Annotated in this window: 99 protein-coding genes and 12 tRNA genes (1 of these 111 cut by a window edge); 50 read left to right on the top strand and 61 right to left on the bottom strand. The window is 72.8% G+C overall.

From position 1 onward, the window contains the following. Positions 1-325, bottom strand: the start of a protein-coding gene (locus tag IEZ31_RS13680; protein ID WP_190250182.1) for a hypothetical protein. The gene continues 719 nt to the left of window position 1, outside the view; only the first 325 of its 1,044 coding nucleotides appear in the window; its start codon is at positions 323-325; its stop codon lies beyond the left edge, outside the window. 265 nt (positions 326-590) lie between these two features. On the opposite strand from IEZ31_RS13680, the gene IEZ31_RS13675 reads away from it, so the two are divergent. Continuing rightward, entirely contained in the window at positions 591-2,234 is a 1,644-nt protein-coding gene (locus IEZ31_RS13675) for a substrate-binding domain-containing protein (protein WP_190250181.1), read from the top strand. A gap of 269 nt (positions 2,235-2,503) precedes the next feature. On the opposite strand, the gene IEZ31_RS13670 is transcribed toward IEZ31_RS13675, so the two are convergent. Then, positions 2,504-3,919, bottom strand: a complete 1,416-nt coding sequence (locus tag IEZ31_RS13670) for a M1 family metallopeptidase (RefSeq protein ID WP_190250180.1) — start codon at positions 3,917-3,919, stop codon at positions 2,504-2,506. A gap of 10 nt (positions 3,920-3,929) precedes the next feature. Further along, positions 3,930-4,829 (bottom strand): metal ABC transporter substrate-binding protein, encoded by a 900-nt coding sequence (locus IEZ31_RS13665; protein WP_190250179.1) that lies wholly within the window; start codon positions 4,827-4,829, stop codon positions 3,930-3,932. A 189-nt stretch (positions 4,830-5,018) separates the two neighbouring features. Between IEZ31_RS13665 and IEZ31_RS13660 the strand changes: the two genes are divergently transcribed. After that, on the top strand, positions 5,019-5,663 hold the full coding sequence (locus IEZ31_RS13660; RefSeq protein WP_190250178.1) for a dihydrofolate reductase family protein: 645 nt from the start codon (positions 5,019-5,021) through the stop codon (positions 5,661-5,663). Between the two features lie 57 nt (positions 5,664-5,720). On the opposite strand, the gene IEZ31_RS13655 is transcribed toward IEZ31_RS13660, so the two are convergent. Further along, complete coding sequence (locus IEZ31_RS13655; RefSeq protein WP_229834930.1) at positions 5,721-6,209, bottom strand: GNAT family N-acetyltransferase; 489 nt, start codon at positions 6,207-6,209, stop codon at positions 5,721-5,723. Positions 6,210-6,457: 248 nt separating this feature from the next. Here IEZ31_RS13655 and IEZ31_RS13650 point away from each other — a divergent pair, with 248 nt between their 5' ends. Further along, on the top strand, positions 6,458-6,859 hold the full coding sequence (locus IEZ31_RS13650; RefSeq protein WP_190250176.1) for a VOC family protein: 402 nt from the start codon (positions 6,458-6,460) through the stop codon (positions 6,857-6,859). 162 nt (positions 6,860-7,021) lie between these two features. Here IEZ31_RS13650 and IEZ31_RS13645 read toward each other — a convergent pair whose 3' ends face one another. Both IEZ31_RS13645 and IEZ31_RS13640 read right to left on the bottom strand, forming a co-directional pair. Further along, positions 7,022-7,582, bottom strand: a complete 561-nt coding sequence (locus IEZ31_RS13645) for a histidine phosphatase family protein (protein ID WP_190250175.1) — start codon at positions 7,580-7,582, stop codon at positions 7,022-7,024. A 109-nt stretch (positions 7,583-7,691) separates the two neighbouring features. Continuing rightward, complete coding sequence (locus tag IEZ31_RS13640) at positions 7,692-9,035, bottom strand: cytochrome P450 (protein WP_190250174.1); 1,344 nt, start codon at positions 9,033-9,035, stop codon at positions 7,692-7,694. A gap of 67 nt (positions 9,036-9,102) precedes the next feature. On the opposite strand from IEZ31_RS13640, the gene IEZ31_RS13635 reads away from it, so the two are divergent. From IEZ31_RS13635 to IEZ31_RS13620, 4 genes are all read left to right on the top strand, one after another. After that, complete coding sequence (locus IEZ31_RS13635; RefSeq protein WP_190250173.1) at positions 9,103-9,534, top strand: nucleoside 2-deoxyribosyltransferase domain-containing protein; 432 nt, start codon at positions 9,103-9,105, stop codon at positions 9,532-9,534. Between the two features lie 10 nt (positions 9,535-9,544). Further along, a complete protein-coding gene (locus IEZ31_RS13630) occupies positions 9,545-11,020 on the top strand; it encodes an MFS transporter (protein ID WP_190250172.1) in 1,476 nt (491 codons plus the stop codon). 53 nt (positions 11,021-11,073) lie between these two features. Continuing rightward, positions 11,074-12,324 carry a hypothetical protein gene (locus tag IEZ31_RS13625; RefSeq protein WP_190250171.1) on the top strand — a complete coding sequence of 417 codons (1,251 nt, stop codon included), beginning with the start codon at positions 11,074-11,076 and terminating at the stop codon, positions 12,322-12,324. 165 nt (positions 12,325-12,489) lie between these two features. Continuing rightward, positions 12,490-12,810, top strand: a complete 321-nt coding sequence (locus tag IEZ31_RS13620; RefSeq protein WP_190250170.1) for a GYD domain-containing protein — start codon at positions 12,490-12,492, stop codon at positions 12,808-12,810. Between the two features lie 154 nt (positions 12,811-12,964). Here the strand turns inward: IEZ31_RS13620 and IEZ31_RS13615 are convergent, their stop codons facing one another. The 3 genes from IEZ31_RS13615 to IEZ31_RS13605 all read right to left on the bottom strand — a co-directional run bounded on the left by IEZ31_RS13615 (position 12,965) and on the right by IEZ31_RS13605 (position 16,289). Continuing rightward, positions 12,965-14,767: an NACHT domain-containing protein gene (locus IEZ31_RS13615; RefSeq protein ID WP_190250169.1), complete on the bottom strand. Its 1,803-nt coding sequence runs from the start codon at positions 14,765-14,767 to the stop codon at positions 12,965-12,967. A gap of 188 nt (positions 14,768-14,955) precedes the next feature. Further along, positions 14,956-15,093 (bottom strand): hypothetical protein, encoded by a 138-nt coding sequence (locus IEZ31_RS13610; protein ID WP_190250168.1) that lies wholly within the window; start codon positions 15,091-15,093, stop codon positions 14,956-14,958. A gap of 962 nt (positions 15,094-16,055) precedes the next feature. Further along, on the bottom strand, positions 16,056-16,289 hold the full coding sequence (locus tag IEZ31_RS13605; RefSeq protein WP_190250167.1) for a helix-turn-helix domain-containing protein: 234 nt from the start codon (positions 16,287-16,289) through the stop codon (positions 16,056-16,058). Positions 16,290-17,130: 841 nt separating this feature from the next. On the opposite strand from IEZ31_RS13605, the gene IEZ31_RS13600 reads away from it, so the two are divergent. The 3 genes from IEZ31_RS13600 to IEZ31_RS13590 all read left to right on the top strand — a co-directional run bounded on the left by IEZ31_RS13600 (position 17,131) and on the right by IEZ31_RS13590 (position 19,577). After that, positions 17,131-17,283: a hypothetical protein gene (locus tag IEZ31_RS13600; protein ID WP_190250166.1), complete on the top strand. Its 153-nt coding sequence runs from the start codon at positions 17,131-17,133 to the stop codon at positions 17,281-17,283. 75 nt (positions 17,284-17,358) lie between these two features. Further along, positions 17,359-18,690, top strand: coding sequence for a serine--tRNA ligase (serS, locus tag IEZ31_RS13595; RefSeq protein WP_190250165.1), 1,332 nt, complete (start codon positions 17,359-17,361; stop codon positions 18,688-18,690). A gap of 299 nt (positions 18,691-18,989) precedes the next feature. Continuing rightward, positions 18,990-19,577 carry a TMEM165/GDT1 family protein gene (locus IEZ31_RS13590; protein ID WP_190250164.1) on the top strand — a complete coding sequence of 196 codons (588 nt, stop codon included), beginning with the start codon at positions 18,990-18,992 and terminating at the stop codon, positions 19,575-19,577. Positions 19,578-19,639: 62 nt separating this feature from the next. On the opposite strand, the gene IEZ31_RS13585 is transcribed toward IEZ31_RS13590, so the two are convergent. Further along, a complete protein-coding gene (locus IEZ31_RS13585; RefSeq protein WP_268241666.1) occupies positions 19,640-20,104 on the bottom strand; it encodes a Fur family transcriptional regulator in 465 nt (154 codons plus the stop codon). A gap of 318 nt (positions 20,105-20,422) precedes the next feature. On the opposite strand from IEZ31_RS13585, the gene IEZ31_RS13580 reads away from it, so the two are divergent. Continuing rightward, positions 20,423-22,006 carry a DHA2 family efflux MFS transporter permease subunit gene (locus IEZ31_RS13580; protein ID WP_229834964.1) on the top strand — a complete coding sequence of 528 codons (1,584 nt, stop codon included), beginning with the start codon at positions 20,423-20,425 and terminating at the stop codon, positions 22,004-22,006. A 114-nt stretch (positions 22,007-22,120) separates the two neighbouring features. Here the strand turns inward: IEZ31_RS13580 and IEZ31_RS13575 are convergent, their stop codons facing one another. From IEZ31_RS13575 to IEZ31_RS13565, 3 genes are read right to left on the bottom strand one after another with little or no spacing between them, the layout of a single operon-like run. Beyond that, entirely contained in the window at positions 22,121-22,477 is a 357-nt protein-coding gene (locus IEZ31_RS13575) for a DUF4406 domain-containing protein (RefSeq protein ID WP_229834928.1), read from the bottom strand. Beyond that, positions 22,474-23,265, bottom strand: a complete 792-nt coding sequence (locus IEZ31_RS13570; RefSeq protein WP_190250162.1) for a DeoR/GlpR family DNA-binding transcription regulator — start codon at positions 23,263-23,265, stop codon at positions 22,474-22,476. The genes IEZ31_RS13575 and IEZ31_RS13570 overlap by 4 nt, the downstream gene beginning before the upstream one ends. Positions 23,266-23,308: 43 nt before the next feature. After that, entirely contained in the window at positions 23,309-24,325 is a 1,017-nt protein-coding gene (locus IEZ31_RS13565; RefSeq protein ID WP_190250161.1) for a lysylphosphatidylglycerol synthase transmembrane domain-containing protein, read from the bottom strand. Positions 24,326-24,412: 87 nt separating this feature from the next. Here IEZ31_RS13565 and IEZ31_RS13560 point away from each other — a divergent pair, with 87 nt between their 5' ends. The 10 genes from IEZ31_RS13560 (at position 24,413) to IEZ31_RS13515 (ending at position 36,482) form a co-directional block, all read left to right on the top strand. After that, the gene (locus IEZ31_RS13560) at positions 24,413-25,150 is read left to right on the top strand and encodes a polyphosphate kinase 2 family protein (RefSeq protein WP_190250160.1); all 738 of its coding nucleotides are present in this window, start codon (positions 24,413-24,415) and stop codon (positions 25,148-25,150) included. A 30-nt stretch (positions 25,151-25,180) separates the two neighbouring features. Continuing rightward, the gene (locus tag IEZ31_RS13555) at positions 25,181-25,684 is read left to right on the top strand and encodes a hemerythrin domain-containing protein (RefSeq protein WP_190250159.1); all 504 of its coding nucleotides are present in this window, start codon (positions 25,181-25,183) and stop codon (positions 25,682-25,684) included. 74 nt (positions 25,685-25,758) lie between these two features. Beyond that, on the top strand, positions 25,759-26,547 hold the full coding sequence (locus IEZ31_RS13550) for a TIGR02452 family protein (RefSeq protein WP_190250158.1): 789 nt from the start codon (positions 25,759-25,761) through the stop codon (positions 26,545-26,547). Continuing rightward, positions 26,544-29,999, top strand: coding sequence for a bifunctional lysylphosphatidylglycerol synthetase/lysine--tRNA ligase LysX (lysX, locus tag IEZ31_RS13545; RefSeq protein ID WP_190250157.1), 3,456 nt, complete (start codon positions 26,544-26,546; stop codon positions 29,997-29,999). The genes IEZ31_RS13550 and lysX overlap by 4 nt, the downstream gene beginning before the upstream one ends. Positions 30,000-30,278: 279 nt before the next feature. Continuing rightward, positions 30,279-31,427: an IclR family transcriptional regulator gene (locus IEZ31_RS13540; protein WP_190250156.1), complete on the top strand. Its 1,149-nt coding sequence runs from the start codon at positions 30,279-30,281 to the stop codon at positions 31,425-31,427. A gap of 102 nt (positions 31,428-31,529) precedes the next feature. Next, positions 31,530-32,012: a cation:proton antiporter regulatory subunit gene (locus tag IEZ31_RS13535; RefSeq protein ID WP_190250155.1), complete on the top strand. Its 483-nt coding sequence runs from the start codon at positions 31,530-31,532 to the stop codon at positions 32,010-32,012. Between the two features lie 6 nt (positions 32,013-32,018). Then, complete coding sequence (locus IEZ31_RS13530; protein ID WP_190250154.1) at positions 32,019-33,284, top strand: cation:proton antiporter; 1,266 nt, start codon at positions 32,019-32,021, stop codon at positions 33,282-33,284. 223 nt (positions 33,285-33,507) lie between these two features. Continuing rightward, positions 33,508-34,206 carry a hypothetical protein gene (locus tag IEZ31_RS13525; RefSeq protein ID WP_190250153.1) on the top strand — a complete coding sequence of 233 codons (699 nt, stop codon included), beginning with the start codon at positions 33,508-33,510 and terminating at the stop codon, positions 34,204-34,206. Positions 34,207-34,317: 111 nt separating this feature from the next. Then, the gene (locus IEZ31_RS13520; protein ID WP_190250152.1) at positions 34,318-34,788 is read left to right on the top strand and encodes a MarR family winged helix-turn-helix transcriptional regulator; all 471 of its coding nucleotides are present in this window, start codon (positions 34,318-34,320) and stop codon (positions 34,786-34,788) included. After that, positions 34,785-36,482: an MFS transporter gene (locus IEZ31_RS13515; RefSeq protein WP_229834926.1), complete on the top strand. Its 1,698-nt coding sequence runs from the start codon at positions 34,785-34,787 to the stop codon at positions 36,480-36,482. The genes IEZ31_RS13520 and IEZ31_RS13515 overlap by 4 nt, the downstream gene beginning before the upstream one ends. 124 nt (positions 36,483-36,606) lie before the next feature. Here IEZ31_RS13515 and IEZ31_RS13510 read toward each other — a convergent pair whose 3' ends face one another. The 3 genes from IEZ31_RS13510 to IEZ31_RS13500 form a co-directional block, all read right to left on the bottom strand. Further along, a complete protein-coding gene (locus tag IEZ31_RS13510; RefSeq protein WP_190250282.1) occupies positions 36,607-37,785 on the bottom strand; it encodes an RNA polymerase sigma factor in 1,179 nt (392 codons plus the stop codon). 70 nt (positions 37,786-37,855) lie between these two features. Beyond that, complete coding sequence (locus IEZ31_RS13505) at positions 37,856-38,197, bottom strand: YciI family protein (protein ID WP_190250151.1); 342 nt, start codon at positions 38,195-38,197, stop codon at positions 37,856-37,858. 10 nt (positions 38,198-38,207) lie between these two features. Next, entirely contained in the window at positions 38,208-39,497 is a 1,290-nt protein-coding gene (locus IEZ31_RS13500) for an APC family permease (protein ID WP_190250150.1), read from the bottom strand. 71 nt (positions 39,498-39,568) lie between these two features. Between IEZ31_RS13500 and IEZ31_RS13495 the strand changes: the two genes are divergently transcribed. Further along, positions 39,569-40,531, top strand: a complete 963-nt coding sequence (locus tag IEZ31_RS13495) for a GlxA family transcriptional regulator (RefSeq protein WP_190250149.1) — start codon at positions 39,569-39,571, stop codon at positions 40,529-40,531. A gap of 320 nt (positions 40,532-40,851) precedes the next feature. On the opposite strand, the gene IEZ31_RS13490 is transcribed toward IEZ31_RS13495, so the two are convergent. The 3 genes from IEZ31_RS13490 to IEZ31_RS13480 all read right to left on the bottom strand — a co-directional run bounded on the left by IEZ31_RS13490 (position 40,852) and on the right by IEZ31_RS13480 (position 42,712). Next, positions 40,852-41,616, bottom strand: coding sequence for a methylenetetrahydrofolate reductase (locus IEZ31_RS13490; protein ID WP_229834923.1), 765 nt, complete (start codon positions 41,614-41,616; stop codon positions 40,852-40,854). An 11-nt stretch (positions 41,617-41,627) separates the two neighbouring features. Continuing rightward, positions 41,628-41,804, bottom strand: a complete 177-nt coding sequence (locus tag IEZ31_RS13485) for a hypothetical protein (RefSeq protein WP_190250148.1) — start codon at positions 41,802-41,804, stop codon at positions 41,628-41,630. Between the two features lie 89 nt (positions 41,805-41,893). Then, entirely contained in the window at positions 41,894-42,712 is an 819-nt protein-coding gene (locus IEZ31_RS13480) for a SigB/SigF/SigG family RNA polymerase sigma factor (protein ID WP_373294580.1), read from the bottom strand. 347 nt (positions 42,713-43,059) lie between these two features. On the opposite strand from IEZ31_RS13480, the gene IEZ31_RS13475 reads away from it, so the two are divergent. The 5 genes from IEZ31_RS13475 (at position 43,060) to IEZ31_RS13450 (ending at position 50,423) form a co-directional block, all read left to right on the top strand. Then, the gene (locus IEZ31_RS13475) at positions 43,060-43,905 is read left to right on the top strand and encodes an SAM-dependent methyltransferase (RefSeq protein WP_190250147.1); all 846 of its coding nucleotides are present in this window, start codon (positions 43,060-43,062) and stop codon (positions 43,903-43,905) included. Between the two features lie 139 nt (positions 43,906-44,044). Next, positions 44,045-45,661 carry a DUF4331 domain-containing protein gene (locus IEZ31_RS13470; RefSeq protein WP_190250146.1) on the top strand — a complete coding sequence of 539 codons (1,617 nt, stop codon included), beginning with the start codon at positions 44,045-44,047 and terminating at the stop codon, positions 45,659-45,661. 66 nt (positions 45,662-45,727) lie between these two features. Further along, on the top strand, positions 45,728-47,038 hold the full coding sequence (locus IEZ31_RS13465) for a tetratricopeptide repeat protein (protein ID WP_190250145.1): 1,311 nt from the start codon (positions 45,728-45,730) through the stop codon (positions 47,036-47,038). A gap of 11 nt (positions 47,039-47,049) precedes the next feature. Beyond that, a complete protein-coding gene (locus IEZ31_RS13460) occupies positions 47,050-48,663 on the top strand; it encodes a sulfite exporter TauE/SafE family protein (protein ID WP_229834920.1) in 1,614 nt (537 codons plus the stop codon). A gap of 257 nt (positions 48,664-48,920) precedes the next feature. Beyond that, positions 48,921-50,423, top strand: a complete 1,503-nt coding sequence (locus tag IEZ31_RS13450; RefSeq protein ID WP_229834918.1) for a hypothetical protein — start codon at positions 48,921-48,923, stop codon at positions 50,421-50,423. On the opposite strand, the gene IEZ31_RS56590 is transcribed toward IEZ31_RS13450, so the two are convergent. Next, positions 50,374-52,929, bottom strand: a complete 2,556-nt coding sequence (locus tag IEZ31_RS56590; RefSeq protein WP_229834909.1) for an ATP-dependent Clp protease ATP-binding subunit — start codon at positions 52,927-52,929, stop codon at positions 50,374-50,376. The two genes, IEZ31_RS13450 and IEZ31_RS56590, sit on opposite strands and share 50 nt — an antisense overlap. A gap of 204 nt (positions 52,930-53,133) precedes the next feature. On the opposite strand from IEZ31_RS56590, the gene pcaD reads away from it, so the two are divergent. After that, complete coding sequence (gene pcaD, locus IEZ31_RS13440) at positions 53,134-53,907, top strand: 3-oxoadipate enol-lactonase (protein WP_190250142.1); 774 nt, start codon at positions 53,134-53,136, stop codon at positions 53,905-53,907. A gap of 142 nt (positions 53,908-54,049) precedes the next feature. After that, positions 54,050-54,313 (top strand): hypothetical protein, encoded by a 264-nt coding sequence (locus tag IEZ31_RS13435; protein WP_190250141.1) that lies wholly within the window; start codon positions 54,050-54,052, stop codon positions 54,311-54,313. Between the two features lie 105 nt (positions 54,314-54,418). Here IEZ31_RS13435 and glgA read toward each other — a convergent pair whose 3' ends face one another. After that, the gene (gene glgA / locus IEZ31_RS13430) at positions 54,419-55,606 is read right to left on the bottom strand and encodes a glycogen synthase (RefSeq protein ID WP_190250140.1); all 1,188 of its coding nucleotides are present in this window, start codon (positions 55,604-55,606) and stop codon (positions 54,419-54,421) included. Between the two features lie 61 nt (positions 55,607-55,667). On the opposite strand from glgA, the gene glgC reads away from it, so the two are divergent. Genes glgC through glgB form a run of 5 tightly spaced genes read left to right on the top strand, consistent with a single transcriptional unit; the run spans position 55,668 to position 64,422 of the window. Beyond that, complete coding sequence (glgC, locus tag IEZ31_RS13425; protein ID WP_190250139.1) at positions 55,668-56,906, top strand: glucose-1-phosphate adenylyltransferase; 1,239 nt, start codon at positions 55,668-55,670, stop codon at positions 56,904-56,906. A 56-nt stretch (positions 56,907-56,962) separates the two neighbouring features. Beyond that, entirely contained in the window at positions 56,963-59,167 is a 2,205-nt protein-coding gene (locus tag IEZ31_RS13420) for an alpha-1,4-glucan--maltose-1-phosphate maltosyltransferase (RefSeq protein WP_190250138.1), read from the top strand. A 37-nt stretch (positions 59,168-59,204) separates the two neighbouring features. Beyond that, positions 59,205-60,944: a maltose alpha-D-glucosyltransferase gene (treS, locus tag IEZ31_RS13415; RefSeq protein WP_190250137.1), complete on the top strand. Its 1,740-nt coding sequence runs from the start codon at positions 59,205-59,207 to the stop codon at positions 60,942-60,944. 8 nt (positions 60,945-60,952) lie between these two features. Next, positions 60,953-62,293 carry a maltokinase N-terminal cap-like domain-containing protein gene (locus tag IEZ31_RS13410; RefSeq protein ID WP_190250136.1) on the top strand — a complete coding sequence of 447 codons (1,341 nt, stop codon included), beginning with the start codon at positions 60,953-60,955 and terminating at the stop codon, positions 62,291-62,293. 11 nt (positions 62,294-62,304) lie between these two features. Further along, positions 62,305-64,422, top strand: a complete 2,118-nt coding sequence (gene glgB, locus IEZ31_RS13405) for a 1,4-alpha-glucan branching protein GlgB (protein WP_229834907.1) — start codon at positions 62,305-62,307, stop codon at positions 64,420-64,422. A 352-nt stretch (positions 64,423-64,774) separates the two neighbouring features. On the opposite strand, the gene IEZ31_RS13400 is transcribed toward glgB, so the two are convergent. Beyond that, positions 64,775-66,529 (bottom strand): hypothetical protein, encoded by a 1,755-nt coding sequence (locus tag IEZ31_RS13400; protein WP_190250135.1) that lies wholly within the window; start codon positions 66,527-66,529, stop codon positions 64,775-64,777. A gap of 136 nt (positions 66,530-66,665) precedes the next feature. Then, entirely contained in the window at positions 66,666-68,255 is a 1,590-nt protein-coding gene (locus IEZ31_RS13395) for a glycoside hydrolase family 43 protein (RefSeq protein ID WP_190250134.1), read from the bottom strand. A gap of 115 nt (positions 68,256-68,370) precedes the next feature. On the opposite strand from IEZ31_RS13395, the gene IEZ31_RS13390 reads away from it, so the two are divergent. The 3 genes from IEZ31_RS13390 to IEZ31_RS13380 all read left to right on the top strand — a co-directional run bounded on the left by IEZ31_RS13390 (position 68,371) and on the right by IEZ31_RS13380 (position 70,774). After that, positions 68,371-69,399, top strand: coding sequence for a LacI family DNA-binding transcriptional regulator (locus IEZ31_RS13390; RefSeq protein WP_190250133.1), 1,029 nt, complete (start codon positions 68,371-68,373; stop codon positions 69,397-69,399). Positions 69,400-69,537: 138 nt separating this feature from the next. Continuing rightward, the gene (locus IEZ31_RS13385) at positions 69,538-70,149 is read left to right on the top strand and encodes a pyridoxamine 5'-phosphate oxidase family protein (protein WP_190250132.1); all 612 of its coding nucleotides are present in this window, start codon (positions 69,538-69,540) and stop codon (positions 70,147-70,149) included. A 58-nt stretch (positions 70,150-70,207) separates the two neighbouring features. Further along, positions 70,208-70,774: a DinB family protein gene (locus IEZ31_RS13380; RefSeq protein ID WP_190250131.1), complete on the top strand. Its 567-nt coding sequence runs from the start codon at positions 70,208-70,210 to the stop codon at positions 70,772-70,774. Between the two features lie 83 nt (positions 70,775-70,857). Here the strand turns inward: IEZ31_RS13380 and IEZ31_RS13375 are convergent, their stop codons facing one another. Further along, a complete protein-coding gene (locus IEZ31_RS13375) occupies positions 70,858-71,922 on the bottom strand; it encodes a nuclear transport factor 2 family protein (protein WP_190250130.1) in 1,065 nt (354 codons plus the stop codon). A 93-nt stretch (positions 71,923-72,015) separates the two neighbouring features. Here IEZ31_RS13375 and IEZ31_RS13370 point away from each other — a divergent pair, with 93 nt between their 5' ends. Together IEZ31_RS13370 and IEZ31_RS13365 are read left to right on the top strand one after the other, a co-directional pair. Then, positions 72,016-73,026 (top strand): serine hydrolase, encoded by a 1,011-nt coding sequence (locus IEZ31_RS13370; protein ID WP_190250129.1) that lies wholly within the window; start codon positions 72,016-72,018, stop codon positions 73,024-73,026. Positions 73,027-73,104: 78 nt separating this feature from the next. After that, positions 73,105-73,932 carry a transglutaminase-like domain-containing protein gene (locus IEZ31_RS13365; protein WP_190250128.1) on the top strand — a complete coding sequence of 276 codons (828 nt, stop codon included), beginning with the start codon at positions 73,105-73,107 and terminating at the stop codon, positions 73,930-73,932. Here IEZ31_RS13365 and IEZ31_RS13360 read toward each other — a convergent pair. After that, positions 73,922-74,869: a hypothetical protein gene (locus IEZ31_RS13360; protein ID WP_190250127.1), complete on the bottom strand. Its 948-nt coding sequence runs from the start codon at positions 74,867-74,869 to the stop codon at positions 73,922-73,924. The genes IEZ31_RS13365 and IEZ31_RS13360 overlap by 11 nt on opposite strands. 14 nt (positions 74,870-74,883) lie before the next feature. Then, entirely contained in the window at positions 74,884-76,176 is a 1,293-nt protein-coding gene (locus tag IEZ31_RS13355; protein WP_190250126.1) for a diguanylate cyclase domain-containing protein, read from the bottom strand. A gap of 565 nt (positions 76,177-76,741) precedes the next feature. On the opposite strand from IEZ31_RS13355, the gene IEZ31_RS13350 reads away from it, so the two are divergent. The 3 genes from IEZ31_RS13350 to IEZ31_RS13340 all read left to right on the top strand — a co-directional run bounded on the left by IEZ31_RS13350 (position 76,742) and on the right by IEZ31_RS13340 (position 80,472). Continuing rightward, positions 76,742-77,308: a C40 family peptidase gene (locus tag IEZ31_RS13350; RefSeq protein ID WP_190250125.1), complete on the top strand. Its 567-nt coding sequence runs from the start codon at positions 76,742-76,744 to the stop codon at positions 77,306-77,308. 162 nt (positions 77,309-77,470) lie between these two features. Further along, complete coding sequence (locus IEZ31_RS13345; RefSeq protein WP_190250124.1) at positions 77,471-79,498, top strand: methyl-accepting chemotaxis protein; 2,028 nt, start codon at positions 77,471-77,473, stop codon at positions 79,496-79,498. 53 nt (positions 79,499-79,551) lie between these two features. Next, the gene (locus tag IEZ31_RS13340; RefSeq protein WP_229834961.1) at positions 79,552-80,472 is read left to right on the top strand and encodes an NHL repeat-containing protein; all 921 of its coding nucleotides are present in this window, start codon (positions 79,552-79,554) and stop codon (positions 80,470-80,472) included. Here the strand turns inward: IEZ31_RS13340 and IEZ31_RS13335 are convergent. Together IEZ31_RS13335 and IEZ31_RS13330 are read right to left on the bottom strand one after the other, a co-directional pair. Continuing rightward, positions 80,442-80,963: a GNAT family N-acetyltransferase gene (locus IEZ31_RS13335; RefSeq protein WP_190250122.1), complete on the bottom strand. Its 522-nt coding sequence runs from the start codon at positions 80,961-80,963 to the stop codon at positions 80,442-80,444. The genes IEZ31_RS13340 and IEZ31_RS13335 overlap by 31 nt on opposite strands. Before the next feature lie 496 nt (positions 80,964-81,459). Then, positions 81,460-82,032, bottom strand: coding sequence for a TetR/AcrR family transcriptional regulator (locus IEZ31_RS13330; protein WP_229834905.1), 573 nt, complete (start codon positions 82,030-82,032; stop codon positions 81,460-81,462). A 91-nt stretch (positions 82,033-82,123) separates the two neighbouring features. Here IEZ31_RS13330 and IEZ31_RS13325 point away from each other — a divergent pair, with 91 nt between their 5' ends. Then, positions 82,124-83,059 (top strand): SDR family NAD(P)-dependent oxidoreductase, encoded by a 936-nt coding sequence (locus tag IEZ31_RS13325; protein WP_190250121.1) that lies wholly within the window; start codon positions 82,124-82,126, stop codon positions 83,057-83,059. A 3-nt stretch (positions 83,060-83,062) separates the two neighbouring features. Here the strand turns inward: IEZ31_RS13325 and IEZ31_RS13320 are convergent, their stop codons facing one another. From IEZ31_RS13320 to IEZ31_RS58180, 17 genes are all read right to left on the bottom strand, one after another. Continuing rightward, positions 83,063-84,607, bottom strand: a complete 1,545-nt coding sequence (locus IEZ31_RS13320) for an LLM class flavin-dependent oxidoreductase (RefSeq protein ID WP_190250120.1) — start codon at positions 84,605-84,607, stop codon at positions 83,063-83,065. A gap of 78 nt (positions 84,608-84,685) precedes the next feature. Next, positions 84,686-85,633 (bottom strand): helix-turn-helix transcriptional regulator, encoded by a 948-nt coding sequence (locus tag IEZ31_RS13315; protein WP_190250119.1) that lies wholly within the window; start codon positions 85,631-85,633, stop codon positions 84,686-84,688. A 101-nt stretch (positions 85,634-85,734) separates the two neighbouring features. Further along, complete coding sequence (locus IEZ31_RS13310) at positions 85,735-87,306, bottom strand: M4 family metallopeptidase (RefSeq protein WP_190250118.1); 1,572 nt, start codon at positions 87,304-87,306, stop codon at positions 85,735-85,737. A 162-nt stretch (positions 87,307-87,468) separates the two neighbouring features. Further along, positions 87,469-87,541, bottom strand: a tRNA-Cys gene (locus IEZ31_RS13305). Between the two features lie 5 nt (positions 87,542-87,546). Then, positions 87,547-87,618: transfer RNA gene (locus IEZ31_RS13300), tRNA-Arg, on the bottom strand. 1 nt (position 87,619) lies between these two features. After that, positions 87,620-87,701, bottom strand: a tRNA-Tyr gene (locus IEZ31_RS13295). A gap of 35 nt (positions 87,702-87,736) precedes the next feature. After that, positions 87,737-87,808: transfer RNA gene (locus tag IEZ31_RS13290), tRNA-Val, on the bottom strand. A gap of 1 nt (position 87,809) precedes the next feature. Next, a tRNA-Met gene (locus IEZ31_RS13285) sits at positions 87,810-87,889 on the bottom strand. Between the two features lies 1 nt (position 87,890). After that, positions 87,891-87,965: transfer RNA gene (locus tag IEZ31_RS13280), tRNA-Glu, on the bottom strand. Between the two features lie 13 nt (positions 87,966-87,978). Next, positions 87,979-88,051: transfer RNA gene (locus IEZ31_RS13275), tRNA-Leu, on the bottom strand. A 27-nt stretch (positions 88,052-88,078) separates the two neighbouring features. Beyond that, positions 88,079-88,151: transfer RNA gene (locus tag IEZ31_RS13270), tRNA-Gln, on the bottom strand. Positions 88,152-88,194: 43 nt separating this feature from the next. Next, positions 88,195-88,269, bottom strand: a tRNA-Gly gene (locus IEZ31_RS13265). 14 nt (positions 88,270-88,283) lie between these two features. Next, a tRNA-Asp gene (locus IEZ31_RS13260) sits at positions 88,284-88,357 on the bottom strand. 58 nt (positions 88,358-88,415) lie between these two features. Further along, a tRNA-Gly gene (locus IEZ31_RS13255) sits at positions 88,416-88,489 on the bottom strand. 15 nt (positions 88,490-88,504) lie between these two features. Continuing rightward, positions 88,505-88,578: transfer RNA gene (locus IEZ31_RS13250), tRNA-Glu, on the bottom strand. Positions 88,579-89,071: 493 nt separating this feature from the next. Further along, the gene (locus IEZ31_RS13245) at positions 89,072-89,983 is read right to left on the bottom strand and encodes a 5'-3' exonuclease (protein WP_190250117.1); all 912 of its coding nucleotides are present in this window, start codon (positions 89,981-89,983) and stop codon (positions 89,072-89,074) included. A 13-nt stretch (positions 89,984-89,996) separates the two neighbouring features. Then, positions 89,997-90,944: an anti-sigma factor RsbA family regulatory protein gene (locus tag IEZ31_RS58180; RefSeq protein WP_190250116.1), complete on the bottom strand. Its 948-nt coding sequence runs from the start codon at positions 90,942-90,944 to the stop codon at positions 89,997-89,999. Between the two features lie 115 nt (positions 90,945-91,059). Here IEZ31_RS58180 and IEZ31_RS13235 point away from each other — a divergent pair, with 115 nt between their 5' ends. Both IEZ31_RS13235 and IEZ31_RS13230 read left to right on the top strand, forming a co-directional pair. Beyond that, positions 91,060-92,148, top strand: a complete 1,089-nt coding sequence (locus IEZ31_RS13235) for a M24 family metallopeptidase (protein ID WP_268241665.1) — start codon at positions 91,060-91,062, stop codon at positions 92,146-92,148. A 30-nt stretch (positions 92,149-92,178) separates the two neighbouring features. Then, positions 92,179-92,625 carry an Lrp/AsnC family transcriptional regulator gene (locus tag IEZ31_RS13230; protein ID WP_190250115.1) on the top strand — a complete coding sequence of 149 codons (447 nt, stop codon included), beginning with the start codon at positions 92,179-92,181 and terminating at the stop codon, positions 92,623-92,625. A gap of 42 nt (positions 92,626-92,667) precedes the next feature. On the opposite strand, the gene IEZ31_RS13225 is transcribed toward IEZ31_RS13230, so the two are convergent. Then, complete coding sequence (locus IEZ31_RS13225) at positions 92,668-93,366, bottom strand: HAD family hydrolase (protein WP_229834903.1); 699 nt, start codon at positions 93,364-93,366, stop codon at positions 92,668-92,670. A gap of 65 nt (positions 93,367-93,431) precedes the next feature. Here IEZ31_RS13225 and IEZ31_RS13220 point away from each other — a divergent pair, with 65 nt between their 5' ends. After that, positions 93,432-94,001, top strand: coding sequence for a histidine phosphatase family protein (locus IEZ31_RS13220; RefSeq protein WP_190250114.1), 570 nt, complete (start codon positions 93,432-93,434; stop codon positions 93,999-94,001). A gap of 51 nt (positions 94,002-94,052) precedes the next feature. Here the strand turns inward: IEZ31_RS13220 and IEZ31_RS13215 are convergent, their stop codons facing one another. From IEZ31_RS13215 to IEZ31_RS13200, 4 genes are all read right to left on the bottom strand, one after another. After that, positions 94,053-95,669, bottom strand: a complete 1,617-nt coding sequence (locus IEZ31_RS13215) for a methyl-accepting chemotaxis protein (protein ID WP_190250113.1) — start codon at positions 95,667-95,669, stop codon at positions 94,053-94,055. A gap of 119 nt (positions 95,670-95,788) precedes the next feature. Beyond that, positions 95,789-98,269, bottom strand: a complete 2,481-nt coding sequence (locus tag IEZ31_RS13210; protein WP_229834902.1) for a glycogen/starch/alpha-glucan phosphorylase — start codon at positions 98,267-98,269, stop codon at positions 95,789-95,791. Positions 98,270-98,693: 424 nt separating this feature from the next. Continuing rightward, the gene (locus tag IEZ31_RS13205) at positions 98,694-99,656 is read right to left on the bottom strand and encodes an MHYT domain-containing protein (protein ID WP_190250112.1); all 963 of its coding nucleotides are present in this window, start codon (positions 99,654-99,656) and stop codon (positions 98,694-98,696) included. A 114-nt stretch (positions 99,657-99,770) separates the two neighbouring features. Then, positions 99,771-102,536: a DEAD/DEAH box helicase gene (locus tag IEZ31_RS13200; protein WP_229834900.1), complete on the bottom strand. Its 2,766-nt coding sequence runs from the start codon at positions 102,534-102,536 to the stop codon at positions 99,771-99,773. A 54-nt stretch (positions 102,537-102,590) separates the two neighbouring features. On the opposite strand from IEZ31_RS13200, the gene IEZ31_RS13195 reads away from it, so the two are divergent. Continuing rightward, positions 102,591-103,298, top strand: a complete 708-nt coding sequence (locus IEZ31_RS13195) for an HAD family hydrolase (protein WP_229834891.1) — start codon at positions 102,591-102,593, stop codon at positions 103,296-103,298. Between the two features lie 127 nt (positions 103,299-103,425). Continuing rightward, positions 103,426-103,800 carry an Hsp20 family protein gene (locus IEZ31_RS13190; RefSeq protein ID WP_190250111.1) on the top strand — a complete coding sequence of 125 codons (375 nt, stop codon included), beginning with the start codon at positions 103,426-103,428 and terminating at the stop codon, positions 103,798-103,800. A 99-nt stretch (positions 103,801-103,899) separates the two neighbouring features. On the opposite strand, the gene IEZ31_RS13185 is transcribed toward IEZ31_RS13190, so the two are convergent. From IEZ31_RS13185 to IEZ31_RS13160, 6 genes are all read right to left on the bottom strand, one after another. Next, a complete protein-coding gene (locus tag IEZ31_RS13185) occupies positions 103,900-104,799 on the bottom strand; it encodes a diacylglycerol kinase family protein (RefSeq protein WP_190250271.1) in 900 nt (299 codons plus the stop codon). A gap of 60 nt (positions 104,800-104,859) precedes the next feature. After that, positions 104,860-105,762, bottom strand: coding sequence for a twin-arginine translocase subunit TatC (gene tatC, locus IEZ31_RS13180; protein WP_190250270.1), 903 nt, complete (start codon positions 105,760-105,762; stop codon positions 104,860-104,862). An 83-nt stretch (positions 105,763-105,845) separates the two neighbouring features. Beyond that, positions 105,846-106,112: a Sec-independent protein translocase subunit TatA gene (tatA, locus tag IEZ31_RS13175; RefSeq protein WP_190250110.1), complete on the bottom strand. Its 267-nt coding sequence runs from the start codon at positions 106,110-106,112 to the stop codon at positions 105,846-105,848. A gap of 191 nt (positions 106,113-106,303) precedes the next feature. After that, complete coding sequence (locus IEZ31_RS13170; RefSeq protein ID WP_190250109.1) at positions 106,304-106,567, bottom strand: hypothetical protein; 264 nt, start codon at positions 106,565-106,567, stop codon at positions 106,304-106,306. A 37-nt stretch (positions 106,568-106,604) separates the two neighbouring features. Further along, positions 106,605-107,594: a helix-turn-helix transcriptional regulator gene (locus IEZ31_RS13165; protein WP_190250108.1), complete on the bottom strand. Its 990-nt coding sequence runs from the start codon at positions 107,592-107,594 to the stop codon at positions 106,605-106,607. A gap of 218 nt (positions 107,595-107,812) precedes the next feature. Continuing rightward, entirely contained in the window at positions 107,813-108,808 is a 996-nt protein-coding gene (locus IEZ31_RS13160; protein ID WP_190250107.1) for a helix-turn-helix transcriptional regulator, read from the bottom strand. Positions 108,809-108,923: 115 nt separating this feature from the next. Here IEZ31_RS13160 and IEZ31_RS13155 point away from each other — a divergent pair, with 115 nt between their 5' ends. Beyond that, positions 108,924-110,024 carry a DUF3866 family protein gene (locus IEZ31_RS13155; RefSeq protein ID WP_190250106.1) on the top strand — a complete coding sequence of 367 codons (1,101 nt, stop codon included), beginning with the start codon at positions 108,924-108,926 and terminating at the stop codon, positions 110,022-110,024. On the opposite strand, the gene IEZ31_RS13150 is transcribed toward IEZ31_RS13155, so the two are convergent. From IEZ31_RS13150 to rfbA, 5 genes are all read right to left on the bottom strand, one after another. Beyond that, positions 109,992-110,588 carry a hypothetical protein gene (locus IEZ31_RS13150; RefSeq protein ID WP_190250105.1) on the bottom strand — a complete coding sequence of 199 codons (597 nt, stop codon included), beginning with the start codon at positions 110,586-110,588 and terminating at the stop codon, positions 109,992-109,994. The two genes, IEZ31_RS13155 and IEZ31_RS13150, sit on opposite strands and share 33 nt — an antisense overlap. Next, complete coding sequence (locus IEZ31_RS13145; RefSeq protein ID WP_190250296.1) at positions 110,585-110,809, bottom strand: hypothetical protein; 225 nt, start codon at positions 110,807-110,809, stop codon at positions 110,585-110,587. Before IEZ31_RS13145 ends, IEZ31_RS13150 begins: the two co-directional genes overlap by 4 nt. Positions 110,810-110,881: 72 nt before the next feature. After that, positions 110,882-112,240 (bottom strand): Pup--protein ligase, encoded by a 1,359-nt coding sequence (pafA, locus tag IEZ31_RS13140; RefSeq protein WP_190250104.1) that lies wholly within the window; start codon positions 112,238-112,240, stop codon positions 110,882-110,884. A gap of 35 nt (positions 112,241-112,275) precedes the next feature. Continuing rightward, on the bottom strand, positions 112,276-112,875 hold the full coding sequence (locus IEZ31_RS13135) for a dTDP-4-dehydrorhamnose 3,5-epimerase family protein (RefSeq protein WP_190250103.1): 600 nt from the start codon (positions 112,873-112,875) through the stop codon (positions 112,276-112,278). A 10-nt stretch (positions 112,876-112,885) separates the two neighbouring features. Continuing rightward, on the bottom strand, positions 112,886-113,755 hold the full coding sequence (rfbA, locus tag IEZ31_RS13130; RefSeq protein WP_190250102.1) for a glucose-1-phosphate thymidylyltransferase RfbA: 870 nt from the start codon (positions 113,753-113,755) through the stop codon (positions 112,886-112,888). Between the two features lie 73 nt (positions 113,756-113,828). On the opposite strand from rfbA, the gene rfbB reads away from it, so the two are divergent. Further along, on the top strand, positions 113,829-114,821 hold the full coding sequence (gene rfbB / locus IEZ31_RS13125; protein ID WP_190250101.1) for a dTDP-glucose 4,6-dehydratase: 993 nt from the start codon (positions 113,829-113,831) through the stop codon (positions 114,819-114,821). The last annotated feature ends 71 nt before the right edge of the window (positions 114,822-114,892 follow it).

Genomic DNA, 114,892 nt, shown 5'->3' with positions numbered 1-114,892 from the left:
TGAACACGGTGACCGGATCGCCGGCCGGCGCCCGGCGCGCGGCGAGCTCCTGCGCGGCGGCCAGGCTGCCCGGGAACGCCAGGTCGTAGCCGTCGAGCCGGTTCACCATGTCGCGGGAGCCGGAGGCGTCGGCGCGGTAGGCGAAGCCGTGCCGGTCGAACGCGGCGCGGACCGCCGGGTCGGCGAAGAAGCCGAGCTTCTCCGAGCCGACCAGCAGGGTCACCTGCGTCGTGCCGCCCCGCGCCTTGCCGATGAGGTGCCCGACGAGGGCCCCCGCGACCACCAGCGCCACCACGGCGACGATCAGGACTCCGGTGCGTCTCACGGCCCTGATTCTGGCGCATCGACGCAACCACCATCCATATATCCGCTGTTCAGCGGCCGTTCATATAATCCACTGTGGACGTTCAGCCGGGATGAACGGTAACCGCGCCCGCACGCTGGGTACACGGCGGACCGCTACCAGTCGGAGAACGCGCTGCCCGAACGGGCCGGGGTGGCCGCCGGACGGTCGACAGGGGCCGGAATCCGCCCCGCTCGATGGCATACTTGCCCCCGATCAACGACCCCCTTCGAACCTTGGCGGATCCATGGGCAAGCATCAGGCCGGCGTCCCCGGTGCGGGCACGGTGCTGCGCGGGCTGGTCCTCGTCCTCGTGCTCGGCCTCGTCGCGGGCGCGGGCTGGTACGTGCTGCGCGGCGAGCCCACCGAGGCCGACGGCGCCGCCTGCCCCACGACGCTGCACGTGGTCGCCGCGTCGTCGATCGCCACCGTCGTCTCCGCCGCCGGCCGCACGCTGCGCGCCGGCGAGGACTGCATCCTGGTCGACACCGTCAGCGCCGACGGGCGCTCGGGCGCGGCCCAGGTCAGCCAGTCGCCGATCGACGTGTGGATCCCCGACGACACCGCCTGGACGACGCTCGCCCCGCCGCAGTTCCTCGCCGAGCAGGGCAACCTCAACGCGTACAGCGTGATCGCCAGCAGCCCGATCTACATGGTCACCGACCCGGCCACCGGCGACCGCATCAAGGCCGCGGGCGACAGCTGGCTGGGCCTGGCCAACCTGCTGAACGGCCACGCCCCGGGCATCCGGCTGGTCGTGCGCAACCCCGCCCTGAGCGGCGACGGCATGGTCGCGGCCGGCGCCGTCGGCGAGGCGGTCTGGATCGAGAAGGGCATGGACGCCTCGTCGCTGGCGCTGGCGAACATGCTCCCGGTCACCCGGACCGTCAACCACGACCTGTCCGCGCTGCCGAGCGCGGCCGGCGAGGTGGGCCTCGTCCCCGAGTACGCGCTGCTCAGCACGCTGCGGCTGGCCCAGGCCGACCGCCGCTACGTCGTCGGCGCCGACCACACGGCGCTGCTGCGCTACACCTGGCTCCCAACGGCCGCCGCGGTCAAGAACGCGAAGCGGGCGGCGGCGCTGAAGCGGCTGTACAGCGCGTTCAGCTCGCAGGAGGGCAGCCGCGCCCTGGCCGCGGCCGGCCTGCGCGGCCCGGACAACATCCGCCCGATCTACGACGGCGCGAACGTCCTGCCCGAGCCGACCGCGAAGCCGTTCGACGTGCTGGCCCCGCACCACGTGCAGCACATCTTCGCCACGTGGGACCCCGAGGACCGGCGCAGCAACCTGCTCATCATCGTGGACGTCGCCACGGGCGGCTCCTCTCCGTCGCCGGGCAACTCGTCGTCGCCGGGCAAGCAGGCGCCGGTCGACGTCCTCAAGCAGGGCTGCCGGCAGCTCGCCGACCTGATGCCGGTCGGTTCCCGCCTCGGGCTGTGGGAGGTCGCCCCCGGCCAGCCCGGCTACCGCAGAATCGTCCCGACCGACCGCCTGGACGACGCGACGCGGGCGGCCTTCGGCACCTCGGTGAAGTCCCTGGCCGCCCACCGCGCCGGCCCCGGCCTGCTGGACGCGATCGTGGCCGGGTACCAGTCGGTCCGCGACGACTGGCACGACGACATGTTCAACCAGGTGTTCATCCTGACCGACGACCAGAACAAGGACAGCGCCAACGCGGCCGCGGTCACGGCGATGGTGCAGAAGCTGACGGCGCTGAAGGACCCGAGCAAGCCGGTGACGATCAGCGTCGTGGTCCTGAACAAGAAGGACGCGGCGGACGCCTTGAAGAACTCGCTGAAGCCGATGGACGCCTACGTCGACAACGCCACCAGCGCGGACGACGTCCAGGCCGCCTTCATCCACGTCGTGGCGGGCGGCCTGCACGAGTAGCTCTCCGGGGTGTGCCGGGGTGTCCGCGCCGAGGCACGCACCGCTCACCCTGCGCGGCGGGCAGCCACCCCGCCGCGCGAACATCGTCACCTGCGGCCACACCGCACCCTCGCCGTCACCCGGGCAGCCACCACCCGCCGCGCGAACATCGTCACCCGCGGCCGCACCGCACCCCCACCGCGACCCGGGCAGCACCCTGCGCGACGGCACGCGTCATCGTCCACCGCACGGACCCCCGGTCCCGAGCGGCCGGCCGGCACCGACCGCCGCTACGCGGGGGTCGTGGGCGAGTCGAGCCAGTCGTTGATCAGGCCCGTGAAGTCGCGCCCCGTCTGCCGGTTCACGAACGCGATGAAGGACGCGCGGTCCTGGGCCGTGCCCGCGTAGGTGCGCACCCAGGCCCGCCCCAGCGCGAAGAACTTCGCGTCACCCAGCGCCTTGTGCAGCTCCCGCAGCATGAGCGCCGGGCAGAGGTAGACGTTGCCCTCCGCGAAGCTGTCCGCCGGCGGGTTGCCCGGCGGGCCGATCTCCTTGCGCAGCCGCGCGTCCGCCGCGCGCGCCTGCCGCTCCCATCGCTCGATGGCAGCCGTGTCTCCCCGGGCGACGTACAACTGCTCGACGTAGCTCGCCCAGCCCTCGTTGAGCCAGACGTCACGCCACGTCGACGGGCCAACGGCGTCGCCGAACCAATGATGGGCGTACTCGTGCACCATGACCTGCCGGACGCCCTGGCCGGCCGCGACCTGATCGCCGAGGGTGACCATCTGCTGGGTCTCCATCGCCGATGCCGACGGCACAACCACCACGCCCGCGCTGGGGAACGGATATGGGCCGAACCGTTCCTCAAGCCAGCCGATGAACTCGCCCGACTGTACCAGGGCATCGACCGCCGCATCGTCCCGCCCGGTACGCGTCCAGACCGTCACCGGAAGGCCTCGCGGCCCGCTGACCTGCGTCTTCGTGTACCGGCCGACCGCCAGCGTGGTCAGGTAGCTGGCCACCGGCGTGGTCGTCGTGTACTCGAACGTGCTGCCCGACTGCGCCTTCGGCGTGCCGCTCGCGATCCCGGCCCAGCCGGCCGGCACCGTCACCGCGATGTCGTAGAGCGCCTTGTCCGACGGCTGGTCGCTCACGGGGTACCACGTGGAGGCCCCATAAGGCTCCTGCATCGTCCACAGCTCGCCGTCGGGCGTGACGGTCAGCCCCAGCGGCTCGGCGTCCCCGCGGTGCGAGGGCATCGGCACCGTCCGCGGCGTGCCCCGGTACTCCACGACCAGCGTCGCGACGGCCCCCGCCGCCAGCGGGCGGTCGACCGTCAGGTCCTCGCCCGTGAAGCTCGCGGGGGCGTCGCCGCCGTCGACGCTCGCCTTCCCGATCGTGTACGCGCTGGAGAAGTCGAGCCGCACCTGCCGCACCGCCTGCACGGCCCGCAGCCGGATCGTCACCCGGCCGGCGAGGGTCTTCGTCTGCGGCGTCCAGGTCAGCGCCAGTCCGTAGTGGAGCACGTCGATCGCCGGGTTGCCGTAGTCGGGGTACAGCGGATCCGCCACGGGTGTCGACGTGCCGTCCGCGGCCGCGTGCGGCACCGGCAACGGTTGCGCCCGCGAGATCACCGGGGCCGAGCAGCCCGTCGTGCCGGCCGCCAGGACCCCGGTGATCGCGATCGCGCTCAGCAGTCGTCGCATCGGCCCAAGGCTAACCGCAGCCCAGCGCGTCCTTCAGGGCCGCGAGGTTGGCCCGCATCACGGTGAAGTAGGTGGCGTCACCCTCGACGCCCTCGATCGGGTCGAGCACGGCCGCCTTCGCGCCGACCTCCTTCGCCACCGTCTCGGACAGCTTCGGGCTGACCAGCGCCTCGAAGAAGATCGTCGTGACGCCCTTCTCCTTCGCCAGCCGCGCCACCTCCGCGACCCGCTGCGGGCTCGGCTCCGCCTCGGGGTCCAGCCCCGAGATCGGCACCTGGTTCAGCCCGTACCGCGCCGCGAGGTAGCCGAACGCCGCATGACTGGTGACGATGTCGCGCCGCTGGCAGGATGTGAGTCCCGTCCGGTACTCCTGGTCAAGCTGCTGCAACTCGCCCTGCAGCTGGGTGGCGCGCGTCTTGATGCCGCTCGTGTCGGCGCCGTCGACCTGCTGGAGACGCTCGCTGAGCTTGCCCACGATCACCGACAGGCGCACGGGGTCGAGCCAGACGTGCGGGTCCTTGCCGTGCTCCTCGTCCCCGCTGCCCTCCTTGAGCGTCTCGACGCCGGCGACGTCGAACGCGTGGCCCTTCGCCTCCTGCCCGACCGCCTCGTCGACGGCCGGCTGGAACCCCGAGAGGTACACGACCAGGTCGGCCTGCTCGATCGCGGCCAGCTGGCCGGGCTGCAGCTCGAGGTCGTGCGGCTCGGCGCCGGCCTTGGTGAGGTTGGTGACGCGGACCCCGGCGCCGCCGATGCGTTCGCTGATGAACTGCAGCGGGTAGAACGCCGCCACGACCTGCGGGCCCCCGCCGCCTCCGCCGGCCCCGCCGGCCTGGTCGTCTCCGCAAGCACCGGCCCCGGCCACCACCGCAAGGGCGGCCAGGCTAGCCACAATCCCACGACGCAACATGCCGACGAGTGTGTCCCTTGATGACAATGATTGTCAAAAACGCATGGGACGTGGCTCGTTGCAGGCGGTCGGTCACGACATGGATGTTCAACAAGCGGCAGCCCCGGAATTTTGTCGTACCCCGCGTCGAGAATCCCGGTACCGCCTCGACCAGTTGGTGACCACGAAGTCCGAGAAGGGATTGCCATCATGTCCAAGCTGCGTGTCCAGCGTTTCTGCCTCTCGCTCGACGGCTACGGCGCCGGCGCCGGCCAGAGCCGCCAGGACCCGGTCGGCGTCGGCGGGGAGCGGCTGCACGAGTGGATGTTCCCGACCCGCACCTGGCACCGGATGACGGGCGAGGAGGGCGGCGCGACCGGCGTCGACGACCAGTTCCTCGTCGAGGCCACCGACGGGATCGGCGCCACGATCATGGGCCGCAACATGTTCGGCCCGGTCCGCGGGCCGTGGAGCTCCGACCCGTCGTGGTCGGGCTGGTGGGGCCCCAACCCGCCGTATCACCACCCGGTCTTCGTCCTCACCCACGAGCCGCGCGAGAGCATCCCGATGGAGGGCGGCACGGTCTTCCACTTCGTGACCGACGGCATCGAGTCCGCGCTGGAGCAGGCCGTCAAGGCGGCCGGCGGCCAGGACGTCGCGGTCGCGGGCGGCGTCTCGACCGTCAAGCAGTATCTGCGGGCGGGCCTCGTCGACTCCCTGCACCTGCCGATCGTCCCCGTGCTGCTGGGCCGCGGCGAGCGCCTCCTCGACGAGCCGTTCCCGGGCTACGAGTGCACCTACTTCGCCAGCTCCGACACGGTCACCCACGTCCGCCTGGAGCGGGTGCGGTCATGACGGCGCTGGTCACGGCGCTGGTCACGGGGCCTGCCACGGGCCGCGCCCTGCAGCTCGTCACGGCGCGCGGAACTGGCGGGCCGTCAGGCCGAACCAGCGGTCGGTCAGCCCCTCGTCCCGCATGCCGAGGCGCCGGGCCACGGCCTGGGACCGCTCGTTGTCGGGGTCCGTGAGGGCGAGGACGCCAGGCGGCGCGTCCCGCAGCAGCCGCCGCGCGGCCTCCGTGGCCAGGCCACGGCCCTGGTGGTCGGGGTGCAGGTGCCAGCCGACCTCGACCTCGCCGGTGGGCCCGTCGCCGTCGTGCAGCGGCAGCAGCAGGGCGGTGCCGACCGGGTGCCCGCTCCCGTCGGGCACGATGGCCCAGAGCCCGTAGGGGTCGGCGAGCTCCCGCTCCCGCGCCTGCCACCGGGCCAGCCGCTCCCGGGCCTCGTCGAGGTCCACCAACGCCCGCCGCGGCTGCGGCCCGAGCCACCGCATGACGTCCCACCGGGAGTAGATGTCGAAGAACGCGTCGAGATCGTCCGCGACCCAGTGCCGCAGCTGCACCGCACCCACCCACTTCCCGAGCCCGCTTCCGAGCCCGCTTCCAAGGCCGCTTCCGACAGCCCGCTTCCGACGGCCCGCTGTCTGAGGACCGTTTCCTGAGGCACGTTCCTGAGGCGGCTTTTCCGAGACCCGCTCCCCCGACCGCACCTGCCGGCCCACCAGCGTGCGGCAGCCCACCCGCCGTTGTCGACGGTCAGCGCCTCGGGGTCGGGTTGACAGGAGGGTGGCCCCGCGAGTTGATGGGGACCATGACCGGTGAAGCGGGGCTGCGGGGTGCGGACGGGATCGGGTTCCTGCCGACGACCGACCTGGAGCGGGCGCGGCGGTTCTTCGGGGAGGCCCTGGGGCTCGCCGTGGAGGAGGCGACGCCGTTCGCGTGCGTGGTGCGGGCCGGGGCCACCATGCTGCTGGTGACGAAGGTGGAGGAGCTGCGGCCACAGCCGTTCACGGTGTTCGGCTGGGCGGTCGGCGACATCCGCGCCGCCATCGCCGCCCTGCGGTCCGCGGGCGTGGAGATGCTGCGCTACGAGGGCATGCCGCAGGACACCGACGGCGTGTGGACGACACCGGGCGGAGAGGAGATCGCCTGGTTCCACGACCCCGACGGCAACACGCTGTCACTGACCCGCTTCACGAACCCGCCCACCTGATCCCGGACGACCAGCCCGAGCGGCCAGCCGCCCGGCCGCGCCCCACCCCGGAGCGTCCGCCGGGGAAGCCGGCCGCCCGGCCGCGCCCCACCCCCGGAGTGTCCGACGAGGGGGCTGGCAACGCGGGTCGGTCGCAGCGAGGAGTGCCGGCCCCACCGCGGGTCACCCCGCGGCGGCGGCCGGTGGCGGGCTCAGGGTGTAGTGCCAGCCGGGCTGCCAGGCGAACGGGGCATCCACCAGGTCCTCCAGCCTTGCGCCGGTGAGCAGGTGGTCCAGGGACCAGCGGTTGGCGGAGTGGGCGATGACCAGCACCCGGTGGCCGTCCCACTGCGCCGCCAGGTCGGCCAGGAACGACCTGGTCAGGTCGACGACGTCGCGGAAGCTCTGGCCGCCGGGGAACGGTACGTCGATGCGGGACCGGCGCTCCTGCGCCACTCGGGAGACCGGGGCGCCGTTCAGGGCGCCGTAGTTGCACTCGCGGAGGCGGTCGTCGACGTGGACCGGGATCGGGGTGCCCGCGAAGGCGATCGTCGCCGTCTCCACCGCGCGGGCCAGGTCGGAGACGAACACCGCCGACAGGCCGTCCGCGCGGCGGCGGGCGCCCAGGTCGCGGGCCAGGTCGCGGCCGCGGGCGGAGAGGCGTCCCGGGAGCCAGCCGGTGGCGATGCCCGCCTCGTTGTCCTCGGTCACCGCATGGGTCTCGTACACGATCTCGACCGCCATCGTTGCCCACGGTACCGTTGCGGACTCCCGGTCGCCGGGGAACGCGACGGCGCACACCGGCGCGAGGCCGCCCGGGCCCGGGCGAGGGCGGCCCGCGAGGCGAACAGCGTCAGTGGCGGTGGCCGCGCACGCGGACCTTGAACGACATCGCCGGGCCCGGGGTCGGGGCCGTCTTCGTCGCCAGGGTGTAGCCGGGCGACGGCAGCTCCAGGTCGAGCCGGTGGAACAGCCGCGCCATGGAGAACGCCATCTGCACGTCGGCGAAGCTCTTGCCCAGGCAGGTGTGCGGGCCGCGGCCGTACGGCGAGTACGCGCCCGGGCGCAGGTGCTCGGAGCGCGGCTTCTCGTAGCGGGTGATGTCGAACTTCGCCGGCTCCGCGAAGTACTCCTCCAGGAAGTGCGGGACCGTGGTGCCGACGTAGACCGTCTCGCCGGCGCGGACGGTGTGGCCCTCGAACGTGAAGTCGCGGGTGGCGGTGCGGGTCAGGGCGACCGCGATCGGGTACAGCCGCATCGTCTCCATGAGCGCGTACCGGATCGACGGGATCTTGCGCAGGTCCTCGTCCTGCAGCGAGCCGCCGCCGGAGAAGAGGGCGTCGGCCTCGGCGCGCACCTGCTCGAGCACCTCGGGGTGCTTGAGCACGGCGTACACGAACGCGGCCGTGGTGTTGGCGACGGTGTCGAGCCCGGCGACGTACGGGCCGGTGAGGGCCATCGTCATGTCCTGCGCGGGCAGGGCGTCGGGACGGTTCAGGTGTACGTGCACCAGGTCTTCGACCAGGATGCGGTCCTCGTCCGGCTTGCCGGCGGTGGCGCGCAGGTCGGCGAGCATGCGGTCGCCGAGCTCGAAGACGCGCGACTTCGCCCGGCGGTACTTCGGGTGGCGCAGCAGCACCCGGGGCCGCTGCCGGGTGACGAGCACGTTCAGCACGTACAACGTCATCGTCCGGATGTCGGGCACGTACTCCAGCGGCGCGTTGCCGGTCAGGATCGTGCCCAGCTGGTCGGTGACCAGGTACTGCAGGGCGTGCACGACGGAGACCCGCGCGCCGGGGCGCCAGTCGCGGTCGATGACCCGGTCGGTGATCTCGACCAGTTCGTCCAGGCGGCCCCGCAGCGCCTCCCTGGAGTACCCCCGCCGCATGATCTCGCGGAGCTCCTTGTGGCTCTCGCCGTCCTCGCCGAGGATCGTGCGCGTCCCGCCGTACTCGTCGAGGAAGTCCTGCCAGAACTCCTTCGAGCGCAGGCACTCGCGCCCCTCGCGGGAGCCCATGAACGCGGCCGCCTCGGCGCCGGCGAGCACCGTATACGTGCGGTTGAGCAGCCGCATCCGGTAGACCGGCCCGTGCTCGCGGTACGCGCGGGCGAAGAACGCCGCGGGGTCTCGGGACATCTCGAGGGCGTTGCCGACGACCGGCAGCCCGGGGACCTGTGGGATCTCCGTAGCGATCATAGACACTGATCGTATCGAAGTACGACGCTGCGTGATGTCCTGCGCGTTACGGCCTAAGCTCGTCCGTATGACGGTCGTGATCACCGCTCCGCAGGACTGGAGGATTCCGGGGTACCGCGTGTTCCTCGCCGGCGCCATCGACAGCGGCAGCGCCGTCGACTGGCAGGCCGAGGTGGTCGCCGCGCTGGCCGGCCGGCCGGGCCTGGTCCTGCTCAACCCGCGGCGCGCCGACTACGCGACGGCGCAGCTCGACGAGCAGATCGCCTGGGAGCTCGACGCGCTGGAGGCGGCCGACCGCATCCTGATGTGGTTCCCGGCCGGTTCGGTGGCGCCCGTGTCGATGTTGGAGACGGGCCTCTACCTGCGGTCGGGCAAGCTGCTGCTCGGCGCCGACCCGGGGTTCGCGCGGCGGCGGAACCTGGAGCTGACGGCGGCCCGCTTCGGCGTCGTCGTCCACGATGCGCTGCCGGGACTGATCAAGCTGCTGGAACCGGAGTAGGTTCGCGGACGTGCTCTCGTTGTCCAGCGCCGCCGGCCGGTGGGTGCTCACCGCGACCATCCTCGGCTCCGGCATCGCATCCATCGACGCCACCGTCGTCGGCATCGCGCTGCCGGCGATCGGCCGCTCGTTCGGCGCCGGCCTGGAGACGCTCCAGTGGGTCGTCACCGCGTACACCCTCACCCTCGCCGGCCTGCTGCTGCTCGCCGGCGCGCTCGGCGACCGGTACGGACGGCGCCGCGTCTTCCTCATCGGCGTCGTGTGGTTCGCGGTCGCGTCGGTGCTGTGCGGGATCGCGCCGGACGCCGGCACGCTCGTCGGCGCGCGGGCCCTGCAGGGCGTGGGCGCCGCGCTGCTCACGCCGGGCAGCCTCGCGATCCTGCAGGCGTCGTTCCGCCCCGAGGACCGCAGCCGGGCGATCGGCGCCTGGTCGGGCCTCGGCGGCGTGGCAACAGCGATCGGCCCGTTCCTCGGCGGCTGGCTGGTGGGCCTCGGCCCGTCCGCCTGGCGGCTGATCTTCGCCATCAACGTCCCGATCGCGGCGGCGGTCGTCGCGATCGCGTGGCGGCACGTGCCGGAGTCGCGTGACCCGGAGGCGACCGGCCGGGTCGACCTGCCCGGCGGGATCCTGGTCACGGGCGGGTTGATGGCGCTCACGTACGGGCTGATCCAGGGCCACGCCGTCGCGCTCGGCGCCGGCGCCGTCCTCCTGGCCGCGTTCGTCTGGTGGCAGGCCCGCGCCCCGCACCCGATGCTCCCGCTGAGCCTGTTCGCCTCGACGCAGTTCACGGCCACGAATGTGGTCACGTTCATCGTCTACGGCGCGCTCGGCGGCGCCCTGTTCCTGCTGCCGATCCAGCTGCAGAACGTCTCCGGCTACTCCCCGCTGGAGGCCGGCGTCTCCCTCCTGCCCGTCACGATCCTCATGCTGCTGCTCTCGGCCCGCTCGGGCGCCCTGGCCAGCCGCATCGGTCCCCGCCTGCAGATGGCCGCCGGCCCGATCATCGCCGGGCTCGGGATGGCACTGTTCGCCCGCATCGGCCCGGACGGCGACTACCTCACCGAGGTGCTGCCGGCGGTGCTGGTCCTGGGCCTGGGCCTGTCCACGACGGTCGCCCCGCTCACCGCCACGGTCCTGGCCGCGGCCCCGTCCAGCCACGCCGGCATGGCCTCGGCCGTCAACAACGACGTGGCCCGGGCCGCGGGCCTGATCGCGGTGGCCGTCCTGCCGATGGCCGCGGGGATCACCAGCCAGGCGTACCTCGACCCGCCCCGCCTCTCGGCGGGCTTCCACACCGCGGTCCTGATCTGCGCCGCCCTCTGCGTGGCGGCGGGCCTGCTGGCGGCGGTGACGGTCCGCAACCCGAGGCGCCCCGCGCCTGCGCCGGGCGCGCCGCCGGCGGTGACGGAGGAGAAGCCCTGGCACCACTGCGGCCTCGACGGCCCGCCGCTGCGCACCCACCAGCCGGCCTCCGGGGAGCGGTAACCGCGCGCGGCCGGTCGTGGAACCGTCCGGCGCCGGGGCGCGTCACACCGCACATGGACTCAACCGCGCGGGGTGCTGCCCGCGTCCGGGCGACGGTCGTACCGGCGCTGATCGGACTGGCCGTGGTCGCGGCCCTCACGGCCTGCGCACCGAAGGAGATCGCACCGGGCATCCCGCCCGGAGGACCGCAGATCCATCCCGGTTGGACGTCGTGCGCCGAGGAGGTCCTCGGCATCCCGCAGCCGCTCACCGATCCCGCCATGTCGCCCGCCGCTCCCGACGTGCCCGGCGCCGCTCCCGTCGCCTCGGCCACCGGCCCCGCCCTGCCGACCGGCGCTCCGGGCGCGGGTACGAACAGCGCGGCCGTCGCCAGCGGCGGCCCCGGCGCTCCCGCCTCGGCCGGCGCACCGGGCTCACCGGGAGCCGGCACTGCGGGCGGTCCGGGAGCCGGTGACTCCGGCGCCTGGAAGCAGCCCGCGTGGCTGCCCGACGACTCGGCCCTGCGGATGCCGCGGCTGGCGGCGGACTTCGATCCCGTGGGCGTCGTCCTCTGCGCGTCGGCCGCGCGGACGGAGGACGACGGCGGCGAGGCCATGTTCCTCGACGAGATGCGGGGTTCGGACACCGCCGCGCTGGTACGAGCGGTGCGGCTGCCCGACGCGCCCCAGACCGCCGCGGCGTGCAACCTCGACCTGCCGGGCCTGCCGTGGTTCGCGCTGCTGGCCGCCGACGGCTCGTGGGTGCGCCCGGGCGTGCCCGCCGACGCCTGCGGGAAGATCCGCATCGAGGTCCGGGACGCGGTGCGGCAGCTGCGCCTGGAGCGGGTCGCGTCGACCCGGCTGCATACGACCCTCTCGGCGGGGGCGGCGGCCTCCGGCTGCGGCCAGTCATACTCGGACATGGTCGCGACCGTGGCCTTCGACCGCGAGCCCCCGACGTCCGGCCCGATCGACCTGCCACCGGCCGGCACTGCGGTGCGCCTGTGCGTGTACCGCGTGCCCGCCGCCGAGCAGGGCACCGCCAAGCCCGCCGGCGAGTTCGACCGCGGCGCCGTCCTGCCCGCGACGGCCTGGGCCGCGGTCCGGTCCGCGCTGCCGCAGCCGGGCTCGGCCACCGCCCCGCTCCGCGCCCCCGCCGCCTGCACCGCCCATGCCTCCCGGTTCGCCCGGCTGGCCCCGGCCGAGACCGACGCCCCCGAGGTGTTCGTGGAGCTGGACGCCTGCCACCGCGTCCTCTACGTCTCGGTCGGCGGCACCGTACTCGCCCAGGGCTCCCCCGACCTGGCCCGCCTCCTGTCCCAGTAGCGAAGCCGTCCCGCCCGCCACCGGCAGCCCAACCCCGGCCCATGATCGATGGAGCCATCTGGTCGCCATGACGACCGAAACTCTCCATCGATCATGGGCCCGCGGGTCGGGCCACTTCGGCCGGCATGCTCCGGCGATTAGGCTCGGTTTGAGGGGGTGATCTCGATGCCCAGATTCCTTATCGAGGCGACCTACACGGCCGACGGACTCCACGGGCTGCTCAAGGAAGGGGGCAGCGGACGAGTCGAGGCGGTCGAGAAGATGGCCCAAAGTGTCGGCGGGCGAATGGAGTCGTTCGACTTCTCCTTCGGGGAGCCCGACGTGCATGTGATCTGCGACCTGCCCGACAGCAGGGCCGCCGCGGCCGTGACGCTCGCGATTGGCGTAGCTGGTGGGGCCACCGCCAAAACCTTTGCGCTGCTGACCCCGGCAGAGGTCGACGAAGCGGTCAGGCAGACCGTCGACTACCGCGCGCCTGGCGCCTGATCGGGCTGCATCCGGGCTGGTCAGTTGCGAGAGCACGCGAGTGGCCGGCCCGCTCGGCGACCTCGGGCGCGTGCGCACCGCAGGCGTGAGCCTGCGTCCGTGCCGAAGCGGTCGACATGCCCCGCAAGACGTCACCAGCTCGTGGTCACGGCCCCTATCGACGGGCTTGTTCCTCGACGGTGGCGACGAGGCGGTCACGGAGTAGGGCGTGGCGGAACTGCCAGACGCCGCCGGCTTGCCGGAGGACACCGCGTCGGTGGGCGTCGGCCAGGAATGCCATGAGGCGCCACGGCAACCGACCCTTGCCGCACCACCACAGCCGAGCCACCTCGAATCGCAGCCAAGCTCCAAGCGTGACCCCGACCCCAAGCGCGACCGCGAGCCCGCCCGCGAGCCCGCCCGCAAGCGCAGCCACGAGCGCAGCCACGAGCCCGCCCCGAAGCCCAATCACGAGGATCAGGAGCCCTGCGGGGAGGGTGGCCACGAGCCCGGCCGTGATAACTCGGCGGCGATCACCACGCAGCAGTCCGACCGGGTCGGTGGCGGCTGGCACATCGGCGTCGTTGACACGCAACAACGTCGTGAATTCCGCCCCGAACCCGAACACGAGCCCGAGCGGGAGCCCGTACACGAGTGCAACCGTGAACCCGAATGCAAGCCCGGTCCCGAGAGCGATCGTGACAGCGAGCGCGAGGACGGCCGCGAGCTGGCGGGAAAAGAATCTGCTCGTCCGACGCCATCGGATCCGACGGCGAGCAGGGTGAGGCGCCAGTGCACCCCCGAACATGATCCCGAACACGACCCCGAACATCATCCCAACCCACCAGAACCCGATGCCGAGCCCGATGCCGAGCCCGATCGCGAATTTCAATGGCCGGGGGACGGCGAGGGTGAGTTGCCACCAGGCGAGGTCCTGGGTATCACGGTGATGCATGTCGATGGCAAGGTGTTGTAGCCATCGGTGGGCGTCGTCGCGTCGCCAGGTGTTGCCGTCTGGGGCGGGTTCGGGTGGGTCAGGGTAGGCGGTGGGGATGAGCCGGTCGAGTAGGCGGGAGTGTATGGAGTCGATGTCGGGCAGGTGAAGGAGCTCGGTCGGGTCGTTGTCGGCCCGATCTGGATCGGTGTAGGTGGTGCGGGCCAGGTCGACCCAGAGGGGCGCCGACAGTGCGGCAGCGAGCCGCCCGCCGCAATCTGCGGCGTCGCGGGTGAACACGTCCGCCCAGCTGACCGGACGGGCGGTGGTCAACTGCAGGTAGTCACGCACTGTTGCTGCAAGCAGCGCGGTCAGCTCCAGGACGGCGGCGGCAGCCAGAGTATTGCCAGCCAGGGCGGCGAGGGCATCGAGGTACTCGGCGGTGCGGCTGGTCAGCACGATCGGGGTGTCCACGAAGGTGTTGCTGATGGCCTGCAACGCCTGCCTGCGGCGGGGTTCGGGCATCTCGTCGAGCCCGTCCAGCAGCGGCATCAGGTGGCGGATGGGGACCGGACGGCGGTGGCCGTAGTCGGCGTCGAGCCGGGTGGTGATCCACCGTTCGAGGGTTTGTTCGTCGGGGTTCCAGGTCGACAGCCGCAGCAGGACCGGCACCGGCAGTGGGCCAGAGCGCGCGTCGCGGGCGGCGGCCTGCTCACGTTCGGCCAGCAGGGTGAGGGTGAGCCGGAGCAGCAGCGCGGTCTTGCCCGCGCCAGGGTCGCCGAGGAGCACGATGCGCCCGCGGAGCAGCGGGTCGGTCACGGTCCGGTGGAAGGCGTCCGGGTGGGCCAGGTCGACCACGCCGGCCAGGTCGAGCGGCTCGTCACGCCCGTCGGCGCGGACGTTGGCCCAGTGGTCGGCGATCGGCGGACCGATCGTGGTCCACGCGGTGGGCAGCGGTCGAGGGTTGAGCAGCCGCCGACGGGCCTGCTCCGGTTTCCACACCGCTGTCACCGAGCTGGCCAGTCCGGCCAGTTCCCGCTCCACGTCCACAGGATGATCCGGTGTTGCGGCGCCGCCGGTCGGCCCAGGCAGGGCGAGCAGGAGGGCGCGACCTGCGACGTTCTTCCCTGGCGTTCGCTCGCCCACCGCACGGTCCCCTCGCCGCCCACCATCGTGTGAGCACCGGAGCGTATCGACATGCCGACCCGGACAACAGGCACCGGACGGACCCGTCACGCCACCCGTACCACCAGCTGGACCCCCACCTGCACGCTGACCTGCCACGCCCTCGCGCCTTCCGGCGTGTCGCCGCCGGCGCGGTACAGGATCCCGGGCTCCCGCATGTTCCAGTGCTGGTCCTGTCCCCACACGTCGGACCGCAGCCGCCGAACCGGACCTTGAACAGGCCGCCCTGCCATGGCGCGGCCGGCGTGGGGTGGACGAGGTCCATAACGTCGCCGAACCGGAACCCGCGCGTCTGGCCGTCGTACTTGAGGAGGGTCCGTTCGGTGTAGAGCCGCTGGACGGCGTCGGCGACGCCTCGCTTCACCGGCTTCGGGATCGCCCGCCCGTGGCGGGACGTGGTCGGCGTATCGGCTGCCGATTTCCGGCCGGTTCGTAGAAGGTGTTCTCGCCGACCATGTTCGTGACGGCCAGCAGGAAAATAGCTCGGACTTGACGTCCGCGGGCGTAGCCGGCGCCGCCTTCGTGGGTCGCGCCGCTGGAACGTGCTCGGTGATGATGGGGCCGGTGCCGGGCGCGGGGCGGACGGTCCGGGTGTTGAGCTTGGCCACGAAAGCTCCTTCCGCACCGGGAGGAGCCGCGTCGTTCAGTTGCGGGTGCCCGAGGTCACGTCGGTGTCGGCCCATACGTGCTAACCGTTACACCATCGGTCCAGCGGCGACCGCGCCCGAGATGCTCCCGTGCGGACGGGGCTGATCGTGACGAGCCTGGTCTACAGGCCAGCGGCACCTATGGCGGCCCGATGATGCCCGGACCGCCCAGCGACGGCCCGGTGGGGATCGGTTCGAGCCGTCAGCGAAAGGGATTCGCCTTTACGCCTATGCATCCGACAAGGGGCACAAGACAGCATGGTGAGGCGCCACCTCGGTGTACGAATCCCGAGATGGCGCCTACTGTAGAAGGGCTACTGACCTGTTACGTGGCGGTAGATGGTCCATGCTGCGGCAGCAACCGTCAGCAGGACGCACGCGCGGACGGTCCGACGCCAGTCGGCCAAGACATGCCGGACCGTCCGCGCGATCTCACGTATGAGGACTTCCATCTCGGTTCACCTCCTTTCCTCGTTTCGAACTCCGCCCAACGGCGCCCGTCAAGCGACGTTGACAGCCCTCGCTCGGACGTGAGCGCCGCGGGCGGGGATCGGTTCGCCTTGCCTTTTCTGCGAGATGGTGACCTCGCCGCTCTCGATGCGCATGACCTTCGACAGTGACCAGTCCATGGCGTCGGCGACCTGGCCCTGTGTGTAGCCCTTGGCGTTGCGCGCGTCGCGGATGGCCAGCCGGACTCGCCGGCGCGCCACCGCGGGCGTATCACCCAGGCTCATGCGCGTGTGCCCCTCGTTGGACCCGTCCGTTGACCTTGAAGTACATCCGCTTGGCGCGTGATGGCTAGCTGTATCGCAGATTGCGGCTCACCGTACTGATCTGAAACCTGGCTTGGGTTGGACGTCTGGGGTGTCGGCGGCGCATGCCCATCGGTGGCGGATCATGCGGTCGTGCGAATTGGACCGCCTGACATTGTCTGCGCTTGGTTTGGCCGTCACCACTTGCCTGCCAGCTTTGTAGCAGATCGTGACCTACCGCACAGTAGGTCGCCTGCGAGACGACCGCTCGCTGCAGGCGGCCTTGACGTGCGGATTCGCGGTCTCTGCGCAGGCGAGGACGGTTAGGCGCGGCGCTCGAGCGCGCGGATCAGCGCCCGTCGTACGTGACCGAACGTTGTCGCGTTGGTCGTGCTGAAGAGCCGGACGTCGCGGGCGCCGTAGCGGGCGCGGATCTCCTGGGTCGAGCGGAAGCGGCTGCCGCGGCCGTGCTGGACGATGTACGGCTCCCCGCTCGTCGTCGAGGCGGTAGCGCACCGGGTAGGGGCCGAGGATGATGAGTATCACCGTTACCCCTCCGCGTAAGCGTCGAGTCGACGGGAAACACAACAGCACCCGGTCGCCGCCGGGTGCTGTTGCCGTTTCCGCCTCGCGGGCCCTTCGGGCCCGTATGCACGTGGTCTGACGCCGTATCACTATTCGCTAGGTGGCAGTCTGCGATATCGCAGGCTACAGCGTGACCCGTTAGCCAAGCACGTAGCGGCACGGACGGTCGTCAACGTGGTCACTCTGGCCGGTCGGGCGCCGGCTGCACCTGGAGTCCATGCCCGCCGATCGGTTCCCGATGATGGTCGAGCTCGCCGGCACCTATACCCACGAGCCTGACCTGGACCGTTATTACACCTTCGGCGTCGAGCCCGTCATGGACGGCGTGGCGAAAATGGCGTCGAGCCGGCGGGTAGCATCTGGGGTCAGCGGCGAAGCAATCGCCGGGTGACCCGACCACGGTGGCCGCCCGGAACGGTCGCCGGACGGTATTGGCCAACTCAACCAGTAGAAGGTGCGCGGAAGCATGCTCGACATCGAGTTGATTCGCAAGGACCGGGCCTCGGTGGAGGCCGCCCTGTCCAAGAGGCTCGACCCGTCCGAGGTGTCCCGTGCGCTGAGTGCCATCGCCGACCTCGACCAGCAGCGGCGCGAGCTCATCGGCGCGATCGACGCCGAGCGGCAGCGGCGCAAGGAGGAGGCCCGCGCGTTCGCCGCGGCGAAGCAGGCGGCCCGGCAGGCCGGCGAGGATCCCGACGCGATCCAGGCGGCCGGCCAGGAGGCCGCCGGGCGGGACGCCAAGGCGGCGCTGCAGGAGCTGGAAGACCGGCTCGGCGAGGTTCAGGACCAGCTGCAGACCGCCATGAGCGAGCTGCCCAACCTGCCCAGCGACGACGTGGTGGCCGGCGGCAAGGAGGCCAACCAGGTCGTCAAGGTGTTCGGTCAGCAGCCGCAGATCGAGCGCGTCCGCGACCACGTCACGCTCGCCACCGAGCTGGGCCTCGTCGACTTCGAGCGCGGCGTGAAGCTCGGCGGCTCGGGCTTCTGGATCTACACCGGCTGGGGCGCGCGCCTCGAGTGGGCGCTGGTCAACTGGTTCATCGACCGGCACTTCGCGGCCGGCTACCAGTTCATGCTGCCCCCGCACCTGCTGCTCGACTCGGCCGGCTACGCCGCCGGGCAGTTCCCGAAGTTCTACGACGATGTGTTCCACCTCGCCGTCCCCGAGGGCGAGCGGGGCCAGTTCCTGCTGCCCACCTCGGAGACCGCGATCCTGGGGGCCTACCAGAACGAGATCTTCGAGACCGGCGACCTGCCGCACAAGGCGTATGCGTACACGCCGTGCTACCGCAGCGAGAAGGCCGGCTCGCACTCCGACGAGCGCGGCACCGTGCGCGGCCACCAGTTCAACAAGGTGGAGATCTTCCAGTTCACCACCCAGGAGGACGGCGAGAAGACGCTCGAGGAGATGGTCGACTACGCCGAGGGCCTGGTCGACGCGCTCGGGCTGCACTTCCGCCGCTCGCTGCTGGCGGCCGGCGACGCGAGCGCCTCGATGCGCAAGACCATCGACATCGAGGTCTGGATGCCGAGCACCCAGAAGTACAAGGAGGTGTCGTCGGTGTCCTGGGCCGGCGACTACCAGGCCCGCCGGGCCGGCATCCGCTACCGGGTGCCCGGCTCGAAGAACAACAAGTTCGTCCACACGCTCAACGGCTCGGCCCTCGCGACCAGCCGCATCTTCCCGGCCATCCTGGAGCAGTTCCAGCAGCCCGACGGCTCGGTGCTGGTGCCCGAGGTGCTCCGTGACCGGGTCGGCACCGACCGGATCGTGCAGCCGGCGAAGCGCAAGGCGTAGCGCCCGTGGTCGTGGCGCGCCCGCCGGCCGGGTGCGCCACGACACACGCCGCCGACACCCTGCCCGGCACCGGGCGTTGCTATGATCGTCTACGCGAAGGGGAGTAGTCCCTAACTGCCCGGTCGACACACTGGCGCCCTCGGGTGCCCGGCCGGCAGGCCTCCGCGATCGTCCAGGCGATCGTGAGGCGGACGAGACTTTCGACTCAGCTGTCAGCGGCAAGTTTGCTGGACGGCCGGGTCGAGGTCGTCCGCTGCGGCGCGTTCCTCCTCCCGGCGGTCCACCGGGAAGGGTTGGAATTGAGCGGGTTCCTTGCGGCACTGGCCATCAGCTTCGGCGTCATCTTCGTCGCCGAGCTCGGCGACAAGTCCCAGTTGATGGCGCTGACGTTCGCCACCAGGTTCCGTCCGGTGCCGGTCCTCATCGGCATCACCGTCGCCACCGCGGTGGTGCACCTCGTGTCGGTCGGCGTCGGCTACGGCCTCGGCGCCGCACTGCCGACCGGCTGGATCTCGCTCGTCGCGGCGCTGGCGTTCTTCGCGTTCGGCGCGTGGACCCTGCGCGGGGACAGGCTCACCGACGAGGAGCGGTCCAAGGCCGAGAAGACGAACCGGTCGGCGATCGTGGCCGTAGGCGTGGCGTTCTTCCTCGCCGAGCTCGGCGACAAGACGATGCTGGCGACCATCACCCTCGCCACCCAGCACGGATGGTTCGGTACCTGGATCGGCTCCACCGTCGGCATGGTCGCCGCCGACGCCCTGGCCATCCTGGTCGGCCGGATGCTGGGCAAGCGGCTGCCGGAGCGGGCCATCAAGTACGGCGCGGCGGCCCTGTTCGCGCTGTTTGGCGCGTGGCTGCTGGTCGAGGCCCTGCGCGAACTGCTGTAAGGCGGGTGAGAGGCGGCCTGCGGGCCGCCTCTCAGCGCGCGCAGCAGCCTGCGGGCCGCCTCTCAGCGCGCGCAGCGGCCGCAGGTGCCGAAGATCTCCAGCGTGTGGCTGACGTCGGTGAAGCCGTGCTCCTCCCCGATCCGGTCGGCCCAGCGCTCGACCGCCGGCCCGAGCACCTCGACGGTGCGGCCGCAGCTGCGGCAGACCAGGTGGTGATGGTGGCGTCCGCTGCACCGGCGGTAGCGCGTGTCGCTCCCCGGCACCTGCATGACGTCGATCTCGTTGCTCTCGGCGAGCAGCTGCAGGGTCCGGTAGACGGTCGTGAGGCCGACGTTGGCGCCGCGCTCACGGAGCATGACGTGCAGCTCCTGGGCGCTGTAGAAGCCGTCGACGTCGCCGAGCAGGGTCATGACCGCGTCGCGCTGCTTGGTGTTGCGCCGGACGGGGTGGACGTCGGCAGGCGGCGCAGCGGATGGATCGACGTGCGTGCCGGCGTGCTGGCTCACGTGGTGCGCCTGGTCGTTCACCCGGAAAGCTTAGCTTACCCTCACCGCGGTGAGCGGGACTCGGAAATGCGCCCACACCTTTCCTGACATCAGTATCGCCCAGCGCCCGAATGGACCAGCGACCGGGGTCGTTGTGACGTGGCGCGCGTCGCGATCCGGGAACTCGGCGGCGGCTCGAAACACCGGCCGCGTACTGTGAGGGAGCATTCGAACGTGGCTTCGAAAACCGGGTCCTGTCAGTGATTATGCGGTCACGCCGCGATCATGGACGGGGCCGGCAGGCGCGCCTGCCGAACACCCACCCGCCCATTCTTCAACGGCTCTGTCTTGGGGGAACTTGTGGCCGACCAGCCCGTAGCGGCTTCAAATAAGCTCGACGCGGCGGTCCTGAAGATCGCCGGCGTGATCGTGCTCGGCGCGATCATGTCGATTCTCGACGTGACGGTCGTGAGCGTCGCGTTGCCGACGTTCCAGAACGAGTTCGACGCGTCGTACGCGCGGGTCGCCTGGACGATGACCGGCTACACGCTCGCGCTCGCGACGGTGATCCCGTTGAGCGGCTGGGCAGCCGACCGCTTCGGCACCAAGCGCCTGTACATGCTGGCGCTGTTCCTGTTCACCGTCGGTTCCGGCCTGTGCGCGACGGCCGACTCGATCAACCAGCTCATCGGCTACCGCGTGCTGCAGGGCCTCGGCGGCGGCATGCTCATGCCGCTCGGCATGACGATCATGACCCGGGCCGCCGGCCCGCACCGGATCGGCCGGCTGATGGCCGTGCTCGGCATCCCGATGCTGCTCGGCCCGATCGGCGGCCCGATCCTCGGCGGCTGGCTCATCGACGTGGCGAGCTGGCACTGGATCTTCCTGATCAACCTGCCGATCGGCCTCATCGCGCTCGTGTACGCCTGGTTCGCGCTGCCGTCTGACAGCCCGGAGCCGTCGGAGTCGTTCGACTTCCTCGGCATGCTGATGCTGTCGCCGGGCCTCGCGCTGTTCCTGTTCGGCGTGTCCTCACTCCCGGAGACCGCAACCATCACGGCGACGAAGGTCTGGTTGCCGATGCTCGTCGGCGCCCTGCTCGTCATCGGGTTCGTGTTCTACTCGTTCAAGCCGCAGCATCCGCTGCTGGACCTGCGGCTGTTCAAGAACCGCAACCTGACGATCGCGTCGCTGTCGCTGTTCGTGTTCATCATCGCGTTCATGGGCGCCGGCCTGCTGTTCCCAAGCTACTTCCTGCAGGTGCGGGGCCAGTCGACGCTGCACGCCGGCCTGCTCATGGCGCCGCAGGGCATCGGCGCGATGCTCACGATGCCGATCGCCGGCATGCTCTCGGACAAGATCCCGGTCGGGCGCACGGTGCCGTTCGCGATGGTGCTCATCGCCGGCGGGTTCTTCACGTTCACGCAGGTCGGGGTCGACACGTCCTACTGGCTGCTGTGCGGGTCGCTGTTCGTCATGGGCCTCGGCATGGGCGGCACGATGATGCCGATCATGACGTCGGCGCTCAAGACGCTCACCCACCACGAGGTGGCCCGCGGTTCGACGCTGGTGAACATCCTCCAGCAGATCGGCGGCTCGATCGGCGGCGCGGTCATGTCGGTCATCCTGACCAGCAACCTCAACAACTCGACGCCGATCCCGGGGGCCGTCGACCCGCAGACCGGCAAGCCGGTCACCGAGGCGGGCCTCGCCATCGCGTCGCAGCTGAAGCCGGAGATCCTGCAGCAGTTCCCGGCGCCGCCGGAGCTGATCCGCAAGGGCCTGGAGTTCGCGGCGGACTCGTTCGCCTCGACGTACTGGGTGGGCTTCATCCTGGTGCTCGCGACGTTCATCCCGATCGCGTTCCTGCCGCGCAAGCGCGAGGTGTCGCACCTCGACGACGACGTGGCGGGCGACCGGCAGGCGCCGGTCATCATCCACTAGTCAGCCCGGGCGAACGGAGCGCCGCGACGAACCCGTCGCGGCGCTCCGGCGTTGCGCCGGGCTTGCGGGCACGAGCAGCCCGGCAACACCCGGCCGGCCGCACGTGCGGCGCCGTCACGCCGGCCCGGGGACGTCGTCGAGGGCCGTGAACACCAGCTTGCCCTCGGCGCGGGCCTGGCGGACCATCTCGTCGGCGCCGGCGGACGGGCCGCCCACGCGCAGCACCGCGTCGCAGCGGCTGAGCAGCCGGGACGAGATCGGATGGAAGATCTCGTCGAAGACGGCATCCCCGACGGTACCGGAGCCGGCCCGCTCGATCAGCGGCAGCGCGAGCGCCTCGCCGGTGACCGGCAGGTGCCCCTGCCGGAACAGCCGCACGGCCACGTCGTTCATGCTGTCGACGTTGGCCCGCAGCTTGGCCGGGTCGTCCCCGGTGCCCGAACGGTACGGGCCGGCGACCAGGATCATCATGGCAGCTCCTCGCAACGATAGATCTCGACACCGGCGGCCCGCAGCGCGGCGAGAGTCTCGGTCGCGGCGGGCGGGGCCGGGGTGGACAGGGAGTCGGTCACCAGGGCGCCGACGGCCTCCAGGGGCGCCACCCGGGCGAAGGCCTGCACGCCGAGCTTGGTGGCGTCGGCGACGACGAGCGTGCGGCCGGCCCGGCGGAGGGCGGCCCGCTTCACGGCGGCGTCGTCGAGGTCGAACTCGGACCAGCCGAGGTCGTGGTGGACGGCGCCGATCGACATCACGAACGTGTCGAAGCGCAGCTGGTCGAGGGCGCTCAGGGCGAGCGGCCCGACCAGGCTGCGCTCCCCCGCCCGCGACTCGCCGCCGATGACGAGCAGGCGGATGCCGGGCTGGTCGGCCAGGCGTACCGCGGCCTGCAGGCTCAGCACGGCCACCGTGAGCGGGGCGCGGGCCGGCAGGTGGGCGGCGAGCTCGGCGGTGGTCGTGCCGGCGTCGAGCAGGACCGTGCTGCCCGGCTCGACCAGGGCGGCCGCGGCCCGCGCGAGGCGCGCCTTCGTGCCGGACTGCCACTGCTCGCGGACGGTGAAGCCGGCCTGGTCGGCGGGGACGTCGAGGGCGACGGCGCCGCCCCGGACCCGGCGGACCAGGCCCTGCTCCTGCAGCTGGTCGAGGTCGCGGCGGACGGTCATCTCCGAGACGCCGAGGCGTTCGGCGAGGTCGGCCAGCGAGAGGCGGCCGCTGCCCCGGACGAGGCGCAGCGTCAGGTCGAGTCGGTCGGGCACGGGCACCCGCCGAATCTAACATTCGCATGTAAGCTTTGAAAGATCACTGTTAGGTATGTGATACCTCGGGCACGGCCACGGGCTCGGCGACCGGCTCGGCCCGGCGGCTGCGGCGCAGGACCGCGTACGCCAGCAGGCCGAGCGGGATGATCATCCAGCACGACAGGAGGCGGTAGACGAGCATCGCGGCCGCGGCCGGGCCCTGGGCGGCGCCGGCCGAGACCAGGCCGGCGAGCAGCGCGACCTCCACCACGCCGATGCCGCCGGGGCTGATCGGGATCTGCCGGACCAGCTGCACCGTGAGGTACACCGTGGCGAGCCTGACCAGGCTGACGTCGATGTCGAACGCGGCGGCGGTCGCCGCCAGGCAGGCGAAGTCGAGGCCCCAGTTGACCGTCGCGTGGAGCAGGGACAGCACCCATGAGCTGCGCGGGAGGCGGCGCAGGTCGGTCAGGGTGCGGCGCACGGCGGCCCGCGCGCCGTGCTCGTCCGGCTCGGCGCCGTCGAGCTCGCCGGCGGACACCGCGCGCCGGGAGAACAGGAAGTCGGCGCCGAACACCAGGGCCGCGACGACGAGCAGGCCGCTGACCAGGACGAGGGTGTCGGTGTTGCCGGTCGCGCCGCCCCGGGGGATGAGGACGACCGCGCCGTACATCAGCACGAGCGCGACGCCGGAGAGCACCGACGACAGGACGGCCACGGCGCCGGCGGTGCGGCGGCTCGCGCCGGCCGTGCGGAACTGGCGGAACGCGAAGCCGGCGGAGACCGCCGAGCCGGCCGGCAGGCTGAAGGAGATCGCCGAGCGGGTGAACGTCACCGCGAACGCCCGCGGCACCGACATGGCGACCCCGAAACCGGCGAGCAGGCGGCGCTGCTGGAGGGCGAAGTGCCGCAGGGACGTGAGCTCGGCGGCCGCCGCGAGCACCAGCCACCACGGGTGGGCCGAGGTCAGGGTGTCGAACGTCTGGCCCGGGTCGGGCAGGTCGTCCCTGAGCGTGACCCCGGCGACGACCAGGACGAGCAGGAGCCCGGCGACACGCAGCACCCGCTTGCGGTTGGCCCCCATGCAATGAGGGTCGCATCTTCCGGTCCCCGCGCGTGCCCGATCCTCAGCGGGAACTCAGTTCCCTGGATCACGTGGGAGGCTGGTCGGATGAAACGACTCGCGCAGGTCGATCAGGGCGCTGTCCTGCCCAGGGACGTCGCGCAGCGGCGGCTGACCCAGGCCCAGGAGCGGCTGCTGCGGCTGCGGCTGACGCTCGGCGGGCAGATCCCGGCCGGCGGCGACCGGAAGCTGGGACCGCCGCTCTGCGTGGTGTTCGAAGGGTGGGACGCGTCGGGCAAGGGCGGCTCGATCAAGCGCCTCGTCGACCACCTCGACCCGCGCCACGTGCGGGTGGCGCAGTTCGCCGCCCCGACGTACGACGAGAAGCGGCACCATTTTCTCTGGCGGTTCTGGCCCGTCCTGCCGGGCTGGGGCGGGATGACGGTGCTGGACCGGTCCTGGTACGGGCGGGTCCTCGTGGAGCGCGTCGAAGGCTTCGCCACGCGGGAGCAGTGGACCCGCGCCTACGACGAGATCGCCGAGTTCGAGCGGACCCTCGCCGCCGAGGGCATGATCCTGGTCAAGTTCTGGCTGCACATCTCGTCCAAGGAGCAGCTGCGCCGGTTCGAGAGTCGGTCGAACGACCCGCTGCGCTCGTGGAAGCTCACCGACGAGGACTGGCGCAACCGCAAGAAGCGCTCCGCGTACAAGGAGGCCATCGAGGACATGCTGGCCCGCACCGACCACCCGGCGGCGCCGTGGACGGTCGTCGCCGCCGACGACAAGGCGACCGCTCGCGTCACCGTGGTCGAGGCGGTGTGCAAGGCGATCGAGGCCGCCGTTTGAAATCCCGTCCGCAGGGTGATGAAGGTCCGCATGGACGACATCACCGCGCTGATCCTCGACGACCATGCCGCCTTCCGGCGCGGGTTCGCCCGCCTCGACGACGCGCGGGGCGAGGAGCAGCTCGCCGCCGTGTGGGACGCGCTCGCGCTGCACCTGGACATCCACGCCGAGGCGGAGGAGCGGATCCTCTACCCGCACCTGCTCAAGCAGGACTCCGGCGGCGCGGAGGAGGAGACCGACGACGCGATCCGCGACCACAACAAGATCCGGGACGCGATCGAGGAGTCGAAGCGGCACCCGGTCGGCTCCGACGCCTGGTGGGCCGCGGTCCGGGACGCGCGCACGGAGAACAGCGAGCACCTGGCCGAGGAGGAGGACGAGGTCCTGCCCGACTTCCGCCGGCACGCCGGGATGGAGCTGCGGCTGGAGCTGGGCGAGCGCTGGCTGACGTTCTACGGCGAGCACCCGAGCGGCAAGGGGCTCAGCTTCCGGGACAAGGATCCCCAGCGGTACATCGAGCAGCACAGCGAGTGATCGGGCGACACGGTCCGTAAGGGTCACCCGGCGTCGCCCGAAAATTGTCGGCGCCCTCGGGCATGATGAGGCCCGTGAGTAGCCGGTTGCGAGCGATCGCCAGCGATACCCTGACCATCGTCGAGCGCGGGTGGTATGACGGGCCCTCGGGCCGCGTCGACCTCGCCGACGACGTGGCCAGGGCGGTGGCCGGCACCCGGCTGCACCTCCCGGACGATCCCCTGGCCCCGGATCCGCCCGCGGACGGCGCTACGGTGACAGTAGAGGTCACGCAGGAGTCGACGCTCTGGGCGATCAGCCGGCTCGGCGGCCCCCTGGCGGTGCTGGTGTTCGCCTCGGCGCGCAACCCCGGCGGCGGGTTCCGCAACGGGGCCCAGGCGCAGGAGGAGAGCCTGGCCCGCGCCTCCGCGCTGTACTCGGCGCAGCTCGCCGCGCCCGGCTTCTACGAGCACCACCGGGACGACCCCGACCTGACCTACAGCGACCGGGTCATCCACTCACCCGGCGTGCCGGTGTTCCGGGGTGACCGCGGCGCCCTGTGGGAGCGGCCGGTCCCGGTGTCGTTCCTGACCGCCGCCGCGCCCAACCGCGGCGCGGTCGAGCGCAACCAGCCCGACCGGCTCGCCGCCGTGCCGGACGCGCTGTTCCGGCGGGCCGGGCGGGTGCTCGACGTCGCGCGGGCGCACGGGCACCGGCGGCTCGTCCTCGGCGCGTGGGGCTGCGGCGTGTTCCGCAACGACCCGGCGACGGTCGCCCGCGCCTTCGCCGAGCAGCTCAAGATCCCGCGCGGGTTCACGCACGTGACGTTCGCGGTGCTCGACGCACCGACGTTCGCGGTCTTCGACCGGGAGGTGCCGCGATGACCGCACCGGCCAGGCTGGCCCGGGCGATCCGGCGGGTGCCGGACTGGTATGCCGCCGGGCTGCTCCTGGTGGCCGCGCTGAGCGCGGTCGCCGCGGTGAGCGCCGCCCTCGGCTCCCGGGTGCACCCGGTCCGCGCGACCATCGACGCGCTGCTGGTGCCCGCGCCGGCCAACGTCGGCTACGCGGCGCTGCTCGTCACGCTCGCCGCCGGCATCCACAACCGCAAGCACATCACGTTCTGGCTGCTCGCGATCTTCTTCGGGTTGCAGGCGCTCTACGACGCGTTCGTGCTGCTCGACGTCGGCGAGCGCGGCGCCGAGGCCCACGAGCTGAGGCTGCCCTTCCACGGCGTCGGGGCGGCGCTGACCAACGTCGTCGTGACGGCGGTGCTCCTCGCGCTGCTCTGGCTGGCCCGCGGCGAGTTCCGGGCCAAGGTCCAGCGGGCCAGCCTGCCGAAGTCGCTCGCCACGCTGGCCGGGCTGCTGGCCGCGTTCACCGTCGCCGGGTGGGGGCTCGTCGAGCTGTTCCCGGGGTCGGTGGGCGCCGGGGCGGGGCGGCTGCTCTACAGCGGGCGGATCGTCCTCGGCGGGGCCTTCGCGTTCGACATCGGCCGGCACGGACGGGCGCCCGGCTGGGTCAACCTGGTCCTCGGCGCGTTCGGCGCGATCGCCCTCTTCGCCGCCCTGTTCGTGCTGCTGCGCTCGCAGCGGGTCATCGCCTCCCTCGACGTCGACGAGGAGCGGCGCGTCCGCGAGCTGCTGGCCGAGCACGGCCGGCGGGACTCGCTGGGCTACTTCGCGACCCGCCGCGACAAGGAGGTCATCTTCTCCCCGACGGGGCGGGCCGCGGTGACCTACCGCGTGGTGTTCGGGGTGTCGCTGGCCAGCGGCGACCCGCTCGGCGAGCCCGGCGCGTGGCCGCCGGCGATCGAGGCGTGGCTGCGGGAGGCCCGGGAGTATGCGTGGACGCCCGCGGTCATGGGCGCGAGCGAGGAGGGCGCGACCGCGTTCGCCCGGGCCGGGCTGCGGGTCATCGAGCTCGGCGACGAGGCGATCCTGCACGTGCGCGACTTCGACCTCGACGGGCCGGAGCTGCGGCAGGTGCGGCAGGCGGTGCGGCGGGTCGAGCGCGCCGGCTACACGGTGCGGGTCCGGCGGCACTCGGAGATCGGCGCCGCCGAGATGGCGAGGATCATCGAGCTGGCCGCCCGCTGGCGGGACACGGAGACCGAGCGCGGGTTCTCGATGGCGCTGGGCCGGCTCGGCGACCCCAACGACGGCCGGTGCGTGCTGGTCGAGGCCCACAACCGCGACGGGCGGGAGGTGGCGCTGCTGTCGTTCACGCCGTGGGGCCCCGACGGGCTGTCGCTCGACCTGATGCGGCGCGACCGCAGCTCCGACAACGGGCTGATCGAGTACATGGTGGCGGCGCTCATGCGGGAGTCGCCGCGGCTCGGCGTCGAGCGGGTGTCGCTGAACTTCGCGGTGTTCCGGGCGGTGTTCGCGGAGGGCGCGCGGATCGGCGCCGGGCCGGTGCTGCGGCTGTGGCGGGCGTTGCTGCTGTTCGCGTCGCGGTGGTTCCAGCTGGAGTCGCTGTACCGGTCGAACGTGAAGTACCACCCGCAGTGGCTGCCGCGGTTCCTGTGCTTCGAGGACGTGCGGGACCTGGCCAAGGTGGGGCTCGCGTCCGGCGTCGCCGAGGGGTTCGTCGTGGTGCCGCGGCTGCGGACCCTGCTGCGGCGGGGCACGGCGACCGGGCCCGAGCAGTACCGGGAGCTGATCACCACCGCCGTGCCCGCCGGCACCGCGGCCGCTGCCACGGGCGCCGCGACGGAGGCGGAGACGGAGGCGGAGGCGGCACCGCGCGAGCCGCGGCGGCCCGAACAGGTCCGGGTCCGGCTGGCGAAGACGGCGGCGCTGCGGGCCGCGGGCATCGAGCCGTATCCGCCGGGGTTCGACCGCACCGACACGATCGCCGCGGCCCGGGCCGGGCACGAGGGGCTCGCGCCCGACACGCACACCGGCGACCGGGTCGCGATCGCCGGGCGGGTGGTGCGGCTGCGCGACCACGGCGCGCTGTGCTTCGCCACGCTGCGTGACTGGACCGGCGACATCCAGGTGCTGGTCACCGAGGCCCCGCCGGGCCCGGCGTCCCCGGCAGCCCCGTCCCCGGCAGCCCCGGCAACCCAGTCCCCGGCAGCCCCGTCCCCGGCGACCCCGTCCCCGGCGGCGCCGGCGGGCTTCGCCGCGACCGTCGACCTCGGCGACCACGTCGGCGTCGTCGGCGAGGTGGGCACCTCGAAGCGGGGCGAGCTGACCGTCTTCGCCGACCGGTGGCAGCTCACCGCCAAGTGCCTGCGGCCGCTGCCCGACAAGCACAAGGGCATGGCCGACGCGGAGGCGCTGGTCCGGCAGCGGCACGTCGACCTCATCGTCAACCAGTCGGCCCGCGACATGGTCCGCACCCGGTCGGCGGTGAGCTTCGCGCTGCGGCGCGCCCTGCACAGCCGGGGGTTCGTCGAGGTCGAGACGCCGGTGCTGCAGCCGGTGCACGGCGGCGCCAACGCGCGGCCGTTCACCACCCACAGCAACGCCTACGACATGCGGCTCTACCTGCGGATCGCGCCGGAGCTGTACCTGAAGCGCCTCGCCGTCGGCGGGGTGGAGAAGGTCTTCGAGATCGGCCGGAACTTCCGCAACGAGGGCGTCGACGCGACGCACAACCCGGAGTTCACGATGCTGGAGGCGTACGAGGCGTACGGCGACTACACCAGCATGCGGGAGCTCGTCCGGGAGCTGGTCCTGGCGGCCGCCGGCGACTCCCCCGTGCTGCGCCGCCCGGACCAGACGGAGGTGGACCTGCGCGACGAGTGGCCGGTCGTGCCCGTCTACACGGCGGTGTCCTCGGCGGTCGCGAAGGCGCTGCCGGGCGCGGGGCCGGGCCTCTCGATCACGCCGGACTCGTCCGTCGGCGACCTGCGGGTGTTCGCCGACAAGCTCGGCGTCGCCTGGCAGGAGGACTGGACGCACGGGCAGCTGGTGCTGGAGCTGTATGAGCACCTGGTCGAGGGCACGACGGTCCGGCCGACGTTCTACACCGACTTCCCGGTCGACGTGTCGCCGCTGACCCGCCAGCACCGCGACGACCCGCGGCTGGCCGAGCGGTGGGACCTGGTGGCGTTCGGGATGGAGCTCGGCACCGCGTATACGGAGCTGGTCGACCCGGTCGAGCTGCGGGCCCGGCTGACCGCGCAGTCGCTGCGGGCCGCGGCCGGCGACCCGGAGGCGATGGAGCTCGACGAGGACTTCCTGGACGCGTTCGAGTTCGCGATGCCGCCGAGCGGCGGCCTGGGCCTGGGCGTCGACCGGCTCGTCATGCTGCTGACCGGACGCTCGATCCGGGAGACCCTGCCGTTCCCGCTGGTCCGCACGACCCGTGGTGGCCGCCCATGACCGGTCGTTTTCTCCATGGAGCCGATGCCTATTGCCGCGGGCGCGCGGAGACGGTAGCCGTGCGGTCAGTATTCCGCTCCGGACTATTGGCCACCGGAATGTTCCAGCGGTCCATTGTCCTCGGCCGGACCCGGGGGTGACAAAAAGGGCCACAGCAGGCGGATCATGCGACGTAGCTGCGGATGAAACGGACAATGTGGCCGGCCGGGTATTGACGCCGGGCAAAAAACGGGGGAGAAACATGTTTCGGGGGAAACGCAGATGGGAAACGCACGCTGAATGCCCGATGAGAGCCCGACCCTGGACTTGCTGGAACGGCTGGCCGCCGCGTCGGACCGGATGACGTTCGACGCGTTGTTGCGGCAGGTCGGCCTGCCCGAGAAGGTGCTGCGCGGGCGGCTCAAGCAGCTCGTCGACCGCGGCTGGGTGGACGCGTACCCGGCCGACGGCTACACCGGCGAGACCTACACCGTCGACGCACCGGACGCGGACGCGCCCGACGCCGACCCGCTGGGCGCCGGCCCGCTGGGCGCCGGCCTCGCGGCTGCCGATGCGCCGGCCGGCTCCGCCGGCTCCCCCGGCACCCACGCACCCGGCACCGATCCGGCGGGCGCCCACGTGACGGGCGCGCGGGTCGCCGACGGGCCGGCGCGCCGGGACGTCGGGCGGGCCGTCGTGCCCGGGGGCCGGCCCGCCCGGGCACGGGGCGGGGTGGATCGGGCGCGGGGCATGACGTTCGCGATCGGGGTCGGGGCGCTGCGGCCGGGGAGCGCGTTCCTGTCCGGGGACCGGGCCGCGCGGCTCGCCGGGCCGATCCTGACGCGGGCGCGGGACCTCGTCGACGAGTCGTTCCGGCTGGTCCGGCTCGACGGCACCGCGATCGTGTGCCTGGCCGGCCGGGAGTCGTCGCGGGACATGGCGGGCACGCCGGTCGGGCGGCGGTTGCCGGCGTACGCGGCGGCGAGCGGGCGGGCGATCCTGGCGTACCGGTCGCCGGCCGAGGTCGAGGCGCTGCTCGACCAGGGGCTGGAGGCGCACACCGTCGACTCGGTGGTCGACCGGGCGGCGTTCTTCGCCGAGCTGGCCGAGGCGCGGGAGCGCGGGTGGGCGTACGAGCGGGGGCAGATGATCCCCGGCATCGGCTGCATCGCCGCCGCCTTGCTGCCGGCGCCCGGCGGGCCGGGGCCCGTCGACGGCGAGAGCGACTTGAGCGGCGGCCGGACCGGCGAACGCGGTGCGCACCGGGCCGGTGACCAGGGGCGCGGCCGGCACGCGAGGGCGACCGGCGACCGGAGTTCGGGGTTCGTCGTCACCGACTCGATCAGCTGCGCCGTGCCGCTGGCCCGCCTCACCGACGACCACGCCGAGGACATCGCGGCGGCGGTCCTGCGCGCGTGCCACGAGCTCGCCGTCGCGCTGCGCGGCTGAGCCGTCGCCGCCGAGCCGGGGCGGGCCCCCGTGGCGTCACGGTGTGCTGCCGGCATATCGCACTGTGCCATCGCGAGATCGGGCATCTCGATACGATGGGCTATGGACGTCCAGCGCACCGACCTGCCCGGCATCGGCACGAGTCACGTGGTGACGACCGGTCGTGGCCGTCGCATCGGGATCGTCTCGCACCGCAGCGGGCGGCGGGATCTGGTCATCTACGACACCGAGGACCCCGACACCAGCATCGTGTCGGTGGCCCTGTCGGCCGGCGAGGCCAACGCCGTCGCCGAGTATCTCGGGACCGCGCGGATCGTCGAGCAGCTCGCGGAGATGCAGCGGCAGGTCGCCGGGCTGGTGACCGAGCAGCTCGTGATCACGCCGGGGTCGCCGTACGACGGGCGGACGCTCGGCGACACGCGGGCCCGCACGCGCACGGGCGCCTCGGTCGTCGCGGTCGTGCGGGGCAACGAGGTCATCGCCAGCCCGCGGCCCGACTTCGGGCTGCTGGCGCGCGACCTGGTCGTCGTGGTCGGGACCGCCGCCGGCGCCGAGGGTGTCGCGACGCTGCTGACGGACGGTTAGGGCGGCGTGCAGCACGACACGATCCTCATCGAGCTCGGCGCCGTCATCCTCGCGCTCGGGCTGCTCGGGGCACTGTCGCTGCGGTTCTCGATCTCGCCGATCCCGTTGTACCTCGTGGCCGGCCTGGCGTTCGGCGTCGGCGGCGTCCTGCCGCTGACGACCAGCACCGAGTTCATCTCGGCCGGCGCGAAGATCGGCGTGATCCTGCTGCTGTTCACGCTCGGCCTGGAGTACACCGCGCCGGAGCTCGTCGGCACGCTGCGCTCGTCGGCGCCGGCCGGCCTCGTCGACCTCGTGCTCAACGCCACGCCCGGCGTCGCCGCGGCGCTCATCCTCGACTGGGGGGTCGCGGCGGCCGTCGCGCTCGGCGGCATCACGTACGTGACGTCGTCCGGCATCACCGCGAAGGTCCTCGGCGACCTCGGCTGGCTCGGCAACCGCGAGACGCCGGTCGTGCTGTCGCTGCTCGTCTTCGAGGACCTGATGATGGCGCTGTACCTCCCGATCCTCACGGCCCTCCTGGCCGGCTTCGGGGTGCTCGGCGGCGCGGTGACCCTGGCGATCGCCGCGGCGACGGTCAGCTTCGTCCTGCTCGTCGCGCTGCGGTTCGGCACGGTCGTGGAGCGGTTCGTGGCCAGCGACAGCGACGAGGTACTCCTGCTGAAGGTCCTCGGCCTGACCCTCCTCGTCGCCGGGGTGGCCGAGCTGCTGCAGGTGTCGGCCGCGGTCGGGGCCTTCCTCGTCGGCATCGCGCTCTCCGGGCCGCTCGCCCACACCGCGCGGCAGCTGCTCATGCCGCTGCGGGACCTGTTCGCGGCGGTGTTCTTCGTGTTCTTCGGCCTGCAGACCGACCCGCGGAAGCTCCCGCCGGTCCTCGGCGTGGCGGCGCTGCTCGCGCTGTGCGGCATCCTGTCGAAGCTGGCGACCGGCTGGATCGCCGCGCGGCGGGCCGGCATCGCCGTCCCGGGGCGGGTCCGGGCGGGCGCGGCGCTGCTGCCCCGCGGGGAGTTCAACATCGTCATCGCCGGGCTGGCGGTCGCCGCGGGCGCGAACGTGAAGCTGGGCCCGCTCGCCGCCGCGTACGTGCTCGTGCTCGCCGTCCTCGGCCCGCTCGCGGCCCGCGCGGCCGAGCCACTGGCCCGGCTGTACATACGCCGCCGCGGCGGTGGCACGGGCGGCCGGGGAAGGCGCGGCGCCGAGGGCGCGCCGGGCGGGGCCGGCGGCGACGGTGGCGCCGCACCCGGGGCGGCGGGACCGGCCGCGGCCGGGTGACGTCGGCCCGGGCCACGGCGCGGTCGCGGAGGCCGTGCGCCCCGGGCGGGCAGGCCGCAGGCCACAGCGGGCTGAGCCAGGCGGCACAGCCGACCGGTTCGAGAAAACTGTCCGAAATACGGAAATTATCCGATCTCGCCGATCGCGCCGGGCCCGCCGTGTTTGGCTTCCCGTCGGAGGTGCCACGGCAGCGCTGCCGTGGCGGACGACGGGGGATCAGCACATGTTCAAGCTCAACCGCGGCCTGCCCGCCATCGGCGCGGCCGCCCTGCTCGCCACGCTCATCGGCGCGCCGGCCCACGCCGCCGGCACCGGCGGCGGAGGCGGCGCCACCTTCAGCGCGGGCAAGGTCAAGCGCGCCGGGTCGGCCGTCTGCAGGGAGATGACCGTGAACGGCGGCTTCGAGCTGCCGAAGCTGGGCGCGAAGCAGAACTGGTACCAGTTCGACGAGGACGACGTCCAGGGGTGGCGCACCGACGACCCCGACGGCAAGATCGAGATCTGGGGCGGCGGCAACGGGGTGCCGGCCCGCTTCGGCAAGCAGTTCGCCGAGCTCAACGCGACCGGCTCGGGCAACTCGGTGTACCAGGACATCAAGACCAAGCCGAACACGAAGATCTACTGGTCGTTCTGGATCCGGGCCCGCGACACGTCCGGCGGCAAGGACGTCGACGCCACGCAGATCCACTTCGGCCGCACGCCGAAGAACGACGGCAGCGTCAACGGCGTCGGGTCCACGTTCGCGTACGCCAACAGCGCCAGCGACGTGCAGTGGAAGCGGCTCTACGGCTGGTACAAGACCGGCCCCGGGCAGACGTCGACCCGCGTCACGCTGACCGCGGTGGAGAGCGCCTCGACCGACGAGGGCTACGGCAACCTGGTCGACGGCCTCACGATCGTCGAGCACCAGAGCTGCATCTAGCCACCCCGAAGAGCGGTACCGAACCCCCGCCGGGTGAGATCACGCGCCCGGCGGGGTGAGGTAGGTCCAACTGCATAAGCCGCTTCTATAAGCGCGTGATACGAATAGAGCATGCCTGCCGCTGCGAAGACCACGCCCGGCGCCACAGCGCAAGCACCAGCACCGGACACCGCCCAGCTCGACCCGGCGCGGCTCGCGTCGGCGGTCGAGCGGCTGTTCAGCCAGCTGCGGCACGGCAACCCGCCGAACGACATCAGCCTCACCGCCGCGTCCACGCTGCGCCGGCTGGAGCGCGAGGGTCCGCGGCGGCTCACCGAGCTCGCCGCCGCCGAGGGCGTCACCCAGCCGGCCATGACCCAGCTCGTCCAGCGCCTCGAACGGGAGGGGCTGGCCGCCCGGGCCGCGGATCCCGACGACGGGCGCGTCGTCCTGGTCGGCGTCACCGACGACGGCCGGGCGCTGCTGGCCCGGCGGCGGGCCGTGCGGGCCAGGCACCTCGCGGCGATCCTCGACGAGCTGCCCGGCGACGACAAGGCGCTCATCGCCGCCGCGCTCCCCGCCCTGGAGAGGCTGGCGCGGTGACCGGCACCCTCGAGAAGAGCAGGCGGGGCTTCCCGACCAGCGCCGACCACCCGAACTACAAGTGGGTGGCGCTGTCCAACACCACGCTCGGCATGCTCATCGCCACGATCAACTCGTCGATCGTGCTCATCTCGCTGCCGGCGATCTTCAACGGCATCCACCTCAACCCGCTCAGCCCCGGCAACGTGAGCTACCTGCTGTGGATGCTCATGGGGTACATGCTGGTCAGCGCCGTCCTCGTGGTCACCCTCGGCCGGCTCGGCGACATGTTCGGGCGGGTCCGCATCTACAACCTCGGCTTCGCGCTGTTCACGGTCACCTCGATCGCGCTGTCGCTCGACCCGTTCGACGGCGGCGGCGGCGCGTTGTGGCTCATCGGCTGGCGGGTGCTGCAGGCCGTCGGCGGCGCGATGCTCATGGCGAACTCCGCCGCGATCCTCACCGACGCCTTCCCGGCGGCCCAGCGTGGCATGGCCCTGGGCGTCAACATCGTCGCCGGCATCGCCGGCTCGTTCATCGGCCTCGTCCTCGGCGGGCTCCTCGCCGAGTGGAACTGGCGGGCCATCTTCTGGGTCAACGTGCCGATCGGCATCATCGGGACGATCTGGGCGTACCGCTCCCTGCACGACACCGGCCTCAGACGGCCGGGCCGGATCGACTGGTGGGGCAACCTGACCTTCGCCGTGGGTCTGACGGCGCTGCTGGCCGCGATCACCTACGGGATCCAGCCGTACGGCGGGCACTCCCAGGGCTGGACCAACCCCTGGGTCCTCGCGGGCCTCATCGGCGGCGTGCTCGTCCTGGCGCTGTTCACCTGGATCGAGAAGCGGGTCACCGAGCCGATGTTCCCGCTCGGCCTGTTCAAGATCCGGGCGTTCGCCTCGGGCAACGTGGCCGGCCTGCTCGCCTCGATCGCCCGCGGCGGCCTGCAGTTCATGCTCATCATCTGGCTGCAGGGCATCTGGCTGCCGCTGCACGGGTACCGCTACGAGGAGACCCCGCTGTGGGCCGGCATCTACCTGCTGCCGCTCACCGTCGGCTTCCTGGCGGCCGGCCCGATCGCCGGGCACCTCTCCGACAAGTACGGCCCGCGGCTGTTCGCCGCCGTCGGCCTGCTCGTCATGGCGCTGAGCTTCGGCGGCCTGCTGATCCTGCCGACCGACTTCGCCTACTGGGCGTTCGCCGGGCTGGTCTTCCTCAACGGCCTCGGCGGCGGGCTGTTCGCCGCGCCGAACACCGCACTGATCATGTCGAGCGTCCCGGCCCACCTGCGTGGCGCCGCGTCGGGCATGCGCGCCACGTTCCAGAACGCGGGCATGGTGCTCTCGATCGGCGTGTTCTTCTCGCTCATGGTGGCCGGCCTCTCCAGTCACCTGCCCGCGACGCTCAATGACGGGTTGGCGGCGCAAGGTGTACCGCCGGAAGCCGCGCACACCATCGCGTCCCTGCCGCCGGTGGGCACGCTGTTCGCGGCCTTCCTGGGGTACAACCCGATCCAGGAGCTCCTCGGCCCGCAGCTGCTCGGCCAGCTCCCGCCCGCCAACGCGGCGACGCTGACCGGCCGGGAGTTCTTCCCGAACCTGGTCGCCGGCCCGTTCCACGACGGACTGATGATCGTCTTCTGGCTCGCCATCGGCATGTCCGTGATCGGCGCGATCGCGTCGCTCGTGAAGTCGCCCAAGCCGGTGACCTAGACCCCGCTCCCTGGTGGAATGCCGCCCTCCGGCCGGCCACGGGCCGAAGCGGCGGCGACAGCACGGACGGGCCGGCGCCCTCGTGGGAGCAGGGGCGCCGGCCCGTCCGTGGCACAACCAGCGCCTACAGCGCGGCCAGGCGCGACTCCAGGAACGACCGCTCCACGGCGTTGTCACACAGCGCGATCGCCCGCCGGTACGCCTCCGCCGCCTCGGCCGGCCGGTCCAGCCGCCGCAGCAGGTCGGCCCGGGTCGCGGGCAGGTAGTGGTACGCGGCGAGCCGCGCGTCGCCGGCCAGGCCGTCGACGACGGACAGCGCCACCGCCGGGCCGCCCGCCGGCGGCGGCAGCATCGACACGACCACGGCCCGGTTGAGCGCGACGACCGGCGACGGCCAGACGGCGAGGAGCAGGTCGTACACGTCGCGCAGCTGGCCCCAGTCGGTGTCGGCGTAGGTGGGGGCCTCACTGTAGAGCGCGGAGATCGTGGCCTGCAGCGCGAACCGGCCGGGCTTGCCACCGCGCAGCGCGGCCCGGACCAGGCGCAGGCCGTCGGCGATCTGCGCCGCGTCCCACCGCGACCGGTCCTGCTCCTCCAGGCGCAGCAGCCGCCCGCCGGCCCCGACCCGGGTGGCCCGGCGGGCGTCGTGCAGCAGCATCATCGCGAGCAGCCCGACGGCCTCGCGCTCGTCGGGCATGAGCGCGCACAGGGTGCGGGCCAGGTCGAGGGCCCGCTCGACCAGGTCGGGCCGCACGAGCGCGTCCCCGGACGGGGCGGCGTGGCCGGTGGTGAAGACCAGGTGGACGACGGTGAGGACGGCGTCGAGGCGGTCGGGCAGCTCCTCGGCCGACGGCACGCGGTACGGGATCCGGGCGGCCGCGATCTTCTTCTTGGCCCGGGTCACGCGGGCGGCCATCGTGGGCTCGCTGACCAGGAACGCGCGGGCGATCTCGGCCGTGGTCAGCCCGCACACCAGCCGCAGGGTGAGGGCGAGCTGCGCCTCGCGGGCGAGCGCCGGGTGGCAGCAGGTGAACACCAGCCGCAGCCGGTCGTCGGGGATGTCCTCGGGCTCCTCCGCAGCGGGGGCGTCCGGCACGACGAGCAGCGGCAGCTTCGAGCGCAGCGTCGACGCGCGCTTGTGCGCGTTGAGCGCCCGCCGCTGCGCGGTCGTCGTCAGCCAGGCGCCCGGGTTGACCGGCACGCCCTGGCGCAGCCACGCGTCCATCGCCGCGACGTACGCGTCCTGGACGCACTCCTCGGCCAGGTCGAGGTCACGCGCGACGCGCACCGTCGCGGCGAGCACGCGGGCCCACTCGCGACGGTGCGCGTCGGCGACAGCCTGCCGGATGTCAGCAGGATCCACCGGGGACGACCTACTCGAAGACCATCACCGGGCGGACCTCGACGCCGCCGAACCCGGCCGGGCACAGCTTGCCGATCTGCAGGGCGTGGTCGAGGTCCCTGGCCTCGACGAGGTAGTACCCGCCGAGGACCTCCTTCGTCTCGACGAACGGGCCGTCGGTGACGACGTCGCCGCGGATCGAGGTGGCCGTGGGGGTCGGCTGGAGGGCGTTGCCGCCCAGCAGCTGCCCACCGAGCTCGACGACCTGCTCGGCGAAGCGGGCGTGGGCCTCCATGGCCTGCTGCCACACGGCCGGGTCGGGGTTCTCGTAGCCGGACTCGTCCTCGTAGATCAGGATCAGGTACTGGGCCATCGTGCATCTCCTAGCGTGGCGTGGACACTTCCACTCCTACGTCAATCGTCCCCGGCTCCGGATCGACAACACGGCCAAAGAATTTTTTCGAGCCGACGTAGAGCAGTGCACCGGCGGCCATGAACAGCGTCCCGGCGACGTACCACCCGGTCAGCACGAGCAGGACGAGCGACGCCACCAGGGACACCCAGGCGCAGCCGCGGGCGAGGGAGCCGCGGGGCAGCAGGCGCAGGGCGGCGGCCGAGCCCATGAGGTACACGAGGACGAAACTCCCGCTGGTGAGCAGGACGAGCGGCCGGGTGCCCGTCCCGGTCAGCGCCACCACGAGCATCGACACCCCGCCGAGACCGGCGACCACCGCGAGGCTGCGGCGGGGCACCTCGCCCGCGCCGGACCCGCGGGCGAACCAGGCCGGCAGCGCGCCGTCGCGGCCGAGCGCGGCGCCGAGCTTGGCCGCTCCCGCATAGTAGGCGTTCATCGTACCGAGCGTGAGCAGCACGGCCGCCCCGGCCGCGATGACCCGGACCTGCCCGCCGGTCCCCCGCGCCAGCAGCTCGGCGAGCGGCGCGTCGGACGTCGCCGCCGGGCCCAGGACCAGGATGCTCGCGGCGGCGATGCCCAGGTAGAGCACGCCGACGACGAGCAGCGCGATGGCGGTGGCGCGGGGCAGGTCGCGGGCCGGGTGGCGGAAGTCGGCGGCGAGCGAGGTGACCGCCTCCCAGCCGGCGAAGCCCCAGACCAGCACGGCCGCGGCCGAGCCGACCGCCCACCAGCCGTGCGGCGCGAACGGGTGCAGGTTCGCCGGGTCGGCGTGCGGCAGGGCGGTGCCGGTGGCCGTGACGAGCAGGGCGACGAGCAGGGCGGCCAGGCCGAGCTGGAGCCGGCCGGAGACCCGGACGCCGCCCAGGTTGCCGGCGGTGACGATCACCATGAGCCCGACGGCGGTGGCGATGACGGTGGGGGTACCGCCACCGAGCGCGGCCGCCACGTACGCGCCGCCGAACAGCGCGGCGGCCGGGGCGCCGACCGGGACGGCGAAGAAGAACGACCAGCCGACGACCGCGGCCGCCCGGTCGCCGAAGGCCCGGCGCACGTAGGTGGCGACGCCGCCCGAGTCGGGGTGGCGGGCGCCGAGCGCGGCGAAGGTGGCGGCGAGCGGGACCGACAGCAGGACCAGCGCGCCCCACGCGAGCAGCGACGCCGGCCCGGCCGTCTGCGCGGCGAGCGCCGGGAGCGCGATCACACCGGTCCCGAGCACGGCCCCGATCGAGAGCGCCGCGCCTTGTGGCACAGTCATCATGATCCCGATTTTTCAGCGGTACCGCCGGATCAGCGAGTGGCAGGAATGCCATCCTCGGATAGATTCGTGCCATGGGTGGGAAGCCGCACGTCGTGGGCGTGGCCGTCACCGAGGACATGCCGGTCTTCGAGCTCGCCGTCCCCTGCGAGGTCTTCGGCATCGACCGGGCCGACCTCGCCGACCCGTGGTACGAGCTGCGCTTCGCCGCCGTCGAGCCGGGCCGCCACGCGGCGCGCTGCGGGCTGACGGTCGACGCGCCGCACCCGATCGCGTCGCTCGCCGACGCCGACACGGTGCTGCTGCCGGCGTTCGCGCGGGCCAGGCAGATCGAGCCGCCGGAGGAGCTGGTCCGCACGGTCCGCAAGGCGTACGAGAACGGCCGGCGGATCGTCGCCATCTGCACCGGCGCCTACGTGCTGGCCGCGGCCGGCCTGCTCGACGGCCGCCGGGCGACGACCCACTGGATGAACGCCTTCGACTTCGCGCAGCGCTACCCGGCGGTGACGTTCGACCCGGACGTGCTCTACACGTCGGACGGCACGATCTTCACGTCGGCGGGCACCGGCGCGGCCGTGGACCTGTGCCTGCACCTGGTCCGGCTCGACCACGGCGCCGCGGTCGCCAACGAGGTGGCCCGGCGGATGGTGGTGCCGCCGCACCGCGACGGCGGCCAGTCCCAGTTCGCCCAGCCGCCGCGCCCGTTCCCCCGGTCGCCCGACGCGCTCGGCCCGGCGCTGGAGTGGGCGCGGCAGCGGCTCGACCAGCCGCTCACCGTCGCCGACCTGGCCCGGGAGGCGCGGCTGAGCCCCCGGACGTTCGCCCGCCGCTGCCGAGAGCAGCTGGGCACCACCCCGCTGCAGTGGCTGGTCGGCCAGCGGGTCCGGCTGGCCCAGGAGCTGCTGGAGACGACCGGCGACTCGATCGAGCGGATCGCCCACCGCACCGGCTTCGGCACCCCGGCCAACCTGCGGACCCACTTCGCGCGGCACACGAGCGTGACCCCGACGACGTACCGCCAGGTCTTCCACCGCTAACCCGCGCCCTCCGCACCCTCCGCGCGCCCTCCGCGCCGTGCGCGCCCTCCGCGCGCCCCCGCACCCTGCGCGCGCCCCGCACCCTCCGCGCGCCCCGCGGCCCCCGCGCCCTCCCCGCGCCCCGCGCCCTCCCCGCGCCCCGCGCCCTCCGCCCGCCGCGCGCCCTTCGCGCCCTGCGCGCGCCCTCCCCTCGCCCCCGCGCCCTCCCCGCGCGTCGATCTTGCAGTTGTGGTGCCTGACAAACCGGACATTCACGGAGTGTCCGGGCACCACAACTGCAAGATCGACGAGAGTGGGGCGTTGACGGGGGGGGGGCAACGTCAGGCGAGGACGTGCTCCAGCAGCAGTGCGACCTCGCGGTAGCGGGACACGGTGACCAGGTGGACGCCGTCGAAGGCGCCGCTGTCGCGCAGCGCCGCCACCTGCGCGCAGGCGGCCTCGACCCCGGCCCGGCGATCGGCCTCGACCCGCTGGACCAGGTCGGCCGGGATGTCGATGTCGGGGATCGTCGCCGCCAGCCGGCGGGCCATGCCGGCGCTGGCCAGGACGAGCACCCCGGCGTACACCGGCGTGGTGATCCCCGCCGACTCGCGCCACCGCAGCAGGGCGTCGACGTCGAAGCTCATCTGCGCGAACACGAAGTCGGCCGCGCGCTTCCACCCCGGCAGTGGCCGCAGCCCGGCGGCCACGCCGATGCGGGGCGGCGTGAACCCGGGCCGCTCCCCCATCGCGCGCGCCTGCTCGATCATCGTCCGGACGGTGAGCTCCCCGGTCCGCCCGCCCTCGGTCGGCTTGTCGCCGTGGACGAAGAGGAACTCCCCGACCCCGTACGCCGCCGCCGTCAGCATGTCCCGCTGGAACCCCAGCAGGTTGCGGTCGCGGGAGTTCAGGCACGCGATGCTCCGCCCGCCCATCGCGGCGACCTCGTGCGCGACCGCGATGCTCGACACCGTGGCCCGGCCGATGTGGTTGTCCGGGATGAGGAACGAGTGCGCGACCGGGGCGAGCACCCCGATCTGGTGCCGCACGTGCCGGATGTCCGGCCGCGTCGGCGGCTCGATCTCGCAGATGACGTCGAAGGCCACGGTGCCGGAATCTAGCAGGGGATCAGTTCCGAGCGGCGGACCCGGACGCGGGTGCCGTCGGTCAGGGTGACCTCGACCCGGCCGGCCGGGTCGGTGTCGCCGAACGCGTAGATCTCCTTGCCCGCGTGCTCGGCGAGGTCACCCCCGGCCGGCCGCAGGACCCACTTCAACTCCGGCGATTTACGCATTTCGCCCACCCCCTCGCTCGCAACGGTAGGGGTTCGGGGGCGCCCGGCGCCGCCGAAGCGCCGGGCGCGCACCCGTGTGGGTGAGCGGGTCAGTCGCGGACCAGCTGCTCGCGGAGGTTGCGCAGCGCGCCGGCCAGCAGGCGCGACACGTGCATCTGCGAGATGCCCAGCTCGGCCGCGATCTGCGACTGGGTCAGGTTGCCGTGGAAGCGCATCGCGATGATCTTCTGCTCGCGCTGCGGCAGGCGGGCCAGCAGGGGGCGCAGCGCCTCGCGGTTCTCCACGTTGCGCAGGTCCTCGTCCTCGCCGCCGAGCAGGTCGCCGAGGCCGTTGGCGCCGCCGTCGCCCGCGTCGCCGACGGGGGCGTCGAGGGAGAGCGCGCGGTACGCCTGGCCGCACTCCAGGCCCTCGATGATCTCCTCCTCGGAGACGTGCAGCCGCCCCGCCAGGTCGGCGACCGTCGGGGACCGGCCCAGGTCCTGCGCGAGGTCACCGGTGATCTTGCTGATCTCCAGGCGCAGCTCCTGCAGCCGCCGCGGGACGCGCACGTCCCAGCCCTTGTCCCGGAAGTGCCGCTTGAGCTCGCCCACGATCATCGGGATCGCGTAGCTGGTGAAGGCCGCGCCGCGGTCCGGGTCGAACCCGTCGACGGACTTGATGAGGCCCAGGTTCGCGACCTGGACCAGGTCGTCGAACTGCTCGCCGCGGTTGCGGAAGCGGCGGGCCAGGTACTCGGCGAGGGGGATGTACAGCTCGATGAGCCGGGCCCGGGCCCGCGCCCGGTCGGCGCCGGGCGGCAGGTCCGCCATCAGCGACAGCAGGGCCTTGGCCTGCGCGTCGTTCTCCCGGTGCCGCGAGGCGGCACCCCGCTCCTCGGCGGACGCAGCGGATACCGTGGAAACAGACACATCGACAGTCACGACCAACAGCCTTTCGATCGGTGCCACGACGCACGCCCGGCGCACCACCGGCCCGCCTCGAAACGGCGGCGAGCGACGGCGCGGCAAGCGCGGCGAAAGGGGGTTTCGGCACTTGGCGAGCGGGCACCCCACACGGAGAGGGCAGGCTCGCGCGGAAGAGGTCCGAAAGGGCGCCCGTGTCTTGAGCACCAGACCTGCGCTGTCGCCACCCCGCGGGTGACCGCCGTTGCTGGACGGCCCGCACAGGTGGGGGCGACGGATCCGACTGTACAAGAGATTGCCGCACGACAAAAGTCGGCCCGGCCCCGGTCGGCAACAGGCCTTAGGGTGGCCGCATGACCGGAAGCGGTGAGCGCACGACCGGAAACGAGGAGCGACCGGAGGACGGCGACCGGCCGGGCAGCGGCCGGATCGACTCGAACATCCCGAACGTCGCCCGGATGTACGACTACTACCTCGGCGGCTACCACAACTTCGCCGTCGACCGCGAGGCCGCCGAGAAGATCCTGGCGATCTTCCCCGACACGCCCGCGGCGGCCCACACGAACCGCCGCTTCCTGCAACGCGCCGTGCGGTACCTGGCCGGGGAGGCCGGCGTCCGCCAGTTCCTCGACATCGGCGCCGGCCTGCCGACCCAGGGCAACGTGCACGAGGTCGCCGGTGCCGGGTGCGAGGTGGTCTACGTCGACAACGACCCGGTCGCCGTCGCCCAGGCCCGCGCCCTCGTCGAGGACCTCCCGAACGTCTCCGTCGCCCTCGCCGACCTGCGCGACCCCGACGCCCTGCTCGCCGACCCGCACGTGCGCGGCCACCTCGACCTCGACGAGCCGGTCGCGATCCTCATGGTGTCGTTGCTGCACTTCGTCCCCGACGACGCCGAGCCCGGCCGGATCGTCGCGCGGCTGCGCGACGCGACCGCCCCCGGCAGCCACCTGGTGGTGTCGCACCTGACCCTCGACGGCGTCGCGGAGGCCCCCGCGAGCCAGGGGCAGGAGGTGTACCGCACGTCGACCGCGCCCATCGTGCCGCGCTCCCGCGCCGACATCCTGCGCCTGTTCGAGGGCTACGACCTGGTCGAGCCCGGCCTGGTCTGGCTCGGCGAGTGGCGGCCCGAGCCGGACGGCACACCGGAGGGCGTCTCGCACGGCTACGGCGCGGTGGGCGTGAAGCCCAAGTACTGAGCTTCGTGGCCGGCGGCCCGCCGGATGGGTCGGTGACGGCAACCTCACAGTGACCCGTCATCCCGTGCGGTAGCTCCGAAGTCCTCGCGTCAGGCGGTTCGACAGCCCGGATCGCCTCCGATGCGGGAGGACCACGAGCATGCGCACTACAACCCGAGCCGGCCGGTGGCGGGCAGCGAACGCCACGGCCGCCGCGATGGTCGCGGCCGGTGTCGCGTTCGCCGGCCTGGGGCCGGCCACGTCAGCGGCGTCCAGCCACCGCGAGGCACCGCTCGTCGCGGCCGACCCGGCCGTCGACAACACCGACCTCTACGCGTTCGTCAGCCCCGAGCGCGCCGGCTACGTCACGTTCATCGCGAACTGGCAGCCGTTCGAGGAGCCCAACGGCGGCCCGAACTTCTTCCCGTTCGCGACGGACGCCGTATACAACATCAACGTCGACAGCGACGGCGACGCCAAGGCCGACGCCGTGTTCCGGTGGACGTTCCAGAACGTCGACAAGCGCGGCGGCAACACGTTCCTCTACGCCAACGGCCCGGTCACCTCGCTCGACGACGAGAACCTGCTGTTCCGCCAGACGTACACGCTGGAGTCGTCGTTCCACGGCGAGCCGTTCAAGACCCGCGTCAAGGACGCCCCGGTGGCGCCCTCCCGCGTGGGCAAGGCGACCATGCCCGACTACGCGAAGCTGCGGGGCGACGCCAACAAGCGGCTCCCCGGCGGCTGGAACGTCTTCGCCGGGCAGGCCGACGACCCGTTCTTCCTCGACCTGCGGGTGTTCGACCTGCTGTACGGCGGGGACCTGAGCGAGACGGGACAGGACACGCTGGCGGGGTACAACGTGAACACCATCGCCCTGCAGGTGCCCTTCTCCGACGTGGCGCTCAAGGGCGACGCGAAGCGCAACCCGGTCATCGGCGTCTGGACGACGACGGAGCGGGCCAGGACGCGGGTCACCGGACAGGCCTCGCCGGTCACCGGTGACAAGGTCCAGGTGTCGCGGCTCGGCAACCCGCTGGTCAACGAGGTGGTCGTGCCGGCCTCGCTGAAGGACGCGTTCAACTCGATCAGCCCGGACAAGGACGCCGACATCCCGGCCGTCGTCGCCCGGGTGACCGACCCGGAGCTGCCGAAGCTCATCGAGGCGATCTACAAGATCCCCGCCCCGGCCACGCCGCGCACCGACCTGGCCGAGATCTTCCTGACCGGCATCACCACGAAGGCGAACGGCCCGATCAAGGCCGACCTCAACTCGCAGCTCAACAACGCCGACGTGGACCCGTCGAAGTTCCGCCCGGCCGAGATGCTCCGCCTGAACCTGGGCGTGCCGGTGACCGCGCAGCCGAACCGGCTGGGTGTCCTCGCCGGCGACCTGCAGGGCTTCCCGAACGGCCGGCGGCTCACCGACGACGTCGTCGACATCTCGATCCAGGCGGTCGAGGGCGCGGCCCAGACCGGCAAGCTCGTCGACGCGCTGGCGACCGGCGACAAGGTCGACACGAACGACAACGCGTTCGGCGCGCAGTTCCCGTACCTGGCCCTGCCGAACAGCGACGCGGTCAACAAGGGCGGCGGCACCGGTGGTGGCGCGGCCGTTCCCAGCGCCGGCCCGTCCACGTTCGCGGCCACCCCGTCGGCGTTCGAGTCCGGCACGGGCATGACCGCGGTGGCGGTCGGCACCTCGGCCCTCGCGGCCGGCCTCGGGACCCTGCTGTTCGTCGGCTGGTGGCGGCGCCGCAACAGCGCCGGCCTCTAGTTCCCCACCCGCCGGGCGGGTCCGCCGTGGACCCGCCCGGCCCACCCCAGACCTGAGGAGGATGCAGTGCGACTGCGTGCGATTTCCGTGGTGGTGCTGGCGGCTGCGCTGCTCTTCGGCATCGGCGCCACGATCGGCCGGCCCGCCCCGGCGCCCGCCCCGTCCGTCACGGAGAGCCCCCGGCCGGCCTCGCCGCTGGCCGCCGCGATCGGCCGCCACCAGGAGCGGCTGCGCGCGGTGCCGGGCGACTGGGCCACCTGGGCCGCGCTCGGCGAGGCCTACCTGGAGCAGGCGCGCATCAGCGCCGACCCGGCGTACTACCCGAAGGCCGAGGGTGCCCTGCGCCGGTCCCTCGAGGTGCGCCCCGACGGCAACGAGCCGGCCCTCGCCGGGCTCGGCGCGCTCGCCAACGCCCGGCACGACTTCGCCGGCGCGGAGCGCTTCGCCCGGCAGGCCCTCGACGTCAACCAGTGGTCGGCGACCGCGCACGGCGTGCTCGCCGACGCGCTGACCCAGCTCGGCCGTCCGGCCGAGGCGACCGCCGCCGTGCAGCGGATGCTCGACCTGCGGCCCGGCCTCAGCTCGTACACCCGGGGATCCTATGACCTCGAACAACACGGCCGTCGCACCGAGGCGGTCCAGCTCATGGAGCGGGCCCTCGCGAGCGCGACCGAACCGGCCGACGTCGCCTTCTGCCACCAGCACCTCGCCGCGCTGGCGTGGGCGGCCGGCGACACCGCGACCGCGACGCGCCACGTGACGCTGGGGATCCGGGTGTACCCCGAGACGCCCGGCCTCTGGCAGCTCAAGGCGCGCATCGACACCGCCGGCGGCGACCTGGACGCCGCGCTCGCCGACCTCGAGCGGGTCGTCGCCCGCACGCCGACCGTCGACGCGCTGCTCGACCAGGCCCGGCTGCTGCGCTTCGCGGGCCGCGACCCCGGCCCCTCGCTGGTGCTCGCGCAGGCCGCGCACCAGCTGTTCACCGCCAACGGCGGCACCGACGACCTCGGCGCGGCCGCGCTGGCGCTGGAGCTCGGCCGGCCGGCGCAGGCGGCGGCCCTCGCCGCGCAGGAGTGGCAGCGGCGGCCGTTCGCCGAGGTGGCCGACGTGCTGAGCTGGAGCCTGCTGCAGGCGGGCCGGCCGGCCGAGGCGCTGCCGTACGCTCGGCAGGCGTCCGCGCTCGGCCAGGTCGACGCGACGCTCGCGTACCACTACGGGATGGTCGCGCTGGCCGCCGGCGACCCCGACCTGGCCCGGGTCCAGCTGCGGCTGGCCCTGGCCCTCAACCCGAAGTTCTCCCCCGTCGACGCGCCGATCGCCGCGCGGACGCTGGATTCGCTCTCGCCGTCGCTCTCGCCTTTGCAGGGGTCGTGATGTTCCGTCGCTTGGTTGTTGTGCTGTCGGCGCTGCTGGTGGCGCTGGTCGTCGCCCCGGGCGCGGCCCAGGCCCACCCGCTCGGCAACTTCTCGGTCAACCAGCTGGGCGCGCTGTCGTTCCGCCCGTCCGGCCTGGACGTGCTGGCGGTCGCGGACTTCGCCGAGCTGCCGACGGTCCAGTCACAGTCCACTGTGGACTACCTGGGCGCCGCCGCCTTCGCGGCCCGCGAATGCGCGGCGCTGGCCTCGGCGTTCTCGGTGCGGGTCGACGGGGCGCCGCTGGCGCTGGCCGTCGGCGATGCGTCCTTCGGGTACTCCGACGGGTCGGCCGGCCTGCGGACCAGCCGCCTGGAGTGCTCGCTGTCGCTGTCGTACGACTTCTCCGACGAGTCCACTGTGGACGTTGTCAACGGGTATCGGGGGGATCGGGTAGGATGGCGGGAGTTGACGGCGGTGGCTTCCGGGGTGCATCTCGTCGACTCGCCGCTGCCGACGGCCAGCCGCAGCGACGGCCTGCGCAGCTACCCGGACGACCTGCTGAGCTCTCCCCCGGACGTCCGGTCGGCCCACCTGCGCGTGGCTCCTGGCGGCTCGACGCTGTCGACGTCCGCCGCCGACGGCGAGTCGGTCGCTCCCGTCCTGCCCGGCTGGCTGGGCCGCGCGGAGGCCCAGCTGCGTGGATGGGTCGGCTCGCGCGACCTGACCGTGGGCGTGGGCCTGGCCGCGGTGCTGCTGGCGCTGCTCCTCGGCGCCGCCCACGCCGCGCTGCCGGGCCACGGCAAGACGGTGATGGCCGCGTACCTGGCCGGCCGCCGGGGCCGCCCCCGCGACGCCCTGGCGGTGGGCGCGACGGTGACGCTGACCCACACGGGCGGCGTCCTGGTCCTGGGCCTGCTGCTGACCACGGCGGCCGGCCTGGCCGGCGAGACGGTCCTGGGCTGGCTGGGCGTCACGAGCGGCGTCCTGGTGGCGGCCGTGGGCGCGGCGATGCTCCTGTCCCGCCACAAGTCCCACACCCATACCCACGGCCACACTCACGCGCACGCTGAGGGCCACACCCACTCGCACGACAACGCCAACTCCCACGCGGACGACGGCGGTGGACACTCCCACGAATCACACTCGCACTCCCACGGGCCGGCGGCCCACACCTCTGGCCACTCCCACTCCCACGGGCCGGCCGCCCACGCCTCTGGCCACTCCCACTCCCACTCCCACGGGCCGGCGGCCCACACCTCTGGCCACTTCCACTCCCACGGGCCGCACTCGCACGCTCATGGAGACGGTCCCGGCGGGGCCGGGCCGAGCCGCCTCGCCATCGTGGGGATGGGCATCGCGGGCGGCCTGGTACCCAGCCCCTCGGCCCTGGTCGTCCTCCTCGGCGCCGTGGGCCTGGGCCGGACCTGGTTCGGCGTCCTCCTCGTCCTCGCCTACGGCCTGGGCATGGCCGCCGTACTCACCGCCGCCGGCCTCCTCCTGATCCGCGTTCGCGACCGCTGGGCCGGCCGCCTCCGCCTGACCACCCGCCTCCCGCGCCTGACCAGGCTGGCCCCGACCGGCACCGCGGCGATGGTCCTCCTGGTCGGCTCGGCCCTGGCCGTCCGTTCCCTGATCAGCCTGTAACCGCCCACCTGTGACACCGCGCCACGGGCGGGCCGCCCTCCGCAGCGACCCGCCGGTGGCGGGTGTCGTGGGCTGCGGGGAGGGTGGGGAGGCGGTACTCTGGTCACCAGGCAGTGCGCCTGCCTGAGCCAACACGGTCGCCCACGCCGGCCGTGGAGTGGCCAAGAGGCTCCGACTCAGCGCATCGATGCAGGATGCCCGGCGGAAGTCTCGCCGTCCGACTGGTGCGAGCGTGGGTCGACGCCGGAGGACTCGTGATGGCAGAGGACACCCCGCAGGGCACCCCCGATCCGACCGACCGCGCACCGGGCGACACCCCGGGCGACGACGAGCAGCCAGGGCCCGAGGCTGCCCCGGCACCGACCGCGGATGCTCCCCCACCGGGAGCCCGACCACCGCTGCCCCGCCAGTCCGACCGAGCCCCGGAGCAGCACCCAGCGCAATCCCCGGCGCAATCCCCGGAGCGGAGCCCGCACCAGGAAGGCCGCAACGACGGCCGCAAGCCCCGGCGAGACCGCGCCCGGCGCCGGGCGGTGCGGGCGCACGCGGCCCTGGCCGGCCTCGCGTATTCCGTGGCGGCCCGGCAACTCGACGCCGCCGGCCTGCGCGACGGCGAGGTCCTCGGCAGCACGGGCCGGACGGTGTACCCGAGGTTCGCCGCCGACGGCCGCCCGTGGACGATCATCGCCCGCGAGGCCCGTCCGGCTGACGTGAAGCTCGCCGACTGCCGCCGCGCCGCCCGGATGGTGACCGGCCGGGCGGAGCACCTCACGGAGCGGTTCCCGCCGAACCACGACGGCTCGTTCTACGGCGGCGAGCGCCGCACCGAGCTACTGGCCCTGCTGTATCTGGTCGTTGCCCACGACAGCCCCGGCCTGATCCCGGCCCCGCTCGACCTGGCCTGGGCAGCCGAGCTGGGCGAGGAGACGGCGATCGACGCCGTCTGCGCCGACGCCGACCGCGCGGCCAGGCTGGTCCTCGACGACGGCGCCGCCCAACGCTGGCAGCGCATCGCCGACGCGTTACTGGCCGGCCAGCGCGGCGGCGCCTGGACCGAGGAGTGGCGCGTGCGCTACGAGGCCGACGTCCTCGACCTCGCCTACCGCAGCTTCGTCACCCCGGTCGAGGACGCCCGCGGCGAGCCGTTCGTGGTCCGCGCCCCGTGGGAGGGCGTGCGCCAGATCCTCGACGCCCTCCTCGTCGTCGCCGACGACGGCCACGCCCCAGGCACCCGCGTCCGCACGCTCACCCCACCCGCGCCCGCCGACCACTCCACCCACCCAACCCATCAGACCCACCCGACTCACCCAACAGGCCATGGCCACGCCCCTGGCACCCGCGACCAGCCGATCACCCTGCCCACCCCCGACCACCCAACCCACCCGACCAGCCACGGCACCCCCGCCACCCCGCCGACGCGCCCGACCCCGGGCCCGGCACCGAGCCGGACGTCCGACGCGGGCGGGACAACGGCGGGACGGACGAGCACGGGCGGGACGACGCCGAGCACGGGCGGCACGACGCCGCGGCGGCCCACGAGCACGGGCGGCACGACGGCGGGGCGGACGACGGGCGCCGGCGGGACGACGGCGGGCAGGAGCGAGGGCACGATCGTCGGGGTGTGCTGGTCGCCGGGCGGCCCGCCGACCGGGTACGAGGTGCGGGTCGACGGCGAGACCGCGACCCGCACCCTGCGCCCCGACGAGATCGTCATCCTGCCGGGACAGGAGTCGGACGCTCCGGCGTACCAGCCCGGCTGACCGTCAACGTCAACCGCCCCGCCTCGGCGTCCACCAGCACCCCGGCCCCGGCGGGCAGCTCGCCGAGCAGGATCATGGCCGAGAGCTCGTCGGCGAGCTCCCGCTGCACGGCTCGCCGCAGCGGCCGGGCGCCCAGGCGCGGATCGTGGCCGGCCGCCGCCAGGTGGGTGCGCGCGGCCTCGGTCAGCGTCAGCGTCACGCCGCGCCCACCCGGGCCGCCACCCCAGCCGCCGGCCGCGGCCTCACCCGAGCTGCCGGCCGGGGCGGTGGCGAGGCGGGCTGCCACCTCGGTCACCGCCAGGTCGACGATCTGGAGGAGGTCCGGCTCCGTCAGCGGGTCGAAGACGATGACCTCGTCGATGCGGTTCAGGAACTCGGGGCGGAAGTGCTGGCGGAGGTCGGACTGGGTGCTCAGCTCGGACAGGCCCGCCGCCGTGCGTGGGTGGGTCGGCGTGAAGCCGGCCGGGGACGTGAAGCGGGTGCCCAGGTTGGTGGTCAGGACCAGGACCGTGTTGGTGAAGTCCGTGACGCGGCCCTGGCCGTCCGTCAGGCGGCCGTCCTCCAGGATCTGCAGGAGGGTGTGGAAGACGTCCGGGTGGGCCTTCTCGATCTCGTCGAACAGGATGACCGACGACGGACGGCGGCGCACGGCCTCCGTCAGCTGGCCGCCCTCGTCGTGGCCCACGTAGCCGGGTGGGGCGCCGAGGAGGCGGGAGACGGTGTGCGGGTCGTGGTACTCGGACATGTCCAGCTGGACCAGCGCGTCCGCCGAGCCGAACAGGAACTCGGCCAGGGCCTTGGCCAGGGAGGACTTCCCCACGCCGGACGGGCCCGCGAAGATGAACGAGCCCGTCGGGCGCTTCGGGTCGGCCAGGCCGGCGCGGGCGCGGCGGATCGCCCTCGCCACCGCCTGCACGGCGGTGTGCTGGCCGACGATGTGGCGGTGCAGCTCGTCCTCCATGCGCACGAGCCTGGCCGTCTCCGCCTCCGTCAGGCGCTGGACCGGGATGCCGGTCCACTGGGCGACCACGGACGCGATGTGATCAGGGCCCACCTGCAGCGCCGCCGGAGCAGCCGTCGGAGCGGCCGCCGACGACGACGGCGCGGAAGCCCCGGACGACGCGACGCCCGCTGACCCGGCGCCCGCCGAAGCCCAGCCGGACCCACCCGCGCCCGCCGAAGCCCCGCGGGACCCACCCGCGCCCACCGAAGCCGCGCCGGACGAGCCCGCGCCCGGTGAGGCGGCCCCAGACGCAGCCGCCGCCGGCGCACCGGCACCTGACGCGTCCGCACCCGGCACGACAGCGCCCGCGATGCGGAGGCGGGCGCCCGCCTCGTCCAGCAGGTCGATGGCCTTGTCCGGGAGGTGGCGGTCGGGGAGGTAGCGGTCGCCGAGCTCGACCGCCGCGCGCAGGGCGGCGTCGCTGTACGACACGTGATGGAAGGTCTCGTAACGCCCGCGCAGGCCGTGCAGGATGTCCAGGGCCTGGGCCGGGGTCGGCTCGCCGATCTCGACCGGTTGCAGGCGGCGCTCCAAGGCCCCGTCCTTCTTGATGTACCGCCGATACTCGTCGTGGGTCGTCGCGCCGATCGTCTGCAGCTCGCCGCGGGCCAGCAGCGGCTTCAGCAGGGACGACGCGTCGATCGCGCCCTCCGCGGCGCCGGCGCCGACCAGGGTGTGGATCTCGTCGACGAACAGGATGACGTCGCCGCGGGTGCGGACCTCCTTGAGGACCTTGCGGAGGCGTTCCTCGAAGTCGCCGCGATACCGGGAGCCGGCCACCAGCGAGCCCAGGTCGAGCGACCACAGCTGCTTGCCGGTGAGCGTGTCGGGGACGGTGCCGGCGACGATGCGCTGGGCGAGGCCCTCGACGACGGCGGTCTTGCCGACGCCCGGCGCGCCGGTGAGGACCGGGTTGTTCTTTCGGCGGCAGGACAGGACCTGCACGACGCGGTCGATCTCGCGGTCGCGGCCGATCACCGGGTCGAGCCGGCCGGCCCGGGCCGCGTCGGTCAGGCTGTGCCCGAACTGGTCGAGCACCGGATTCCCGGCCGGGACGGGAGCAGGATCCGGAGCCGACGGGTGGCCGGTCAGCGAGCCGAGCACCTCGGCGCGCACGTCGTTGAGGGTGACCCCGAGCCGGGCGAGCACGCGCACGGCGGTGCCCTCGCCCTCCCGGACCAGCCCCAGCAGCACGTGTTCGGGGCCGATGAAGTTGTGGCCGAGCTGCAGCGACTCGCGCAGCGCCAGCTCCAGGACCTTCTTGAACCGCGGGGTGAACGGGATGTGCCCCCCGGGGGCCTGCGTGCCGTGGCCGATGAGGTCCTCGACCTCGCGGCGGGCCCGGTCGAGGGTCACGCCCAGCCGCTGCAGGGCGCCCTCACCCTCCTGCACCAGCCCGAGCAGCATGTGCTCGGTGCCGATGTAGTTGTGGTTGTGGGTCCGCGCCTCCTCCTGGGCCAGCACGACGACCCGGCGGGCACGGTCGGTGAACCGTTCGAACATGCGCCATCACGCCTCTCCGGCGGGCCGGCCACGAGGAGCTGCACCCGCCATCCGTCTCGGGAAGGTGGATGCGCTGAGTCGAAGCCTCTTGGCACACCGAAAGGGCCGCAACGGCCACGGCGGGCGCGGGCAGGCGCACTGCCCAAACATCACCTTAGCCCGCCCCGCCGCCGAATTGGCAACCACTGGTGATAGAAGGATGCGGTGACGGCAACGACGCTGTTCCAGCGCACCTCCGGCCCCCTTGGGGCGCCCACCCTGCTGCTCGGCGGCTCGCTGGGCAGCAACCTCGACATGTGGCGACCCCAGCTGGCCGCGTTCGGCGACCGGCTGCGCGTGGTCCGCTTCGACCACCGCGGGCACGGCGGGTCCCCGGTCCCGCCGGGCCCCTACTCGATCGAGGACCTGGGCCGTGACGTGCTGGCGCTGCTCGACCGGCTGGGGATCGAGCGCGCGTCGTACTGCGGGCTCTCCCTCGGCGGCATGGTCGGCATGTGGATGGCCGCGCACGCGCCGGGGCGCATCGACAAGCTCGTGCTGATCTGCACGGCGGCCCACCTGCCGCCCGCCGACAGCTGGCGCTCGCGCGCCGAGCAGGTCCGCACGGGAGGCATGGGCAGCATCGCCGACGCGGTCCTCGGCCGCTGGTTCACGCCGCGGTACCGCGCGGCGCTGCCGGCCCGCGTCGCCCCCTACCGGGCCATGATCGCCGCCTGCCCCGCCGAGGGCTACGCCGGCTGCTGCGAGGCCATCGCGGCCATGGACCAGCTCGCCGACCTGCCCCGGATCACCGCCCCGACGCTGGTCATCGCCGGGGCGGACGACCCCGCGACCCCGCCGGAGCACGGTGAGCGCATCCACGCGGGGATCGCCGGCAGCCGCCTGGTCGTGCTGCAGGGCGCGGCCCACCTGGCCAACGCCGAGCAGCCCGACGCGGTGTCACAGCTCATTCTTGATCACGTCCGCAGCGACGACTGACAACAACCCGCCATCCACTCGGTTCCGGGCTCGCACAGGGACCGAACTGTGGGCGGCCCGTGCGGAGCTCTTCCCGCGCCTGGCCTTTCTGTCTCAGGTGCGCCGCCAGCTCGTCGGACTACCCTCCAATTGGCTGGAGCCGGTGAAGGAACGGCTGGCCGAGCTGCAGGTCGCGGCGTCCGCCTGGGACACGCAGGCAGCGCCGGCGCCGGAGTGGCTCAGCAGGGTGACGTCGGAGTCCCAGACCCGCCTGAAACTCTGCACATTCGACGACGACGAGGGCGTTGCGCGCATCTACGACATGCACGCACGCTTCACTCCCGGCGCGGGCCGGGTTCATTTCAGGATGGACCGCGGTAACGGCCGCCTCACCATCGGTTACATCGGCGAGAAGCTTGGTATCTAGCCGGCACCTTGCGTGTCCCGGCCTGGATGGGCTGCCCTGCGTAGCCCGCCCGGCTTGCGCGGTGCATGTGCGTCGCCGCCGAACGAAGGCGACGCACATCGCGCGTCAAGACGTGATCGACTGATAGACGGCGTGGGTGCGGTCGGCGATGGCGGCCCACGAGAAGTGGTCGACGGCGCGCTGGCGGCCCGCCCGGCCGAGCTCGGCCGCCCGGGCCGGCTCCTCGACGAGCTGCAGCATCGCGTCGGCGAGGTCGGCGACGAAGCGGTCCGGGTCGAGCGGGGTGCCGCTGCCGTCGGTGACCTGCTCGATCGGCACCAGCAGGCCGGTCTCCCGGTCGGCGACGACCTCCGGGATGCCGCCGGTCGCGGTGGCCACGACCGCGGTCTGGCAGGCCATCGCCTCCAGGTTGACGATGCCCATCGGCTCGTAGATCGACGGGCAGACGAACACGGTGGCGTGCGTGAGGACCTGGATGACCTCGCGCTTGGGCAGCATCTCCTGCACCCAGACGACGCCCTCGCGGCCCGCGCGCAGCTCGTCGGCGAGGCCGGTCACCTCGGCGGCGATCTCCGGGGTGTCCGGGGCGCCGGCCAGCAGCACGATCTGCACCTCCGGCGGGAGCCGGCGGGCGGCGCGCAGGAGGTACGGGAGCCCCTTCTGCCGGGTGATCCGCCCGACGTAGACGACGGAGGGGCGGTCCGGGTCGACGCCGAGGCGCTGCAGGACGTCGGTGGCGGGGTCGGGCGCGTACTGCTCGGTGTCGATGCCGTTGTAGACGACGTGGACCTTGTCCGGGTCGACCTGCGGGTAGGCCCGCAGCACGTCGGCCTTCATCCCGGCGGAGACGGCGATGACCGCGTCGGCCGCCTCGACCGCGGTCCGCTCGCACCAGGAGGAGAGCGCGTAGCCGCCGCCGAGCTGCTCGGCCTTCCAGGGGCGCAGCGGCTCGAGGCTGTGGGTGGTGACGACGTGCGGGATGCCGTGCAGGAGCTTCGCGGTGTGGCCGGCGAGGTTGGCGTACCACGTGTGGCTGTGCACGAGGTCCGACCCGGCGCAGCCGGCGGCCATCTCCAGGTCGACGCCGATGGTCCGCAGGGCCGGGTTGGCCCCGGCCAGGCCGGGCGGGTCGGCGTAGCCGGTGACCCCGGCCTCGGCCCGCGGGGCCCCGAAGCAGTGGACACGGACGTCCAGCGGGAGCCGGCGCAGCTCCCGGGCAAGGTACTCGAGGTGGACGCCCGCCCCGCCGTAGACGTCCGGGGGGTACTCTCGAGTGAGCAGGTCTACTCGCACGCCCCAAACCATAATCCCGTTCGTCTGGCGCAACACGCCGGACACGTTTAGCGTCTGCGCCATGGCTGCCAAGAAGGTCCTCGCGATCGTCCTCGCCGGCGGTGAGGGCAAGCGACTGATGCCGCTGACGACCGATCGGGCCAAGCCCGCGGTCCCGTTCGGCGGGATCTACCGGTTGATCGACTTCGTGCTGTCGAACCTCGCCAACGGCGGCTATCTCAAGATGGTCGTGCTGACCCAGTACAAGTCGCACTCGCTGGACCGGCACGTCACCAAGACCTGGCGGATGTCGACCCTGCTCGGCAACTACGTCACCCCCGTCCCGGCCCAGCAGCGGCTCGGCCCGCGCTGGTTCGCCGGCTCGGCCGACGCGATCTACCAGAGCCTGAACCTCATCAACGACGAGCGCCCCGACTACGTCATCGTGTTCGGCGCCGACCACATCTACCGGATGGACCCGGAGCAGATGGTCCGCCAGCACATCGAGTCGGGCGCCGCGGCGACCGTCGCCGGCATCCGGCAGCCGCTGTCGACGGCCGACCAGTTCGGCGTGATCGAGGTGGCCGCCGACGACAGCGCACGCATCAGCGCGTTCCGCGAGAAGCCGAAGGACGCCAAGGGCCTGCCGGACTCCCCCGGCGAGATCTACGCGTCGATGGGCAACTACGTGTTCACCACCGACGCGCTCATCGACGCGGTCACCCGCGACGCGCAGGACCCGGCGAGCAAGCACGACATGGGCGGCAACATCATCCCGTTCTTCGTCGGCAGGAACGAGGCGGCGGTCTACGACTTCAGCAACAACGTCGTGCCCGGCAGCTCGGAGCGCGACAAGGGCTACTGGCGGGACGTCGGGACGCTCGACTCGTACTACGAGGCGAACATGGACCTCATCGCCGTCCAGCCGGTCTTCAACCTGTACAACTTCGAGTGGCCCATCTTCACGGGCAACAGCCCGTGGCCGCCGGCGAAGTTCGTGCACGGCTGGGGCGAGCGGGTCGGCCGCGCGGTCGGTTCGATGATCTCGCCCGGCGCGGTGATCTCCGGCTCGCTCGTGGAGAACTCGGTCGTCTCCCCCAACGTCAAGGTCCACTCGTGGGCGCACGTGGAGGGCTCGGTCCTCATGGAGGGCGTCGACATCGGGCGGCACGCCGTGGTGCGCAACGCCATCCTGGACAAGAACGTCATCGTGCCGGAGGGCGCCGAGATCGGCGTCGACCTGGAGCGCGACCGCAAGCGATTCACGGTGTCCGAGGGGGGCATCGTGGTCATCGGCAAGGGTCAACGCGTCGAACCCTAGCCGAACCCTGAGGACAAACCGTGCCAACCCGGCGCCGATTCGATACGGTGAGGATCATGGGTAACCCCGCGGAGCCCGACACCCGCACGGCCGACACCCTCAAGGCGGAAGCGCGCAAGCCGGAGGGTGTCAAACCGGAAGCGTTCAAGACCGAGATCGCCACCACCGAACCCACCCCCACGGAGGTCGCGCTGGCACCCGACCGCGCCGACGACGCCGTCGACACGGCGGAGAGCCCGGCGGCCACCTTCCAGGCGGCCCGCGGCGGCGCCGCCTGGGCCGACGTCTACGGTGCCGAGCAGCGGTTCCCGATCGAGCAGGTCACCCCGTCGGTCGAGGGCGGCCGGTTCCCGGCCAAGGCGGTCGTCGGCGAGTCCGTCCCGGTGTCCGCGGTCGCCTACCGCGAGGGCCACGCGATGATGGGCTGCAACGTCGTGCTCGTCGGCCCCGGCGGGCAGGAGGGGCCGTTCACCCGGATGAGCCCCGGTGCGCCCGGCACCGACCGCTGGTTCGCCGAGGTGCGCCCGGACGCGGTCGGGGCGTGGACGTTCGCCGTCGAGGCGTTCTCCGACCCGTACCTCACCTGGCACGACGCGGTCTCGAAGAAGATCGCCGCCGGCCAGGGCCTCGAGGACCTCGCCAACGACCTGGCCGAGGGCTCGGCCCTGCTGCACGAGGCGGCCCAGGGCGTGCCGGCCCCCGACCGCGACCGGGTCAGCGGCGCCGCCCGCGCGCTGGCCGACACCGGCATCCCGCTGTTCGCCCGGGTCTCCCCCGCGCTCGCGCTCACCGAGGTGCTGTGGCGCCACCCGCTGCGCCGGCAGGTGACCCGCTCGGCGCCGCTGCCGATCTGGTGCGACCGGGAGCGGGCGCTGTTCTCCGCGTGGTACGAGTTCTTTCCCCGCTCCGAGGGCGCCGAGGTCGACGAGCGCGGCAAGCCCGTGCGGCACGGCACGTTCGCCAGCGCGACGCCGCGGCTGAAGGAGGTCGCCGACCTCGGCTTCGACGTGGTGTACCTCCCGCCGGTCCACCCGATCGGCCGGGTCAACCGCAAGGGGCCGAACAACACGCTGGTCGCCGGGCCGGACGACGTCGGCTCGCCGTGGGCGATCGGCGCCGCCGAGGGCGGCCACGACGCGATCCACCCGGACCTCGGCACGCTGGAGGACTTCCGGGCGTTCGTCGCCGCCGCGAACGACGCCGGCGTCGAGATCGCGATGGACCTGGCCCTGCAGTGCGCGCCCGACCACCCGTGGGTCGAGGCCCACCCGGAGTGGTTCACCACGCGCGCCGACGGCAGCATCGCCTACGCCGAGAACCCGCCCAAGAAGTACCAGGACATCTATCCGGTGAACTTCGACAACGACCCGGAGGGGATCCGCGAGGAGGTCAAGCGGGTCGTCCTGCACTGGGTCGCGCAGGGCGTGAAGATCTTCCGGGTCGACAACCCGCACACCAAGCCGGTCGGCTTCTGGCACTGGCTCATCGACGAGGTCAAGCAGGCCGATCCCGACGTGCTGTTCCTGGCCGAGGCGTTCACCAGGCCGGCGATGATGCACGGCCTCGGCAAGATCGGCTTCAGCCAGTCCTACACCTACTTCACGTGGCGGGTGCAGGCCTGGGAGCTGCGGGAGTACGTGCAGGAGCTGATCGCGGCGGCCGACTACATGCGGCCGAACTTCTGGCCCAACACGCCCGACATCCTGCCCGAGCACCTGCAGCACGGCGGGCCGCCGATGTTCAAGATCCGGGCGGTGCTGGCGAGCCTGCTCAGCCCGTCGTGGGGCATGTACGCGGGCTTCGAGCTGTTCGAGCACGAGGCCCGGCCGGGCGCCGAGGAGTACCTGGACAACGAGAAGTACCAGCTGCGGCCGCGCGACTGGGCGGGCCGGGAGCGCGACGGCGAGTCGCTGGCGCCCTACCTGCGCACGCTCAACACGGTCCGGCGGGACAACCCGGCGCTGCACCGGCTGCGCAACACCGTCTTCCACGGCATCGACAACGAGCAGATGCTGTGTTTCTCGAAGCGCGACGCCGACACCGGCAACACGGTGCTCGTGGTCGTGTCGCTGGATTCGCGCGAGGTGCAGTGGGGTAACACGACGCTGGACATGCCCGCGCTGGGCTTCGACTGGCACGAGCGCTTCACCGTCCGCGACGAGATCACGGGCGCGACCTTCGACTGGGGACAGCACAACGCGGTCCGGCTCGACCCCCTGTACGAGCCGGCTCACGTGTTCACGGTGCACCGCCACCGGTGAGCGTGACCACCGCAACAGCAGCAAGGTAGGTGGCGACATGACGGACCAGGGAACCGAGGTCGAGGGCACCCACGTCGCGGACGGGACGGTCGAACATCCGTCCTCCAGCGACTTCGGCCAGGCGCGGGTGCTGCCGGCCGACACCACCTGGTTCCAGCGGGCCGTGTTCTACGAGGTGCTCGTGCGGGCCTTCGCCGACTCCAACGCCGACGGCTCGGGCGATCTCAAGGGGCTCATCGGGCAGCTCGACTACCTGCAGTGGCTCGGCGTCGACTGCCTCTGGCTGCCGCCGTTCTACGACTCGCCGCTGCGCGACGGCGGCTACGACATCCGCGACTTCTACAAGGTGCTGACCGACTTCGGCACCGTCGAGGACTTCGTCGACCTGCTCGACGCGGCGCACAAGCGCGGCATCCGGGTCATCACCGACCTGGTCATGAACCACACGTCCGACTCGCACCTGTGGTTCCAGGAGTCCCGCCGCGACCCGACCGGCCCCTACGGCGACTACTACGTCTGGTCCGACAGCGACAAGGCCTACGCGGACGCGCGGGTCATCTTCGTCGACACCGAGGAGTCGAACTGGACGTTCGACCCGGTGCGCCGGCAGTTCTACTGGCACCGGTTCTTCTCCCACCAGCCGGACCTCAACTACGCCAACCCCGAGGTCCAGCGCGAGATGATCGACGTGCTGCGGTTCTGGCTCGACCTGGGCATCGACGGCTTCCGGCTCGACGCGGTGCCGTACCTGTTCGAGTCCGAGGGCACCAACTGCGAGAACCTGCCGGAGACGCACGAGTTCCTGCGCCGCTGCCGCAAGGTCATCGAGGACGAGTACCCGGGGCGGGTCCTGCTCGCCGAGGCCAACCAGTGGCCGGCCGACGTGGTGCAGTACTTCGGCGACGGCGACGAGTGCCACATGGCGTTCCACTTCCCGCTCATGCCGCGCATCTTCATGGCGGTGCGGCGCGAGTCGCGGTTCCCGATCTCGGAGATCCTCGCCCACACCCCGCAGATCCCGGCCAACTGCCAGTGGGGCATCTTCCTGCGCAACCACGACGAGCTGACCCTGGAGATGGTCACCGACGAGGAGCGCGACTACATGTACGCGGAGTACGCGAAGGACCCGCGCATGCGCGCCAACGTCGGCATCCGCCGGCGCCTCGCCCCGCTGCTGGAGAACGACCGCAACCAGATCGAGCTGTTCACCGCGCTGCTGCTGGCGCTGCCGGGCTCGCCGGTGCTGTACTACGGTGACGAGATCGGCATGGGCGACAACATCTGGCTCGGCGACCGCGACGGCGTGCGCACCCCGATGCAGTGGACGCCCGACCGCAACGCCGGCTTCTCCCAGTCCAACCCGGGCCGGCTCTACCTGCCGGTGATCCAGGACCACGTGTACGGCTACCAGGCGGTCAACGTCGAGGCGCAGAAGGAGAACTCGACGTCGGTGCTGAACTGGACGCGCACGATGCTCGCCGTGCGCCGCCGCCACGAGGCGTTCGCCGCCGGGGAGTTCCGGGAGCTCGGCGGCTCGAACCCGTCGATCCTGGCGTTCGTGCGCATCCACGGCGACGACGTCGTGCTGTGCGTGAACAACCTGTCGCGCTTCCCGCAGCCGATCGAGCTCAACCTGCAACAGTGGGCGGGATTCACGCCGATCGAGCTGACCGGTCACGTCCAGTTCCCGAACATCGGTCAGCTGCCGTACCTGCTGACCCTGCCGGGGCACGGTTTCTACTGGTTCCAGCTCACGCCGCCCAGCGAGCAGCCTTAGGAGACGCGATGACGCACCTGCCGTTCACCGAATGGCTGCCGCACCAGCGGTGGTACGCGGGCCGGAGCCGCACCCTGACCGCGGTCGAGCCGGCCGCGCTGACAGCGCTGCCCGACGGCCTCGACCACTTCCTGCTCGACGCCCGGTACGCCGACGGCGGCACCGAGCGCTACCAGGTCTTCGTCGGCTGGGACCTCAACGTGGCCGCCGAGCTGTCGGCGGCCGCCCTGATCGGCGCCGACGGCGACCGCACCGGCTTCGACGCGCTCTACGACGAGCACGCCTCGCAGCGCCTGCTGGCGCTCATCGACACCGGCGCCGTCGTCGACGGCATGCGGTTCGTGCCGGAGCCGGGCGTGACGCTGCCGGTCGACGCGCCCGCCCGCGTCGGCGGGGCCGAGCAGAGCAACACCAGCGTCGTCTACGACAGCGCCGCGATCCTCAAGGTGTTCCGCCGGGTCAGCGCGGGGGTCAACCCCGACGTCGAGCTCAACCGGGTGCTGGCCCGGGCCGGCTGCCCGAACGTGGCCCGGCTGCTCGGCGCGATCGAGAGCAGCGACACGGACGGCGAGCCGGTCGCCCTGGCCATGGTGACCGAGTATGCGCAGAACTCGGCCGAGGGCTGGGCGATGGCCGCGGCCAGCGCCCGCGACCTGTTCGCCGAGCACGACATGCGCCCCGAGGAGGTCGGCGGCGACTTCGCCAGCGAGTCGATGCGCCTCGGCGAGGCCGTCGCGCAGGTCCACCGGACCCTGGCGACGGAGCTCGGCACGCAGACCGCGCCGGCGCCCACGGCGGCGATGGCGCAGCGGCTCGACGCGGCCGTCGAGGCCGTGCCCGACCTGGCCGAGTTCGTCCCCGGCATCCGGGCGGTGTTCCGTGACGCCGGCGACGACCCGATCACCGCCCAGCGCATCCACGGCGACCTGCACCTCGGTCAGGTGCTGCGCACGCCCGAGTCCTGGCTGCTCATCGACTTCGAGGGCGAGCCGGGCGTGCCGGTCGAGCAGCGCCGCCGGCCCGACTCGGTGCTGCGCGACGTCGCCGGCATGCTGCGCTCGTACGAGTACGCCGCCTACCAGCTGCTCGTCGGGCAGGAGGACGACGACGAGCTGGCCCGCCGGGCGCGGCAATGGGTCGACCGTAACCGGGACGCATTCTGCGACGGCTATGCTGCCGCGGCCGGGTACGACCCGCGCGACGATCAGGCCCTACTGTGTGCGTACGAGCTGGACAAGGCCGTCTACGAGACCGCCTACGAGGCGCGGCACCGGCCGACCTGGCTGCGGATTCCGCTGCAGTCGATCGCGCGCCTGGTGAACGGCTCCGACCTCAGTGCAGGACGCTGACGAACAGGGTGATGGATCACATGTACTTCGACGACCTGATCGCCGGCCGCGCGCACGACCCCCACGGGGTCCTCGGTGCGCATCCCGGCCCGAAGACGACCCTCGTCCGCGCGCTGCGCCGCGGCGCGTCCGAGGTGACGGTGGTCGCCGACGGCGAGCGGCACCCGATGCGCCGGGTCCACGACGAGGGCATCTTCGAGGCCGAGCTGCCGGGTGTCGTCGGCGACTACCGCATCGAGGCCGATGGGGTCCTCGGCGACGACCCGTACCGTCACCTGCCGACCATCGGCGAGCTCGACCTGCACCTCATCCGCGAGGGCCGGCACGAGCGGCTGTGGACCGTCCTCGGTGCCCAGCCGCACGACGACGGCGTCGCGTTCGCGGTGTGGGCGCCCAACGCCCGCGGGGTCCGCGTCGTCGGGGACTTCACCGGGTGGGGCCCGCACGAGGGCTGGCCGATGCGCTCGCTGGGCAGCAGCGGGGTCTGGGAGCTCTACGTGCCCGGTGCCCGGCCGGGTCAGCGGTACAAGTTCCGCATCCTCACCCCGAACGGCGACTGGGTGGAGAAGGCCGACCCGCTGGCCCTGCACACCGAGACGCCCCCGGCCACGGCGTCGGTGGTGTACCGCTCCAGCTACGACTGGAAGGACCAGGACTGGCTGGCCCAGCGGGCCGAGCGGCGCGCCTACGAGGAGCCCGTCAGCGTCTACGAGGTGCACCTGGGCTCGTGGCGACCCGGGCTGTCCTACCTGGAGCTGGCCGACCAGCTCACCGACTACGTCACCGACCTCGGCTTCACCCACGTCGAGTTCCTGCCGGTGATGGAGCACCCGTTCGGCGGCTCCTGGGGCTACCAGGTCACCGGCTACTACGCGCCGACCGCCCGGTTCGGCTCCCCCGACGAGTTCCGCCACCTCGTCGACCGGCTCCACCAGGCCGGCATCGGCGTGATCCTCGACTGGGTGCCGGCCCACTTCCCGAAGGACGCCTGGGCCCTCGCGCGCTTCGACGGGACCCCCCTCTACGAGCACGGCGACTGGCGCCGCGGCGAGCACCCCGACTGGGGCACGCTGATCTTCGACTTCGGCCGCAACGAGGTGCGCAACTTCCTGGTCGCCAACGCGCTGTACTGGTGCGAGGAGTTCCACGCCGACGCGCTGCGGGTCGACGCGGTGGCCTCCATGCTGTACCTCGACTACTCCCGCGAGCACGGCCAGTGGGCCCCGAACCAGTACGGCGGCCGGGAGAACCTCGACGCGATCTCCTTCCTGCAGGAGGCCAACGCCACGGTCTACAAGCACCACCCGGGCATCATGATGATCGCCGAGGAGTCGACGGCCTGGCTGGGCGTGACCCGCCCGACCGACCAGGGCGGCCTGGGCTTCGGCTTCAAGTGGAACATGGGCTGGATGCACGACACGCTGACGTACGTCGGCAAGGACCCGATCTACCGCCAGTACCACCACAACCAGATGACGTTCGCGACCGTCTACGCGTGGAGCGAGAACTACGTCCTGCCGATCAGCCACGACGAGGTCGTGCACGGCAAGGGCTCGCTGGTCGGCAAGATGCCCGGCGACCTGTGGAAGAAGATCGCCAACGCCCGCGCCCTGCTGGCCTACATGTGGTCCTTCCCCGGCAAGCAGCTGCTGTTCATGGGCTGCGAGCTCGGTGACGAGGAGGAGTGGAGCGAGGAGCGGGGCCTGAACTGGGGCCTGCTCAACGACCCGTTCCGCTCGGGCCTGCAGCGCCTGGTCCGCGACCTGAACGCCACCTACCGCCACACCCCGGCCCTGTGGACCCAGGACACCACGCCGGACGGCTTCCGCTGGATCAACAACGAGGACTCGGGCAACAACGTCTTCTCGTACCTGCGCTGGGGCGCCGACGGCTCGGTGGTCGCGGTCGTGATCAACTTCGCGGCGCACCCGCACGAGCTGTACCGCCTGGGCCTGCCCTTCGCCGGCCGCTGGACCGAGATCCTCAACACCGACGCCGAGACCTACGGCGGCTCGGGCGTGGGCAACTTCGGCGCCGTCGAGGCCGAGGCGACCCCGTTGAACGGCCTGCCGGCCTCGGTCCAGCTCCGCGTCCCCCCGCTGGGCGCCCTCTGGCTCAAGCTCGGCTGACCCCACCCCGGGCGCCGCGCCCGCACCCGGGCCGGCGCCGCACCCACCCCCGCCGCCACGCCCGCGCCTCGGGCCGGGCCGCGGCACCCAAACCCCGCGGCGAGCTTGGAGTTGTGGTCCCGGGTTTATCGAACATATGTGCAAAAGTCCGGGACCACAACTCCAAGCTCGCGGTGAACGGGCGGACGGCCGGCGGGACGGCGGCGGGCAACGAGACGGCGGGGGCGGCGGGCAGCGGCAAGGCGGTTCACGGGCGGCGGGACGCGCGAACGCGCGAACGCACGAACGCACGAACGCACGCACGCACGAACGCGCGAGGGGCGCACCGGTGGCACAGCGGCCGGGCGGTCGGTCAGGGGTGGTCCGGATCCTCGAAGAGGGCCGAGCCGGGAACCTTCGGAGGTAACGGCGGGCAGTGGGCGTGCGTGGCGGCGATCAGGCCGCCGCACTGGGCCGGGAGGTCGACCAGGAGGTTGTGGTCGTACACCAGGACCGTCCAGCGGCCCAGGTCCTCACGGTGGCGGGGCGGGCCGAACTGCTCGACCGCCGCGTCCACCGTGCCGTACGCCGGGTTCTGCAGGTCGATGACCACGAACCGGGCGTCGTGGCGGGTCGCGTCGTACCACTCGGCCCTCGACTCCCAGCGGAACGCGCGGATGTCCGGGCCGATGACCGGGGCCACCTGCACGGCGCCGCCGGCGGCCACCGTGACGTTGTTCGACGCCCAGTAGCTCCCCAGCCCATACCGCAGATCGTGCGCCACCAGCCAGTCCGCGACGTGCGCCGCCTCCGCCGGGCGGGCGCGGGCCGTCACCACCTGGGTCGCGAACGCGGTGGCCAGCACCGCGGCCAGCACACCGGCCGTCCAGCGGGCCGGCCGCAAGGGCACGGCGGCGGCCAGGCGGTCGCCCCAGAGCCGGGCCGCGAGGGCGGCGCCGAACGGCAGCACGGCCACGATCTGCCGCGAGCTGGACAGGTCGGCGCCGGCCTGGGTCGAGACGACGTAGGCGCCGAGGTTGCACAGGATGGCCGCGGCGAGCAGCTCGGCGACCCGGTCGTGCTCGTCCTGCCGGCGGACGGCGCGGGCGCAGACCTGCAGCAGGGCGGCCGCGGCGAGCAGCAGCAGGGCCAGGTTCACCACGCCGGCCGCGATGGCGAGGGCCGGCAGCGGGCCGTCGTCGAGGTGCGGGAAGTAGGCGCCATACAGCAGCGCGGTCGCCTGGCCGGCCCGCCAGGCGTGGTCGGCCAGGTCGGCCAGCGGGCTGAGCCTGGCGATCGGCGAGTGGACGGCGAACCCGCCGAGCCGCCAGATGAGCGCGAGCGCGGCCTGGGCCACGGCGACCGAGGCGACCGCGGCCAGCAGCAGGTGGGCGTCGGTGCCGCGCCAGGTGCGGGCCCGCAGCAGCCGGAAGGCGCTCACCGCGGCGAGCGGCACCGCGCCGACGAACAGCGCGAGCGGGTCGGCGACCTGGGCGGTCGCGAGCAGCGCGGCGACGCCGACCGGCCACCAGCGGCCCAGCGGCGTGCGGGCGCGGCGGTCGACCAGCAGGAGCGTGACGAGCAGCGGCACGGCGGTGCCGGTGTGGTCGGGGACGTAGAGGACCACGGCCCAGCCGCTGCCCGGCTCGGGGACGAGCAGGGCGGCGACCACGACCGCGACCCGGCCCCAGGCGGCGCGGCCGGCGGCATCGCCCTTGGCGACGAGGGCGGCGAAGACGATGAGCAGCGTGTAGGTGATCGCGGACGCGACGTGGATCACGTCGTCGTTCAGCCCGTAGACGAGCTCGATCAGCGCATACTGCACCAGCTCGGTCGGGTAGAACGAGACGTCGCTGAGCGTCCAGCCGCGCAACAGCAGGTTGCCGTGCAGCATGTCCCAGGCCTGCAGGGCGTTGGCGCCGCCGTCGGCGTTGGTCGGCGTGGCGCGGGCGATGCGCAGGTAGCCGAACAGCAGCACGGCCAGCCCGGACAGCACGAGGCCGGCCGTGGCGAACGGCCGCCGCGGACGCGGCTCGGAGACCGGTGCCGTCCGCTGGCGCGGGATGGTGAGGGCAGGCGTGGAGGAGCGGCTGGCGGGCCCCGTAACACCGCCAAGAGTGTGGCTCACACAGCCTCCGACGCTTCCTGTCCGCCGCGAGGTTCGCGGCACCCGGCAACAGTGACCCACTTGTGATCAGGTCAGGCCCATTGTCGGGTACCGCGGCCAGCCCCCGCTGTCCCGGACACGCGCGGCGAGCGCCGGATTACCGACCGTGGTACGTCGCGTCCGAGAAGTACGCGGGCAGCCCTCCCCCGGTCCAGTCGTGCGCCCACAGCCCGAAGAACATGCCGGTGAAGCCCCAGTGCGTGGCCTGGCCTTCGTTCTCGAACTCCCGCGCGTACTCGTCGGAGAGGATGCTGGCGTCGAACGGCCCCCACTCGGCCGCCCCGAACGCGAAGCGCAACGACGCGTGGTCGAGCTCCGCGGTGAGCCGCGCCGGCCCGTCGACGGGCACGCGCGGGCCGTGGACGCTCAACCGCCCCCGGTCGCAGGCGAGCACGTCGCAGTACACCTGCCGCTCCTCGTCCGTCGTGACCCGCAGCAGGTACCAGTTCCGCGAGTTGTAGTACGCGGTGATCCCGGCCATCTGCTGGAAGCTCACCGGCGCGACGTCGACGGTCGCCGCGAACGACGCCCGGAAGTGCTCGACGCGCCGCCCGACCAGGCTGGCGCCGTCGCGAGCGGTCGCCGACCGCCCGCCCGCGACGCGCAGCTGTCCCGGGCGCTCGTGCAGCGACAGCCAGTCGCCGGTCGCGGGCCGCCGCAGGGTGCTCCATTGTGGACCAAGGGTCGATGCGGAGAAGTCGTCGGTCTCCGGCGTCCCGGGCCACGGCGTCGCCGGCAGGTCCGGCCCGTCGACGGTGACGTGCGGCACGCCGCCGGCGATGCGGGGCCAGCCCTCGCCGGTCCAGGCGACCCGCTGGATCGCGGTCTCCCGCCCGAGGATGCACGGCCCGCGCTCGGTCAGCGGCCGCCCGACGAGATGCGCGAAGAACCACTCGCCGCCGGGCGTGGCGACCAGGCTGCCGTGGCCGGCCTTCTGCAGCTGCAGCGCTGGGTCGTGCACCGACGTGACCAGCGGCCCGCCCGGGTCCGTCTCGTACGGCCCGAACAGGTCGCGGGACCGCGCGACCGTCGCCTGGTGCTCCCAGATCGTGCCGCCCTCGGCGGTGACCAGGTAGTACCAGCCGTCGCGGCGGTACAGGTGCGGGCCCTCGGTCTGCCCGACCGGCGTGCCCGCGTAGATGTCGACGGGCTCGCCGATCAGCTTGCGGGCGCCCCGGTCGTACTCCTGGATGATGATCCCGTTGGCCCACGGGCGCCCCGGCCGCCAGTCGACCCGGTTCGACACCAGCCAGCTGCGCCCGTCGCCGCCGGGGCCGCAGTCGTGGAACAGCGACGGGTCGAAGCCGCGCGCGTGCAGCGGCACCGGAGGCGACCACGGTCCGTCGATCGAGGGCGCGGTGACCACGTAGTTGGGGACGTCCCAGAAGCCGCCGGCGTAGGAGCGCACGTCGGTGAAGACGAGGTGGAACAGCCCGTCGGCGTGCGACAGGCAGGGCGCCCACACGCCGCCGGAGTCGGGATCGCCCGCGAGGTCGAGCAGGTCGGTGCTGTCGAGCGCGCCGCCGAGGGGGCGCCAGTGCACGAGGTCGCGCGAGTGGTGCAGGCGTACCCCGGGGTACCACTCGAACGTCGAGGTCGCCAGGTAGTAGTCGGCGCCGACCCGCAGGATCGACGGGTCCGGATGGAAGCCGGGCAGCACGGGGTTGCGGATCACGGTCTCGGACATCTCTGCCCCTCGAAAGTTTCGCAGGAGTTTCGGTCTGTGGTCCTCCGGGTGTACGGTCCCGATCAAAGGGCAGCCGGGCTTTCCCGGCAAGGCTTTTCGAAACCTAGGACGGCTCATGGTCACCAAACGCCCCACCATGGCCGAGATCGCCCGCGAGGCCAACGTGGCGATCTCCACCGTCTCGAAAGTGCTCAACGGCCACACCGACGTCTCCGCCGCGACGCGCCGGCACATCGAGCAACTGCTCACCGACCGCGGCTACGAGCGGCCCCGCGCGTCGCGCCGCCCGGGCCGCCGCAGCGACCTCGTCGACCTGGTCATCAACGAGCTCGACAGCGTCTGGGGCCTGTCGATCCTCAGCGGGGTCGAGGAGGTCGTCGAGGCCGCCGGGCTGGGCCTGGTCGTGTCGTCGGTGCACAACCGGGAGAGCCTGACCCGGCGCTGGCTGGAGTCGCTGCTGGCCCGCGGCTCGCAGGGCGCGATCCTGGTGCTGTCCGAGCTCACCGAGCACCAGCGGGCCGAGCTCGGCCGCCGCAACATGCCGTTCGTGGTCGTCGACGGGGTGAGCCAGCCGCCGCCGGACGTGCCGTCGATCGGCGCGACGAACTTCGCCGGCGGGTTCGCCGCGACCGAGCACCTGGCCGGGCTGGGGCACCGGCGGATCGCCGCGATCGGCGGGCCGGAGCAGCTGCAGTGCACGCGGGCCCGCATCGCCGGCTACCGGGCGGCGCTGGAGTCGGCCGGGCTGGCGGCCGACCGGCAGCTGGTGCGGTACGGAAACTTCCACCACGACGGCGGGCTGCGGGCCACGCAGGGGTTCCTGGCCCTGGCCGACCCGCCGACGGCGATCTTCGCCGGCAGCGACCAGCAGGCCACCGGGGTCTACGAGGCGCTGCGGCAGGCGGGGCGCAAGGTGCCGCACGACGTGAGCGTGGTCGGCTTCGACGACCTGAACTTCGCCGAGTGGACCGCCCCGCCGCTGACCACGGTCCGCCAGCCGCTGCACGAGATGGGCGTGGCCGCGGCCCGCACGCTGCTGCGCATCATCGGCGGCGAGCGCCTGGAGTCGACCCGCATCGAGCTGGCGACGCGGCTGGTCGTGCGGGAGAGCACGGGCGTGCCGGCGGCGTCGGTCGTCGGCTGACGCCGCCCCCCACCGCCGCCGATCTTGCACGTGTGGTGCCGGGACGCTCCCGGGATGCGGCGGTTTGTCAGGCACCACGAGTGCAAGATCGGCGAGAAAGGGGCGGCGGGGGCGGGCGGGGCGGCGGAGGATGGCCGCATGGGGAAGTACCACGAACGGATCGACGGCCGGCTCCGGGAGTTCATCGAGGCGCAGCACATCTTCTTCACCGCCACCGCGCCCCTCGCGGGCGACGGCACGGTGAACCTGTCCCCCAAGGGGCTCAACGGTTCGCTGGCGGTGCTCGACGAGCGCACCGTGGCCTACCTCGACTACGCCGGCAGCAACGCCGAGACCATCGCCCACCTGCGCGAGAACGGCCGCATCACGCTCATGTGGTGCGCGTTCGACGGCCCGCCGAACATCGTGCGCGTCCACGGCCGCGGCGAGCCGGTGTTCCGCGACGACCCGCGCTTCCCGGGACTGCTCGCCGCCTTCCCGGACGCCCGCGTCGAGGACCACGGACTGCGCGCGGTCATCGTCGTGCACGCCGAGCAGATCCGCGACACCTGCGGCTACGCGGTGCCGTTCATGACCTACGAGGCCGACCGCGACCTGCACGGCAAGCGGTTCGCGCGGGAGGACGACGCCTCCCTCGACGAGTACTTCCGCACGAAGGAGCACGTCGCCACCAGCATCGACGGCCTGCCCGGCCTCCCGCTCCCGCTGCCACCGTCGGTGCGGCCGTCGGGCGAAGCGGCCAGAGGCTGACCGCGCCCCGGGCGAAGATGGTTCCTGACGGAGTCGCAGCGAGCCGAAGGGGAACGACATGCCGGGCAACGTGCCACCGGTCAAGGACGAGCGCGAGGGCCTGCTGGCCTTCCTGGACCAGCAGCGGCAGGCGGTGCGGATCGCCGCCCACGGGCTCACCGACGAGCAGGCCCGCCGCGTGCCGGGCCCGGGCCGGCTCAGCGTGGGCGGGCTGGTGAAGCACCTCGCGCAGACGGAGCGCAACTGGCGGTACATCATGGTCCAGCAGCCGGCGCCGCCCGTCGACTACGAGGACGGCTTCCGGCTGCTGGAGGGCGAGACCCTGGCCCAGGTGCTCGCCGGGTACGCCGAGGTCGCCCGGGAGACCGAGGCGGCGGTCGCCGGCTTCGCCGACCTGGGCGCGCCGGTGCCGGTCCCGAAGGGCGTCCCGTGGTTCCCGGACGACGTCGACGCCTGGTCCGTCCGCTGGGTGCTGCTGCACCTCATCGAGGAGACCGCCCGCCACGCCGGCCACGCCGACATCGTCCGCGAGGCGGTCGACGGCGCCACCGCGATGCCGCTGATGGCCGCGGCCGAGGGCTGGCCGGCGAGCCCCTGGTTGCAGCCCTGGCAGCCGCCGGCCTGACCGCGGCCACCCCCGACCCGATGCCCGTCTTCGACAGCCTCGCCCGGACCCGGCCGACGCCGCCCTGACCGGCCGGCATCTCCTCACCCGGGGACCGCCGACGGGTCGGCATAGGCCTGCATGTGGACGATCCGGCCGTCGCGCACGGTGAAGACGTCGGCGACCGTGACGTCGCGGATGCTCAGGTCCTGGACGACGCCGTGGACGCGGTGGACGACGACGACACGGCCGCCGCGGCGCGTTGCGGTGGGCTCGGAGTGCAGCTCCAGCCAGTCGTCGTAGGACGCCTGGAGGTACCGGGCGACGGCCGCCGGGCCGACGTGCCGGCCGCCGTTCGGGAACTCGTCGGGCTCGATCCACTCGACGTCCGGGTGCAGGTCGCGCACCGCGCCCGCGATGTCACCGGCCACGAACGCGGCATAGGCCCGCAGGACGAGCTCGACGTCCGCGGCCGCCGCCGGCGCCGGCTCGGCGCGGACGACGGCCGGCAGCTCCGGCTCGGCGTGGAGAACCGCCGGCAGCTCCGGCTCGGCGTCGAGGGCCTCCTCCATCCAGGTGCCCGACGGGGCCGCGGAGTGGGCCGGGGCCGGACGGCCCGGGCCCTGGTCGGAGCGCCGGTCGGAGCGCTGGTCGGAGCGCTGGCCCGAGCCCGGGACCAGGGCAGTGGTGCTCCAGGCCGCGGCCGGGGCGGCCGAGTGCGCCGGGGCCGGGCGGTCGGCCTCCGGCGCCCGCGACCACAGGCGTTCGCCGCCGCCGAGCGGGGTCCGGTGGGTGGCCCGCAGCGGGACCAGGTGGACGCCGTCCGGCGGGGTGGCGAAGCGGCCCGTCCCCCAGCGCACCCACAGCGCCGTCCGGCCCGCGGCCGCCTCGGCGGCCAGCTTGTCCAGGGTCCGCCGGCGGTCGGCGTGGTCGACCTCGACGACGACCGGCGAGCCGTCCGTGCGGGCGAACCCCACGTCGACGACGGAGTGCCGCTGCTCGTACGGCGGCGGGAGCGGCACGACGCTCGCCGCCCGCGGATACACCCGCCAGCCCCGCGACCGGCCCCACTCCTCCACCGCCGCGACGACGAGCCGGGTCACCTGGGCCTCCGTGCGGTCGCTGAAGGTCAGCCGGTCGAGATGCGCTGCGAGCGCCGACGCCTCCATGGCACGAGAGTAACCATGCGACGGGGCATCGGTGGCGGTGGATGATGGGTTACCCTCCCGGAGTACCGCGCAATGGACACACGGGAGGAAACCATGACGAACGCCCTGACGCGCCGCGCTGCCCTCGCCCTCGGGGCCGGTGCGGCGCTGGGAACGGCGGCCGGCGTGCAGCCGGCCGCCGCCGCGGCGGAGACTGATCGGGTGACGGCACCAGCGGAGCGGATCCGGCGCGTGTACGAGCGGCAGAAGGCGAAGGCCGGCGGCACCTGGCACAGCCACGTCGCCCTGGTCGACGCGGCCGGCGTGCCGCGGCCCGTGGTCGAGGACGACGCCGACCACGTGACCAAGGGGTACAGCGTCCAGAAGCTCGCCGTCGCGACCGCCGTCATGGACAAGGTCGACCGTGGCGAGCTCTCGCTCGGGCAGAAGCTCGACCTGCCGGCCGACATCATCCTGGGCGGCAGCGGGATCTACTTCCTGCACACCGTCTGGGGCGACGACGTCACGATCGCGAACTTCCTCACCGCGATGCTGCTCGTCTCGGACAACACCGCGGTGCGCATGTGCGGGCGGGTGGTGCCGGCGCTGGAGATCAACGAGATCCTGGCCGCGAAGGGGTTCACCCACACCCGGGTCGAGCCGGTCGCCAACCCGAACCGCTTCTTCCTCGGCGACACCACGCCCCGCGAGATGCACGACCTGCTCTGGCGGCTGGCGACGAAGACCCTGCTCACCCCGTCGAGCTGCGACTTCCTGCTGGGCATCCTGCGCTGGATCAACGGGTACCACGACGGCATCCGCCGCACCATGTCCTCGGCGGAGCGCAGCCGGGTGGCCACGAAGTACGGCGCCGACTTCAACACCCTCGGCGCCTCCCGCCACGAGGCCGGGATCATGTTCGGCGCCGACGGCGCCCCCGCGCTCACCTACAGCCTGTTCGCCGAGGGCCTCGGCGACCTCGACAACTACGGCGCCACCCACCCGGCCGTCGAGGCGCACGCCGTGCTCGGCCGGGCGTGGTTCGACGTGGTGGAGCGGGTGACCACCCCGGCGCTCGCGGCGCGCCAGGCGCTGGTGCCGTTCCGGCCGGTCGACGGGGGGTGAGGACGGGCGTGAAATTGTCACGTGCACACCGCCGCCGCGCCCGGGTCAACCGGGGGGAAATGTTGTTAGGTTCGATGGATGCAGCAGCGGTACCGCGTGCAGACGCGCTTCAGCGACCCGGGACGGTACGCCGCCCTGCTCGATGACCTGCCGGCCGACCTGCCCGACCTGATGGCGGTCGTGCGCAACGTGCTGGTCCACTACCAGGCGGCCGGCATCAGGTTCACCGGGCCACGGCTGGCCGAGATCGACTCGCGCCGCGTCGAGCGGCTCCTGGAACTGGACCAGAGCCGGTTCCCGGTGCCGCTCGCGCAGCCGCGGCCGGAGCCCGACCGGGTGGTGGTCTGTTGCCGCGACTTCGCGCTGCTCACGGTGGCGGCGCTGCGCCACCGCGGGGTGCCGGCCCGGGTGCGGGTCGGCTTCGCGCCGTACCTGGCGGACGACTGGAACTACGACCACGCCGTCGCCGAGTACTGGGACGGCGACCGCTGGGTCCTCGCCGACCCGCAGCTGGAGCCGTCGCGGTATCCGTTCGACACCGCCGACCTGCCGCAGTTCCTCACCGCCGCGCAGGCCTGGGACGCGCACCGGCGCGGGCTCATCGACGCCGACAACTACGGTGCGAGCCCCGGCCTGCCGTTCCGCGGCCACCAGTTCCTGCTCGACCAGGTGCTGCTGGAGGTCGCCCACCGCCGTGGCGACGAGGTGCTGCTGTGGGACCAGTGGGGCGCGATCACCGACCGGAGCGCCGACGAGCTGACCCGGCTGCTGCTCGCGGCCGACCGCGGTGACACGGCGGCCGAGCGGGTCCTCGCCGAGCGCTACGCGACCGACCCGGACCTGCGCCTCGACGGCCGGGTCCACTGCATGTCCCCGAGCGGCTTCGACGGCTGGGTCAGCGTCTGACCCGATCCTCGTCCTTGAGGTCCTGGAGCAGGTAGAAGGCGGTGTCGCTCGCGCGGTCGTCGAGGGCCCGCTGCAGGGCGGCGCGGTAGGCGGACCGCTCGCCGGCGGTGCGCTGCGGGTCGCGGTACAACTTGGAAAGACCCTGCAACGCGAGGTCCTGCGAGTCGGGGTTGAGCCCGGGCGCGAGGGCCATGAGCTGATCCCAGGCGCCGGGGAGGGCGGCCGCCGCCCGCTCGATCGGGCCGCTGAAGTCGTTGTAGTGGAACCGCATCGGGCCGCCGCCGACGCGCACCATCGTCTCCAGGGCCGCGGGGCTGGTGGTGGTCATGCGGGCGAGGTACCAGCCGGCCTGGATCGCGGCGTCGCGGTCCTCGCCGCGCAGGTCGTCGAGGAGCGCGTCGAGGACGCCGGGCTCGGGGCGCAGCATGGCGCACACCCCGCAGCCGCACCGCCCGCGGGCGGTCTCGACGGCCGCGGCCTCCTCGGCGGTGAGCTCGGCGAGCTCCAGCATGCTGTTGTCGCCGGTGAGCCGCCCGTCCTCGATGAGCCAGAGGTACCCGCGCAGGACCACGAACCGGTTCGGCGCGTCGTCGCGGGCCGGCGGCTCCCCGGTGAGGGCCACCCCGTGCTGCCCGGCCCGGTAGGCGATGAACCGCCAGTCGATCGCGGCGGCGAGGTGGCACCAGTGCTCCCAGGCGAGCATCGAGCGCACGCAGCAGCCGGCGTGGTCGGGGAGCCACCAGTACATGCGGGTGTCGCCGGGGCGGTGCGGGTCCTCGGCCGGCCGCACGTCGTCGAGGTAGTAGTGGACCTCCTCGTAGACGTCGCTCGTCGTGCACCACTGCGCGAATCCCTGCATGTAGTCCCAGATGGCCGACCGTGCCGCGTCGACGTCGCCGGCACCGCTGATGCCGAGCGAGTACCCGATGCCTCCCATGCGCGGGGACGCTATCAAGCGCTCGCAACCCGGGTCCGGCCCTTGACGGCGTACATGGCGACGTCGGCGTCGTGCATGAGGGCGTCGATCGGCACCTCGCCGTCCCAGACGGACACGCCGACGCTCGCGCTCGGGTGCAGGACGACGCCGCGGTACTCGGTCGGCGCCTGGATCGCGGCGCACAGCCGGGCGGCGACCGCGCGGACGTCGTCGATGCCGTCGAGCAGCACGGCGAACTCGTCGCCGCCCAGGCGGGCCACGGTGTCGGCCGGTCGGACGCCGGCCTGCAGCCGGGCGGCGACGACGGTGAGCAGGTGGTCGCCGGCGGCGTGCCCGTGGGCGTCGTTGACCTGCTTGAAGCCGTCGAGGTCGATGAGCAGCATGGCGACCGGAAGGCCGGCGAGCGCGGTCGGCCGGGCCGCGGCGATCCGCTCGCGCAGCAGCGCCCGGTTAGCCAGGCCGGTGAGGCCGTCGTGCGAGGCGCGGTGCTGCACCTCCTCGAACGCGCTGCGCAGCACGGCGAGGGTCTCGTTGAGCGAGCGGCCCATCTGGCCCACCTCGTCGCCGCGGTCGAGCTCGACGCGGCGGCTCAGGTCGCCCCGCGACACCCGGGCGAGCACGTCGACGACCTGGTGCAGCGGGCGGGAGATGGCCCGGGCGGTGAGCACCGACAGCAGCAGCGCGGTGAGCGCGCCGACGGTGAGCAGCAGCCCCATGAGCCGGGCGGTGTGGTCGCTGCTGGCCTTGGCCCGCCGCGCGCCCTCGGCGACGGCCTCGACGAGCTGGGCGAGGAAGGCGTTGGCGCGGTCCTTGACGGCGCGGGCGATGGCCTCGGAGCGCACGAGGACAACGGACGCGGCCTTGCGCTGGTCGCCGGACCGGGCGGCGTCGAGCGCGGCGTCGCGGGCCGTGCGCCACATGGTGATCGTGGCGGCGAACGCGCGCAGGCCCTCGTGCTCGGCGACCGGCGGCCCGACCCGGCGCAGCTCGGCGATCTCGGTGTCGATCTCCGCGTCGGACTCCTCGATGACCGCGGCGTAGCTGTCGCGGTAGAAGCCGGGATCGGACAGGATGAAGGCGAGGACGGCCTCCTGCTGGGCGCCGACGGCGGAGCGGACGGACGTCATGCGGTCCAGGGCGACGACGTTCACGTCGTACTCGCGGCGCTGGTCGGCGGCGAGCCGGCGCAGGTTCACCAGCCCGACGACGCCGGACGCGGTGAAGATGGCCGCGACGACGAGCGACACGCTGATGATCTTGGTCGCGATCCGCAGATCGGCCAAGCGGCGGCGCACCCGTCTGTACACAGGCCGAACATCGGCGCCGGACCGTCCGACTCAAGCGGGCCAGGCGCCCTGGATGCGGTGCAGGACGGGAGCCGTCCTCCACGTCACGGATCGAGCCGTAGATCTTCACGGCACGCGGGGTTCGCCCCGGGCTCGCCGGCGCCGCCGCCGCAGCCGGCCAACACGGTGAGTGCAGTCAGCGCAACGGCCCGAACAATCCCCACGAAATGAGTATATGCGGTCATACCGGGGGTGAGGTCCGGGTGAGCCTTCTCACGACCGGCCGCGACCGCCGAAGGGGTCGCCTAGCGTCGCGGACGGCCCTCATCGCGGCCGGTGTGATCGATTGTCCACTTCGTCCGGTACTTCGGGTCCCGGCGGACGGCCCGCCTCGGTTGCTTCTGGGGTGGCGCCACACCCGCCGCACCGCCCGAGACACGCGTGAGTGCACCGGGCCGACCCGGGAGTAGTTCTGAACGCATCGCAGCCGCTGCGCCGCATCGCAGCGGGAACCACTGTCCTGGCCCTCTCCGCCGTCTGGCTCGGCTCCTCCGCCGCCAGCGCGGCCCAACCGAAACCGTCGAGTGTGACGACCGCCGACGAGGTGGCGGCCCTCCAGGCCCACGTGCTCGCCGACGAAGAGGCGCGCATCGCGGCCCTCGAGAAGGCGGACCGCGCGTACCGCCCGATCCACCTCTCCTCCCGTGACACGGCGTCCAGGGTCGTCTCGTCGCCGCCCGCGACAGCGTCCAAGCCGCCGGTGAAGAAGCAACCACCAACCACCACCAAGCAGCCGAAGCAGCCGTCCGTGGCCCCGCCGTCCGGCGCGGCCGGCACGGTCGTGTCGTGGGCCCTTGGCCAGGTGGGCAAGCCATACAGGTACGCCGCGTCCGGCCCGAACGCGTTCGACTGCAGTGGGCTGGTCATGGCCGCGTACGCGCGGGTCGGGGTGAAGCTGCCGCACCAGAGCGAGCAGATCGCCGCCCGCGGCCGCAAGGTCCCGTCCGGACAGTGGCGGGCCGGCGACGTCATCCACATGCCGGGGCACGTCGCCATCTACATCGGCAACGGCAAGATGGTCGAGGCCGCCAACCCGCAGGCCGGGGTGCGCGTCGCCCCGGTGCGCGGCGGGACGGCGTACCGCTTCCTGTGATCCTGTGGCGGCGGGTCGCCCTTCGCGGCCCGCCGCCGCGGATCCTCAACAACGGCTCGTTCCGGCCGAATCTGTCGACATGAGCGGTTCGGAGCGAAGCGGAGAGGCCGCGAATCATCGGCACAGCGTGGGCTCGTGCGTCCGGAGCGAAGCGGAGGGCACATGAGCGGTTCGCGTGGGCCGGTGCTGCTCCGGCCGGCCCTGTGGTTGTCGGACCGGGTCCGCACCAGCACCCGGCTGGCCGTGCTGTGCGTCGTACTGCTGGTGCCGGGCCTCGGCGCAACATGGGCGTACTCGTCGACGATCGGCGGGCAGGTCGACTTCGCCGCCGACGAGCTCGACGGCACCGGGGTCGTCCACGAGGCGCTGCGGGCGATGACGGCGATCGCCGCCGGGGAGGCCCCCGACCTGGCGCGGCTGCGGTCCGCCGTCCAGCAGCACCCGACGCTCGAGCTCGGCGACGAGCTCGGCGCGATCCCGCCCACGGGCGGCGTGGCCGCGGCGACCGCGCTCGTCGCGCTCATCACCGAGGCCGGCAACACCTCCAGCCTGATCCTCGACCCCGACCTGGACTCCTTCTACGTCATGGACATCCAGATCGTCGAGCTGCCGGAGGCGCTGCTCACCGCGGCCGAGGCGGCCAACCCGGACCCGGCGGCGAGCGCCGCCGACCGGACGGCGGCGCAGGCGGTCGCCGCGGGCAAGCTGCAGGGGGCGGCCGAGGCGCTGCGGGCCGCGGTACAGACGGCCCTCACGCACACGTCGGACGCCGACCTGCGCGGGAACCTGGCCCCGGTCACCGCCGCCGCCGATGCCGCGGAGGCCCTCGGCGACGCGCTCGCCGCCGGGCTGTCGAACCCGTCCGCCGCCGACACCACGGCGCTCGCCGCGGCGGCCGGCGCCGCGCTCGACCCGAGCCGGTCCGCGCTGGAGCGGTTGCTGCGGGAGCGGCACGACCGGCTCACCCGCGACCGGATGCTCAACCTGACCGTCACCGGCGTCGGGCTGCTCGTCGCGTGGTGGCTCGCGGCCGCGGTACTGTGGCGCACCCGGCACGACGTGGGACTGGCCGTGTCCGGGGTGACCGCGACCGCCGACGGCGACCTCAGCGAGCGCGAGCTGCCGTCGGGCCACGACGAGCTGGGCGACATCGGCCGGGCGCTGCAGAAGGCCCGGTCGCGCCTCGCCGAGCAGGACGCGGCCCTGCAGCGCAGCCAGCGCGTGCGCGAGGAGCAGCTGCACGCGAGCTTCGAGCAGCAGCGGGAGGGCCAGCGGCAGCTGCGCGAGCGGGCGCAGGGCGTCGTCGACGAGTCCGTCAACGCGATCGCGCAGGAGCTCCACGACGTCGTCGCGCAGGTCGACGAGGTCCGCGGGGCCGCCCGCACGATCGAGGAGCGGGTGACCGAGGCCGACCGGGCCACCGCGTCCGTCGTCGCGCGGGCCGGCCAGGCCGAGCGGGTCGTCGCCGCGCTCGGCGACAGCCTGCGCCAGGTCCACGGCACCACCCAGCTCATCGCCGGGATCGCCGCGCAGACCCGGCTGCTCGCGCTCAACGCGACGATCGAGGCGGCCCGGGCCGGCGAGGCGGGCCGCGGCTTCACCGTGGTCGCCAACGAGGTCAAGGACCTGGCCAGCAACACCGCCGAGTCGACCGAGCAGATCAGCACCACGATCACGTCGCTGGAGCGCAACGCGGCCGAGATGGCCGACACGATCGCGGCGATGGTCTCCGGCGTCGGCGGGATCGGCGAGGCGACGGGCGTGCTGCACACCGTGGCCCAGGACCAGCACGCCGTCGTCGAGCGGCTCAACGGCCGGGTCAACGAGACCCTCGAACGCATCCGCGGGATGTCCGCCCTGGCCGAGAAGCTGGAGCGACGCCACGCCGAGCGGATCGCCGCGACCGGCCCGGTGCGCATCACCGTCGACGGCGGCGCGGACACGCTCACCGGCGAGCTCATGGACCTCAGCGCCGGCGGCCTGCGCTGCTGCGCCGACGGCGCGGTGCCGCTGCGCACCGGCGACGCGGTGAGCGTCGAGCTCGACATCGACGAGCGCCCGCTGCGGCTGCACGCGCAGGTGATGCACTGCGTGGCGCAGGGGTCGCAGACCGAGATCGGGCTGCAGTTCCTGACCCCGCCGGGCGACGCCGTCGAGCGGATCAAGCGGTTCGTCGCGTCGACGACCTGAACGCTTTCGCCCGGGAAGGGGTAGAACGGGGTATGACCATACATCGACGCGTGATGGTTGGACTGACCCTGGCCGCAACGATCATGGCCACGCTGGTGGCGACGCCCGCCGCCGCCTCCTCCCCGGGCCACCGCCCGCTGCCGACGACCCTCGACCTGCCCGACGGGTTCCAGCCCGAGGGCATCGCGATCGGTCCCGGCCCGTTCGCGTACTTCGGCTCCCGGGCCGACGGGCGCATCTACCGCGTGAACCTGGTCTCCGGCGCCGGCTCGGAGCTCAGCCCGGCGGTCGGGACCGCCTCGCTGGGTCTCAAGACCGACGGCCGGGGCCGGCTCTTCGTCGCCGGGGGCGGCGGGGGCAACGCCCGCGTGATCGACCTGCGCACGGGCGCGGTGCTCGCCGCGTACCAGTTCGCGACCGCTCCCACGTTCGTGAACGACGTCGTGCTCACCGATTCGGCCGCGTACTTCACCGACTCGCGCAAGGCGGTGCTGTACAAGGTCGCCCTCGGCAAGCACCGCCGGCTGCCGTCGTCGTTCACCACGATCGCCCTCACCGGCGACTTCGTGCTGACCCCCGACGTCAACAACCTCAACGGCATCGCCGAGACCCCGGACGGCAAGGCGCTCGTCGCCGTGCAGTCCAACACCGGCTTGCTGTTCCGCATCGACCCCCGCACCGGCGCCACGACCCGGATCGACGTGGGCGGCACACTGTTCACCAACGGCGACGGCCTGCTCCTGGCCGGCCGCACGCTGTACGTCGTGCAGAACCGCCTGAACACGGTGGCCGCGGTCGAGCTGGACCGCGCGGGCCGCACGGGCGAGTTGCGCGCCACGGCGACGGACCCGCGCTTCGACGTGCCGACCACGGTGGCGAGGTTCGGCAACCGTCTGTACCTGCCCAACGCCCGCTTCACGACGACGCCGACCCCGGCGACGCCCTACACGGCGGTCGCCATCCCGGCGTTCTGATCCCGAAGCTCGGCGGGTACGTCGACGAGCGGGAAGTGGTAGCGCACCAGCCCGTCGGCGTACTCGCCCTGCGGCCCCCGGCCGGCCAGCGCCCGGACGAACGCGCGCACGTCCCGGTTGGAGGGCAGGACCTCGGCGTACACCTGCCGGATCCCGGCCGCGGCCATGCGCTGGACGAGCGCCCGGACGAGCCGCGACCCGACGCCCGCCCGCTGCCACCGGTCGGCGACGATGACGGCGAGGTCGGCGGCGTCGGTTGTACCGTGGATCCGCCCGTACTCGGCCCATCCGCAGAGCGTGCCGCGGTCGATCGCGACCTGGGCGTCCCAGGCGGGCGGCCGGGCACCCTTGGCGATGTGGGCGAGGTAGCCGGACGGCAGCCGCCCACCGGTCCCGACGAGGAACCGCCGGGTGAGGCTCCGCTCGGACAGCTCCGGTTGCGCGGCGAGCACGAGCCGATCGTCCCCACCCTCCCACGGCCGGATCAGCATGCGGGTTCCCGCCTTCCCGTTGCGCTTGCACCCTCCTGGGTCCACTTTTCAGACCCAGTCTAGGCGCGAGCGCCGGGGAGCGATCCCGTGTCCTGCGTCACGACGGCGCCGTTCCCCCAGAACCTCACCCGTTCGCCCGAAGTCGATCACGGCAGCACCACGATTCGCCGTTTTCGGTCCGGAGCCACCGCAAGCCCCGCGCCGGGCTTCCCAGGCCGGCCGGCGATCACCGTTTCGGCACGGACAACGCAACCCCCGCCGCGAGATGGGCCCCCAGCCCAGGCCGTGATCGGCGGTTCGGCACGGACAGCGCGGGCGCGAGCCGGTCGAGCCCCGACCCTGGTCCGTGATCGGCGGTTCGGCACGGGCGCAGCGCGGCCCGGCCCGCGGCGACCGCGGTCAGCCCCATCCCGCGCGACGCCGGCAGGGCGAGCCGCGAACGACCCGTGATCGATGGAGGATTCCGGTTGCCAGGACAGCCGGAATCCTCCATCGATCATGGAAGCGGCACAGCGGGCGCGGTCCGGCGGTAGCGCAGGCCGTCCATCAGCAGGTCCAGCAGCCGCGCCGCCTGCGGACGCTGGGCCGGGTCCCCCGCCGTCAGCGAGATGCCGTTCAACGACATCAGCACGTCATCCGAGGACGACGCGTCCAGGCCCGCCGCCGGCAACAACACCGCCAGCGCACCCACCAGCCGCTCGCGGCTGTGGGCGAACGGCTGGCCGCCCGCGGCGATCACCACGCGCAGCGCGTCGGCCAGGCCGCGCTTCGCGGCCAGGTACTCGATGAAGCGGTCCATCCAGGTCCGCAGCGCCTCGTCCGGCGGCAGCGACTCCAGCAGCGCCGGAGCGGCGTCGCACAGGCGGGTGAGCTCGGCGCGGTACACCTCCTCGATCAGGGCCTCGCGCGTCGGGAAGTGGCGGTAGAGCGTGCCGATGCCCACCCCCGCCGTGCGGGCGATGGCGTCCAGCGTCGCGTCCGGGCCCTGCTCCGAGAAGGCGCGCATGGCCACCTCGAGCAGGCGCTCACGGTTGCGGCGCGCGTCGGCGCGCAGTGGGCGCTCCGTCACAGTTCCTCCCCACGATGGCAATCGGAGGAGCCTCCGGATAACCTGGAGGAGCCTCCGTTTCACCATGGTACTGCCGGGAAGGGGCACCATCATGACCGAGCGCATCACCACTCCGTTCGGCGCCGAATCAACGGCCGAGCAGGTCGTCCACGGCGTCGACCTCACCGGGAAGCGGGCCGTCGTCACCGGCGGCGCCTCCGGCATCGGCGTCGAGACGGCCCGCGCCCTCGCCGCGCACGGGGCCGAGGTCGTCCTGGCCGTCCGCGACACCACGGCGGGCGAGCGCACCGCCGAGGACATCGTCGCGACGACCGGCAACAAGCAGGTCACCGTCGCGCACCTGGACCTCGCCGATCTCGCCTCGGTGCGGGCCCTCGCCGAGCAGAGCGACGAGCCGCTGCACATCCTGGTCAACAACGCCGGCGTCATGGCCACGCCGCTGCGCCGCACGGGCAACGGCTGGGAGCTGCAGTTCGCCACCAACCACCTCGGCCACTTCGCCCTGACGACGGGCCTGCTGCCGCGCCTCAGGAAAGCCGGCGGAGCGCGCGTGGTCTCGGTGGCCTCCAGCGCCCACCTCCGCTCGCCGGTGGTGTTCGACGACATCCACTTCGAGCGGCGCGAGTACGAGCCGTGGTCCGCGTACGGGCAGTCGAAGACGGCGAACATCCTCTTCGCCGTCGAGGCCACGCGGCGCTGGTCGGGCGACGGCATCTTCGTCAACAGCCTGCACCCGGGCAGCATCCGCACCGGGCTGCAGCGCCACGTCACCGACGAGGAGATCGCCCGGCTGCGGGCGTCGGCCGGCGTCGGCCTCACCGAGTGGAAGACGGTCGAGCAGGGCGCGGCGACGTCGGTGCTGCTGGCCGCGTCGCCCCTGCTCGACCACGTCGGCGGGCACTACTTCGAGGACTGCGACGAGGCCCTGCCCAACCAGCCGGGCACCCGGTTCGGGGTCGCGGCGTACGCGCTGGACCCCGAGGCGGCCGCCCGGCTGTGGGACGTGTCGGTCGCCAGCGTCAGGTGACCGTCAGGTGACGTTGAGCCGGCTCAACGGCTCGACCAGCTCGCGCTCCTCGTAGGACAGGTGCGAGAGCAGCGTGTCGGTGAGCAGGTCCACGGCCTCCTGCACCTCGCCGATGCCGTCGGGCTTGCCCACCAGCGACACCAGCGCGGCGTCGACGCGCTCCAGCACGTCGGCGATGACGTGGTGCTCCGCCTCCAGGCGGTCGACCACCGGTGCGAGCCGGGGGTCGGCCGCCCGCAGCGCCGGGAAGAGCGAGACGTCCTCGATGGTGTGGTGGGTGGTGACGACCCGGCAGTAGCTCTCGCAGTACGTGCCGAGGGTCCAGTTGTTCTGCCGCAGCGCCATCGTGTTGATCATCGACCGGGCCCGGCCGAGGTCGAGCGAGCCGGCCGCGACCTGCCGGACGAGGTCGCGCAGCTGGTCGAGCTCCCCGCGCAGGTGGTTGTGCACGTCGATGAGATGCTGCCCCTTGGCCTTCTGGCGGTCGGTGTACCGCAGCGCCGGGTCCCGGGCCGGGCCGGCCGGGCGCTCGGCCTCGTCCCACAGCCGCACCGCCGACAGCCGGGCGCCGTCGTCCGGCGTCGGGGTGGCGAGGTTCGCGGTTGCTGCGACAGCGATCACGGGAGCGGGCGCACTGGGGGCGGCGGGCTTCGACGCGCCGGAGCGCTCCTGCGCGACCAGCTCCCGCACCGCCGGCACGACCTCCGCCGCGAACCGGCGCAGGTCGTCGTCGCCACCCGCGCGCACCATGTGGATGAACCCGCTCATGCCCTCGGTGACGGCGAGCTCGGCGAGCTGCTCCACCCACACCTTCGGCGGCCCCTGCAGGAACTCCTGCCCGCGCCCGGCGAACGTCCCCGCGATGTTGTAGAGCCGCACCACGTCCGCCGGTCGCCGCCCGGCCGCGACCGCGGCCTCGTCGATCCGCGCGTTGGCGTCGGCGAGCTGCTCGGGCGGCAGGTACGGCGAGCTGGGCAGCCACCCGTCGCCGAGCCGCCCGACGAGCGACAGCATCTTCGGCTTGTACCCGCCGATCCAGATGCCGATGGCGTGCGCCGGCGCCGGCCCGGGATGCGCCCCGCGCAGCGCGTAGTGCTCCCCGTCGACCCGCGCGGAGCGCTCGTCGCTCCAGAGCGCGCGGAGCACCGCGACGGCCTCCGCAAGGGCCTGCAAGGACTCCCCGGGTGTACGGCGGGTGCCGCCCATGCCCACGATGGCGTCCCAGAAGGCCCCGGCGCCGAGCCCGAGCTCGACCCGCCCCCCGGTGAGCACGTCGAGGCTGGCCGCGGCGCGCGCCAGCACGGCCGGCGGCCGCAGCGGCAGGTTGGCGACGTTGGGGAAGACGGAGATCCGCTCGGTGGCGGCGGCGACGACGGACAGCAGCGTCCAGGCGTCGAGGAACCGCCCCTGGTACGGATGGTCCTGCACACTGGTGAGGTCGAGCCCGAGCGTCTCGGTCAGCACCGCGAGCCGCACACTCTCGGCCGCGGTCCCGGCCTCGGCCGGCAGAAACGTCCCGAACCGCAGCTCGTGCCCATAGTCGGTCATACAGATAGTATGCCAGACAGAAGATCCGCCGCCAAACTTGCCCGGCGTGACGCTCGGCATGCCCCGTCCCGGCGGCGGTCAGCCGGCGGCGGCGAGGAGCCGTTCGCCGAGCGCGCGGGTGCACTGGCGCAGCTCCGGGCCGCCGACGACGCGGAACGGGGACGGCAGCGCGGTCAGTTGCTCGGCATACCACCACGGGCTGCTCGTCGTGCCGACCAGGCAGCAGTGGTCCGCGTCGATCTCCTCCAGGCGGCCCAGGGCGCGGCTGACGCAGGGCTCCACCTTCGCGCGCGGGGCGTCGATGACCACCTCCACCGCGTACTCCCAGCCCGCCGCCAGGTGCTCCTCCAGTACCGTCACCGCGTCCAGGCCGGCGGGCGGCTCGAACCCGTCCGGCAGCAGCTCGACCGACCGGATGCGGTCGACGCGGTAGGCGCGGCGGGCGGCGGACGAGTGGGACCAGCACAGGAGGTACCAGCGACCGTGGCGGACGACCACCGCCCACGGGTCCGCGTCGGTCGACCACTCGGTGCCGGCCTCCGAGCGGTAGGTCAGGCTGACGCGGCGCGCGGCCGAGCAGGCCTGGACCAGGGTGGCGGTGGTCGACGGGTCCGGGCGGGCGGCGCCGCGGTCCGGGGCCGGCGCGGCCGTGCGGCGGACCGCCTCGGCCTGCGCGGCGACCGCCTCGGGCAGCGCTCGCACCAGCTTGCCCAGCGCGCTGCCCACCGGGTCCGCCGGGTCCGCCGCGTCGTGGTGGCCGTCGAGCACCGCCATCACCAGCCCGAGCGCCTCGGTCGCGGTGAACAGCAGCGGGGGCAGCCGCAGGCCCCGGCCGACCCGGTAGCCGCCGTACGGCCCGCGGACCGACTCGACCGGGATGCCCGCCTCGCGGAGGATGCCGATGTACCGCCGGGCCGCGCGCTCCGACACGCCCAGCTTGGCGGCGAGGCGGTCGGCGGTGATGCCCGGGCCGGCCTGGAGCAGCTCCAGGGCCAGCAGGGCACGGGCGGTGGGAGACGGTTCCATGGTCCTTCAATCCGGCAGCCGAATGTCCGGAAAGCAGCCTAGCGAGGACCCGCCCCGGCGACACCGGGACGGGTCCTCATCTTGCGGGACCGGAACAGGGCTTACGGGCAGGCCGCGTCGGAGCCGGCGACGTTCACCGCGGTCCAGGCGGCGCGCACCGCGCGGTACTCCGTCGAGCAGTTGCCGTACAGGTCCGCCGCGGCGCGCAGCGTGTAGGCGCGGGCCGTGTTGGCGGGGTTCGAGCTGTTCACGTACGACGTGTTCGAGGTGAAGTACACGTCCAGGGCGCGGAACCAGATCTTCTCCGCCTTCGCGCGGCCGATGCCGGTGACCGCCGGGGCCGAGCCGCAGACCGGGGAGGTGCCGTACGCGGTGGCGCCGGTGCCCTCGGCCAGGTTGAAGAAGAAGTGGTTGGCCGGGCCCGACGAGTAGTGGACGTCCTTGTTCTTCGTGGACGTCGACCAGCAGCTGTCGGAGGAGCCGTCGAGCGACGGGTTGTACATGTACCGCAGCGGGGTGCCGTTGCCGCGGATGTTGATCTTCTCGCCGACCTGGTAGTCGCCCGGGTCGCTGGCGTTGGCCGCGTAGAACTCGACCATGTTGCCGAAGATGTCGCTCGTGGCCTCGTTGAGGCCGCCGGACTCGCCGGAGTAGGTGAGGCCGCCCGACACGACCGCGCCGGTCACGCCGTGGCTCATCTCGTGGCCGGCCACGTCGAGCGACACGAGCGGCCGGCTGTTGCCGGAGCCGTCGCCGTAGGTCATGCGCGAGCCGTCCCAGAACGCGTTCACGTAGGCGTTGCCGTAGTGCACCCGCGAGGGCACGCCCTGGCCGTTGCCGAAGATGCCGTTGCGGCCGTGGACGTTCTTGTAGTAGTCGAACGTCTTGGCGGCGCCGTAGTACGCGTCGGCCGCGGCGCTCTGCCGGTCCGAGGTCGCGTTGGTGCCCCAGGTGTTGTCCGCGTCGGTGAACAGCGTGCAGGTGCCGCTGGTCCGGTTGTTCATGTCGCAGGCGGTGTTGCCGCCGTGGCTGGGGTCGCGCAGCTGGTAGGTCGTGCCGCTGAGCGTGGTGTCGATGCTGACGTTGCCGCTGTACAGCGACCGCCCGGTCCCGGCCACCGTCTCGATCTCGTCCCACGACCCGAGGACCTCGTTGGTCGTGGCGTCGGTGATGACGTGCAGCCGCGACGGCGTCTGGCCGTCGGCCGCCCAGCCCTCCACCACGCTCTCGTACGCAAGCCGGCCGACCCCGCCGGCGGCGTCGACGAGCAGCTGCGGCGCGACGCTGGAGGTGACCCGCCCGGAGAAGGCGGACCGGGCGGCCCGGGCCGCGGCGCCCGCGTCGACCTTCGGCACGGTGCTCAGCGAGAGCGGCGCGGACAGGCTGTTCGACGAGCCGGCGTAGGCGCCCTTGGCGTCGGTGTGCACGACGACGTCGCCGCCGTAGACGCGCAGCCCGTGGTACGTGCGGGTGTAGCGGGTGTGCGCGGCGCCGCTCGCGTCGACGCTGGTGCGGTACACGGTGAAGGCGTCCGCGGCGGACGCCCTGACGTCGGCGCGGTGGGCGGCGAGCGCCTGCCCGGTGCGCGCCTCGAGCGCGGGTGACGCGTGCGCGGCGCCGGGCGCGACCAGCACTGCCCCGGCGACCACAACGACGGCGATGGATCTCTTCATCGAGCCTCCCCTGACCTGGCGTACGTGACGGATCACGTCACGCATCGATGTATATCAGGGTATGAATATCTCGTGAAGTCCTCCGGGCAAGGTCATGTCCACGCTCGCGGGATGACCGAGGCGTCCTGCGCGCGGCTTCCACAGTGGTCCGGCGATGCGAAGAGGCCGAAACCGGATTCGAACCGGTGTGTCTCGCTGTGCAGGCGAGCCCCTGACCTGACTCGGGCACCCGGCCGTGCGTGCCCCCGGCTGGAATCGAACCAGCGCCTCGACCCTCGGAAAGTCGCACTCTGTCCGCTGAGCTACGAAGGCGTGCGGGCGGAGGGATTCGAACCCCCTGAGCGCATGCAACTGGGTTACAGCCAGCCCCGACTCTCCGACGTCGGCGCGCCCGCGTGGTGACCCCCGGCCCCGTGGTCCGGTGGTCGCGTACCCGCACCAGGTCTCGAACCTGGGCCCTCCGCCGTGTGAAGGCGGCGCTCTCCCCCTGAGCTACACGGGCTTGGATGCAGGGGTGGGATTCGAACCCACGGTTTCCGGCTTATGAGACCGGCGAGGACGACCGAACTCCTCTACCCTGCCAGCAGCGCGGACGGGATTCGAACCCGCACATGTCCCGGGTGAAAGCCGGGCGACTCTCCCGATTCGTCCACCGCGCCAGGTGGTCGTGCGTGCCCTCGGCGCGATTCGAACGCGCACCGTCGACGTCCTCAACGTCGTGCCTCTGCCGTTGGGCCACGAGGGCGAGCGCCGGCCATGCCGGCCGGCGGAGCTGCGGGCGGAGGATTCGAACCCCCAGTGTCCGGTTCAGAGCCGGATGTGTTGCCGGGTTACACCAGCCCGCAAGGGGGCCGGCCGGGTGATGGCCGGCCGGCCACGGAAGAACGGAGCGGCAACCGGGATTCGAACCCGGGACCTTCGCCATGGCAAGGCGATGCTCTGACCTGACTGAGCTACTACCGCACGGGAACAACGCGCACCGCCGACCGGATTCGAACCGGCGACCTCGGCCTCGACAGGGCCTTGCTCTGACCTGCTGAGCTACGACGGCACGGTGGGTCCGGGGCGGGGACGGCTCCCCCCAGGGCTGTCCCCGACCCGGCACCGAGAGCGGTAGCGGGGACTTGAACCCCGTCGCGGCCTGCTTGGAAGGCAGGTGTCCTACCGGTTGGACGACTACCGCACGTCAATCGTGAAGTCGCCCGTCCGGGGGTTGAACCCGGTCTTCCGGAGTGAGAATCCGGGGGTCTACCTGCCTCAGCCTCACGGGCGATTGTTCTCGCGTGCCAAACCACTGTGGAATTGTCAATCAACGCAGGTTGCATCGCGAATTCGCGGGAGCCGCGAACTCGCATCGGAATTGCGCAAAGAAAAACCGCCCGGTCCCCGGCGGGGAGGGCGGCGGTCGCGTCGCTGACCGGTGTCAGCCGCTCCACCGACCCGAGGCCGGTCCGTATTCACCAAGCTCACAGCCATACTCGCAGCCGAGATCGTCGCGCTCGACGAGCTGCAGGGTGTGCCGCCCCATGACCGATCCCTTCTGTGAGTTCCGCTGTGTGAGTTCCGCTTCCGTCGTGGTGCTGATGAATACAGTACGCACGAACCACCACGCGCACAATCCTATTTATCGTCCGCCATCGGACCGCCCCGATATGCCATGGCAACCGCATGGTCCCGGTCCCGCGGGCCGAGATCGCCAGAATGCATTTCACGCGCGGCTTCGCGGCCGATCCGCCGATGCCGGGCCGGGCCGCGATCTGCGGGGTCAGGCGGCCAGGGCGTCCACGATGCGCCTGGCGGAGCCGGCCAGGCCCCACTGGTGGGCCAGGTCGAGGAGGCGGTCGGGGTCGGCCGGGGCCGCCGGGAGCTTGGTCTCCAGCTGGCCGACCGGGGCCGTCCTCGACACGGCGACGACCTCGCGGGCCGCGGCCAGGTAGTCGCGGCCGGCGACGATCTTCGCGCGCAGGCCGGGGGCGAAGCCGGCGGCCGGGTCGTCGAGGGCGGCCAGGATGCCGTCGAGACCGCCGTGGCGGTCGACCAGGCGGGCCGCGGTCTTCTCGCCCACGCCGGCGACGCCCGGCAGGCCGTCGCTCGGGTCGCCGCGCAGGGCGGCGAAGTCGGCGTAGCCGGCCGCGGGAACGCCGTACTTCGCGTGGACCGCCGCGTCGTCCATGACCTCGAGCTTGGCGACGCCGCGCCCGCAGTACAGCACGCGCACCTGACGCTCGTCGTCGATGACCTGGAAGAGGTCGCGGTCGCCGGTGGCCACCTCGACCGGGCCGGGCTCGCGGGCGGCGAGCGTGCCGATCACGTCGTCGGCCTCGAAGTCCCCGGCGCCGGCGGTGGCGATGCCGAGCACCTCCAGGAAGTCGAGGATGATCGGGATCTGCGCGTCCAGGGCCGCGGGCACGTCCTCGCCGCCGGCCGGGGTGAGGCGGTGCGCCTTGTACGACGGCAGGAGGGCCACCCGCCAGGCCGGGCGCCAGCTCAGGTCCAGGCAGCACACCATGCGGTCGGGCCGGCGGCCGCGGATGAGGGTCGACAGCATGTCGAGGAAGCCGCGCACGGCGTTGACCGGGGTGCCGTCCGGGGCCTTCGCGGCGGACTCGGGCACGCCGAAGAACGCGCGGAAGTAGAGGCTGGCGGAGTCGATCAGCAGGAGGGGGCGGGCGTCCACCCGGCCAGCCTACTCACCTGAGCACGTGGACCCGGGTCGCCGTGCCGGTCGTGCTGGTGTGCCGCTGCACGAGGTCGGCCAGGTAGTGAACCATGACCAGGCCGTTGCCGCGGCGGGCCGGCGGGCGCAGGCGGCCGACCATGACGTCGGTGCAGTGGCCGAAGTCGCGGACCTCGCAGACCACGCGCTCGGCGTCGTGCCAGGTGCGCAGGGTGCCGGAGCCGCCCCCGTGGACGACGCTGTTGGTGGCCAGCTCGTTGACCGCGCTCTGCAGGTCGACGATCCGGTCGGGCGGCAGGCGGGCGTCGAGGGCGGCCTCCGCGACCGCGCGGCGGACCCGCACCAGGTCGGCCACCTCGAAGCGCATGGTGGTGGCGCCGGCCGGCGGCTCGGCGAGCGGCACGTTGTAGGTGTCGGTGACGCCGTACGGGTCGTAGGCGTCGCTGAGCCGGCGGGTGCCCTCCTCGAGCATGACCGGGTGGGTGGCCCACGCGTCGCGCACGCGCCGGCGGCCGAGGGCGCTCGTGTCATACGGACACAGGATCGTCGCCTCGCGCGCGGCCAGCGCGACGTTGATCATGGCCTCGTGCTGGACGCACGCCGGATACTCCTCCGGGGTGCGGGCCGGCCAGACCGGCTCGCCGATGATCCGCACCCGGCGGCCGGGGTGCTCGTCCAGGAACCCGCAGAGGACCCACGGGATGATCCGGCCCGGGTTGCGGCCGGCCTCGGTCATGTCGCGGAACGTGACCAGGTCGGCGAAGGCGCCGAGGCGCTCCTGCAGCAGGGCGACGTTGGCGGGCGGGGCGGCGACCAGCATCGGCTCGTCGGCGGAGACGCCCTCGTAGATGAACTTCATCGCGCCGTCGAGGTAGGTCGCGGTGTCGTGGTAGAGCAGCGCCTCATGGACGAGCGGGTCGTCGACCCCGCCGCCACCGTGCGACACGCCTGCTGCGGTCATGGAGGTGCGCGCTCATCTCGACTGGGACACGCCTACTCAACGTTCGCCCACAGATTACGCCACTCGATCCGCTCCGGCACCTACTCGTTCAGATCGGGCCGGTTAGGCTGGGCTCGTGGTCCACGAGCAACGCCTGGCCGCGGCGCAGCGCGCCATGACCGCCGCCGGCCTCGACGCCCTGCTCATCCCGCCGAGCGCCGACCTGCGGTACCTGACGGGCTACGACGCGCACGCGCTGGAGCGGCTCACGCTGCTGGTCCTGCCGAAGGAGGGCGCGGCCACGCTGATCGTGCCCCGGCTGGAGCGCCCGGCCGCCGAGGCGCAGGCCGCCGGGGTGACGTTCGCCGACCACGAGGACGGCTCCGACCCGTATCCGCTGGTCCGCGCCGCCCTCCCCGGACCGGGCGGCGCCGTCGGCCTGGGCAACCGGATGTGGGCCGAGCAGGTCCTCGCCCTGCGGGCGACCCTGCCCGAGGCCGAGCAGCGCCTGGCCGGCGCGGTGCTCGCCGGGCTGCGGCTGCGCAAGTCGCCGGAGGAGGTCGAGGCGCTGCGCCGGGCCGGGCAGGCCATCGACGCGGTGCACGCCGGCATGGCGCAGTGGCTGCGGGCCGGGCGCACCGAGGCCGAGGTCGCCGCCGACATCGCCGTCGCGATGCGGGAGGCCGGCCACGCCACCGTCGACTTCACGATCGTCGCCGCCGGCCCCAACGGCGCCAGCCCGCACCACGGGACGTCGGAGCGGGTCATCGGCCGGGGCGAGCCGGTGGTCGTCGACATCGGCGGCCGGATGCCCGACGGGTACTGCTCCGACTCGACCCGCACCTACTGCGTCGGCGAGCCGCCCGCCGAGTTCCGGGAGTACTACGCCGTGCTGCACGAGGCGCAGCGGGCCGCCGTCGCCGCCGTGCGCCCCGGCGTGAGCGCCGAGGCGGTCGACGCCGCCGCCCGGGACGTCATCGCCGCCGCCGGCTACGGCCCCGCGTTCCTGCACCGCACCGGGCACGGCATCGGCCTCGACGGGCACGAGGACCCCTACATCGTGGCCGGCAACGCCGCGCCGCTGGAGCCCGGGATGGCGTTCTCCGTGGAGCCGGGCATCTACCTGGCCGGCCGGCACGGCGCCCGGATCGAGGACATCGTCGTGTGCACGGCCGACGGCGTCGATCGGCTCAACATCATCGATACAGAGCTGGTCGTACTGTAACCGCTTGCCCGGCGGGTTACTGTCTCCTGCGTGGAAGAGACCGATCGCGCGATCGTGGCGGCACTGGCCGTCGACGGTCGCCTGTCCTACACCGACCTGGCCGAGCGGGTCGGGCTGTCGGTGTCCGCCGTGCACCAGCGGGTGCGCCGGCTGGAGCAGCGCGGCGTCATCAAGGGCTACGCGGCGAAGGTCGACCACGACGCGCTCGGCCTCTCGCTGACCGCGTTCGTCGCGATCCGCCCGCTCGACCCCTCGCAGCCCGACGACGCGCCCGACCGGCTGGCCAAGCTGCCGCAGATCGAGTCGTGCTACTCGGTGGCGGGCGAGGACTTCTACATGCTGCTGGTGCGGGTCGAGAACCCGCTGGCCCTGGAGCGCCTCCTGCAGGAGATCCGCTCCGCGGCCAACGTCACGACCCGCACGACGGTGGTGCTGTCGACCCCCTACGAGAGCCGCCCCGGCATCCGGCAGGCCTAGCTGCCGCTTGCGAGCAGCAGCGCGGCGACATGACGGCAGGCCTTAGCGTCCGGCTTCCGTGATCGCCTCGAGCACCTGGCGGGTGTCGGCGAGGTTCTGCAGGGTCACGTGCGCGCCGGCCGTGGTCAGCTCCTCGGCGCTGAAGCGGCCGGTCGCGACGGCGACCACGCCCGCGCCGGTGCTCAGGGCGGCCTCGACGTCGAGCGGGGTGTCGCCGACGAGGACGGTCCGCTTGCCGGGGAACCGGCGGCGGTGCCGCATGGCGGCCGCCATCCGCGCGTTGTGGACCAGGTGGCCGCGCACGGTGTCGCTCCAGCCGTAGGCGCCGGCGTCGAGGTCGAGGTACTTCGTGAGCCCGAACGGCCCCAGTTTGACCTCGGCCATCCGCCGCACGTTCCCGGTCAGCAGCGACTGCACGGCCGCCGTCTCGCTGATCGCGAGCAGCGCCTCGTGCGTGCCCGGCAGGGCCCGCCCGCGCGACGGCAGCAGGTGGGCCAGCTCCTCGATCGCCGCCTCGGCCGCCTCGCGCAGCGGCTCGAGGTGCTGCTCCGGCCCGGTGACGCCGTTGAGCCGCAGCATGTCGAGCGCGATCGCCCGGTCCGTGCGGCCGGCCATCGGCGGCTGATGTTCCACCGGCCGGCCGAACAACCGCAGAAAGGCCAGGTCGAAGGCCTCACGTCCGATTCCGTCCACGTCGACCAGCGTGTGGTCGACGTCCCAGAGCACCAGCAGCGCGTCCACGGGGTGAAGCGTAGCGGTACTCGCCGTTTCCGTTGTGAAACGATCCGTTAAGGCACAATGAGCCGATGGGTGAGATCGTGGTGGTGCGGCACGGCCAGACCGACTGGAGCGCCGGCGGGCGGCACACGTCGGTGACGGACCTCGACCTGACCCGGGACGGGGAGCACCGGGCCCGCGGGCTGGCCCGGGCGCTCGGGTCCCGGCCGTTCGTGGCCGTGGTCAGCAGCCCCCGGAAGCGGGCCCGGCGCACCGCCGAGCTGGCCGGGCTGACGATCACCGACGTCGATGCCGACGTCGTCGAGTGGGACTACGGCGACTACGAGGGGCGCACGACGGAGGACATCCGGGCCGAGCGCCCCGGCTGGGACCTGTGGACCGACGGCTGCCCCGCGGGCGAGTCGCCGGAGCAGGTGACCATCCGTCTTGATCGATTTTTGGCCAAGGTACGGCCGATGCTGGCGCTGGGCGACGTGGCGGTCGTCAGCCACGGGCACGCGTCCCGGGCCCTGGCCGCGCGCTGGGTCGGCGAGCCGGTGTCGTTCGGCGCGCGGCTGAGCCTGGACACCGCGACCGTCTCGGTGCTCGGCCACGAGCACGAGGTCGCGTCGCTGCGCGCCTGGAACGCCGCGGTCTAGGCCCTGGGCCCGCCGCAGCGCGGCCTCAGTGATGCAACAGGCCTTGGGCGGTCAGACGCGGAACTGGCCGACCAGGGCGCGCAGTTCGCGGCTCATCGCCAGCAGTTCCTCCGCGGCGGTGCGGGTTTCCTCGACGCCGCCGGTGGTGATGCGAGCGGCGTCGGAGATGGTGGCGATGTTCGCCGCGATGTCGGCCGAGCCGGCCGCGGCCCGGGAGATGTTGCGGCCCATCTCGGCCGTGGTGACGGTCTGCTCTTCGACGGCGGCGGCGATGGTCGTCTGGTAGTCGCCGAGCCGCCCGGTGATCTCGACGATCCGGCTGATCGCCTCGGTCGCGGCCATCGTGTCGGCCTGGATGCTCTGCACCTTCGAGGCGATGTCACCGGTGGCCCGGCCGGTCTCCTGGGCCAGGTCCTTGACCTCGGTGGCCACGACGGCGAAGCCCTTGCCGGCCGCGCCGGCCCGGGCCGCCTCGATGGTCGCGTTGAGCGCCAGCAGGTTGGTCTGATCCGCGATGTCGTTGATGACCTTGACGACGTTCCCGATCTGCTGGCTGGACCCGCTCAGCCGGCCGATCAGGTCGTGCGCCGACTGGGTCAGTTCGGTGGTCTGCCCGCCGATGCGGGCCGCGTCGGCCGCGGTACCGGCGATCTCCTGGATCGAGGCGCTCATCTGCTCGGCGCCGGTCGCGACGGTGCGCACGTTGGCGGACACCTCGTCGGCCGACGCCACGATCAGCCCCGACCGGGTGGACGTCTGCTGGGCGCCGGCCATGATCCGGGTCGAGGTGTCGGTGAGCCGCTCGCTGGCGACCGCGACCGTCGAGGCCGACCCGCTGATGGCCCGGACCGTCGCAGCGATCTTGTCGACGAACGTGTTGAACTTGCGGCTCACGGTGGTGAACTCGTCGTTGCCGGTCACCACGAGCCGGTGGGTGAGGTCGCCTTCGCCCTCCGCGATGTCCGACAGCCGCTCGTGCAGGGCCCGCAGCGGCTGGACGATCGAGACCGACAGCGCCAGCGCCATGACGATGGCCAGGCCGAGCGCGATGCTGCCCACGATGTTGGCCAACCGGCCGGTGCGGCTCGCCGTCGACCGGGCGGACTCCTGCGCGGCGGCCGCACGCTGCTGCGCGCCGGCGAGCAACTGGTCGACGGGATCGCTGATGCGGGCGTACGCGTCCAGGCCCTCCCCGACGACGAGGTCGTTGGCCGCCTCGACCTGTTCGGGCGTCCCCGCCCGGTAGGCCGCGATGACCCGGTCGTCGAGGGTCGCGAAGTCGTCGAACGCGGTGCGGATCGTCCGCACGGCGGCCTGGTCGGCGGCCGGCAGCGGCAGGTTCGCCATCGCCTGCAGCTCGGTGCCGAAGTCCCGCATCGACTGCAGGAACGCCGCCCGCGTCTCGGCCGTGTCGGCGGTGGCGCCGGGCTCGCCGCGCACGATGTCGAACGCGTAGCCGACCTGCCAGCCGGAGATGTCGGTGATGCGGAACTTCAGCTGCTCGGCCGCGTCGAGCTGCGCCTGCGCGGCGGAGAGATGCTCGGCGGTGTCGCGGGTGCCGCGCGAGGCCGAGATCGCCGCCACCCAGATGGCCACCACGCAGAGCGAGACGATGAGGAAGCCGACCACCAACCGCGTGACCACCCGCGTACGCCGCAGCGCGCCCATGTCCGCCACCCCCGCTGACTGCTCTCGCCGAGCCCGGTACGGCGGTCCAATCGGCCCCGCCGCCACGCTCCTGAGGAAACCCGCAGCCCAGCGGCGGTGGCGGCGCGGCGGGAACGGGGCTAGTCGGGCTCGACCCGCACCGGGTCGACCCGCCAGATCTTGTCGCAGTACTCGCGCACGGTCCGGTCCGAGGAGAAGAACCCGGTGCGGGCGGCGTTGAGCACGGACATGCGGGTCCACCGGTCGCGGTCCCGCCACGCCGTCGCCACCGCGTCCTGGCACTCGACGTAGGCGCGGTAGTCGGCGAGGGCGAGGTACTCGTCGCGGCCCAGCATGGCGTCGACGACCGGCGCGAACAGGGAGCGGTCGCCCTTGGCGAACACGCCGGAGGCGATCGCGTCGACGGCGGCGCGCAGCTCCGGGTCGCGCTCGTAGTACGCCCGCGGCTCGTAGTGGCGGCGCAGGTCGACGGCCTGCTGCGCGTCGAGGCCGAAGAGGAAGAAGTTCTCCGCCCCGACCCGATCACGGATCTCGATGTTCGCGCCGTCCAGGGTGCCGATCGTGACGGCACCGTTGAGGGCGAGCTTCATGTTGCCGGTACCGGATGCCTCCTTGCCGGCGAGGGAGATCTGCTCCGACAGGTCGGCGGCCGGGATGATCACCTGCGCGCGGGACACGTTGTAGTCCGGCAGCAGCACGACCTTGAGATGCCGGGACACCACCGGGTCGGTGTTGACCGTCTCGGCGACCGCGTTGACGAGCCGGATGAGCAGCTTCATCGCGTGGTACCCCGGGGCCGCCTTCCCCCCGAACAGGACGGTCCGGGGGACCATGTCCATCTCCGGCATCTCGCGCAGCCGGTTGAACAGCGTGATGACGTGCAGCAGCTTGAGGTGCTGGCGCTTGTACTCGTGGAACCGCTTGATCATCACGTCGCACAGCGCGTCGGGGTCGACGACGACGCCCGTCGACCTCTCCACCTGGTGCGTGAGATCGACCTTGTTGAGCCGCTTCACCTCCCGCCAGCGCTCCAGGAACGCCGGGTCGTCCGCCGCACCGGCGAGCCGGTCGAGGCGCTCCAGGTCGGTGAGCCAGCCCTCGTCGCCGAGCCGCTCGGTGATGAGCTCGGACAGCCTCGGGTTGGCCAGCCGCACGAACCGCCGCGGGGTGACGCCGTTGGTGACGTTGTGGAACTTCTGCGGCCACAGCTCGGCGAAGTCCCGCAGCGTCGTCTCGGCGAGCAGCCTGGTGTGCAGCTCGGCCACCCCGTTGACCGCGGTGCTGCCGACGACCGCGAGGTGCGCCATCCGGACCCGCTTCTCGGGGTACTCCTGGATGATCGACAGCCGACGCATCTTGTCGAGGTCGCCGGGGTAGGTGGCCGCGACCTCCTGCAGGAAGAAGTGGTTGATCGAGTAGATGATCTCCATGTGCCGCGGCAGCAGGCGCTCCAGCAGCTCCACCGACCACGTCTCCAGGGCCTCGGGCAGCAGCGTGTGGCAGGTGTAGTTGAACGTCCGCCGGGTGATCGACCAGGCGAGGTCCCAGTCCAGCCGGTACTCGTCGACGAGCAGCCGCATGAGCTCGGTGATCGCCATGACCGGGTGGGTGTCGTTGAGCTGGATGACGACCTTCGCCGGGAACGCGTCCCAGCCGGTGTTGCGCAGCCGGTACCGCCGGATGATGTCCCGCAGCGAGCAGGCGACGAGGAAGTACTGCTGCTTCAGCCGCAGCTCCCGGCCCTGCTCGGTGCTGTCGTCGGGGTACAGGACCTTGCTGATGTTCTCGGCCTGGACGATGTCCTCGACGGCCTCCTTGTACTGCCCGGCGCCGAAGCGGCTCAGGTCGAACGACTCGCGGCTCGCCCGGGCCTGCCACAGCCGGATGATGTTGACCGTCGGCGTCCCGTACCCCGGCACGAGCATGTGGCTCGGCTCCCCGCGCACGGTCTCGGCGGGCGTCCACTGCCGCCGCAGCCCGCTCGGGTCGTCGAGCGCCGGCGCGGTGCTGCCGTAGAACCCGACCACCTGCCGGTCGTCCGGCGCCGGGAACTCCCACGGGTTGCCGTAGAACGTCCAGTCGTCGGGCCGCTCGACCTGCGCCCCGTCGCGGAACGCCTGCTTGAAGATGCCAAACTCGTACCGGATGCCGTAGCCCACGGCGGGGATGTCGAGCGTCGCCATCGAGTCGAGCAGGCAGGCGGCGAGCCGCCCGAGCCCGCCGTTGCCGAGCCCCGGCTCGACGTCGTAGGCCTCCAGCTCCTCGAGCGACACCCCGAGGTCCTCCGCGATGGGCCGCACGAACTGCTCGGTGCCCGTGTACAGCAGGTTCTGCCGCAGCTGCCGCCCGAGCAGGTACTCGGCCGACAGGTAGTACACAAACCGCGGGTTGGCCTGGTAATGCGCCGCCGCCGTCCGTGCGTACCGCCCCACGAGCCGGTCCCGCACCGTGACCGCGAGCGTGTGGTACCCATCGGGGCCGCTCGCGGATTCGAGGGTGGTGCCTCGCTGGTAGTAGAGGTTGCTGATGAGGTCCTGCTCGAACGCTTCGAGCGTCCCGCCGACGGTGCGCATCTTGGGCCGGGGCCGAGCATCGGTCACTACGCTAGTATCTCCCGCCACACACCCGAACCGCCGCTAAACCTGCGCTCCCCGGGCTTGGGCGACATTTCCGAAATCTCACCCAAAGATCACGGGAACCGTGCGGCTCGCCGCAAGGTCGCACCACACTTGCGACATTTCGGAAATATCGCCCAACCGGACCCTCGGCTGCGCCACCTCGCCCAAGATCATGGGAACCATCTGGCTGCCGGAACAACCAGCAGCTTCCCTCGATCATGCCCCGTTCGCCCGCCACCGCCGGGCCCGGCAGCGCGCCGTGATCGATGGAGCGATCTGGCTGCCATGACGACCAGAACGCTCCATCGATCATGAAAAACGGCCGCCGCGACCCCCCAAACACGGGCCGCGGCGGCGCTCGAAAGCGTGCGGAGCGTCAGCGGCCGATGGCGGCCGCCGCCCGCTGTCAGCGGCCGCGCTGGCGGCGGGCGTCCGAGATCCCGTTCGCGGCCCGCGCCGCGAAGGCCTGGGCGGCCTTGCCGCCGCCGTTCGGGTACGTCGGGGCGTTGGCGCCCGCGCCGCCGGCCGGCGACGGGGTGCCGCCCGACGTGGTCGAGCCGCCGAAGGCCGAGCCGCTCGACGCGTTGCGGATGGCCTGGCCGGACGCGATCTTGTCGTGGACCGCCTTCGCCTCGGCCTGCTCGCGCTCCGACGGGACGGCCATCACGGCGCTCGCCAGGGCGATGACCACCACCAGGACGAACAGCACGATCGGGGCCAGGAACCAGTTCACGTCCACGCCCGGCACCGGCTCGACCGCCTGGTCCAGGTGGACGTGCATCGCGGCCATGCCCGTGTAGTGCATGCCGCACACGGCGACGCCCATGACCGCGGCGGCGGCGAGGGTGGCCGGGATGCCGCGGACCACGATCGTGAACCAGAGGGCGACCGTCGCGGCGACCACGGCGATGGCGTAGGAGGCGAGGTAGAGATTGTTGTCGTACTCGAACGTGCCGTTGATCTGCATCGCGGCCATGCCGGTGTAGTGCATGAACGCGACCGAGACGCCGGTGATCGGGCCGCCGACGAGGACCTTCCACAGCTTCGGCTTGCCGAGGCCGACGATGAACAGGCCGATGCCGACCGTCACGACGGCGATGAAGAAGCTCGCGACCGTGATCGGCACGTCGTAGCGCAGCGGCGACCCGGTGACGCTGAAGCCGACCATCGCCATGAAATGCATGACCCAGATGCCGGTGCCGCCGATCGACCAGGCGGCCAGGACGAGCAGCCAGGCCCGCCGGCGGGTGTCCGTCGCGGCGCGGGCCCGGGCGGTGCTCACCAGGCCGAGGAGAGAGCCGAGGAAGGACATGGCGTACGCGAAGATCGGGGTGATCGCGCCGTACGTAAAGTGGTGCAGCTGACCCACGAGTTACCTCCCGCGCCGAGCGGCTGTGCACGACCGGCAAAAAACCGGCGTGTGCATCATTGCGGATCCGAATGGCTTTTTCCTAATCACAAGCGGCGAAACTTCGCTGCGTGACTATGCCATAACGCTGTATGCCAGAACGCCACGTGTCACCGCCGCCATCGCCTGCCGCGCGGTGCGGCGGACCCCCTCCGGTGCCCCGGTCGCCTCGGCGAGCTGGCCCAGCAGATCGAGCACCTGCCGCGACCAGCGCACGAAGTCGCCGGCGGGCATGTCGCCGTCGAGGCCGTGCACGCTGCCGAGAACCTTGGTCAGCGACTCGCCCCGGGCCCAGCGGTACATCGGCCACACGAAACCCAGATCGAGCTCGCGGGTCAGCTGAAGACCCCGCTCGTCCTCGTCGTCGCGCAGCTCCGCCCACAGCTTGAGGGTCGCGTCGACCGCGTCGGTGACCTCGCCCCGCGGGATCGACGCGCGGTCCTCGGCCTCGCGGCGCGCCTCGTACACCAGCACGCTCGCGGCGGCGGCCAGCTCGGCCGGGTCGAGCTTGTCCCACACGCCGCTGCGCAGGCACTCGGCGACCAGCAGGTCGGTCTCCGACCAGATCCGGGCGAGCATCCGGCCGGCGTCGGTGACGCCGCCCTCGGCGCTGAGATACCCCCGCTCGGAGAGCAGCCCGCACACCCGGTCGAAGGTGCGCGCGAGCGACCCGGTCCGGCTGGCGACCTTGCCCCGCAGCGCCTCCGTGTCGCGCTCCAGGCGGTGCCGCCGCTCGGCCCACCGGGCGTGCTCCTCCCGGTCCGGGCAGCGGTGGCACGGGTGCCGGCGCAGCGACGCGCGCAGCGAGTCCAGCTCGGAGTCGTCGGCGGCCGCGGTGTTGCGGGACCGGCCGCGGCGCCGGTCGGCCGGGTCGAGGTCCAGGCGGTGCAGGGCGGCGGCCAGGTCGCGGCGGTCCTGGGCCGAGCGGTAGTTGAACTGCTTCGGCACCCGGACCCGGCCGAGCGGCTCGACGGCGCTGGTGAAGTCGGCGCCGGAGATGCGCCCGGCCCAGCGGTCCTCGGTGAGCACCAGCGGGCGCGGCTCGCCGAACCCGCGCCCGCCGACGCCCGGGTCGATGACGATGGCGAGGCCGGAGCGCCGGCCGGTCGGGACCCGGATGACGTCGCCGGGCCGCAGCCGCTCCAGGGACTCCAGGGCGGCGGCCCGCCGCTGCTGGGCCCCCTGGCGCGCGATCGCCCGCTCGCGGTCGGCGATCGCCACGCGGATCCCGAAGTACTGCTGGAAATCCCCGAGATGGCAGGCCAGCTCCCGCTCGTAGGTCGCCATGGTGTCGGCGTTGCGCTGCACCTGGCGGGCCAGCCCGACGACCGACCGGTCGGCCTGGAACTGCGCGAACGAGCTCTCCAGGAGCTCCCGCGCGGCCGCCGACCCGACGCTGCCGACGAGGTTCACGGCCATGTTGTAGGAGGGCCGGAAGCTCGACTTCAGCGGATACGTGCGGGTGGACGCGAGGCCGGCCACGTGCCGCGGGTCGACCTCGGGCGCCCAGACGACCACGGCGTGGCCCTCGACGTCGATGCCGCGGCGGCCGGCCCGGCCGGTGAGCTGCGTGTACTCCCCCGGCGTCAGGTCGACGTGCGCCTCGCCGTTGAACTTGACCAGGCGCTCCAGCACCACGCAGCGGGCCGGCATGTTGATGCCCAGCGCGAGGGTCTCGGTGGCGAACACCGCCTTGACCAGGCCGCGGACGAACAGCTCCTCGACGACCTCCTTGAACGCGGGCAGCATGCCGGCGTGGTGCGCGGCGAGGCCCCGCTCGAGGCCGTCGAGCCACTCCCAGTACCCCAGCACCTGCAGGTCGTCGGCCGGGATGTGCTTCGTGCGGGCCTCGACGATGGTGCGGATCTCGGCCCGCTCGTCGGGGCCGGTGAGGCGCAGCCCCGCGGCGAGACACTGCTGGACGGCGGCGTCGCAGCCGGCGCGGCTGAAGATGAACAGGATCGCCGGGAGCAACCCTTCGTTGTCGAGCCGCTCCACGATCTCCGGACGGTACGGCCCCGTCCACCGCCGCCCGCGCCCGCGGCGCATGTCGCCGGCGAGTTCCACGCGTCGCAGCATCTCCCGGTGGTACCGCAGCAGCTCCGGATGCACGTCGTGCTTCTGCGCCGCCTCCGCGTCGTGGAACAGGTCGAACATCCGCTTCCCGACGAGCATGTGCTGCCAGAGCGGCACGGGCCGGTGCTCACTGACGACGACCGTGGTCTCCCCGCGCACGGTGACCAGCCAGTCGGCGAACTCCTCCGCGTTGGACACGGTCGCCGACAACGACACCAGCGTCACCGAATCGGGCAGGTGGATGATCACCTCTTCCCACACCGCGCCGCGGAACCGGTCGGCGAGGTAGTGCACCTCGTCCATCACGACGTACGAGAGCCCGTGCAGCGTCCCCGACCCCGCGTAGAGCATGTTGCGCAGCACCTCGGTGGTCATGACCACCACGGGCGCGTCACCGTTGATCGCGTTGTCGCCGGTGAGCAGCCCGACCCGCTCCGACCCGTAGCGCTGCACCAGGTCGTTGTACTTCTGGTTCGACAGCGCCTTGATCGGCGTCGTGTAGAAGCACTTGCGCCCCTGCCGCAACGCCAGGTGGACGGCGAACTCCCCGACGACCGTCTTGCCGGCCCCGGTGGGCGCGCACACGAGCACGCCGGTGCCACGCTCCAGCGCCTCGCAGGCCTCCGACTGGAACGGGTCGAGCGCGAAGTCGAGCTCCTCGGTGAACTCCGACAGCGCCGGGTGCCGGGCCGCGTCCTCGGCCCGCAGGCGGGCCGCCTGGTACCGGTCGGCTGGGCTCAGATCCACGTCCTCGGTACCACTCACGCTCCCCAGGCTAGGCGACGAAGGCCCGGATCCGCTCCTCGGTATCGTGCTGGCGTGCCGGAAAGCGAAGACTCTCGCCCGTCCCCACGACCGATCGAGGCGGTGCTGCTGGACTTCCACGGGACGCTCGCGCAGGTGGAGGACCCCGTCCGGTGGGTCACCAAGGCGGCCGAGACGGTCGGCGTCACGCTCGACCGGGGGCGGGCCACCGTCCTCGCCGACCGGCTCACCACGGCCGGGCGGGCCGGCGGGCCGAAGCCGCACCGCGTGCCGCCGCACCTGGCCGAGGTGTGGTCCGACCGGGACCTGTCCGAGCAGGCGCACCGGGCCGCCTACGAGGGGCTGGCCGCGACCGTGGACGCCGACCTGGCCAGGGCCCTCTACGACCGGCTGCTGATCGCCGACGGCTGGCAGCTCTACGCCGACACCCTGTCCACCCTGCACGCCCTGCGCTCGGCCGGGGTGCCCGTGGCGGTGGTCAGCAACATCGGCTTCGACCTGCGGATGCTCGCCGAGGAGTTGGGCTTCGCGGCGCTGGTCGACGAGTTCGTGCTCTCCTACGAGGTCGGGCGCATCAAGCCCGACCCGGCCATCTTCTACAAGGCGTGCGCGGCGCTGCGGGCCGACCCGGAGCGGACCCTGATGGTCGGCGACACGCCCACCGACGCCGGGGCGGCCGCGGCCGGCTGCAGCGTCCTTGTCCTCCCGGAGAGTGAACCGGGCCGGATCCACGGCCTCGGGGGCATCCTGCGGCTGCTGTGACGGGCGTGGCGGCAGGTGTGGAATCGCCGCCCGCCGGGAATCACTGTCGCAACACCGCCTCTGCGCTTGTCGGCTCCGTGTCGCGGCGCGACAGTGCCATCACACGCTTCTTTTTGGAGGATTCGTCATGCCGTTGAGCCGTTGGGATCCCGCCAGTGCCCTGGCCCGCATCGAGAACGACGTCGCCAGTGCCGCCCACCACGCCCACTCCACCTCTGTGCAGACCGCGACCGACGGCGACGACCTGGTGATCACGGTCGAGGGCATCGACCCGTCGAACGTCGACGTGCGGGTCTCCGGCGGCCGGCTGACCGTGCGCGGCCAGGGCGGCAGCAGCTCGTCCGACAGCCGCGACGAGGGCGGCGCGCACTTCCAGTCGTTCTCGTCGAGCTCCAGCTCGTTCTCCCGCAGCTTCTCCCTGCCCGAGGGCGTCGACCAGTCCGACGTGGTGACCGAGCCGTCGCCGGGAGGCGTGAAGATCCGCATCAAGAACGCCGCCTGACGCCCCGGCGCCTTCTTGCGTCGATCTTGCAGTTGTGGTGCCGGGACACTCCCGGAATGCCCGGGTTTGGGGGGCACCACAACTGCAAGATCGACGCAGCTAGGCGGACAGCAGGGTCAGGGCGGCGGGGACGCACGTGATCGTCACCGGGAGCGGGCAGATGCGTTCGCCGTCCGCGTATGCCGTGACGCCGTCGGCGGCCAGTTCGATCGTCCGGGCGCGGTACGTCGAGACGCGCGGGTCGTGGACGTGCTCGCCGGTGTACACCTTGGGCCGCAGCCGCATCAGCGTGAGCCGCCCCAGCGGCTCGGCCACCACCACGTCGAGCAGCCCGTCGGCGGGGTCGGCGTCCGGCACGATCCGGAACCCTCCCCCGTAGCTCTCGGTGTTGCCGACGGCGACGAGGACGGACGCGAACTCCCGCTCGGTGCCGTCGAGGCTCATGCGGTACCGCCGAGCCTTCAACGCCAGCAGCTCCTCCACGATCGCGCGGTTGTACCGCTGCGGCCCGCGCGGCCACCGGATCCGGTTCGCGCGCTCGTTGACGAACGCGTCGAACCCGGCGGCGAGCACCGCCCCGAACCAGGCCGTCGTGCCGTCGGCGCCCACGACCCGCGCGAGGTCGATGGCCCGCGTCGCGCCGTCCCGCAGCGCCACCGCGATCCCGCGCGCCGCGTCGAGCGGGTCGGGAGGCAGCCCGAGCCGTGCCGCGAAGTCGTTGCCGGTGCCGGCCGGCACGATCCCGAACGGCACCCCGGTCCCGGCCACGGCCTGCAGCCCGAGGTGGACGGTCCCGTCGCCCCCCATGGCCACGACGGCCGACCCGTCCGCCACCGACGAGGCCGCCCCGGCAGCCATTTCGGCCACGGTACCGCCGGTGACGACCCGCACGACGGCCCCCTCGGCCGCGAGCCGCTCCACGACCACGGGCAGCAGCCCCGCCCGCCGCCCCTTGCCGGCCGTGGGGTTCGCGAGCAACGCAATCTTCACGGCGCAGATGCTAAACGTTCGAACGCCCCCGGCCGAGGGTCCGGCCGGGGGCGTTCGAGCGGTCTGCTGTTACGTGACGTCGTCGTAGCGGCGGTCGAGCGAGCGCGACCGCTCGACCGGCGTGGGCGCGTCGACCGGGGTCACCGGCTCGATCGGGTCATACCCGCCCACCGAGGTGGCGGCACCCACCGGCTCGACGTCGTAGTCGTCGAGCGAGGACGTCTCGTCGTCGCCGATGTCCGCGTAGGCCGGGCGGTTGCGGCCCTTGCGCCTGTCGTTGATCAGGGCGACGGCGACGGCACCGAAGTAGAGCAGCGACATCGCCAGCGCGAGGCCGGTCATCGTGAACGGGTCGGGCGTCGGGGTGGCGACGGCCGCGAACGCGAAGAAGATGAAGACCACGAACCGCCACCAGCCCAGCAGCTTGCGGCCGCTGAGGACGCCGGCGAAGTTCAGCATCATCGCGATGAGCGGGAACTCGAACGCGACACCGAACACCAGCATGCCGGTGGTGATGAAGTCGACGTACCGCGTGATGTCGAGCGACGTCGTCACGACCTCCGCGGGCGGCAGCAGGAACTGCAGGCCGTGCCCGAGGGCGAACCAGGCGAGGTAGGCGCCGAGCGCGAAGAGCGGCGCCGCGATCGACACGAAGATGTACGCGTACTTGCGCTCTTTGCGGTGCAGGCCCGGCGCGACGAAGGCCCACAGCTGGTACATCCACCAGGGTGCGGTGAACAGCAGGCCGAGCCAGAGGCCGACCTTCAGCTGGAGCAGGAAGAAGTCCGCGACGCCGAGCTGGACGAAGTTGCAGTCACCGGTCCGCGGCACGAGGACCTTGCAGACCGGATCCTTGACCAGGGCGATCGCCCGCCCCGACAGCCAGTAGCCGATGCCGAACCCGACCACGATCCCCAGGCACGCCTTGAACAGACGGTTGCGGAGCTCGCGCAGGTGCTCCATGAGGGTCATGGAGCCGTCCGCGGCGCGCTGGAACTGCGACGGCGCCTTCGTCCGGCGCCGTCCGGGGAGGATGCTCACGACGGTGTGGCGCCTCAGCGCTCGCGCACGCGGTCGACCGGGTCGACCGTCGGCGCCGGCGAGGGCTTGTTGTCGTCGATCGTGCCGCTCAGCGGCTGCCGGCCGGACTGCGCCTCGGCCTTGGCATCGACGTCGTCGTCAGCGAGGCCCTTCGTCTCCGCCTTGATGATCCGGAGTGAGCGACCCAGCGAACGCGCGGCGTCCGGAAGACGCTTGGCGCCGAACAACAGGATCAGCACCACCACCAGCACGAGAATGTGCCACGGCTTGAGTGCACCCATGTGAAGCCACCTCACTGTATTCGAGCTGCCCGACCCATGGTACTGACCAGTTGCGGGTGAGGGCAGAGGCCGGGGTTAGCGGGTAGGGGTCCGGCCGCTGAAGTCTTGACGAGTGTTGACGGTGGAGCGCCTGATCGTCAACCATCCGTCCGGACAAACACGCAATTTGCCCGGTTGATCCGGCAGGTTTGTTAACTGTTCTCGTCCCCGCCGCGGCGGGCCTGGAGCACGAGGGCCTGCTCCTGCATCGACTCCAGGCGGGGCTGGAGGGCCTCCACCGTCGCCTGGAGCTGGACGAGGTGCGGCTCCACGCGCCGCTGGCCGTCCAGCAGGCGACGCTGCAGGGACTGCGCGACCACGCCGAAGCGGCGCAGGGTCCCGCCGACCTTGACGGCGACGACCACCAGGATCACGAGCGCCAGCAGTACCAGAGCGGCAGCGATCAGCCAGAGCACGGAATCGACCTTAGTGCACCCGGCCCGGTCCGGCCCGTCAGGCCGGTGTGGCGTACGTGTCGAGTGCGGCGCGGGCCTCGGCGCCCACCGCCTGGGCGAGCGCCGGCGGGGCGACGACGGTCACCTCGGCGCCGAGCCCGAGCACCATCCGGCGGGCCCAGTCGAGGTCGGAGGCGCGCAGCGAGACCGTCCAGTGCTCGCCGGGCCCGCGGACGACCTCTTCGCAGGGATACTGCTCGGTGATCCACCGGGCGCCGCGCCCGACCCGCAGGGTGATCAGCGGCAGGTCGGGCGTGGGCGTGAACAGCGTGCCGGTGCGGGTGTCGGTGGGCTGGGCCTGGCGCGGCACCTGGGCCGGCTCGTCGAGCTCGGCGGAGGCGTCGATGCGGTCGACGCGGAACAGCCGGACCGCCTGCGCGCGGCGGCACCAGGCCTCCAGGTAGGCCCAGCGGCCGACCACGAGCACCCGCATCGGGTCGACGACCCGGTCGGTGGTCTCGTCACGGGCGGCCGTGTAGTAGGTGATCCGCAGCGCCCGGCGGCGCTCGACCGCCCCGCGCAGCTCCTCCAGGCGGTCGGCGTTGCCCGGCAGCCGGACGGCGACCGCGGCGTCGGCGAGGTCGCCGGCCGCGTGCTCGATCTTGGCCAGGGCCCGGTGGACGCCGTCGCGCTGGGCCACGCCGGGCGTCTCGGCGAGCATCCGCAGGGCGACGATGAGCGCGAGGGCCTCGTCGGGCGTCAGGCGCAGCGGCCGGTCGATCCCGGCGTCGTAGGTCAGGGTCACGCTGTCGCCGGCGAAGGCCATGTCGATGAGCTCGCCCGGCCCGTACCCGGGCAGGCCGCACATCCACAGCAGCTCCAGGTCGTCGCGCAGCTGCCGCTCGGTGATCCCCTGGTCGTGGGCGGCCTCGGCGAGCGTGATCCCGGGCCGGGCCTGCAGGTAGGGCACCAGGTTGAGCAGCCTTCCCAGCCGCTCCGCTCCCCCGCTCACGCGCCCTCCGCTCCGCTCCGGCCGCCTGAGCCCCACACTGAACCCACGATGAGCGGCCTCCTCCGCTTCGCTCCGGAACCGCTCATGCGCCCTCCGCTCCGCTCCGGCCGCCTGAGCCCCACACTGAACCCACGATGAGCGGCCCCCTCCGCTTCGCTCCGGAACCGCTCACGCGCCCTCCGCTCCGCTCCGGCCGCCCGAGCCACACACTGAACCCACGATGAGCGGCCCCCTCCGCTTCGCTCCGGAACCGCTCACGCCAGGACCCCCGCGTCGGCGGGCTCGTAGGCGGCGGCGATGGCCTTGAGGCGCTGGATCACCGCGTCGCGGATCTCCGGCGGGTCGAGGACCACGACGTCGGCCCCGTAGCCCACCAGCCAGTTGGCGAAGAAGTCCACGTCGGCATAGCGCAGCGTGAGCACGTCACCGTCGGGCCCGGGCGCGCAGGTCTCGGCCCAGCGCCGCACGCCCGCGGCCCTGCCCGGCCGGACCCGGACCGTGGCGCGGCCGGTGCGCTCGACCGGGCCGCTGGAGTGGGCGACGTAACCGATGAGGTCGACGTCCTTCGGCGGCTCGTAGGCGCCGCGCCGCCCGGCCCGGCGCACGCCGCCGACGATCCGGGACAGCCGGAAGCAGCGCTCGGCGCCGCGGTCGAGGTCGTGCCCCACCACATACCACCGGCCCCGCCAGCACACCACGCCCCACGGCTGCAGCCGGCGGGTGTGCGCGGCGTCGCGCTCGGGCACGTGATAGTCGAACGTGACCGCCTGCCGGTCGCGGACCGCCGCGGTGAGCGGCTCGAACGCCGGGTCGACGGTGACCACGGCCTCGACGCCGAGGGTGGCGTGCGGGTCGACGTCGATGCCGCCGGCGCGCAGCTTGGCCAGGCCGCTGGAGGCCGCGGCGGCCAGGCCGCTCTGCTGCCACAGCCGGGCGGCGATGCCGACCGCGGCCGCCTCGTCGGGCGCGAGGGGGATGTCGGGCAGCGCATACTCCCGGCGGGCGATGCGGTAGCCGGGCTCGTTGTCGAAGATGCTCGCCGTGCCGATCTCCAGCGGGACGCCCAGCTCCCGCAGCTCGGCCTTGTCCCGCTCGAACTTGCGCTGGAACGCCTCGTGGTCGCGCTCGTCCTGCGGGTCGTGCTCGTAGCCGGGGACGATGGTGGCGATCTGGTCGGCGGTCAGGAAGCGGCGCGTAGCGAGCAGGCAGATCACCAGATTGACCAGGCGCTCGGTTCGGGTACGCGACACCCAGCGAACCTACCAGCCCGAACGCCTGTTCTGCGTCGCCCACACGGGCACCGGACGTGCCGTCTCGCACCGTCACCGTGCGTGCGCGGAACGTCGTTGCACTACCGTGGGCGCCGTGATCCGGTGGCGTTGGGGAACGGTGGCCGCGGTGCGCCGCGAGTGGCGGGGCAGCCGCGAGCTGGACGTGACGGTCGAGGCCCGCCGTCGCGAGGATCCGGCCACGGTACGGGCGCTGGCGTACCCGGCGCTCGTCGGCGCCCCGGAGCCCGGCGACCGGGTGCTGCTGAACCTCAACGCCCTGGCCCTGGGGCTGGGCACCGGCGGGTACGCGCTGGTCGTCGCCGTCCCCGACCGGCTGCCCGACGACGTGGACGTGCCCGGGCACGTGGTGAAGGCGCGGTACACGCCGCTGCAGGCGATCGTGCTCGCCGCCGACGAGGAGGCCTCGCCCCTGCGCGGCGACCTGGCCGGCGCGACCGACCTCGGCGGGATGCCGGTCGTCGTCGCCGACCTGCACTCGGCGCTGCCCGCGGTCGTCGCCGGCGCGCTCGCCGCGGCGCCCGGCGCGCGGATCGCGTACGTGATGACCGACGGCGGCGCGCTGCCGGCCTGGTTCTCGCGCACCCTCGACGGGCTCGGCCCGCTGCTGGCCGGCACCGTCACCACCGGGCAGGCGTTCGGCGGGGACCTCGAGTCGACGAACGTGCACAGCGGGCTGCTCGCCGCCCGGCACGGCCTCCGCGCCGACCTGGCCGTGGTCACCCAGGGGCCGGGCAACCTCGGCACCGGTACCTCATGGGGCTTCTCCGGGGTCGCGGCGGGCGAGGCGGTCAACGCCGTCGCGGCGCTCGGCGGCAGGCCGGTGGCGGCGCCGCGCATCTCCGGCGCCGACCCGCGCCCGCGGCACCGCGGGGTGTCGCACCACAGCCTCACCGCGTTCGGGCGGGTGGCCCTGGCCCCGGCCGACCTCGTCGTGCCGGCCGACCTGCCGGCCGACCTGGCCGGGCCGGTGCGCGCCGCGCTCGCCCCGCTGTGCCCGCCGCACACGCTGGTCGAGGTGCCGGCCGAGGACCTGGCGGAGGCCCTGGCCGCGCTGCCGGTGCGGCTGTCGACCATGGGCCGCGGGTTCGCCGAGGACCGGGCGTACTTCCTGGCGGCGGCCGCGGCGGGCCGCCACGCGGCCTCAGGCCTTCGCCAGCGCGGCGTTGGCGACTGACTGCAGCTGGGGCAGGTGGTTGGCGTCGGGGTTGGCCCCGGCGAGCAGGTAGACGGCGACGACCGCCTTGCCGCGCTTGGCCAGCAGCGTCTTCGACCTGTCGCTCAGCGCCGCCTCGCCGACGCCGCCGACCGCCTCCAGCGACGCGATCGTCGTCCACAGCCGCTGCGCCTGGCCGGCGTCGGGGAAGGTGAGCGCGACGACGGTGACCTGGTCGCCGCCGGCGTTGCCGAACGGGCACATCCGGGCGCGGGCGTCGAGGCCGAGGCTCTGGACGGCCTGCCCGTACTGCGCGACCGCCGCCGCGCCGTCGCCGGCGCTCGGCTGGACGGCCAGGCCGGTCGACTTCTGCACCTGGGCGGCGGTGATGAGCCCCTGGCAGCCGTCGGTGTTCACGGCCGGGGGCAGGCTCGGCGAGGGCAGCGGCATCGAGGCGCCGGCCGCGGGCGGGGCGGCGCTGGCCGGCAGCGGCGAGCGGCGCTCACCGTCGTCGGTGCAGCCCGCGGCGAGGGCCACGACCAGTGCGGGGGCCGCCGCGGCGGCCAGCGCGAACGTGCGCCTCATGCCCACACCAGGATGGCGACGAAGCCGCCGACGATGAGGGCGAGCACGAGGGCGAGGACCCAGGTCGGGATGGAGGGGCCCTCGGTGCGGTTGCGCTCGATCTCCTCGCGGATGCGCTGCAGCCGGCGGCCGTGCCGGGTGCGGGACGGCCGGTCGGGGTTGAAGTCGGCCGTCGGGAGGGAGCGGGGCCGCTGCTCGGGCGGATCGGGCTCGTCATACATGGTGACGGCCAGCCTAACCCGAGGCGGCCCCGCTTTCTCAACTCGCCGGTAACAACGCTGTCACAGGCGCTGTCACATGCTCGCGATCAGCCGGTCGACCCGCTCGTCGTAGGCGCGGAACGGGTCCTTGCACAGCACGGTGCGCTGCGCCTGGTCGTTGAGCTTCAGGTGCACCCAGTCGACGGTGAAGTCGCGGCGGCGCTCCTGGGCGTGCCGGATGAACTCGCCGCGCAGCCGGGCCCGGGTGGTCTGCGGCGGGGTCTCCTTCGCCTCGAAGATCTCCAGGTCGGTGGCGACCCGGTCGACCGCCCCGCGCTTCTCCAGCAGCCCGTAGAGGCCCCGGCCGCGGCGCAGGTCGTGGTAGGCCAGGTCCATCTGGGCGACCCGCGGGTGGGACAGCGGCAGGTCGTGCTTGGCCTGGTAGCGCTCGATGAGGCCGAGCTTGGTCACCCAGTCGATCTCACGCTCGACGCTCTTGAGGTTGTCGGTCTCGACGGCGCCGAGCACCCGGCCCCACAGGTCCATGACCCGCTTCGTCGCCGCGTCGGCGCCGCGCCGGTCGAGGAACTCGGTCGCCTTGTCGAAGTACTCCTGCTGGATCTCCAGCGCGGAGATCTCCTTGCCGCTGGCCAGGCGGACCCGGCGGCGGCCGGTGATGTCGTGCGACACCTCGCGGATCGCGCGGATCGGGTTCTCCAGGGAGAGGTCCCGCATCGCCACGCCGGCCTCGATCATCCGCAGGACGATGTCGGCCGTGCCCACCTTGAGCAGGGTGGTGACCTCGTTCATGTTCGAGTCGCCGACAATCACGTGGAGTCGGCGGTACCGCTCGGCGTCCGCGTGCGGCTCGTCCCGCGTGTTGATGATCGGGCGCGACCGGGTGGTCGCCGAGGAGACGCCCTCCCAGATGTGCTCGGCGCGCTGCGACAGGCAGTAGACGGCGCCGCGGGGCGTCTGCAGCACCTTGCCGGCGCCGCAGATCAGCTGGCGGGTGACCAGGAACGGGATGAGAATGTCGGCCAGCCGGCCGAACTCGCCGTGCCGGCTGACCAGGTAGTTCTCGTGGCAGCCGTAGGAGTTGCCGGCCGAGTCGGTATTGTTCTTGAACAGGTAGATCTCGCCCGCGATCCCCTCGTCGTGCAGCCGGCGCTCGGCGTCGACCAGCAGGCCTTCGAGGATCCGCTCGCCCGCCCGGTCGTGGACGACCAGGTCGGGCACCGAGTCGCACTCGGGCGTCGCGTATTCCGGGTGGGAGCCGACATCCAGGTAGAGGCGCGCGCCGTTGCGCAGGAAGACGTTGCTGGAACGACCCCACGACACGACGCGCCGGAACAGGTACCGAGCGACCTCGTCCGGGGACAGGCGGCGCTGCCCCCGGTAGGTGCACGTGACCCCGTACTCGGTCTCAAGGCCGAAAATTCGCCGGTCCATGTACAGACATTAGCCGCCTGGGGGCGGATCCGGCGCTATTGCTTCCGCAGACTTTGCGTGTAGGCCTCACACGCGGCGTAGTCGGGCAGGCGCCCGGCGTCGCGCATCTCGGCGAACGACGGCGCCACCGCGTCCCGCTTCGACAGCTGGGGCTCGTCGACCGGCCAGACGATGCCGATCTCCGGGTCGAGAGGGTGAATTCCGTGCTCACCAGTGGGGCTGTAGGTCGCCGAGCACAGGTAGGTGATCGTCGCGTCGTCGGTCAGGGCGCAGAACCCGTGGCCGAGGCCCTCGCCGAGGTACAGCGCGCGGCGGTCGACCTCGTCAAGCTGGACGCCCTCCCAGCGGCCGAACGTCGGGGAACCGACCCGGATGTCCACGACGACGTCGAGCACCGCGCCGCGGGTGCAGGTGACGTACTTCGCCTGCCCCGGCGGCACGTCGGCGAAGTGGATGCCGCGCACGACGCCGCGCGCCGAGACCGAGAGGTTGCCCTGCGCGAGGCGCAGCTCGTGGCCGATCTCGGCGGCGAGGTGGTCGAACCGGAAGAACTCCATGAACATGCCGCGCGGGTCGCCGTGCTGCACCGGGGTGACCTCCCAGGCGCCGGCGATCGAGAGCTGTCGGATCTTCACGCGTGGCTCCTCAGCTCTCCCAGTCGAGCAGATGGATCAAGTACTCACCATAGCCGCTCTTGCGCAGCGGCTCGGCGAGTGCGCGCAGCTGCTCGTCGTCGATCAGCCCGGCCCGCCAGCAGACCTCCTCGACACAGCCGATCTTGAGGCCCTGGCGCTCCTCGATGACGCGGACGAACTCGGCCGCCTGCACCATGGTGTTGAACGTGCCGGTGTCGAGCCACGCGGTGCCGCGGTCGAGGATCGACACGTGCAGCTCGCCGAGCTCCAGGTAGGCCGCGTTGACGGCGGTGATCTCCAGCTCGCCGCGGGCGCTCGGCGTGAGCTCGCGGGCGATCTGCACGACCCGGTTGTCGTAGAAGTAGAGACCGGGCACCGCGTAGCGCGACTTCGGCTTGGCGGGCTTCTCCTCGATCGAGATCACCTTGCCGCCGTCGTCGAACTCGACGACGCCGTAGTCCTGCGGGTTGGCCACCGGGTAGGCGAACACCTTGCCGCCCTTGAGCTCGCCGCTCTCGGCGAGGCGCTGGCCGAGCTGCGCGCCGTGGAAGATGTTGTCGCCGAGCACCAGCGCGACGCTGTCGTCGCCGATGAAGTCGGCGCCGATGATGAACGCCTGGGCCAGGCCCTCGGGCTTCGGTTGCACCGCGTAACCGATCTCCAGCCCCCACTGCCGCCCGTCACCGAGCAGCCGCTGGAACTGGTCCTGGTCCTCCGGGGTGGTGATCACGAGGATCTCGCGGACCCCCGACATCACCAGCGTGGTGAGCGGGTAATAGATCATGGGCTTGTCGAAGACGGGCATGAGCTGCTTCGACACGGCCTTGGTCAACGGCCACAGACGGGAGCCGGTGCCACCGGCGAGGATGATGCCACGCACCCGGCCACCTTACGGGCTGACCCACACCGCGGTCGACTCACCCGGTCCGCGCGTGCACTAGACTCCCGATCCCGTGAGAATCCTCGTCACCGGTGGTGCCGGTTTCATCGGCTCCCATTACGTCCGCACCCTTCTCGGAGGCGGTTACCCTGCCTACGCCGGCGCGGCCGTGACCGTGCTCGACAAGCTCACGTACTCCGGCAATCGGGACAATCTCGCCCCGGTCGCCGCGGACGCGGCGCTCACCTTCGTCGAGGGCGACATCTGCGACGCCGACCTGGTCGGCGAGCTGATACCCGGTCACGACGCCGTGGTCCACTTCGCCGCCGAGTCCCACGTCGACCGCTCGATCCTCGGCGCCGGCCCGTTCGTGACCACCAACGTGGTCGGCACGCAGGTCCTGCTCGACGCGGCGCTGCGGGCCGGGGTCAGCCGGTTCCTGCACGTGTCGACCGACGAGGTCTACGGCTCGATCCAGGAGGGTTCCTGGACCGAGGAGTGGCCGCTCGCCCCGAACTCGCCGTACTCGGCCTCCAAGGCCGCCTCCGACCTGCTCGCGCTGGCCTACCACCGCACGCACAGGATGGACCTGGTGGTCACGCGCTGCTCGAACAACTACGGGCACTACCAGTTCCCGGAGAAGGTCATCCCGCTGTTCGTGACCAACCTGCTCGACGGCAGGCCGGTGCCGCTCTACGGCGACGGCGGCAACATCCGCGACTGGCTGCACGTGTCCGACCACTGCGCCGGCATCCAGCTCGCCCTGGAGAAGGGCCGGGCCGGCGAGGTCTACAACATCGGCGGCGGCCGGGAGCTGACCAACAAGGAGCTCACGCAGGTCCTGCTCGAAGCGACTGGGCGCGACTGGGACGCGTTCGTCACGTACGTCGAGGACCGCAAGGCGCACGACCGGCGGTACTCGCTGAGCATCGACAAGATCCAGAATGAGCTGGGCTACACGCCGGCGGTCACCTTCGAGCAGGGCATCGCCGAGACCGTGGCCTGGTACCGCGACAACCGCGCCTGGTGGGAGCCGCTCAAGGCCCGCGCGGCGCTGGGCGCATGACCGTTCCGGAGCGAAGCGGAGGGCCGGTCATCATGGGCTCAGTCGACAGGTCGTGCGGCCGGAGCGGAGCG

It is taken from the genome of Dactylosporangium sucinum, from assembly GCF_014647515.1.
GTDB lineage: Bacteria > Actinomycetota > Actinomycetes > Mycobacteriales > Micromonosporaceae > Dactylosporangium > Dactylosporangium sucinum.
Note: the sequence above shows the minus strand (reverse complement) of the source record. Positions and strands in the feature narration are given on the sequence as shown.

Coding starts and splice junctions, on each gene's coding strand:
- IEZ31_RS13600 (WP_190250166.1), top strand. CDS start 17,131: ATGATGGTCGAGCTCGCCGGCACCTATACCCACGAGCCTGACCTGGAC.
- serS (WP_190250165.1), top strand. CDS start 17,359: ATGCTCGACATCGAGTTGATTCGCAAGGACCGGGCCTCGGTGGAGGCC.
- IEZ31_RS13575 (WP_229834928.1), bottom strand. CDS start 22,477: ATGATGATCCTGGTCGCCGGCCCGTACCGTTCGGGCACCGGGGACGAC.
- IEZ31_RS58180 (WP_190250116.1), bottom strand. CDS start 90,944: ATGACCGCAGCAGGCGTGTCGCACGGTGGCGGCGGGGTCGACGACCCG.
- IEZ31_RS13540 (WP_190250156.1), top strand. CDS start 30,279: ATGCCCGATGAGAGCCCGACCCTGGACTTGCTGGAACGGCTGGCCGCC.
- glgC (WP_190250139.1), top strand. CDS start 55,668: ATGGCTGCCAAGAAGGTCCTCGCGATCGTCCTCGCCGGCGGTGAGGGC.
- IEZ31_RS13220 (WP_190250114.1), top strand. CDS start 93,432: ATGGGTGAGATCGTGGTGGTGCGGCACGGCCAGACCGACTGGAGCGCC.
- IEZ31_RS13660 (WP_190250178.1), top strand. CDS start 5,019: ATGTCCAAGCTGCGTGTCCAGCGTTTCTGCCTCTCGCTCGACGGCTAC.
- IEZ31_RS13470 (WP_190250146.1), top strand. CDS start 44,045: ATGCGCACTACAACCCGAGCCGGCCGGTGGCGGGCAGCGAACGCCACG.
- tatC (WP_190250270.1), bottom strand. CDS start 105,762: ATGACCCTCATGGAGCACCTGCGCGAGCTCCGCAACCGTCTGTTCAAG.
- IEZ31_RS13365 (WP_190250128.1), top strand. CDS start 73,105: ATGCAGCAGCGGTACCGCGTGCAGACGCGCTTCAGCGACCCGGGACGG.
- tatA (WP_190250110.1), bottom strand. CDS start 106,112: ATGGGTGCACTCAAGCCGTGGCACATTCTCGTGCTGGTGGTGGTGCTG.
- IEZ31_RS13640 (WP_190250174.1), bottom strand. CDS start 9,035: ATGATCGCTACGGAGATCCCACAGGTCCCCGGGCTGCCGGTCGTCGGC.
- IEZ31_RS13370 (WP_190250129.1), top strand. CDS start 72,016: ATGACGAACGCCCTGACGCGCCGCGCTGCCCTCGCCCTCGGGGCCGGT.
- IEZ31_RS13675 (WP_190250181.1), top strand. CDS start 591: ATGGGCAAGCATCAGGCCGGCGTCCCCGGTGCGGGCACGGTGCTGCGC.
- IEZ31_RS13320 (WP_190250120.1), bottom strand. CDS start 84,607: ATGACCGACTATGGGCACGAGCTGCGGTTCGGGACGTTTCTGCCGGCC.
- IEZ31_RS13145 (WP_190250296.1), bottom strand. CDS start 110,809: ATGTATGACGAGCCCGATCCGCCCGAGCAGCGGCCCCGCTCCCTCCCG.
- IEZ31_RS13390 (WP_190250133.1), top strand. CDS start 68,371: ATGGTCACCAAACGCCCCACCATGGCCGAGATCGCCCGCGAGGCCAAC.
- IEZ31_RS13450 (WP_229834918.1), top strand. CDS start 48,921: ATGGCAGAGGACACCCCGCAGGGCACCCCCGATCCGACCGACCGCGCA.
- IEZ31_RS13215 (WP_190250113.1), bottom strand. CDS start 95,669: ATGGGCGCGCTGCGGCGTACGCGGGTGGTCACGCGGTTGGTGGTCGGC.
- IEZ31_RS13345 (WP_190250124.1), top strand. CDS start 77,471: ATGAGCGGTTCGCGTGGGCCGGTGCTGCTCCGGCCGGCCCTGTGGTTG.
- IEZ31_RS13410 (WP_190250136.1), top strand. CDS start 60,953: ATGACGCACCTGCCGTTCACCGAATGGCTGCCGCACCAGCGGTGGTAC.
- IEZ31_RS13650 (WP_190250176.1), top strand. CDS start 6,458: ATGACCGGTGAAGCGGGGCTGCGGGGTGCGGACGGGATCGGGTTCCTG.
- IEZ31_RS13190 (WP_190250111.1), top strand. CDS start 103,426: ATGCCGTTGAGCCGTTGGGATCCCGCCAGTGCCCTGGCCCGCATCGAG.
- IEZ31_RS13395 (WP_190250134.1), bottom strand. CDS start 68,255: ATGTCCGAGACCGTGATCCGCAACCCCGTGCTGCCCGGCTTCCATCCG.
- IEZ31_RS13565 (WP_190250161.1), bottom strand. CDS start 24,325: ATGGGGGCCAACCGCAAGCGGGTGCTGCGTGTCGCCGGGCTCCTGCTC.
- IEZ31_RS13535 (WP_190250155.1), top strand. CDS start 31,530: ATGGACGTCCAGCGCACCGACCTGCCCGGCATCGGCACGAGTCACGTG.
- IEZ31_RS13560 (WP_190250160.1), top strand. CDS start 24,413: ATGAAACGACTCGCGCAGGTCGATCAGGGCGCTGTCCTGCCCAGGGAC.
- IEZ31_RS13625 (WP_190250171.1), top strand. CDS start 11,074: ATGGACTCAACCGCGCGGGGTGCTGCCCGCGTCCGGGCGACGGTCGTA.
- IEZ31_RS13505 (WP_190250151.1), bottom strand. CDS start 38,197: ATGGCCCAGTACCTGATCCTGATCTACGAGGACGAGTCCGGCTACGAG.
- IEZ31_RS13340 (WP_229834961.1), top strand. CDS start 79,552: ATGGTTGGACTGACCCTGGCCGCAACGATCATGGCCACGCTGGTGGCG.
- IEZ31_RS13325 (WP_190250121.1), top strand. CDS start 82,124: ATGACCGAGCGCATCACCACTCCGTTCGGCGCCGAATCAACGGCCGAG.
- IEZ31_RS13380 (WP_190250131.1), top strand. CDS start 70,208: ATGCCGGGCAACGTGCCACCGGTCAAGGACGAGCGCGAGGGCCTGCTG.
- lysX (WP_190250157.1), top strand. CDS start 26,544: ATGACCGCACCGGCCAGGCTGGCCCGGGCGATCCGGCGGGTGCCGGAC.
- IEZ31_RS13360 (WP_190250127.1), bottom strand. CDS start 74,869: ATGGGAGGCATCGGGTACTCGCTCGGCATCAGCGGTGCCGGCGACGTC.
- IEZ31_RS13495 (WP_190250149.1), top strand. CDS start 39,569: ATGGGTGGGAAGCCGCACGTCGTGGGCGTGGCCGTCACCGAGGACATG.
- treS (WP_190250137.1), top strand. CDS start 59,205: ATGACGGACCAGGGAACCGAGGTCGAGGGCACCCACGTCGCGGACGGG.
- IEZ31_RS13670 (WP_190250180.1), bottom strand. CDS start 3,919: ATGCGACGACTGCTGAGCGCGATCGCGATCACCGGGGTCCTGGCGGCC.
- IEZ31_RS13525 (WP_190250153.1), top strand. CDS start 33,508: ATGTTCAAGCTCAACCGCGGCCTGCCCGCCATCGGCGCGGCCGCCCTG.
- IEZ31_RS13420 (WP_190250138.1), top strand. CDS start 56,963: ATGGGTAACCCCGCGGAGCCCGACACCCGCACGGCCGACACCCTCAAG.
- IEZ31_RS13335 (WP_190250122.1), bottom strand. CDS start 80,963: ATGCTGATCCGGCCGTGGGAGGGTGGGGACGATCGGCTCGTGCTCGCC.
- IEZ31_RS13665 (WP_190250179.1), bottom strand. CDS start 4,829: ATGTTGCGTCGTGGGATTGTGGCTAGCCTGGCCGCCCTTGCGGTGGTG.
- IEZ31_RS13500 (WP_190250150.1), bottom strand. CDS start 39,497: ATGATGACTGTGCCACAAGGCGCGGCGCTCTCGATCGGGGCCGTGCTC.
- IEZ31_RS13310 (WP_190250118.1), bottom strand. CDS start 87,306: ATGAAGAGATCCATCGCCGTCGTTGTGGTCGCCGGGGCAGTGCTGGTC.
- glgB (WP_229834907.1), top strand. CDS start 62,305: ATGGATCACATGTACTTCGACGACCTGATCGCCGGCCGCGCGCACGAC.
- IEZ31_RS13385 (WP_190250132.1), top strand. CDS start 69,538: ATGGGGAAGTACCACGAACGGATCGACGGCCGGCTCCGGGAGTTCATC.
- IEZ31_RS13555 (WP_190250159.1), top strand. CDS start 25,181: ATGGACGACATCACCGCGCTGATCCTCGACGACCATGCCGCCTTCCGG.
- pafA (WP_190250104.1), bottom strand. CDS start 112,240: ATGGACCGGCGAATTTTCGGCCTTGAGACCGAGTACGGGGTCACGTGC.
- IEZ31_RS13635 (WP_190250173.1), top strand. CDS start 9,103: ATGACGGTCGTGATCACCGCTCCGCAGGACTGGAGGATTCCGGGGTAC.
- IEZ31_RS13150 (WP_190250105.1), bottom strand. CDS start 110,588: ATGAGGCGCACGTTCGCGCTGGCCGCCGCGGCGGCCCCCGCACTGGTC.
- IEZ31_RS56590 (WP_229834909.1), bottom strand. CDS start 52,929: ATGTTCGAACGGTTCACCGACCGTGCCCGCCGGGTCGTCGTGCTGGCC.
- IEZ31_RS13315 (WP_190250119.1), bottom strand. CDS start 85,633: ATGGAACCGTCTCCCACCGCCCGTGCCCTGCTGGCCCTGGAGCTGCTC.
- IEZ31_RS13620 (WP_190250170.1), top strand. CDS start 12,490: ATGCCCAGATTCCTTATCGAGGCGACCTACACGGCCGACGGACTCCAC.
- IEZ31_RS13605 (WP_190250167.1), bottom strand. CDS start 16,289: ATGAGCCTGGGTGATACGCCCGCGGTGGCGCGCCGGCGAGTCCGGCTG.
- IEZ31_RS13520 (WP_190250152.1), top strand. CDS start 34,318: ATGCCTGCCGCTGCGAAGACCACGCCCGGCGCCACAGCGCAAGCACCA.
- IEZ31_RS13375 (WP_190250130.1), bottom strand. CDS start 71,922: ATGGAGGCGTCGGCGCTCGCAGCGCATCTCGACCGGCTGACCTTCAGC.
- IEZ31_RS13645 (WP_190250175.1), bottom strand. CDS start 7,582: ATGGCGGTCGAGATCGTGTACGAGACCCATGCGGTGACCGAGGACAAC.
- IEZ31_RS13475 (WP_190250147.1), top strand. CDS start 43,060: ATGACCGGAAGCGGTGAGCGCACGACCGGAAACGAGGAGCGACCGGAG.
- IEZ31_RS13485 (WP_190250148.1), bottom strand. CDS start 41,804: ATGCGTAAATCGCCGGAGTTGAAGTGGGTCCTGCGGCCGGCCGGGGGT.